Source organism: Stenotrophomonas sp. 82F1 (assembly GCF_056861525.1).
The window spans coordinates 1-110,936 of the sequence record NZ_JBSPUD010000016.1 but is presented as its reverse complement, the minus strand read 5'-3'; the positions used below and the strand labels follow the sequence as shown (position 1 = coordinate 110,936).

Sequence of the window (110,936 nt, the reverse complement as noted above, 5' to 3'; positions counted from 1 at the left end):
GTACAGGGCCAGCGCGGACAGGAAGAACATCACCGCCGTGATCACCGTACGCGACAGCGTCTGGTTGATCGAACGGTTCAGCACTTCCATCGGCTCCACGCGCAGGCTGCGGAAGTTCTCGCGGACGCGGTCGAACACCACGATGATGTCGTTGATCGCAAAACCCATCACCGACAGCAGGCCGGCCAGCACGGTCAGGTCGAACTCACGGCCGAGCAGCGACACGTAAGCCACCGTCACGATCAGGTCGAACATGGCCACGATGCTGGCGGTGACCGCGAACTTCCATTCGAAGCGCACCGCGATGTAGATCAGGAAGCCGGCCAGCATGAAGATGGTGGCGTACAGGCCATTCATCGCCAGGTCCTTGCCAATCTGCGGACCAACGAACTCATTGCGCAGCACGGTGGCCTGGTTGTCGGCCGAAGACACCGCCTTGACCACGGCCGCGGCGGTGGCCTTGTCCTCGGCAGAGGCGCCACCGGTACCCGGAGCGTGCTCACCGTGCGGGGCCAGGCGGATCAGCAGGTCGGTGTTGCCACCGACGCTCTGTACCTGGGCGCCGTCGAAGCCGTTCTGCTCCAGCTTGGAACGGACCTGCTCGACGTCCACCGGGCGCTCGAAGCGGGCTTCGATCAGGGTGCCGCCGGTGAAGTCCAGAGCGTAGTTGAAGCCCTTGAAGCCGATGATGCCGATCGATGCCAGGAACACGATGATCGTGACGACCATCGCGACATGGCGCCAGCGCATGAAGTCGATCTGGGTATCGTTCGGGAGGATGTGCAGCGGAAACAGTTTCATGTGCGTGTCGTCCCGTCAGATGGCCACGTTCTGGAGCTTCTTGCGACGGCCGTAGATCAGCGTCGCCAGTGCACGCGATACGGTGATCGCGGTGAACATGGAAGCGAAAATACCGATGATCATGGTCAGCGCGAAGCCCTTCAGCGGACCGGTACCGAATGCGAACAGCGCCACGCCGACGATCAGGCCGGTCAGGTTGGCGTCGAGGATGGTGCCCGAGGCGCGCTCGTAGCCGGTCACGATCGCGGTCTTGCCCGGCACGCCGGCACGCAGCTCTTCACGGATACGCTCGTTGATCAGCACGTTGGCGTCGACCGACAGACCGACCGACAACGCCAGGCCGGCAAAGCCCGGCAGGGTCATGGTTGCGCCGAACAGCGACATCACTGCCACCACGATCAGCAGGTTGAACAGCATCGCGACCGAGGTGATCAGACCGAACATGCGGTAGTAGATGGTGAAGAACACCAGGGTGAACATGAACGCGTAGACCACCGCGGTGATGCCGTTCTTGACGTTCTCCGCACCCAGGCTCGGGCCGACCACGCGCTCTTCGACGAAGTCCATCGGCGCAGCCAGCGAGCCCGACTTCAGCAGCTTGGCCAGGTCCTCGGCTTCCTTCTTCTGCAGACCGGTGGTCTGGAAGTTCTTGCCGAACACGCCGTTGATGTTGGCCACCGAGATGACTTCCTCGTTGACCTTGAAGCCACGCACTTCCTGGCCGTCGACGACGGTCACGGTCGGCACGCGCTCGGTGTAGACCACCGCCATCGGCTTGTTCACGTTGGCGCTGGTGAAGTCGAACATGCGCTGGCCACCGACGTTGTTCAGCGTCACGCTGACTGCCGGGGTGCCACTGGTGGAGTCGGTCACCGCCTGCGCGGCCACCATCTGGTCACCGGTGACGATCACGCGCTTGTTCAGCAGCACCGGACCGCCGTTGTCACGACGCTGGTAGACCTTGGCTTCCGGCGGGATACGACCCGACGCGATGGCGTCCTGCGCGTTGCCTTCCACCACAGCCCGGTATTCCAGGGTGGCGGTGGCGCCGATCATGCGCTTGGCTTCGGCGGTGTCCTGCACGCCCGGCAGCTGTACCACCACGCGGTCGGCGCCCTGGCGCTGGATGATCGGCTCGGACACGCCGAGCTGGTTCACGCGGTTGCGCAGGGTATTGATGTTCTGCTCGATGGCGCCGTTGGCGATCTGCGCGATCTCGGCTTCCGGAATGGACACCGTGATGCGGTTGCCACTGACGTCATAGCCGAGGGTCGGCTGCGCCTTGGCCAGCGCGGCGCGGGCACGGGTACCGGCATCTTCGCCGGCCGACGGGCTCAGGTTGGCGACGATGGTGTTGTCGGCACGACGCTCGACCGACTGGTAGGCGATGCGCGCATCACGCAGGGTGCTGCGCACGTCCTCGGTGTAGGCATCCAGGCGCTTGTCCAGCGCGGCCTTCTGGTCGACCTGCAGCACGAAGTGCACGCCGCCCTGCAGGTCCAGGCCCAGCACCATCGGGCGACCGCCGAGCTTGGCCAGCCAGTCCGGCACGGTCGAGGCCAGGTTCAGGGCCACCGTGTAGTTCTCGCCCACGCTGTCACGCAGCGCATCGCTGGCGGCGGACTGCGACTTCAGGTCCGACAGGCGGACGATCAGGCTGTCCCCTTCCTTCTCTGCGCCCAGCGTGGTGACACCGGCCTTCTTCAGGTCGGCCAGCACACGGTCACGCAGCGCATCGTCGATCTGGCCGCCACGGTTGGCGGTGATCTGGATGGCAGGGTCCTTCTGGTAGATGTTGGGCAGTGCGTACAGCGCGCTGAGCGCCAGTACGATCACGATGACGACGTACTTCCAGCGTGGAAATTCGAGCATTGCTTGGGTCCCGCGCGGCGCCATCCCCGGCGCCGCGGTTGTGCTTCAGAAAGGGAGTGGCTTACTTGGCCGAATCCAGGGTACCGGTCGGCAGCACGCTGCCCACGGCGCCCTTCTGCACGCGGATGCGCACGTTTTCGGCCACTTCGACGGTGACGAAGTTGTCGCCGATATCGGTGACCTTGCCGGCGATGCCGCCGTTGGTCAGCACTTCGTCGCCGCGCTTGATCTTCTCCAGCATGGCCTTGTGCTCCTTCTGCCGCTTCATCTGCGGGCGGATCATCAGGAAGTACATGATGGCGATCAGGATGATCGGGAACAGCAGCGTGGTCAGGCCCATGCCCTGCGGTTGGCCGCCGGCGGCCTGGGCGTGGGCGGCGGGAATCAGGAAGGCAAGCAGGTTCATCGTTGGTCCTTTGGTTGGGCGGCGCTTCGGCCGTTTCACGGGCACGAGGTGTCGACCGCGGATCTGGGTCAGCCTTGAAGTATGCCACGGCCCCGGGCATTCGTCCTTGGGCCGTTTGGCAGGGGGTGCTGCGGGTTTACAGGGGCGGCGCTACCGCCCCGCGTGCTGCATAGAAGGACTCGCGGAAGGCCAGGAAGGTTCCCGCCTCGATGGCCGCGCGGATGTCGGCCATGAGTTTTTCGTAATAGAAGAGGTTGTGCTGGGTGCCCAGCATCGGCGCCAGCATCTCGTTGCAGCGGTCCAGATGACGCAGGTACGAGCGGGTATAGCCGCCGGCGCAGGCCACGCAGCCACAGCCCGGCTCGATCGGGTCCATGTCCCGCGCGTACTGTGAATTGCGGATGCGGACGGTGCCGAACGAGGTGAAATAGTGGCCGTTGCGCGCATTCCGGGTCGGCATCACGCAGTCGAACATGTCCACGCCACGTGCGACACCCTCGACCAGGTCCTCGGGGCGGCCGACGCCCATCAGGTAGCGCGGACGGTCGGCGGGCAGCTCGGGGTCCAGATGGTCGAGCATGGCATTGCGCTCGTCTTCCGGCTCACCCACGGCCAGGCCGCCGATGGCATAGCCGTCGAAGCCGATCCCCTGCAGGGCTTCGGCCGAACGGCTGCGCAGGTCGGTATGTACCCCGCCCTGGACGATGCCGAACAGGGCCGCGTCGTTGCCGAGTTCATCATGGGCGTTGCGGCTGCGCTGGGCCCAGCGCAGGCTCAGCTCCATCGAGCGGCGGGCGACGTCCTCGGTGGCCGGGTACGGCGTGCACTCGTCGAAGATCATCACCACGTCCGAATCGAGCACCTTCTGGATCTTCATGCTCTCTTCCGGCCCCAGGAACACGCGGGCACCGTCGGTCGGCGAGGCGAAGGTCACGCCCTGCTCGGTGATCTTGCGGCGGTGGGCCAGCGAGAACACCTGGAAGCCGCCGGAGTCGGTCAGAATCGGGCCATCCCAGCGGCAGAAGCCGTGCAGGCCGCCATGGTCGGCGATGATGTCCAGGCCCGGGCGCAGATACAGGTGGAAGGTGTTGCCGAGGATGATCTCGGCGCCCAGCGCGCGCACCTGGTCCGGCAGGATGCCCTTGACCGAGCCATAGGTCCCCACCGGCATGAAGGCCGGCGTTTCCACCGTGCCACGTGGGAAGGTCAGGCGGCCACGGCGGGCGCGGCCATCACGGGTCTGGAGCTGGAACTGCAATCGGGACATGGAGCGGTCGTTCGGGCAAATAGTCGCCCATTGTCTCCCAAAACAGGGCCGGTCGCCCATTCAGGCCTGAACAGGTGTCCATACGACACCTGCTTGTCGCAATTGGCCTTGGCGCCTGGAAGCCTTCTTCTTAGGGTGAGCAGTTACACATGCTGGCACTTCACTCATGTCCACCCTGCGCGAGCTTCCCCTGGAGATTGAATGGACTACGGACGCACTGGAGTCGCTCAAGCTTCCTGGCGACCTGCTTCTTCCGGGCGGCCCCGCGAGCTATATAGGCGCGGTGATGTGCCTACGCCTGACCCTCTACTTCAAGGATGCACACTCGGTCCCGACGAGAGACCACCTCTGCCTTTGTTTCGACGCGTTCCACGAGCTCGCGGGGGATGCCTTGTCATGGCTCTGGCGCGAGAAACCGAAGGATGGGCTCCCCCGGCAGCGCGTCAAGGACTGCAAGACGCTGCGCGAAATGATCGAACCGTTGTCGGAAGACGACCATCTCAGCTTCTGCTACACCAGCGGCTCCAAGGCCGAGGACGCGGGCGCCTGGCAGTTCCTCGTTTATGGCAAGCGTGGCTGGCAATCCCGGATGGGCAGCGACATGAGCGTATTCGAACTGTCGGTCCCGATTGGCCACGTCTCGGGGTGCTGGCGCCCTTTCATCGAACTGGCGATCAACTGCGCACGCTGGCTGAGGGCCGAGCATGGGCATGCAGGCTACGCCTTGAATCTGAGCGCGGTACGCCGCGAGCGCAATGAGCCTGTCGAAGCAGTACTGGCCCAGCGTCTTCCGGGCTTGGATGCGGGGCACGCTGCGCACCTGGCCAACCGACCCGAATTCAAGAATTTCAAGATCAAGACGGTGAGCTGGTTGACCCTGCTGGATCATGCCCGGCTGGCAGCGGCCGGAGGGGTCGATCAACTCCGCAGCGCTCTTGCCGAGCAGCATTTCACGTTTCACGACTATGGTAACGGCGTCATGGTCCAAGCCGGGGCAAGGCCCCTCGCCCTCGTAGACGCAGAGGATCCACGACCGCCGGCCTACGTGCTGCTGGACCATCAACTCAGGGGTATCCGACCAGCATCGGCTGGCAATCTCCATTCCAACCCGAAGTCCGCAGAGCCGAGGCTGATCGGCCGGCACGCCGATCAGTGGATACGTCGATTTGAAGTCGATCCTTCAGAGATTTCAACCCACGAAGCAAGACTTGCGCAGCAACAGCCGCGCATGGGTGGCGCGTTCAGGACGAGCCCCCCTTCCCCCACTCGGGATCCAGTTGATCGCGCAAGCGGGCCCGGAATGAGTCGAGGCGAGTAATGAACAACGACCGAAAAACCCTGGAAAGAATCCTCTGCGGAAAAATCGAGCAAAGTGCCGATCGAACCGCCCCAGGAACGAACACTGTGGCCGGCGTGGAATTTGTCTATTACGAAGACTACGAAACGAGCGGTGCTGCAAGTCAGTTCCACACGCTGCTGGACTCTGCCGGCGAGATCGTCGCAAGCAGCGGTGGCATCGTATCGGACAGCTGCCGGATAGTTGCACCGAACGGCCAGCGCTTCCGAGCCCTTTCCTTCCACGGCGATCTGGATGGATGGCGGGCGGCGGTGGAAGCCGGGGCAAGGACACTGGGCGTTCGCTTGGCCCGTATCCAAGGTCGCCATTTGATGGTCTCGGACGGCCAATCTGTCTTGCTCAGCGAGTGCAACGTGGATCTGGGCTGAGCAACCCGGCGGAACCCGCTCGCGGACAGAATCATCCACGCATGGCGTGGATCTACTGGGCGACAGTAGAGCCACGCCATGCGTGGCTTTCCCACCCCTCAGGCACCGCAAGTGCGCACGAACGGTGCGCACCCACCGCAAGCGCGTGTTGGCGTCTCAGCCCGCCTGCGGGAACAGCAGCATCGCGTCGCCGTAGCTGAAGAAGCGGTAGCGCTGCTCGATGGCGTGCTGGTAGGCCTCGAACACCCGCTCTTTGCCGGCGAAGGCCGAGATCATCATCAGCAGCGTGCTTTCGGGCAGGTGGAAATTGGTCACCATCGCGTCGACGCTGCGGATCCGGTATCCCGGGGTGATGAAGATCTGCGTTTCGCCGGCGAACGGCAGCAGTTCGCCATCGCGCATCGCGCTTTCCAGCGCGCGCACCACGGTCGTGCCGACGCCGATCACCCGGCCACCGGCCGCACGCGTGCGCCGCACCTGCTGCACCAGCTCGGCGCCCACGTTCAGCCACTCGCGATGCATGACGTGGTCCTTCAGGTCGTCGGCGCGCACCGGCTGGAACGTGCCTGCGCCCACGTGCAGGGTGACGTGGCCGAAATCCACACCCTTGTCCTTCAGTGCCGCCAGCAGCGCTTCGTCGAAGTGCAGGCCTGCAGTCGGCGCCGCCACCGCGCCCACTTCGCGCGCGAACACGGTCTGGTAGCGCTCGCGATCGTCCACGCCCGGCTCACGCTGGATGTAGGGCGGCAACGGCAGCCGCCCGGCGTGCAGCAGCCACTGTTCCAGCGACTCCGGCACGTGGAACTGCAGCACGTAGAACTCGCCGTCGCGGCCCAGCACCTCGGCTTCGCCGCCGGCATCCAGGGCGATGCGGCTGCCGGCCTTCGGCGATTTGCTGGCGCCCACCTGCGCACGGGCCTGCTGACCGCCGAGCAGGCGCTCGATCAGGATCTCCACGCGGCCACCGCTGGCCTTCTGCCCGAACAGGCGCGCCGGGATCACCCGGGTGTCGTTGAACACCAGCAGGTCGCCCGGTTGCAGCAGCGATGGCAGGTCACGCACCTGCAGGTCGGTGAAGGCAGCCGGTGCCGGCGGCACCAGCAGCAGGCGGCTCGCCGAGCGTTCGGCCAAGGGGGCCTGGGCGATCAGTTCGGCCGGCAGGTCGTAATGGAAATCGGACTTCTTCAAGGCAGTGGACGGCAACAGGTCGACAATGGCGCGCATTGTACGTCCAGCGTCTGCGAGCCGGCACGACCGAGCCCGAACGTCGCGCAAAATGCTGCTATGCAGCAGTCTTTTGCGGGGTTATCGCGCAAAAAAACAAGTGCTAGCATCGACGAGGAAGTCCGCTGCACGAGCCCGCCCCAAGCGCGCGTAAAGACGCGCTTTTTGCTTTTGAAGGCCCGTGCGACCCAACGTTTCAGGAGATCTGCAATGAGCTTCATCGAACGCCTCGCCCCCCTCCGCGCCCAGCCCGGCACCCGCCTCACCAACGGCCTGGATGACGCAACCCTGACCGCCCTCGCCGCCAACCATCCGCAACTGGTTGCCGCAGTCGATGCCGCTGCTGCCGAATTCGCGCGCGTGCAGGCCGAGCTGGGGCCGCTGCTGGCACAGGATGAGCAGGCGCAGATCGATGCCATGCAGGACGGCTTCGTCAATTTCTACGCCGATGATGCGGTGACCCCGTACGTGGCGCTGGCCGCACGCGGCCCGTGGGTGGTCACCCTGAAGGGCGCGGTGCTGTATGACGCCGGTGGCTACGGCATGCTCGGCTTCGGCCACACCCCCGATGCGGTCATGGAGGCAATGTCACGGCCGCAGGTGATGGCCAACATCATGACCCCCAGCCTGTCCCAGCAGCGCTTCATCACCGCGCTGCGGGCCGAGATCGGCCACCGTCGTGGCGGCTGTCCGTTCACGCGCTTCATGTGCCTGAATTCCGGCTCCGAAGCGGTTGGCCTGGCCGCGCGCATCGCCGACGTCAACGCCAAGCTGCAGACCGACCCGGGCGCCCGCCATGCCGGTGCGGCGATCAAGCGCGTGGTCATCAAGGGCAGCTTCCACGGCCGTACCGACCGCCCGGCGCTGTATTCCGATTCCAGCCGCAAGACCTACATGCAGCACCTGGCCAGCTACCGTGGTGAGGAGTCGGTGATCACCGTCGCACCGTACGACGAGGCCGGGCTGCGCAAGGTGTTCGAGGATGCCGCGCAGAACAACTGGTTCATCGAAGCGGTGTTCCTGGAGCCGGTGATGGGCGAAGGCGACCCGGGCCGCTCCGTGCCGCCTGCGTTCTATGCGTTGGCCCGCGAACTGACCCGCGCCCATGGCAGCCTGCTGCTGCTGGACTCGATCCAGGCTGGCCTGCGCGCCCATGGCGTGCTGTCGGTGGTCGACTATCCGGGCTTCGAAGGCCTGGATGCGCCGGACATGGAAACCTACTCCAAGGCACTGAACGCCGCGCAGTACCCGCTGTCGGTGCTGGCGGTGACCGAGCACGCCGCGCAGCTGTACCGCAAGGGCATCTACGGCAACACCATGACCAGCAACCCGCGTGCGCTGGACGTGGCCTGCGCCACCCTGGCCCAGCTGACCCCGCAGGTCCGCGCCAACATCACCGAGCGCGGCGCCGAAGCGGTGCGCAAGCTGGAGCAGCTGAAGAACGAGCTGGGCGGCCTGATCACCAAGGTGCAGGGCACCGGCCTGCTGTTCTCCTGCGAGCTGGCCCCGCAGTTCAAGTGCTATGGCGCCAATTCCACCGAGGAATGGCTGCGCCAGCACGGCATCAACGTGATCCATGGCGGCGAGAACTCGCTGCGCTTCACCCCGCACTTCGGCATGGACAGCAGCGAGCTGGACCTGCTGGTGGGGATGGTCGGCCGCGCGCTGCGTGAAGGCCCCCGCCGCGAGCAGGCTGCCGCTGCGTAACTCCGCACCCGCGTAACGCCGGGCGCCGCCCGGCTGGGGCAGACGGGCTGGCCGTGATCTGAACGAAATGCCGCCGGGCATGGCCCGGCGCTACAGAGAACGACGGCGAGGCCTCATAATTGCCCGGACACCCCGCCCTGCGACCGGCTTCACTGGTCGACGGCGGGGCGTTTTCGTTTCCGGCCAAGACAGGAAGATCCATGAAGTCGATCTGTGTGTACTGCGGTTCCAACGCTGGCAGCAAGCCGGTCTACACCGAACGCGCCATCGCGCTGGGCGACCGCATTGCCCGCGACGGCATGCGCCTGGTGTACGGCGGCGGCAATGTCGGCCTGATGGGCACCGTGGCCAATGCCGTGCTCGCCGCCGGCGGTGAGGTCACCGGCGTGATTCCGCGCCAGCTGGCCGACTGGGAAGTGGCCCATCGCGGCCTGACCGAACTGGAGATCGTCGGTTCGATGCATGAACGCAAGTCGCGCATGTTCGATCTGTCCGATGGCTTCGTCGCCCTGCCCGGCGGCTTCGGCACCATGGAAGAGATCTTCGAGATGCTGACCTGGCGCCAGCTCGGCATCGGCAACAAGCCCTGCGCGTTCCTCGACGTGGACGGCTTCTACGCACCGCTGATCGGCATGATCGATCGCATGGTGGAAGAGCGCTTCCTGCACCCCGAGCAGCGCCAGGACCTGTGGTACGGCTCGGACATCGAAGAGATGCTGGCCTGGATGAAGAACTACCAGCCGGCCCAGGCGTCGAAATGGATCGACGAGAAGCGCCGCGCGGCGCTGCGTTGAAGACTGCGCGCGCGGTGGCTCAGGCCGCCGCGCGCGTCCACGGCGCCGGTCGGCCCAGCAGGTAGCCCTGGCCATAGTCGCAGCCGAGTTCGAACAGCGTGTCACGCTGCGCCTCGGTCTCGATGCCTTCGCCGATCGTCTCGATGCCCAGCGTGCGTGCCAGTGACAGCACGCCCTCCACCAGCGCGCGCGTACTCTGCGCCTCCGGCCCGTGCAGGCCAGCGATGAAGCTCTGGTCGATCTTCAACGTGCTGATCGGGAAACGGTGCAGGTAGGACAGTGCCGAGAAGCCGGTACCGAAGTCATCCAGCTGCACCTGGATGCCGCGTTCGCGCAGGCCCTTCAGGATGCGCAGCGTATGCGGACCATCGTCGAGCAGCGCGACCTCGGTGATCTCCAGGCGCAGCCGCCGCGGGTCCGCGTTGCAGGCCTCCAGCAGCCCATACAGGCGCTCGCTGAACTCGGCCGAGCGGAAATGCCGTGGCGACACATTGACCGACACGTAGCCACGCCCGCCGTCGGCGAGGCCGGCGATGACCTGCTCGTAGATCAACCAGTCGACCTGTTCGATCAGGCCACTTTCCTCGCCCAGTTCCAGGAACGCGCCCGGCAGCAACAGGCCACGGCGCTCGTGCTTCCAGCGCAGCAGGGCCTCGTGGCCGACCACCTCGCCGTCGGCCAGGCGCACGATCGGCTGGTAGAACGGCACGAAATCGCGATTGTTGATCGCCCGTCGCAGGTCAGCCTCCAGGTCCAGGCTGCGCAGCGCCTGCTCGCGCATCTCCTCATCGAAGATCGAGCAGCGGTCGTGGCCCTGCGCCTTGGCCCGGTACATCGCCGCATCGGCATCGCGCAGCAGTTCCTCGCCGGTGCGATAGCGCGGGTTCCACAGGGCAATGCCCAGGCTGCCGGACGGGAACAGCTCGCGACCGGCGATCCACATCGACTCCTGCAGCGCCAGCAACAACCGCTGGCCGAAATCCAGGGCCTGCGCCAGGCCCTCCGGACAGTGCAGCAGCACGGCGAACTCATCGCCGCCGAGGCGCGCCACCACGTCGTTGTCACCGGCCATGGACACGATGCGCTTGGCCACTTCCACCAGCATGCGATCGCCGGCGGCGTGGCCGATGCTGTCGTTGACCAGCTTGAAACGGTCGAGGTCCAGGAACAGCACCGCGAACACCGGCCCGCCTTCGCGCCGGGCCAGCGCCAGCGCATCCTGCAGCCTGTCCAGCAGGTGCAGGCGATTGGGCAGCCCGGTCAGCGCGTCGTGCATGGCCTGGTGGGTCAGTCGCTGCTCGGCGCGCAGGCGCTCGCCGATCTGGCCCAGCAGCTTGTCGTTGACCTCGGCCAGTTCACGGGTGCGCTCCTCCACCCGCTTTTCCAGTTCGGCATGCGCCGAGCGCAGACGCTGCTGGTCGCGCTGGCGCGCAAGACCGGTGCCGATGTTCTGCGCGACGAAAATCAGCAGGCGCTGGTCATGCACGCTGAAGGCGATCTGCTCGGTGTAACTCTGCACCACGATCGCACCGACCACTTCGTCATCGCGCAGCAACGGCACGCCGAGCCAGCACTGCGAACGGGCGCCGGATTCGCGCACCTCGCCGGTTTCCAGCAGCGCATCGATCTGTGCACGCGAGGCCAACAGGGGGCGCCGATGGCGAACCACATATTCGGTCAGGCCGCGACTGAACGCGCGCGGTGCACGACTGGCGTTGTGCTCGTCGACCGAATAGACGAAATCCAGCCCATCGCCCCCGGCATTGACCAGCGCGATATAGAAATTGCGCGCATCCAGCAAGCGCCCGACCACGCCGTGCACCTGCCCGTAGAACTGCGCCAGGCTGTCGGCCGACATCGCCATTTCGGCAATGTTGTACAGCGCGGTCTGCAACTGCTCGGCGCGGCGGCGCTCGGCCACTTCATCCTGCAGGCTGAGATTGGCGCGCTGCAGCTCCTGCGTGCGCCGTTCCACCTGCTGCTCCAGCCGCACCTGCGCCTGGCGACGGTCCATGGCGGTCTGCACGTGCTGGGCGACAAAACCCAGCAGCGCGCGTTCGGCTTCACCGTAGCGGTCGGCATGCTCGTAACTCTGCACCACGATCGCACCGCACACGCGGCCATCGCGCAGCATCGGTACGCCCAGCCAGTCCAGGCTTTCCGGGCCGCGCTGCGGGTCGTGCTCCTGGTCGACGCGGGCCAGCAGTTCGCGCGAGGGCCCGCTCAGCGGCCGGCCATGCCGCAGCAGCGCCACGGTCAGGCTGCGTGGCATCTGGTCGATGTCGTAGCCCTGTGCAGGATCGGCGACGAAGTCATCGACCTGGTCGGCGAAGTACAGGAAGCGGATCTGCCGACGAGCATCGTCGTACTCGACGATGTAGCAGTTCTCCGCATACATCAGCGTACCCAGCACGCCGTGCACATGGCGCAGCATCTCGCTCATTTCCAGGTCCGCACCGGCCAGGTCGGCAATCTGGAACAGCGCCTGCTGCAACCGCTCCGCCTCTTCCAGCGCTTTGATCTGCCCCGCCTGGCGGCCACGCTGCAGGGCCAGTTCCATGGCCTGCCGGGCCAGCCCCCACCAGGCCGGGGAAGGCGTCGCGCCGCGTACCGACAGCAGCAGCCGGGCGCCGTCGTACTCCCAGCCGTGGTGGCCTTCGGCAGGGTCGGCCAGCGGCGACCAGACGTCCTCGTCACCGTTGCCGGTCGGCCAACCGCCCTGCCCGCTGCCGAGCTGCGGATCGTCCCAGCCGACGCGCACGACCGCCGTTTCCGGCAGCAGCGCATGCAGCGCGCGCACCAGCGCCGCGCTCAGCACGGGCTCGTTGTGTGACGCTTCCAGCGCGCGGTCGGCTTCGGTGGACAAATGACGTTCTCTTGGCGCCGCCTGAGCGCCGCCTCCCCTGAATTACCGAGCATAACGCGCCACCCGGGGGGCAATGGAAGCCCGCTAACCCCGAAACGTGCCGTCGGACGTTTTTCCTGTCGATCCTCTCCCGATTCCCGCCGTGACTGTCGCCCTGTCCCACGCCATCGCCGGCTATGCGCCACCGCCCGCAGCGCTTACCCTGTACGGCGTGGATGCCAGCGCCCTGCCAACCGATGAAGCCTTGATGCTGGCCTGGGCCGCCGGTGAAGTGCACGCGTTCGAAAGCCTGTATGCACGTCATCGCAAGCGCCTGTTCGGCTTCCTGCTGCGGCAGCTGCGCGACACCGCGCTGGCCGAGGAGATGTTCCAGGACGTCTGGCAGCGGGTGATCAGCGCGCGGGCCGGCTGGCAGGCCGACGCGGCCTTCAGCACCTGGCTGTTCCGCATCGCCCACAACCGCCTGAACGACCACTGGCGTGCCGCCCGCCATCGGCCCCCTGCACCGGCCGATGCCGACCTGCGCCTGGCCGCGCTGGAGGATGGGCAGACCCCGGAAGCGGAGCTGTCCGAATTCGAACAACGTCGCCGCATCCAACTGGCGATGGAAGAGCTGCCCGCAGAACAGCGTGAAGTGCTGCAGCTGCGGCTGGAACAGGAACTGAGCCTGGAGGAGATCGGCCAGATCACCGGCGTTGGCCGGGAAACCGTGAAATCGCGGCTGCGCTATGCGATGGACAAGCTGCGTGCGGGACTGAACGCATGAACCGAGACGATGCACTGACGCCGGAAGAACGCGAGCTGGCACGCCTGCTGGGGCGCCGCGCCGAACAGAGCCCTCCGCCGGCGCTGGACGCGGCGATCCTGGCCGCCGCGCGCGCGGCCGTGGAGGCGCCGGCCCCTGAGGCGACTCCGCTGCCGGCGGCACCGCGCACGCTGCGCCCGCGCCGCCGCTGGCCGGCCGTATTCGGCGTAGCCGCATCGACGGTGTTCGCCGTCGGCATTGCCTGGCAGATGCGTCCAGAACCGCCGTCGGCCCCTGCGGAGGCGGTTGCCACCGCGCCGGCTGCACATGAAATGGCAGCCGATGCGAGCGCCGAAGGCATGGCCTCCGACAGCGCAGCCGCCGATGTCGCCGCCGCCGAGACGACACCGGCAGCGGCACCGGCACCGGCACCGGCAGCAGCACCTGCACCTGCGCCCGCTGAGGCAGCACCTGCTTCGGCGGCGGCCATCGCAGACGTGCCGAAACCCGCGCCCGCCATGCCCCGACAGGCACCTGCTCCGATGATGGCGCCGGCACCGCCACCTGCGCCCACCGCCGACACAGCGTTCGTCGCGCCTGCGATGCCCGCGGCAGCGCCAGCCGCACCGGAAGCCTATTCGGTGCCTGCGCCTGCATCCGCACCTGCGGCTCCTGCCGCGGCGATGAGGGCGCGCAAGTCCACGGCGGCGACGGCGGAATCAATGTCTTCCGCACAGGCCACGGCCGAAGACCGCATCGCACTCACCGCGGCCAAGCAGGACGCGGCCGGCCGAACCGCACCGGGCGTCATGCGCCGCGCCAGCGATGCAGGCCTCAGCGCGGAGGCCGTACAGGCCGAAGTGCAGGCCGATGCCGGGCTGCCCCGCCGGCAATGGCTGCAGAAGATCCGCGAGCGTCGCGATTCCGGCCAGCGCGACCTGGCCAGGGCGAGCCTGGAGCGCTACCTGCAGACCTATCCCGAGGCGCGACTGCCAAAGGATGTGCGGCCATTGCTGGACGACTGAGGCACGTCGAAGGCAAGCCCGTAGAATGAAGGGAATGCCCGATACCCTCGCCCAACCGGTCAGCTACACCCTCGACGTCAAGCACAGCCGCTTCATCGCGCATGCCGCGCCGATCGAGGGTGCGTCTGCTGCGCTGGACTTTCTGCAGGAGGTGGCCGTGGCCGATGCGACCCACAACTGCTGGGCCTACCGGCACGGCCAGGACTATCGCTCCAGCGACGATGGCGAACCGGCCGGCACCGCTGGCCGGCCGATCCTGGCCGCCATTGATGGCCAGGGATTCGACCGGGTGATGGTGGTGGTCACCCGCTGGTTCGGCGGCATCAAGCTGGGCGCCGGTGGCCTGGTCCGCGCGTACGGCGGCGCCGCTGCCGAATGCCTGCGCACCGCGCCACGCCTGCCGCTGGTCGCGATGTCGCGGCTGCAGCTGCTGGCCGGATTCGAGGATCTGGGCGCACTGCACGCGGCCCTGCCCGCCCATGCCGCCGAAAAGCGCGATGAACAGTTCGATGCCAATGGCGTGAGATTGCGGGTGGAACTGCCCGCCGACCAGGTCGACGCATTGAAAATCCGCCTGCGCGACGCCACCCGTGATCGTATCCGTATCCAAGATGACCTCCTCGATGACTGACAAGGACGCACCGGCCTCCGACCCGGCCACCCCGCCGCTGCGCCGACTGGGCAGCCTGCGTACGCTGTGGCCGTTCGTGCGCCGCCACAGCGGCTTGTTCAGCGCCTGGCTGCTGGCCCTGGCCGTTTCTTCGGCGGCGACCCTGAGCCTGCCGCCGGCCGTGAAGCAGATGATCGACCACGGCTTCAGCAGCGGCGGCCAGATCAACCGTGCCTTTGCGCTGCTGATGCTGGTGGCTGTGGTGCTGGCGCTGGCGACGGCCGCGCGTTTCTACTTTGTTTCGTTGCTCGGCGAGAAGGTCGTGGCGGATCTGCGCAGCCGCCTCTACGCGCACCTGATCCAGCTCGGCGCTGGCTTCCACGACCGCAGCCGCAGCGGCGAACTGGTGTCGCGCCTGACTGCCGACAGCGAACTGCTGCGCAGCGTGGTCGGCTCGACCATGTCCGTGGCGCTGCGCAGCAGCGTCACCGTGGTCGGCAGCCTGGCGATGCTGTTCGTCACCAGCCCACGGCTGGCCGCCTGGTCGCTGCTCGGCATTCCGCTGGCGGTGCTGCCGATCATCATCGGCGCGCGCAAACTGCGCGTTGTCGCCCGCAGCAGCCAGGACCGCATCGCCGATGCCAACAGCCTGGCCAGCGAAACGCTGGGCGCGGTGCGCACGGTGCAGGCGCATGCGCGCGAACCCTATGAACGCGGCCGTTTCGACCATGCGCTGGGCGATGCGATCCGCGCCGCACGTCGGCGCATCGGCGCGCAGTCGCTGGTCACCGCCAGTGCCATCCTGCTGGTGTTCGGCGCGATTGTCGGCGTGTTGTGGCTGGGCGCGCACGACGTCATCGACGGGCGTCTCAGCGCCGGCACGCTGGGTCAGTTCGTGCTGTACGCACTGATCGGCGGCGGCTCGGTCGGTGCCTTGGCCGAAGTGTGGAACGAACTGCAGCGCGCGTCCGGCGGCATGGGCCGCATCGGCGAGCTGCTGCAGGAAGACATCGAGATCCGTGCGCCGGCCACGCCGCGTGTGCTGCCGCAGCCACTGCGTGGCGAAATCCACTTCGACGACGTGGTGTTCAACTACCCGCAGCGACCGGACCAGGCTGCACTGGACCATTTCAACCTGCACGTGCGACCGGGTGAAACCGTCGCCCTGGTTGGCCCCTCAGGCGCCGGCAAGAGCACGGTGCTGTCGATGCTCCTGCGCTTCCACGATCCGGCCGCCGGGCGCATCTGCGTGGACGGCATCGATGTGCGCGACGTCGATCCGGCCGCGCTTCGCGCACAGCTCGCGCTGGTGCCGCAGCAGCCGACGTTGTTCGCCGCCAGCGCACTCGACAACATCCGCTATGGCCGGCTGGAGGCCAGCGACGCCGAAGTGGAAGAGGCCGCCCGTGCCGCCGAGGCCGACGCCTTCCTGCGTGCACTGCCGCAGGGTTACGACAGCGAACTGGGCGAGCGCGGTGCCCGCCTGTCCGGTGGCCAACAACAACGTGTGGCGATCGCCCGTGCCTTGTTGAAGGACGCACCGATCCTGCTGCTCGACGAAGCCACCAGCGCGCTGGACGCGCAGAGCGAGCATGGCGTACAGCAGGCGCTGGAACGATTGATGGCCGGGCGCACCACAGTGGTCATCGCCCATCGGCTGGCGACCGTGCTGAAGGCCGACCGCATCGTGGTGATGGATCATGGCCGCATCGTGGCCGAGGGCACGCATGCGCAGCTGCTGGCTGAAGGCGGCCTGTATGCCGAGCTTGCACGCCTGCAGTTCATCGATTGATGACGGCCGGCTAACACCGGCCGGATCACTCTGGCAGCGTAGCGAACAACCGCTGAGGGAGGTCCACCATGTCGTTCCGTCAGTTCCCTGCTGTCGACAGCAATGGCGAAAGCCACATCATCATCGAGTTCAAGCCCGAGGCCAGCGGCAGCGGGCATGGTTCCGAGACGACGCCACGTTATGAACTCGACGACGGCCGCCAGCTGGTGCGCAACGGCCGCGAATTCACCACCAGCGGTGGTGAGGTCAGGTTGTCGATCTAACGGTCCGCCGCAGCGCCGAGCCACGTTTGGCTCAGCCGTTGGTTCCGTCAAAAAAGGTTGGTCATTTTTTGACCAACCATCTTGACAACCTTGCCTGCCAAGGCCTGCAGCCGGTTATCCACATGTTTGCGCAGAAGCCATCCACACGCCCTGTGGATGAATGTTCTATGCGAGCACCCGGCCGATTCCGCTGGCATCCACCTCGGCGGCGGCGGCCGCGATAGCCCCTGGCTCGCTGCCCGCCACGAAGCCGATACGGAAATGCACCTCACCGGCGGGCGTGCGCGAGGAATGGATCGAGGCCAGGCTGATGCCATGCTGCTCGAACACGTTGAGCAGTTCGCGTAACGAACCCGCGCGGTCTTCAGGCAGATGCACCGACAGGGCGTTGCGCTCGGTCAAGTCGGCCAGCAGATAGCCGACGCGTTCGAAGGTGTAGTTTCCCGCGGCCAGCGCCTGATCGCCGAAGGCAGTCCTGTTGGCCCCCAGCAGGTGTTCGCGGAATGCGCCACGCGCAGCATCGTCGCCCTGCCCTACCTGCGCCTGCAGGGTCTGCAACTGGCCGATCAACCGTTGCAGCATCGGCGCCACATAGGGATTGCCGAACTGGATGTCCTCGTAGATCGCCGGATTCAATGACAGGATGCGCGAGATGATCGCGGTATCCAGCTCGAACGAGGCCGACCGATACGGCAGCATCGCCGCCAGCGTGCCCAACTGCGGCTGGTACTCGCGTAGCACACCCGCCTGGGCCAGATGGCTCGCATGCACCATCGCCTGCACCAGTGCCATCATCTGGTCGTGGTGCTGTGGCGTGGCCCGCACGCACTCTGCCTGCAGCGCCTGGCACAACGCATCGACCCAGGGCCGCCACCGCTGCAGCCGAGCCTCGCAGACCACCATCACCCGGCCCTTCAGCGTCGGCGCCTTGGGCGGCGCCGTCATCGGATGCAGGCCCACCACCTCGGCGCGTGAGGCCAGCATCGCGTGCACCGGCGCTTCCTTCACCGAGGTTACGTCCAGCCACAAGCGTTCCTGCTCGCGGCCAGCCGACAGGCGCGCGTACTCGGCGATCAACGCGGACGTGTGCCGGATGGGTGCGGAGAACACCAGTACATCGGCCTGTTCCAGCAACTGCTCCGGCGCATGTGAATCCGGATCGGCCGGATCGTGGCCGATCACACGCACCTGCATGTGCTGTTCGAAGAACCGGGTCAGCCAGCGCCCGTAGGCGCCGGCACTGCCGACGATGCCGACCGTGCGCGGCGTGCGCTCGTGCAGTCCGCTCATGCCAGCCGTTCAGCGCGGAAGCGCATCCCGTCGGCCAACGCCGCCGGTGCGGCCGCGATCACATCGAACTCCTCGAAACCATGGGCCAGGGTCGCCTCCAACGCCGCATGGGTGCCGGCGATGGCACGCGAGATGGCCATCTGCATCGGCTCACCGCGCAGCAGGAAGGACACCATCAGCGACATCAGCACATCGCCGGTACCGGCCACGTCGACCGGCAGCAGCGGCGAGGTCCAGCGCCAGGTTTCCTCGCGACCTACCGCCAACGTCACCAGCTCGCCCGGATTGCCGCCGACGCTGTGGGCCAGCACCCATTGCGGACCGCGCGCCAGCAGCGCACGCGAGGCGGCGATGGCATCGGCTTCGGCCAACGCCGGCATGCCGGTCAGGCGACCGAGTTCGAACGCATTCGGGGTGACCAGCCAGGCATGCGGCAGCAGGCGTTCAGCGAAGATCGCCTCCAGGCCTGGCTCCACGTAGGGGCCGGTGTGGGTATCGCCGATCACCGGGTCCAGGCAGTAGCGCAGCTGCGGGCATGCCGGCAGGATCTCGTCCAGCCAATCGGCAAACGCGGCACCATTGGCGGCGCTGCCGAAATAGCCGGACACCAGCATCTTCGCTCGCTGCGGAAGACCACGTTCGCGCGTACCGAGCAGCAGGTCGGCAAACCAGTCGCTGGGCAGCACACGGCCACGGGTGGTCTCGTAGAACGGCGCATTGCTCAACAGCGTGGTCGGGATCGAGGCCACGCGCACGCCAAGCGCGCGCATCGGCGGCAGCGCGGCGCTGTTGCCGGCATGGCCGTAGACCAGTTGTGATTGGACCGAAATGACATCGATCGGCGAAGGGCCGTCGGGCCGCTGGCGGCGGCCGTGGACCAGGTGGTTGTCGAGGGATTCGCTCATGCCCGCATTCTACGCCCAAGGGGGTTTTCGGCAGGGCTGCGCCCTGCACCTGCAGAGGCAACGGCCAAAGCCACGGCAACAGCAACAGCGGTGCTCCGAGGGATGGCGGGGCACTGTGGGTTTGCGGGGACGCGGTGAATCCGTCCATGGAGGCTTGGTCGCCGCATCCATGCGGCTCACACCCCGCAAACCCACAGTGCCCCGCCTTCGACAGTTCCCCGCGAGCAGTAGATCCACGCCATGCGTGGATGAATCTCCATCGAAATCGAATATTTCGACAATTGATCAAAGAGCATCCACGCATGGCGTGGATCTACGTGTCGGCCAAGGTCGATACCCACCAACAGCAGCAGAAATCTGTCGAAGGCGGGGTGGGTCCGGTTGCGGGGGTGTCCGCGGCATGGATGCCGCGGCCAAGCCTACAGGGACGTATTTACGGCGTCCCCCGCAACCGGACCCACCCCGCCATCCCACGGAATGCCCGCTGTTGCTTTGGCTGTCGCCATTGCCCTGGCATCGGCGGGTGCAGGGCGCAGCCCTGCAGAAGAACCCCCTCAGTGCGCAGCAGGCCTGGACGACGGCAACCATGCCGCCACGATGCCCAGCAACGGCAGGAACGCGGTGAGCTGGTAGACGAATTCGATGCTGGTCTTGTCGGCCAACAGACCCAGCACCGCCGCGCCGAGGCCGCCCATGCCGAAGGCGAAGCCGAAGAACAACCCGGACACCATGCCGATCCGGTGCGGCATCATTTCCTGTGCGTACACCACGATGGCCGAGAACGCGGAAGACAGCACGAAGCCGATCAGCACGGCGAGTATCGTGGTCCACAGCAGATCGGCATGCGGCAGCATCAGCGCGAACGGTGCCACGCCCAGGATCGAGGCCCAGATGATCGGCTTGCGACCAATACGATCACCCAGCGGCCCACCAAAGAAACCGCCCGCCGCGGACGCCACCAGGAAGGCGAACAGATGCAGCTGCGCCTGCGCCACCGGAATGCCGAAATGATGCATCAGGTAGAAGGTGAAATAGCTGCCGATGCTGGCCATGTAGAAATACTTGCTGAAGATCAGCACCAGCAGGATGGCCAGCACCCGGGCAATCGTGCGCGGTGGATGGCGTGCGGCGATCACACCCTGTGCTGCGGGGCGAGGAGCCCCCAGATGCAGCGAGTACCAGCGGCCGACATAGGTCAGCAGGGCAATGCCGATCAACGCTGCACCGGCAAACCACGATGCGGCATGCTGGCCGTAGGGCACGATCACCGCTGCGGCGATCAGCGGCCCCAGCGCCGTACCGAAGTTGCCGCCCACCTGGAACACCGACTGCGCCAGGCCATGACGGCCGCCGGAGGCCAGGCGCGCGATGCGGGAGGCTTCCGGGTGGAAGATGGCCGAACCGATGCCGACCAGCGCGGCGGCCAGCAGCACCATTGCGTAATTGGGCGCAAAGCCGAGCAGCAGCATGCCGCACAGGGTCGAGGCCATGCCGATCGGCAGGGAGTAAGGCGCCGGCCGGCGGTCGGTGGCAAGCCCGACCAGCGGCTGGAAGATCGAGGCGGTGAGCTGGTAGGTCAGCGTGATCAGGCCGATCTGGGTAAAGCTGAGGCTGAAGCCACCCTTGATCACCGGATAGATGGCCAGGATCAGCGACTGCATCATGTCGTTGACCATGTGCGAGCTGGAGATCGCCGCCAGCACTCCTGGCGATACGGGGCGGGCGGGTACGGCGGGAGAAGCCAGAGTCGACATTGCGCACGGTCAGGATGGGGGCGAGCCGTGCATGCTACGGTGGCCATCCGCTCCCTTCTGCCGCGTTCTGGTCATGGCCTATCGCAAAAAAGGACACCCCCTGCCCCATCCGCGAAACCGCGCCGTGGAATGAGGTGCCGGTGCATCGGCCGGTGACCTGCCGCGCGCGCGACTACCGCGCCGGCACCCACATCGCGGCGCACAAGCACCGTCGACACCAGCTGGTTTATTCGATGTCCGGACTGATGGTGGTGCGGTCGGAAGTCGGCCGCTGGGTGGTGCCCTCCACCCGTGCCATCTGGATGCCGGCGGGCATGGCGCATGCGGTGGACTGCATCGCCGAGGTGCACATGCGCAGCCTGTACATCGAACCGGCGTTCGCCCCGCAGCTGCCCGCCGAGCCCTTCGCCGTGCAGGTGGCGCCGCTGCTGCGCGAACTGCTGCAGGCGGCCATCCTGATCGACGGACCGCATGAAGAAGACAGCCGCGACGGCCGCGTAGTGCGACTGATGCTCGATGAGCTGCACCGCATGGACGTATTGCCGTTGCACCTGCCCGAGCCCGTCGACCCGCGCCTGCACAGGATCTGCCAGCACATCCAGAAGCATCCCGGCGACGAGGCGACCCTGCAGGACTGGGCGCAGGCGTTGGCGATCGACGTCAAAACCATCCAGCGCCACTTCGCCAGCGAACTGGGCATGACCTTCGGCCAGTGGCGGCAACAGGCGCGCCTGCTGGCCGCGATGGAACGGCTTGCCCGCGGCGAGAAGGTGATCGATGTCGCGCTGGCGATGGGCTATGACAGCCCGAGTGCGTTCACCAGCATGTTCAAGCGCCAGCTGGGGCAGACGCCGGCAGCATTTTTCCGTTGATCGGTTGAACGGCATCCACGCATGGCGTGGATCTACTGCAGCGCAAACGAAAACGCCGGGCAGAGCCCGGCGCTGTCGTTCAACATGTCCGTTGACAGATCAGGACGTCATCCGATCCCAGAAGCCCTTGACGCCGTCGATGAAGGTCGCCGACTTCGGCGAATGCTTGCGCGCATCCTCGCCGTTGAAGGTGGCCTCGAACTGCTCCAGCAGCTTGCGCTGGTCGCTGGTGAGGTTGACCGGCGTCTCCACCACCACGCGGCAGTACAGGTCGCCTTCGCTGCGGCTGCGCACCGAGCGCACGCCCTTGCCGCGCAGGCGGAACAGCTTGCCGGTCTGGGTCTCGGCCGGAATGCGGATTTCCGCCTCACCACCGAGGGTCGCCACGCGCACGGTGTCGCCCAGTGCGGCCTGCGAAATGCGGATCGGCACTTCGCAGTGCAGGTCGTCGCCGTCGCGCTGGAAGATGTGGTGCTCACGCACGCGCACTTCCACGTACAGATCGCCCGGCGGCGTACCGGCCGGACCGGCCTCGCCCTCACCCGCCAGGCGGATGCGGTCACCGGTATCCACGCCTGCCGGTACCTTCACCGACAGCACCTTGTCTTCCTCGACACGGCCGTTGCCGTGGCAGGTCTTGCAGGGCTTGGCGATGATCTGGCCACGGCCGCCGCAGTTGTGGCAGGCCTGCTGCATGGCGAAGATGCCACGCTGGATGCGCACCTGGCCGCGCCCATGACAGACGTTGCAGGTCTCGACCTTGCCGTCTTCCGAGCCGCTGCCATCGCAGTCGCCACATTCGGCCAGGGTCGGAATCTCGATGCGGCGTTCGACGCCACGCACCGCTTCTTCCAGGTCCAGCTCCATCACGTAACCGATGTCGGCGCCGCGACGCGCCTGGCGCGGACCGCCGCCGCCGGCACCACCAAAGATGTTGCCGAAGATGTCACCGAAAATATCGTTCATGTCCGGGCCGCCCGGACCACCACCGCCACCGCCCATGCCGTGTTCGAACGCGGCGTGGCCATGGCTGTCGTACATGCGGCGCTTGTTGCCGTCGGACAGTACTTCGTAGGCTTCCTTGCACTCCTTGAAGGAGGCTTCGGCCGCCGCATCACCCGGGTTGCGGTCCGGGTGGAATTTCATCGCGCAACGACGATAGGACTTCTTCAGTTCTTCGTCGGTGGCGGTGCGGGCAACGCCCAGCACTTCGTAGTAATCGCGCTTGCTCATATCGTGGATCGCATTCCGGAAAGTCGGGATTCGTCAAAGCGGAAGAGCGGAACCAGGTCCGCTCTTGCGTCGGGCGCCCCGACACGCCAGAGGACGGTCAGGACCCTGATACGACAACGGGACGCTGGCAAGCAGCGTCCCGCGTCGGTCCGGATCAGGACTTCTTGTCGTCCTTGACTTCGGTGAACTCGGCGTCCACCACGTCATCCTGCGCCTTGCCCGCATTGCCGGCGTCGGCACCCGGGGCTGCACCGCCCTGGTCGGCCGAAGCGGCAGCAAACAGCGACTGGCCGGCTTCTTCCAGCACCTTCGACTTGGCTTCGATCTGTGCCTTGTCGTCACCCTTCATCGCGGTTTCCAGATCGGCCAGGGCCGCTTCAACCTTGCCGATCACTTCGCCACCGACCTTGCTGCCGTGCTCGGTGATCGCGCTGCGGGTGCCGTGGATCAGGGCATCGGCCTGGTTGCGGGCCTGCACCAGCTCCTGGAACTTCTTGTCTTCTTCGCGGTTGGCTTCCGCGTCGGCGACCATGCGTGCGATTTCTTCCTCGGACAGGCCCGAACCGGCCTTGATCTCGACCTTCTGTTCCTTGTTGGTCTTCTTGTCCTTGGCCGACACGTGCAGGATGCCGTTGGCGTCGATGTCGAAGGACACTTCCACCTGCGGCAGACCGCGCGGGGCCGGCTCGATGCCGGACAGGTCGAACTTGGCCAGCGACTTGTTGAAGCGGGCCTGTTCGCGCTCACCCTGCAGCACGTGCACGGTCACGGCCGACTGGTTGTCCTCGGCGGTGGAGAATACCTGCGAGGCCTTGGTCGGGATGGTGGTGTTCTTTTCGATGATCTTGGTGAACACACCGCCCATGGTTTCGATGCCCAGCGACAGCGGGGTCACGTCCAGCAGCAGCACGTCCTTGACGTCGCCGCCGAGCACGCCGCCCTGGATCGCAGCACCCAGTGCCACGGCTTCGTCCGGGTTGACGTCCTTGCGCGGTTCCTTGCCGAAGAACTCGGTGACCGCCTGCTGCACCTTCGGCATGCGGGTCTGGCCACCGACCAGGATCACTTCGCTGATGTCGCTCGAACGCAGGCCGGCGTCATTCAACGCGACGCGGCACGGCTCGATCGACTTCTTGATCAGCTCGTCCACCAGCGATTCCAGCTTGGCGCGGGTCAGCTTGATGTTCAGGTGCTTCGGACCCGACGCGTCAGCGGTGACGTACGGCAGGTTCACTTCGGTCTGCTGGGCGCTGGACAGTTCGATCTTGGCGCGCTCGGCAGCATCCTTCAGGCGCTGCAGGGCCAGCGGATCCTTGCGCAGGTCGATGCCCTGGTCCTTGTTGAACTCTTCAACCAGGTACTCGATGACGCGGTTGTCGAAGTCTTCGCCACCCAGGAAGGTGTCGCCGTTGGTGGCCAGCACTTCGAACTGCTTCTCGCCGTCGACGTTGGCGATCTCGATCACCGAGACGTCGAAGGTGCCGCCGCCCAGGTCGTACACAACGATCTTGCGATCCTTGTTGTCGCCCTTGTCCAGGCCATAGGCCAGCGCGGCCGCAGTCGGCTCGTTGATGATGCGCTTGACGTCCAGGCCGGCGATGCGGCCGGCGTCCTTGGTCGCCTGGCGCTGGCTGTCGTTGAAGTAGGCCGGCACGGTGATGACCGCTTCGGTGACCTTCTCACCGAGGAAGTCCTCGGCGGTCTTCTTCATCTTCTCCAGCACCTTGGCCGAGATTTCCTGCGGCGCCATCTTCTTGGCATCGCTGGTGGCCACCCAGGCATCGCCATTGTCATGGGCCAGGATGCTGTACGGGACGTGCGCGATGTCCTTCTGCACTTCGGCGTCGGTGAACTTGCGGCCGATCAGGCGCTTCACCGCGTAGAAGGTGTTCTTCGGGTTGGTCACGGCCTGGCGCTTGGCCGAGGCACCGACCAGGACTTCGCCGTCCTTGGTGTAGGCGACGATCGACGGGGTGGTGCGGTCGCCTTCCGAATTTTCGATGACGCGGGCCTTGCCGCCGTCCATGATCGCCACGCACGAGTTGGTGGTGCCGAGGTCGATACCAATGATCTTGCCCATGGGGGAGACTCCTTGAAGGATGTTGTTTTTGTCAGTCCGGCCGTTCGGCCGGTGGATGAATGGGATGTGGGGGAGGCTCGTGGAACATTCAAGCCACCCCTCGAACGCTGTGTTTCCGTTCGCCCAACACGTTCAGCGTCGGTCGTGCCGATGCCCCGTCCGGGGCGCGGACACCCTCGCCAGGCCGGGCCCGGCGCGCGGGGTCAATCGGCGGCAACCACCACCAGCGCCGGTCGCAGCAGGCGCTCGTTGAGCAGGTAACCCTTCTGGAACACGGTCACCACGCTGCCCGGGGCGGCGCCGGGGGCGGCGACCTGGCTGATCGCCTGGTGGTGTTCCGGGTTGAACGGCTGGCCGGTCGGGTCCAGCAGCACCAGGCCGTTGTCACCAGCAACCTTCAGCAGCTGCTTGTAGGTCAGCTCCAGGCCTTCGCGAAGCGGATGGGCATCGTCGCCGGCAGCCTTGAGGCCGGCATCGAGGCTGTCGAATACCGGCAGCAGCTCGCCCAGCAGCTTCTCGTTGGCGAACTTGCGCGCCTGCTCGATGTCGCGGGCCACGCGCTTGCGCTGGTTGTCCAGGTCGGCGCGCTCTCGCAGCGCTTCGGCCTTGACCTGCTCCACTTCGGCACGGAGCTGTTCGATCTGTTCGTTGACGCCCTCGGCGGCAGCTGCGTCGGCGGCGGCCTGCTGGGCGGCGATGTCTGGCTGATCTTGATTCATGTCTGGGTCCCTGGCGGTCACTCTCCGCCTCCACCCACCCTAGTGTGGGCGGGATGCTGCGTTTCAAGCGTCCGATGCACCCGGAGTTCGCCCGCCGGGCGAAAAGGCCGCACCGAGCACATCAGCGGTGGCCTGGACCAGCGGGATCATGCGGTCGTAGGCCATCCGTTTCGGCCCGATCACGCCCAGCACGCCCAGTACCTGGCCATTGGCGGTGTACGGCGCGGTGACCAGCGAGACGCCCTGCAGGGGCACCACGCCGGTTTCTTCGCCGATGAAGATGCGCACGCCGGGGGCCTGGATGGTCCGCTCCAGCAGCTGCAGGATCTCGCGCTTGCTGGAGAACAGCTCGAACAGTTCGCGCAGGCGCTCCAGGTCGGACAGGTCCTGCACCCCCATCAGGCGGGTCTGGCCGGCCACCAGCATGTCGTCGGCCGGCGGCTGCAGGGCCTGCTCGGCCAGCTCGATGCTGTGCGCCAGCACCTGTTCCAGCTCGGACCGCGCGTCGCGCAGCTCCAGCAGCAGGCGGGTGCGGATCTCGGCCAGTGGCAGCCCGGCGAAGTGGGCATTGAGGTAGTTGGCCACCTGCTCCAGCTGCCCCGGCGCGAAGTCCTGGCGGGTCTCGATCACCCGGTTCTGCACCTCGTTGTCGGCAAACACCAGGATCGCCAGCACCCGGCGCCCGTCCAGCGCCACGAAATCGATCTGGCGGAAGGCGAACTGCTCGCGGCGCGGGGCGCTGACCACGCCAACGAAATGACTCATCGCCGACAGCAGCTCCGAGGCGCTGCCGAGCAGGGCCTGGGTACTGCCGCCTCCGGCCAGCTCCTGACGCAGCCGGGCCAGTTCACCCTCGCCCGGCGGCTGCATCTGCAGCAGGCTGTCGACGAACACCCGGTAGCCATGCGCGGTCGGAATCCGGCCCGCCGAGGTGTGCGGCGAGGCCAGCAGGCCCAGGTCTTCCAGGTCGCCAAGGATGTTGCGGATGGTGGCCGGGCTGACCTCCAGGCCGGCCACGCGCGCCAGCGTCTGCGAGCCCACGGGTTCGCCGTCCTGGATGTAGCGCGCGATCAGCGTGCGCAGCAGGTGCCGCGCGCGCGGGGCAAGTTGGTCGGGAGAACCGTGCATGGAATCAACCTGTGAGACAGGGACATTAGATAATGGCGACGCATCCCCTTGGCAAGTCATTGGACGACCCCGCCGCGCGTGCTAGCGTTGCGCGGCTGCAGACACCCCCTTACCCATGCTCAGACATCTTTCAATCAAGGATTTCGCCGTCGTCCGCGCCACCGAACTGGAGTTCGGGCCGGGCATGACCGTGGTTTCAGGCGAGACCGGCGCGGGCAAGTCGCTGATGGTCGACGCGCTGGGCTTCCTGTCCGGCCTGCGCGCCGACAGCGGCGTGGTCCGCCACGGCGCGGCCCGGGCCGAACTGTCGGCCGAGTTCGCGCTGGACCAGCTGCAGGCCGCCCGCCAGTGGCTGGCCAGCAACGAGCTGGACGACGACGACCAATGCCAGCTGCGCCGCGTGATCCGCGCCGACGGCGGCTCACGCTCGTGGATCAACGGCCGCCCGGTCACGCTGGCGCAACTGGCCGACCTGGCCGGCCTGCTGGTGGAGATCCATGGCCAGCACGAGCAGCAGGCCCTGCTGACGCGTCCGTCGCAGCTGGCCCTGCTGGACGCCTATGCCCGCAACGAAAGCGAACGCCGCCAGGTGCGCCGTGCTGCCGCCACCTGGCAGGCGCTGGTCGATGAATCCCTGGCACTGTCGCAACAGGGCGATGTGAGTGACCGCATCGGCTTCCTCGAACACCAGCTGCGCGAACTGGACCGTGAGGATCTGGAACCGGAGTCGATCACCGCGCTCGGCGCCAGCCATCGCCGTCAGGCGCACGCCAGCGCCTTGTTGGCCGCCTGCCAGGCAGCTTCGGACCAGCTCAACGGCGACGAAGGCCACTCGGCGCTCGATCTGCTGCAGCAGGTGCGGCATGAACTGGCCAGGGTGGCCGAACATGACCCGCGCCTGGGCGATGTCGATGCCTTGATCGACAGCGCCTCCATCCAGCTGCACGAAGCCCTGGCCCTGCTCGACCGGGTGCATGACGACCTGGACGCCGATCCGGACCAGTTCGAGGAGAATGAGCGCCGTCTGGGCCGCCTGCACGATCTGGCCCGCAAGCACCGCGTGCCGATGGACGAGCTGGGTATGCAGCGCGAGCGCATGCACGCCGAAGTGGAACAGCTGCGTGGCGCCGACGAGCGCCTGCAGCGGCTGGCCGGCGAGATTGAAAAGGCCGCAGCGGCTTGGCGCGTCGAGGCCGCGGTGCTGACCAGCAGCCGCCGCACCGCTGCTGCCGAGCTGTCGGCCACCACCACCGGCATCATCGCCGAGCTGGGCATGGGCGGCGGCCAGTTCCTGATCGAACTGGAGCCGCAGGACAGCGGCAAGCCGGACCCGCAGGGCGCCGAGCGCGTTGAATTCCTGGTGGCGGCCAATGCTGGCCAGCCACCGCGTGCGCTGCGCAAGGTCGCTTCCGGTGGCGAGCTGTCACGCATTTCGCTGGCCATCGAAGTGGCCGCGCTCGACCTCGACGCGGTACCGACCATGGTGTTCGACGAAGTCGACTCCGGCATCGGTGGCGCGGTGGCCGATATCGTCGGGCAGAAGCTGCGCGCCCTCGGCGAGAAGCGTCAGGTGCTGTGCGTGACCCACCTGCCGCAGGTCGCCTCCAAGGGTCACGCGCACTACCGGGTCAGCAAGGCGCCGGTGGAAGGCATGACCCAGAGCGCGGTGGAGAAGCTGGACACCAAGGCGCGCGAGGAAGAGCTGGCGCGCATGCTCGGTGGCGTGGAAGTGAGCAAGGAAGCTCGCGCCGCCGCGCGCAAGCTGCTGCAGGCCTGAGGCTGGTGGCGCCGAGCGTGGGCTCGGCTCTACAGGAATCTCGAACGGAACCGACGTGTAGAGCCGAGCCCATGCTCGGCTTCCGCGCGGTAGCGCGGCGCATGTCACCCCAGCGGTCGCGCCAGATCCACCGTTTCCACCAGGAAATCGAGGAACGCGCGCACCCGCAGCGGCAGGTACCCCCCCTGCCCCAGGAACACGGCGTGCACCTCTTCCAGGTCGCCCGGGTTGGCGTCCTCCAGCACCGGCAACAACCGCCCTGCCGCGATGTCGGCCTGCACCTGGAACGCGGCCAGACGGGCCATGCCCAGCCCGCCCAGCACCAGCTGACGCAGTGCATCGCCATTGCTGGCGCGCGCATTTCCGCTGGGCAGCACCCGCTGCTCCTGCCCATCCTGCAACAGCGGCCAGCCCTGCACCGACCGTGCGTGGCCGATATCCAGCCGGTTGTGCGCCAGCAGCGCCTCGACATTGCCCGGCAATCCGTGTCGTGCCGCATAGGCCGGTGCCGCCACGATCATCATCCGCGTTGCCCCCAGCCGGCGTGCGACCAGGCTGGAGCTCTTCAGCGGACCGGCCCGCACCGCCACGTCGGTACGCTGCTCCAGCAGATCGATCACCTCGTCGGTCAGGGTCAGGTCCACCCCCACCTGCGGGTGCCGCTGCAGGAATTCCGGCAGCAGTGGCAGCAGGAAGTGCTGGCCGAACGGCACGTTGGCATTCACCCGCAGCCGCCCGCGCGGCTCGGCGTGGGCGCTGGCGCAGCGTTCGGCTTCTTCCAGATCAGCCAGCACGCGCAGGCCGCGCTCATAGAACGCACACCCCTCCGGGGTCAGCTGCAGCTGGCGGGTGGAACGCTGCAGCAGGCGCGTCCCCAGCCGCTGTTCCAGCCGCGCAACCAGCTTGCTGACCGCCGACGGCGTCATCTCCAGGCTGCGGGCGGCAGCGGAAAAGCCGCCGGTCTCGATCACCCGCACGAACACTTCCAGTTCGCCGGATCGGTTGATGTCGGTGCGTGCCATGGCAATGAATTTGATTCACAGATGATTGTCCATGCGCAGTCTAGTTCACAGGTGAGCGCGGACGCACCATGGCCGTCCCTGCCACCGGGTCACTCCCATGAATCGCTTGAGCCAGCTGACCGCCACCGCCCTGCTTGCCCTGTCCGGCGCCGCCGCCGCATCACCTGCCCCGCACTGGGTCGCCAGCTGGCAAGCCAGCCCGCAGCCGGTGTGGGGCAGCGATTTCCTGTTTCCCACCCTCATCCCCGGCCAACTGCAGGACCAGACCTTCCGGCAGAGCGCGCGCCTCAGCCTGGGCGGGCCGCGCCTGCGGGTCCGGCTGAGCAATGCCTATGGCACCCGGCCGTTGAAGATCGGCGCTGCCAGCGTGGCCGCACATACGGGTGATACACCGCAGCCGCTGCGCTTCGACGGCCAACCCGGGGTCGTGATCGGGCCGGGGCAGGACCGCCTGAGCGATCCGCTCTCCCTTCCCACGGCTGATCGGCAGGCCTTACAGGTGGACGTGTACCTGCCTGACCCCACGCCGCTGCAGACCTTCCATTGGGAGGGCAGGCAGACCAGCTGGATTGCGCCGGGCGACCAGCATCGCCTGCCTGCATTGCACGGCGCCAGCAGTACCACGGCCCGCCTGCTGTTGTCTGGCATCGAAGTCGAGGCTGCGGCCAGCGCGCGCAGCGTGGTGGTGGTCGGCGATTCAATCACCGATGGCGCCACCGCCAGCCTCGACCAGGACCAGCGCTGGACCGATCACCTCGCCGCGCGGCTGGCACCAGAAGGTGTAGCGGTGGTCAATGCCGGCATCTCCGGCGGTCGCCTGCTGCGCGATGGCATGGGCGAATCGGCCTTGGGCCGCTTCCAGCGTGATGTGCTCGATCAGCCCGGCGTCGCCAGTGTGATCGTGCTGATCGGCATCAACGACATCAGCTGGCCGGGCACCGCCTTTGCCCGCGACGAGACGCGGCCGACCCTGGCCGAGCTGCAGGCCGGCTACCGCGACCTGGCCAAGCGCGCCCATGCCCGCGGCCTGCGCATCCTCGGTGCGACCCTGACGCCGTTTGCCGGTGCCCTGCCCGGCACACCGCTCGACGACTACTACGCCCCTGGCAAGGACGCCCTGCGCCAGCAGCTCAATGCCTGGCTGCGCACGGACGGTCCGTTTGATGCGGTAATCGAGCTCGACACCGCCCTGCGCGATCCGGCCGATCCCTCAAGGATGGCGGCGGCCTATGACTCCGGCGACCACCTGCACCCGGGCGATGCGGGGAACCGGGCGATGGCCGAGGCGGTGGATCTGGAGGTTCTGATGGCGCCATCCACGCGTGGCGTGGATCTACGCTGACAAACGAAAAACCCCGGGCATGCCCGGGGTTTCGTCGCAATCGGCTGGCTGCGGGGCTTACTTGCGCTTCTTGCGCACGTACAGCACCAGGGAGTGCTCTTCCAGCTCGTAGCCGTGATCGGCGGCGATCTTGCGCTGCAGCTCTTCGATCTCGGTGCTTTCGAACTCGATGATCTTGCCGCTGTCCACGTCGACCATGTGGTCGTGGTGGCCGCCGCGGTCGAGTTCGTAGACGGCCTGGCCGCCTTCGAAATTGTGCTTGAGCACGAGGCCGGCAGCCTCGAACTGGGTCAGCACCCGGTACACCGTGGCCAGGCCGATCTCGTCGCCATGCTCCAGCAGCTGGCGGTAGATGTCTTCGGCGGTCATGTGGTGCTGGGCATTGCGCTGCTCGAGCAGCGCCAGGATCCGCATCCGCGGATGGGTCACCTTCAGGCCGACTTTACGCAGGTCGTGGGTTTCCATAGGTCTCCGTTCATTGGCGATTTAGCGCCAGCTGCCTCGGATTGGGTCGCGGTGGCACGCCGGGAGTGTATCATCGGATTGATTTCCCCAACCGCCAGTCCCGATGCGCAATCTCCTGTTGGTCGCCGCCGTTGCCTTGTCCACCACCGGGTGCGGCATCATCTACAAGCAACCCATCTACCAGGGCAACCTGATCCGGGAAGATGCCGTGGCCAAGCTGCAGGTCGGGCAGAGCAAGCAGCAGGTCAACGCCCTGCTGGGAACCCCCTCGGTGCCGGACCCGTTCCACGCCCAGCGCTGGGACTACACCTCGACCGAGCGCGTGAACCGCCTGGGCCGTACCGACGTGAAGAATTTCGTCGTGTACTTCGAAAATGATGTGGTCACCCGTTGGGATGGCGATTACTTCCCGGCCAACGACAAGGCCCTTGCCCAGCAGACCGTGCGCCAGTTCGGCCGCAATCTGCCGAAGGACAAGAAGAAGAAGGGCGGCCGCTGAGCCACCCTGCCCGTCCTTCGGGACGGGTCTTGAGGATCATCCGCCGCGCGCACGTCGCCGGCGGTTGTCCTTCGGGTCGGCCTGCAGGACACGCAGCAGCTCCACACGATCACCATCCAGCAGCACCTGCTGCGGCCGCGCCAGCACGCCATGCACCGCAGCAGCCGGACAATCGGCACTGCCTTCGAGCCCGGCCGCTGCCACCGCATCAGCCACGGTCGCCCCTTCCTCCAGCTGCAGCCGGCGCGACAGCACCTGTTGTGGCCAGGCCAGCACGACCTCGACCTCGATCATCGTTCAGCCCTCGTCGGCGACGCGGACGAAATCGTTGACCATGCGATCGGCCAGCCCCTGGAAGCCGATCGCCAGCGCCGGGCCCAGCAGGCGTGAACTCGGCTCGAAGTCCAGAGTGAGGGTGACCTTGCAGGCATCTTCAGCCAGGGCATGGAACTCCCAGCGGCCGTGCAGTTGCTTGAAGGGCCCCTCGCGCAGCTGCATGTCGATGCTGTGCGGGCGCTGCAGGGTGTTTTCGGTCTGGAACCAGGTACTGAACGAACCCAGGCCCAGGTCCAGGCGAGCGACCAGCCGGTCTTCGCCCTGCTCGAGGATGCGGGCGTCGGAGCACCAGCGGAAGCGGCGCGGATAGGCCTGGACATCGTTGACCAGATCGAACATGCGCGCGGCCGAATGTTCGACCAGGGCACTGCGGCGGATAGTAGGCATGAATACAGGACGCTTCGGCAATCGACCGGGCGGGCCCGAATCGGAGACAATACGGAAATGAGCAAGAACACCGGCAAGGATAAAGCAAAGAGCGCGACGGCCAACAAGACCATCGCGTTGAACAAGCGTGCCCGTCACGAGTACCACATCGAAGACCGCTTCGAAGCCGGCCTGGCTCTGCAAGGCTGGGAAGTGAAGTCGATCCGCGCTGGCCGCGGCAACATCGTCGACGCCTACGCCTATGTGAAGGATGGCGAGATCTTCCTGATCGGTGCGCAGATCACCCCGCTGATCCAGGCCTCCACCCACGTGGTGGCCAACGACCGGCGCGAGCGCAAGCTGCTGCTGCACCGGAGCGAGATCGACAAGCTGGTCGGCAAGGTCGAGCGCGATGGCTACACGATCGTGCCCACCGCCATGTACTGGAGCAAGAACAAGATCAAGCTGGAAGTGGCGCTGGCCAAGGGCAAGCAGACCCACGACAAGCGCGATGCCGCCAAGGACCGTGACTGGGCGATCGAGAAGCAGCGGGTGATGCGTCGCGGCAACCGCGACGCATAAGGACGCCGGCCCGCTTTCGTGTAGAGCCGAGCCATGCTCGGCTTCGGCAAGGAAGCAGCCGAGCGCAGGCTCGGCTCTACAAGACGCTGATCAGCCCGCCAGCAGGCCCTGCCCGCGCAGGCGCGGGGACAGCGCCGCGTGCATCACCGCCAGGTGCATCACCACCGACAGCTCCGGGGCATGGCGATCATCGCCGGCCCGCCACTGTTGTGCCAGCCGGGCAGCGTCGACGGGCAACAAGGCCAGCAACTGGGCATCATCCAGCGCATCGGCGGAGGCCTGCAGCTGCCGGGCCAACTGCCGCGACTGCCACACGTGCACGCCAATGCTCAGGCTTGCCAGCGACATCAGGGTCAGGGCCAGGCCATGTTCGAACCACTGTGACAGCACATCCGGACCCCACAGGAGTGCGGCCAGTACCGCCAGGGCCGGCAGCCGCCAGCCCAGCCAATGGAAGCGGCCACGCCGAGGCCAATGCACCACCACCGCACTGGCGATCAGCGCGGCTGCCGCCGTGGCCGGCAACTCGGTTGCCCAGGTTGCAGTCAACAACACCGCCAGCACCGCCCAGACCCAGCCGGGCGGCAGTGCCCGCCGCTGGTAATCGGCCCCTACCGGGCCAACCAGCTGACGCAGGCTGCGTTGTTGCATTGCTTCGGTCACCGGCCGTCTCCGTCTCTGTGCTGGCTCGAATGGTCGTGGCCAGTGTGTCGCAAATTCGTGCCAACGACGTTAGCAATCCGCTATGACGGAAGCTCTACAACATGTTGCGGATTGACGTGGGAACGGCTGGGCGGGCCGGGTGACTGTTCAGGCTTTTTGGCGTAGCATGTGCAGTGTTAGGCAGGTACTGATCGTGGCAACACGGAATAGGCCTTGTACCTTGCAGTACTTGAAGAAACCGGGGGTGCATTGGTTTCGACGGGGGTTGTGAAGTCGCCTGGCGCATGCCGAGGGGGTAGCTTTCCTCGTAAATCCAGCTGCAAAACTCTAGTTGCCAACGACGACAACTACGCTCCGGTCGCCCTCGCAGCCTAAAAACTGCGGTGCGTGACCTTCTGCCGACTTAGGCGGAGCCTCGAAACTGCTTGTGTCCATGCTCGCAGCGTAGAGTCATTATCATGGAATCGCGCTGGGCGGCTGCCTGTCAGTCCGGCACAAGAACACAACAGGCTGGTCCTTGGATGCGCTTTGCACGCCGTGCTGTCCCGGGATGAGATTCAACGGTGAGCTAAGCATGTAGTGCTGGGGATGGAGTGCCTTCGGACGGCGGTTCAATTCCGCCCACCTCCACCATTTGTACCGCCCTTCGGGGCACGAAAAGCCAGATCTCCCGTCGATTGGGGTCTGGCTTTTTTGTTGGCTACATCAGGTCCAGAACTGCCGCCTCGACAGGGAGAAGCACCGTGGCGTTGATGAACAGCTCCGAATGCAGTTGCAAGGCACGCAGCGATACGACGACCTGCCCACTCTGCGATGCAGGCGCCCCGCCGGCCATTCAGCGACCGATCGACACCGTCTATGCGGCACCGGTATCGCAATCCCTGCCGATCGCAAGGAACCGGGCAATCTACATCCTCCTCGCCCTGTTCCTGGGCATTTTCGGTGCCCACAACTTCTACGCCGGCTACCACGGACGTGCGATCTGCCAACTACTGATCACGCTGCTGTTGGGCTGGCTCCTGATCGGCGTGATGATCAACGGTCTATGGGCGCTGGTGGAAATGATCACGGTGGAAACCGACGCCTCTGGCGTGCAGATGGTGTAATCCTTGGCCCCAAGAGGAACTGCCATGGATCTCGAGAGAATCGACGTTGTTTGCTGGCTCGACCAGATCCTGGATCAGGACCCGGCAACCTTCGAAGACGCCTACTGGGGTCTTCGACCGGCCGCGGCCATTGCAGTACCGCACCTGCTAGCCCGCCTGCCGACCGTGCACGATGGTCACTCGCGCGGAAAACTGCTGGAACTGCTCGGCGAATCAGGCGACAGCACCGTCATCCCGACCCTGCGGGCTGAGCTGCAGCATCCGCTGGAGGAGGTGCGCAACTGGGCGCAACTGGCCTTGGATGCCCTTGATCGGGGAACCTCCTGGCAGCCTAACGAGGGGGCCTAGCCGACAACGCCGCCCTGCCCCACACTTCCGGCTGTCTGCCGGACTCCGTTCCAGCGCCCACGCTCTTCCTCGACACACAGAAGGATCTGCAATGAACACCCCGCTGATCGCCCTGCTGCTGGGCCTGGCCGTATCGACCGCCGCTGTTGCCGCACCTCCTGCTTCCAGCACCGCTGCACTGGAAGCTCTGCTGGCCTGCAAGGCCGGCTCCGATTTCACCGAAGCACAGGTGGAGCAGGCATTCCATGCCGCCGGACTGACCCGCGATCCCGGCAGCGTGTTCGAGCCGAAGGACAAGCCGGTGGCGTTGTTCGGAGGCACCGTGGCCAGCGCGGACGTGAGCATTTCCAAGCCCTACAAGAGCCTGCATGTGTATCTGAAGGGTGTCGATCACCAGCGTTTGGCCCGATCCTGGGGTGTGACGACGGTCAACGAGGAGGCCGAGACCGAAGCGCCCTCCTACCTCAAGAAGGTTGATGCCACGCACACCTTGCATGTGGGGGCCGCTGACGACTACGAGGGCTATTCGGCCTCAGTGACCTGCCAGATCCATCCGTGACCGGACCGATGATCAACTGAAGAGCCGGCCCGGGCGCTACAACCAACGCCGGGCCTGCTGCCGGTACGCGTTGTACTGGGCGCCGAAACGCTCGCCAAGAACGCGCTCTTCCGGATGGATCTGAAAGCGCGTGATGTACAGGACAAACAACGGCACCACTGCGAGTGCCAAGAGGTTCTGCAGATACAGCATGCCTCCGAGCAGGAACGCGGCTTGCCCCAGATACATGGGGTTGCGCGTATAACGATAGACCCCTCTGGTGATCAGAGCCGTGGATGACGCCGGCTGCATCGGATTGACCGTGGTACCCGCGCGCTGGAAGGCCAACTTGGGCAACAGGTTCATCAGCAGCCCAACGATCATGACTGCCACCGCGACCCACCACGGCGTTGGCAATTCCGCTGCGGGCAGCCAGCGGCTGATGCCGAGACCGAGCAGACCGCACAGCAGCATTAAAAGAGGTGGGGGAATACGGGTTTCCAGCAATCGCATCGGTCGTCCCGGCGTCGGATGTCCGAACCAGTGTCACACGCCGACGCTGGCCCCACACGTCGGCCCGCAATGACCCAGCTGAGCCCTGCTTCCGCGTTGACACGCCTGCCGCTAGAGTGGCGCCAGCGCAGGGAGTCCACATGGCAAGAACAGGCATCGGCTTCATCGGCCACACCACCTTCATCCTCATTGCCCTGCTCACGCTGAGCGGGTGCGCGACGCTGCGCCAGTTCGGCCCATCGGTGCAGGTGGGCACGGTCACGCCGGGCCAATACATCGCGCTCAAGCGCGGTGACATCCTCACCAGCGGCAAGCTCAGCGCGGCCACCACCGAGACCCTGCGCGTGGCAGGCCTGGACGAAGGCGCCTGCGCCAAGCCGGGGCTGCCGTGCATCGAGGCGATGGAGGCCAGCATCGTCGTCCGCGAGGAAGACAAGCGCTCGTCGCTGGCCGAGCTGTGGGTGCAGTACGCGATGACGATGCCGGCGCCGAAGCGCGAATCGGCGTCGGTGGCGCGCAGCAAGGCCGCGGCTGCCCAGCCCGACCCGACCTTGCAACCGCGCCTGGATGCGTGGATGCAGATCGCACGGCAGTCCTATGCGTATCTGTTCTTCACCGAACGCACCGCCAACCAGCGTGGCTTCGAAGACCGCCAGACCCAGGTACGCGACTACTACAACCTGGCCGTGCAGGAATCCGCCGTGCTGCTGTTCGAGGCCTACTCGAGCAAGCAGGTACGCAACGACAACGGGCGGTTCCAGCTGGGCCGCTGGACCTTCGTGCTGGCGCCTGCCGATGACGGCGCGGCAGCGGACACGCGCGAACCGATCGAACTGGTACCGGCTGCATCGATGTCCTTCACCGGCACCCTGCGCAGCGTGCATCGACGCGATGGCTTCGGTGCCGAGCTCGTGGCGGTGATGGCCGACCCGGCCAGCACAGGACTGGCGGCGGCCGCTGCAGGCACCGCACCGGCGACCGAGCGCGACTGGAGCGAGATGCCGTCGCCGTCGATGACTGTGCTGCTGCGCTTCTCGGGAAAGAACCTGTGGGAAGTGCTGCACGACGACGAGCCGGAACTGGAGATCCACGACCCCTACCAGGTGGCGGTGGTGGAACTGCATGGCGAGCAGGTGCCGCTGGCGGCGAACTTCACCGCCGGCTACGCGCTGTGGCTGGCCCGCTCCAACTTCAGCCGGCAATCGCTGCGTACATTGTTCGGTGGCAAGGGCGGCATCGAAAAACCGCACCTGTTCATGATGCAGCCGTACGATCCGAACCGCCGCGTGCTGCTGATGATCCATGGCTTGGCCAGCAGCCCGGAAGCGTGGGTGAACGTGGCCAACGAACTGATGCGCGACGATGAGATCCGCGGCGATTTCCAGATCTGGCAGTTCTACTACCCGACCAACATGCCGATCGCGCTCAGCCACGATGAGATCCGGCGGATCCTGCACGACACGCTGCGGCACTTCGACCCGAGCGGCCAGGCGCTCGCCTCGCACGACATGGTGGTGGTCGCCCACAGCATGGGCGGGGTGATTTCGCGGCTGATGGTGTCCTCCTCCGGCGACCATCTGGTCGATACCCTGTTGGCGACCGCGCAGATGACCCCGGCGCAGCGCGAACTGCTGCGTACGAAGGGCGCACCGGTGCTGACATTCAAGCCGGAGCCGGAAATCTCGCGGGTGGTGTTCATCGCTACCCCGCATCGCGGCACCGATGTCGCCGGCACGCGCCTGGGACGCTGGCTGGGCCGCTTCGTGCGCCTGCCGCTGACCGTGCTGGAGGATGTCGCAACGTTTGCAAACGACGGCAAGGTCGAGCGCAACGACGACAAGCACGGCTACCAGATGAACAGCATCCAGAACCTGGACAAGGACGATGCCTTCGTCAAGGCCGTGGCCGATCTACCGATATCGCCGAAGGTGCGTTACCACTCGATCATCGCGCGCACCCAGGCCGAAGGTCCGCTGGAAAAGACCGACGATGGACTGGTGCCGTACTGGAGTTCGCACCTGCCACATGCCGTTTCGGAAAAGGTGATCGTGTCCGGTCACAGCGTGCAGGAAGCTACGCCCGCCATCGTCGAGCTTCGCCGCATCCTGCATGAGGACATGGAGGTCCATCCTCTGCCGGCGAAGTAGCACACGAAATCCAGCAACCCTGGCCCGCGCTTTTCCGACCGGGCCACCAACAACGAGGCAATGGAATGCATATCTCAACACTGGTCGAACTGCTCGGCAGCAAAGGCTCGGATGCTCATCTGCAGGCATGGTTCGCACAGCACGGTATCGGCAAGCCGCCGGCCACGATCAGCGCGAACCAAGGGCAGAAGTCAGTCAAGGACAAGCTCCACGACATGGAGTTCTACTTTGCCTTCGACATCATCAACGATCGCTTCTATCCGCCCACCAGCGGAGCGCGTGGCAGCCTGCTGAGCCACTTCAAGTCCGCCACCCTGTTCAGTCGCCGGCCCAAGGGCAATCCGCCAAAGCCCGAAGGCTTCTGGGACGGATACGTGCAGCCTGCAGCCACACTCCAGGACTGCCTGGCGTATTTCAACGGCCTGATGAAAGAATTCGGCGATACGGTCTACTTTGAAAAGCCGCTGACCGGGGACGTGGAAATCAAGCTCTGGTTCTGCAAGCGCAGGCAGCGCGTGGACACCATCCAGCTCAATCTGCGCGAGGACCGCGAGTTCATCGGCCATCATGATTTCGACCCTGGCAATGAACACAACACCACCCCGCAGGCGGCAACGCTGGTACTGAAGTGGTTGTTCGATCGCCGACACCTGCGGGTGCCGCAGGCACTCTACGAGGCCGGGCTGGAGGACGATCACCAATCGATCCTGCGCTTTGCCGATCAACATCTCGGCAACCACGTCTGGGCAGGCCAGCTTCACGATTCACCTGCACTGCGCAGCCTGCTGGCCCACACCAGGACCACCCGCCCCCTGCAACTGGACAACGGCAGCTCGCTGCACCTGTTCGACAAGTGGCTGTACCTGAAGGCGGGCGGGGCATGGGAACGGCATCAGGCCCTCTACAACGACGACACACTGGTGGACTGGAGTGCGAGCGTGGATGCATTCGAGCGCGCGGTGGTGCTTGATGCCGCACAGCGACAGGCCTTCCTGGCACTGCTGGACGACGCCTATCAGCGGGTTCAGCAAGCGCAGCCTGCCTGATCGCATTGGGGGAAATCCCTCATCGTGCGTACGCATCGCTCTGGCTAAGCTGACCACTCTCTTCCGCAGGAGGTCCACATGAACACCTCAGAGCCCAGCCGCCAGCCCAGCCCCGATCCGGCCGAGCGCGATGCGTTTTTCCCGTCGCCGTACTCGCTGTCCCAGTTCACTTCGGCAACCACCGATCTGTCCGGCGCGGACTATCCCGATGCCCGCCGTGACGGACGCTGGAAGGTGCTGATGATCGCCGCCGACGAACGCTATCTGCCGACCGCCAACGGCCATCTGTTCTCGACCGGCAACCATCCGGTGGAGACGCTGCTGCCGATGTATCACCTGCACAAGGCCGGTTTCGGGATCGACGTGGCCACGCTGTCGGGCAACCCGGTGAAGTTCGAGTGGTGGGCGTTCCCAGGCGAGGACCGCGAGATCGGCGGACTGTACGAGCGCTACGAATCGCGCTTCCGCCAGCCTCTGCAGCTGGACGACGTGGCGGCCGCGCTCGATGCCGGCTCGGACTATGCCGCGGTGTTCATCCCCGGCGGTCACGGCGCCTTGATCGGCCTGCCCGAGAGTCGCGCGGTGAAGGCCACCCTGCAGTGGGCGATGGACCATCAGCGCCACATCATCACCCTCTGCCACGGCCCGGCCGCGCTGCTGGCGGCGGGCGTGGATGAAGCCGATGGCGGTTCATTGTTCCGTGGCCATCGGATCTGCGCCTTCCCCGATGCAATGGATCGGCAGACCCCGGATATCGGCTACATGCCCGGTCAACTGCCCTGGTTCTTCGGTGAGCGTCTGGCCCAGCAGGGCGTGCAGATCGTCAACGAGGGCATCGACGGCAGCGTGATGCAGGACCGTCTGCTGCTGACCGGCGACAGCCCGCTGGCGGGCAATGCGCTGGGCAAGCTGGCCGCGCGCACCCTGCTGGATGCGCTGGCCACGCGCTGATCGACATGGACAGCGTGGTGCCGTCATTGCTGGTGCTGGAGCGCGCGCGTTCGCTGGCGGCGGTCGGCGCGTTGCTGCGCAGCACCGGCGCGCCGCTGGGCTATGACCGCACGCTGATGTTCGCCACCGGCACCGATCTGGAACGCGGCGCGCAGCGCCTGTACTGGATCGATGGCGATTGGTTCGGTGAGGCCGCCAGCACTGACATGGCGCACTACCTGCATGCGTGCCCGGTCAATCGCCATGTGCTGGACAGCGATGCGCCCTTCCTCTGGAGCAAGCAGCAAGGCGTGCGCGGCGAGCGCTACCAAGTCGTGCGGCAACCGCGGGGCGAAGGACTGCACGGCCTGCAGGTGCCGGTGTTCGGTGCAACCGGCCTGGAAGGGGCGGTCAGCTGGGGCGGGCGCACGATCGACGCATCTCCATCGGCACGGTTGCTGCTGGAGCTGATCGGCACCGCCGCCTTCCGTGCGGCGCATCGGCTTTCTGTCGCCCCGGCGGTCGTGCCTGCCGGCACACTCAGCGCGCGCGAGCGCGAGGTCCTGCGCTGGGTTGCCGCCGGTCGTCGCCAGGCCGACATCGCTGCCACCCTTGGTCTGTCCGCGCGCACCGTGGAAAACCACCTGCGCAGGGCACGCCAGCGGCTGGGCGTGGCGACCACCGCACAGGCAGTGCGGGCCGCCGGCCGGCGCGGTGAGATCGGCGACTGAATCCAGGAGCAGTGGCTGCGGCGGGCGCACGGAAATCGCCCGCTCCGGCATACCGCCGCCCCTGGCTTCCATGGCATCCTCCATGAAACCGCTTTCATGGAATGGAGGGATTCCACGATGTTGTCACGCTTCCGCACGTCCGCGCTCTGCGCACTCCTGGCGTTTGCACTGCCTGCCGTCACCTGGGCAGCCTCGCCCGCGCCGCTGAAGGTGATGTCCTTCAACGTGCGTACGCCGGCCGATACCGACCCTGGCAAGCGCTGGGAAGATCGCCGCGATGCCATGGTCAAGGTGATCCAGCAGGCACACCCGGCCGTGATCGGTACCCAGGAACTGGTGCTGGAACAGGCCAACTACCTGGCCGAGCAGCTGCCCGACTATCGCTGGTTCGGCGAAGGCCGCCGCGGCGGCAGCGGCGACGAGCACATGGGCGTGTTCTACGACAGCAAGGTGCTGGCGGTGGAGCAGTCCGGCAACTTCTGGCTGTCCGATACACCTGACGTTGCGGGCAGCATCAGCTGGGGCAACCTGTTCCCGCGCATGGTCACCTGGGCGGTGTTCCGCCGCCTGGATGATGGCCGTCGCTTCTACTTCATGAACACCCACCTGCCCTACCGCGACGAAGACGAACCGCGGCGGATCAAGGGCGCCGAACTGATCGCCACGCGCGTGGCCGCACTGCCTTCCGATCTGCCGGTGGTGCTGACCGGCGATTTCAACAGCGAGCCCGGCGGCGGCACCTATCAGGCCTTCACCCGGGTGCTGCAGGACACCCGTCGCCAGGTCAAGTCGCCGCAGGGTCCGCGCCTGACCTTCCACAACTTCACCGGCACGGCGACCGCCGAGCTGGACTGGGTGCTGGTGCGCGGCTTCCACGCGCGCAGCTTCCTCACCGATGACCGCCGCATCGACGGCGTGCTGCCCTCCGACCACTTCCCGCTGGTGGTTGAGCTGGACTGGCCGAAGCCCTGAGCACTGCAGCGGCCCTCGCTACGGCGGGGGGCGCTTGCCCAGCAGGCGGTACAACGCCTGGTGCTGGTCGCGCGCCTGGCAGATGCGTGCGCCGACGGCGAGGAACACCGCAATGCCGACAAGGCCGACCCCCAGCATGGAATCGGGCAGGCGCAGGAAGCCGATCACCGCAGCCATTGCCGCCAGTACCAGCACCACCACCACGGCCACCGACAGCCCGGCCCCCGGCAAGCCGGGATCGCCAAGCAGCGTCCGTTGGGCCGATTGCTTCTGTTCGCTCATGTCCTGTCCTCCCGTGTTTCCCCCACTAGTTACACGGTGGGCGGCACTTCCGGCAGAGTCAGAAACGTCATGGCGGCGAGAACGCGCGCGGCGGCACACGCGCTACCCTGCCAGCACCCTCATTGAGCGGAGACGGCACATGACCCATCGCAGCCGACTGGCCGGATTCATCATCGATTGCCAGGACACGCCTGCCGCAGACAGTGCCCGCTTCTGGGCCGCAGCGCTGGGCCTGCAGGCTGGGCCCGCCCGTGGCGAAGGCGACGCCGAGTACGCCGACCTGACAGGTGCGCCGGCAGGCTTGAACGTGGAGGTGCAGCGGGTCGATCACCCGTCGCGGGTGCACCTGGATATCGAAAGCGACGACATCGACGCCGAAGCCGAACGGCTGGAAACGCTCGGTGCGCGCCGGGTCGGTTTCGTCAAACGCTGGTGGGTGATGGAAGCGCCCACCGGTCATCGTTTCTGCATCGTGCGCATGCGCGACCCCGATGCCCCGGCCAACCTCTGGCCGTAGCGAAAAAAGGGACGGAAGCTGATGCTCCCGTCCCCTGCCGATCAGCGCGCCTGGGCCACGCTCGGCGCCTGTGGTGACTGGCCCCAGCCACCCAGTGCCTTGTACACGCCCACCACGCTGACGTTGACCTCCGATTCGGCGGCCGCCAGTGCATCATCGGCCACCAGTTGCGTGCGCTGCGCGTCAAGCAGGGTCAGGAAGTCTTCCGAGCCCTCGCGGTAGCGGATCTGCGCCAGCGATTCGGCACGTCGCGCCGCCTGCGCCTGCTCGACCACGATGGCCAGCCGCGCCTGCTGCTTGGAGTAGCGGGTCAACGCGTTTTCGGTGTCTTCCAGCGCCAGCAGCACCGCCTGTTCGTACTGCGCGGCCACGCCCTCGGCCTCGGCCTTGCTGGCACGCAGGCGTGCCTTGACCGTACCGAAGTCGAATGCCGCCCAGCTCAGCGACGGAGTCAGCGACCAGGCCTTGTTGTTGCCGTTGACCAGGCCACTGGCATCGCCACCGAGGAAGCCGACGAAACCAGACAGCGACAGCCGCGGGAACAGATCGGCGGTGGCAACACCGACACGCGCGGTGGCGGCAGCCAGGCGACGCTCGGCCACCCGCACGTCGGCACGCTGACGCAGCAGTTCGCGGGTATCGCCCAGCGGCAATGCCTTGGCAAACGCCGGTACTTCGTGCGGTGCCAGCATGGCCGTCAGCACTTCCGGGCGCTGCCCAAGCAGGACGGCAAGCCGGTTGCGCGACTGCGTCTCGGCCACTTCCAGCAGCGGGATGTCGGCTTCGATGGCCTTCAAGCGTGCGCGGCTGCTCTGCACGTCCAGCTCGCTGCCGGCACCCAGTTCCCAGCGTGCTTCGGTCAGCCGCTGCGTATCGCGCAGGTTGACCAGGGTGCGCTGGGCCACCGCGATGCGCTTCTGGGTGCCACGCAACTCGAAGTAGTTGCGTGCCACTTCGGCAGCGATCAGCACCTGCGCGTCGGCAAGGTTGGCCTGCTCGGCGTCCAGGTCGGCACGCGCAGCCTCTGCCGCGCGGCGCTTGCGGCCGAACAGATCCAGCTCCCAGCCCGCATCGAAGCCGAGCTGGTAGCTTTCACTGAACACCCGCTGCCCACCCAGCTGCGGATCCGGTTGCTTGCGGCGATCGTAGCTGCCGCCGGCGGTAACGTGCGGTGCCTGGTCGAAGCGGCTCTCGACGAACACGGCACGGGCCTGGCTGACGCGGGCCACAGCCACGCGCAGGTCCAGGTTGTCCGACAACGCGCCGTGCACCAGTTCTTCAAGCACCGGATCATCGAACTGCGCCCACCAGCTGGCCACCGGCGAGGTGGTGCTGAACACCGGCTGCTGCGCGCCCTGCAGGATGACGGGCTCCTGCACCGGTGCTTTGTAGTTGGGGCCGACGCTGACACAGCCCGCCAGCACCAGGCTGGAGACGGCCATCGCCAGGGTGCGGATCACCATGGCAGCACCTCGCCCAGGTAAGTGAAGCTGCCGCTGGCGCCGGACTCGCCGATCAGCGACATCTGCACGCTGGAGCGTGCGCCCTCGGCGATTTCGATCTCGCCGTTGCCACCGTTCATATCGGTTTTCACGTAGCCGGGGTGCACGGTGTTGACCTTGATCGGCGTATTGCGCAGCTCATGGGCCAGGGCCAGGGTCCAGCTGTTCACCGCGGCCTTGGACGCGTTGTACGCCGGGATCTTGAAGTCGTAGATGCCCGAGGTCGGGTCGGCATGCAGCGTCTGCGAGCCGAGCATGCTGGAGACGTTGACGATGCGGCCGGACTTGGCCTGCTTGATCAGCGGCAGGAAGGCCTGGGTCACCGCCACCAGCGCGTACACGTTGGTATCGAAGGTACGACGCCAGGTGTCCAGCGACTGCTCCGACGGCAACTGTGCCGGGTTCTCGATCATGATGCCGGCGTTGTTGACCAGGATGTCCAGACGGCCATGGCGCTGGCGCACCTGCTCGACCGCCTCGGCGATGCTGGCGCCGTCGTTGACGTCCAGCTGCAGCGCCTCCACCGGCAGGCCCTCGGCCTGCAGCTTCAGTGCCAGCTCGACGGCGGTCTCGCGCTTGCGCCCGGCCAGCAGCGTGTGCACGCCGGCCTGCGCCAGCTGACGCACGGTTTCCAGGCCGATGCCGCGGGTTGCGCCGGTGACCAGCGCGATCTTGTTCTGATGGGTGTTCATGGATTCATTGCCTTGGTAAGGGGAAGCGGGCGCCGGTGGTTGCCGGCGCCGCTGTTTTCCATGTCAGTGGTGGATGGTCGGCTCGCCGTGCTGCACCAGCTGGCCACCACCATTGCGGGTGACGAACTTGCGCAGTGCCACGTAGAACACCGGGGTCAGGAACAGGCCGAACAGGGTCACGCCCAGCATGCCGGCGAACACGGTGATACCGGTCACCGAGCGCACTTCGGCGCCAGCACCATGCGACAGCACCAGCGGCACGGTGCCGGCGATGAAGGCGATGGAGGTCATCACGATCGGGCGCAGACGCAGCCGGCAGGCTTCCAGTGCCGCTTCGACGATGCCCTTGCCGCCCATCTCCAGCTCTCTGGCGAACTCGACGATCAGGATCGCGTTCTTGCACGCCAGGCCCATCAGCACCACCAGGCCGACCTGCACGAACACGTTGTTGTCGCCGCCGGTCATCCACACACCGAACAGCGCGGACAGCAGGGTCATCGGCACGATCAGGATCACCGCCAGCGGCAGCGACCAGCTTTCGTACAGCGCGGCCAGCACCAGGAACGCCAGCATGATCGCCACCGGGAACACGATGAAGGCCGCCTTGCCCTGGGTCGCCTGCTGGTAGCTCAGGTCGGTCCATTCGGTCGCCATGCCCACCGGCAGCACCTTGGCGGCGATGGCGGTGAGGTTGTTCATCGCTTCGGCCGAGGACAGCACACGCGGGTCGGCTTCACCGGCCAGGTCAGCGGCCGGGTAGCCGTTGAAGCGCAGCACCGGGTCCGGACCGTAGGTTTCCTTGACGGTGACCATCGAGCCGATCGGCACCATCTCGCCACGGTCATTGCGGGTGCGCAGCTTGCCGATGTCCTCGACGCTGTCACGGAACTGGCCATCGGCCTGTGCGATCACCTGCCAGGTACGCCCGAACTGGTTGAAGTCGTTGACGTAGGCCGAACCCAGGTAGGTCTGCAGCGTGTCGAACAACTCGGTCAGCTGTACGCCCTGGGCCTTGGCCTTGACACGGTCCACCTCGGCATCCAGCTGCGGCACGTTGGCCTGGTAGCTGGTGATCGGGAAGGCCATGCCCGGGGTCTGCGCAACCGCACCCTGCATCGACTGCACCGCGTTCTGCAACGCGCCATAGCCGAGGTTGCCACGGTCCTGGATGAACATCTGGTAGCCGTTGCCGTTACCGAGGCCAAGGATCGGCGGCGGCATCATGGCGAAGGCAAACCCTTCCTGCAGGCCTGCGATCTTCTGGTTGATCTCGGCATTGATCTGCGCGGCGGTACGGCCATGGCGCTCGCTGAACGGCTTGAGCGGAATGAACGCGACACCGGTGTTGGGCGTGTTGGTGAACTGCAGGGCGTTCAGGCCCGGGAACGAGATGGTGTGGGCCACACCGTCGGTTTCCTGGGCGATCTTGGCGACCTTGCGCAGCATTTCATCGGTACGCGCGATCGACGACCCCTCCGGCAGCTTCACACCGGCAATCAGGTACAGCTTGTCCTGGGTCGGAATGAAGCCCGGCGGCACCAGCTTGAAGATGAAGCCGGTACCGACCAGCAGCACCGCGTACACCACGAACACCGCACCACGACGGCCGAGGATCTTCGACACGCCACGCTCGTACTTTTCCGAGCTGGACTTGAAGAAGCGGTTGAACGGACGGAACACCCAGCCGAACAGACGGTCGATGATGCGGGTCGGGGCATCCTTCGGCGCGCCATGCGGCTTGAGCAGGCGGGCCGCCAGGGCCGGCGACAGGGTCAGCGAGTTGATCGCCGAGATCACCGTGGAAATGGCGATGGTGACCGCGAACTGCTTGTAGAACTGACCGGTGACGCCCGACAGAAACGCCATCGGCACGAACACTGCACACAGCACCAGCGCGATGGCGATGATCGGCCCGGACACTTCGCGCATCGCCTGATGCGCAGCGGCCAGCGGGGTCAGGCCTTCCTCGATGTTGCGTTCAACGTTTTCCACCACCACGATCGCGTCATCGACCACGATGCCGATCGCCAGCACCAGGCCGAACAGGCTCAGCGTGTTGATCGAGAAGCCCAGCAGGTACAGCGCGCCGAACGTACCGACGATCGACACCGGCACTGCGATGAGCGGGATGATCGAGGCACGCCAGGTCTGCAGGAACAGGATCACCACCAGCACCACCAGCGCGATGGCTTCCAGCAGGGTCGAGACCACCGCCTTGATCGAGTCGCGCACGAAGATGGTGGTGTCATACACCGCCTCGTACTTCACGTCGGCCGGCATGGTCTTCTGCATCTCGTCCATGCTGGCCATCACCGCATCGCGGATCTCCAGCGCGTTGGCGCCGGGGGCCTGGAAGATACCGATACCCACCGCGTTCTTGCCGTCCAGCTGCGAGCGCAGGGTGTAGTCGCCGGCACCCAGTTCAACCCGGGCCACGTCCGACAACCGCACCACTTCACCGTCGGCGCCGCTCTTGAGCACGATGTCGCCGAACTCCTGCTCGCTGCGCAGGCGGCCCTGGGCGTTGATCAGGGTCAGGAACTGGCTGTTGGGCATCGGCTCGGCGCCGAGCTGGCCGGCCGAGACCTGCACGTTCTGCTCGCGCATGGCGCGCACCACATCGCTGGCGGTCAGGCCGCGCGCGGCCACCTTGTCCGGGTCCAGCCAGGCGCGCATGGCGTAGTCGCCACCGCCGAAGATCTGCGCATCGCCCACGCCCTGGATACGTGCCAGCGCGTCCTTGACGTGCAGGCGGGCGTAGTTGCGCAGGTACAGGGTGTCGTACTTGCCGTTGGGCGAGGTCAGGTGCACCACCATCAGGAAGGTGGGCGACTGCTTCTGGGTGGTCACGCCTTGCCGGCGCACGTCCTCGGGCAGTCGCGCCTGGGCCTGGGCGACGCGGTTCTGCACCTTCACCGCCGCTTCGTCCGGGTCGGTGCCCGGGCGGAAGGTGATGGTCATCTGCAGCACGCCGTCAGAGCCGGCCACCGACTTGAGGTAGATCATGCCCTCGACGCCGTTGATGGCCTCCTCCAGCGGGGTGGCCACGGTTTCGGCGATCACCTTGGGGTTGGCGCCGGGATACACCGTGCGTACGACCACCGACGGCGGCACTACTTCGGGGTACTCACCGATGGGCAGCATCGGAATCGAGATCAGGCCGGCGGCGAAGATCACGATCGACAGCACCGCCGCGAAGATCGGCCTGTCGATGAAGAAACGGGAAAAGTCCATGGAAGAATTCCTGGAAAAGGCCGTCGGCGGGCAACAGCCGCCCTGCCCCTCGCCAATCTGGCGAAGACAGTGACGGCTGCCGCTGGCACCGGCAGCTAAGCGGGGACGCGGATCAGTGGTTCAGTGCGGCAGTTGCATCGCGACCCGGCGCCGGCGCAGCGGTGGGCTGCATCGCCACCGCCTTCGCCTGCACCGGCATACCGGGCATGAAGACCTTCTGCACGCCATCGATGATCACCTTGTCACCGGCGGCCAGACCCTTCTCGACAATGCGCAGGCCTTCGGCGGTGCGGCCAAGCTGGATGTCGCGGCGCTGGGCCTTGCCATCCTTGTCGACCACGTAGACGTACTTGCGGTCCTGGTCGGTCAGCACGGCCTTGTCGTCGATCAGCATCGCCTGGAACTGGCCGCTGCCGAGCAGCTGCACGCGGGCGAACAGGCCCGGGGTGAACTGGCGATCGGCGTTGTCCAGCAGCGCGCGCACGCGGATGGTGCCGGTGCTGCGGGTCACCTGGTTGTCGAGGAAGTCGACCTTGCCCGTGTGCGGGTAGCCATCTTCACCGGACAGGCCGACCTTCACCGGCAGCTCGCTGTCGCGCTCGCTCGGGCGCTCGCCCTTGCGTGCCATCTGCGCGTACCGCAGGAAGGTGCTTTCGTCGGCATCGAAATAGACGAACACCGTATCCAGCGAGACCAGCGTGGTCAGCACGCTGGCACTGTCACCGGCGGTGACCAGGTTGCCGGCGGTGACCATCGCGCGACCGGCACGGCCGTCGATCGGCGCACGCACCTTGGTGAACTCAAGGTTGAGGCGGGCTGCATCCAGCGCGGCCTGCGCAGCCTGCACTGCCGCACCGGACTGGTCGGCGGCCGCGCGACGCTGTTCGGCCGTTTCGGTGGAGATCGCCTGCTGCTCGGCCAGGCGCTTGGCACGCTCGGACTCGCTGCGGGCAAGCACCGCCTGGGTGCGGGCACGGGCCAGTTCGGCGTTGGCGCGATCGTACTCGGCCTGGTAGCTGCGGGCATCGATGGTGAACAGGACGGCGCCCTTCTTCACTTCTTCGCCTTCCACATAATTGACCTTGTCGATGTAGCCGGACACGCGCGGGCGCAGTTCGACGCTCTGTACGGCCTCGACGCGACCGCTGAATTCATCCCACTGGCTGATCTGCTTGAGCAGTACAGGGGCAGCGCTGACCTGCGGCGGGGGCGGTGCGCCAGCTTCTTCGGCATGGCCACCGCTGCAGGCAGCCAGAACGGCGGCAGCGAGGATCGACACGCCAGCCATCGCCAGGCGATGACGGAAACGATGTGGAGTGGTGTTGGGGGAAGTCATGGCATGCATCCGTACGGAGGGGTGGTACAGCTATTTGAGAATTGCTATCAACTTTTGGCGGCGTATCCTGCGACCTCAACCAAGGCTGAGGTCAAGCAACGCCTGCGGTGTCGCGCCACAGCGGCGGTATTTCCAGGTGCAGCAGGCCGCGCGGCAGTTCGGCATCACTGCTGTCGCAACGGACGATCGCACGGTTGTCGCGGCAACCATCGAGCAGGGACACCACGCGGCGACCGACCAGCAGCGAACTGGGCCATTCGATGCAGGCGTTGGCGGCGTTGGCCGGGGTGCATACCGGGCTGCATACTTCCAGCATCTGCGCACGAACGCCCACGGCCTGCGCTTCCTGGTGTACCACCTGCGCGTACATGCGCAGCGCGGCCGTGGTGATCGAGGTCTCGCCATAACCGGCCCAGGGCTTCAGCCCGGCCGGGCTGCCGATCATCACGTAGCGACGGGCATGCACGTTGTCCTGCAGCAGCGGCAACAGATGACGCACCGCGTGCACATGCGGCATCAGGTCAGCCTGCAATGCCGCCGACAGTGCGTCGCCACCACGCTCGACCACACGACCGCGGTTGTACGGACCGCCCATTGCCGCGATCACCGCCGCCAGCGGACGCGGACGCTGCGTCACGCGTTCGGCCAGCGCGCGTGCCGAGCCGTCGTCGCTGAGCGAACCCAGCATCGTCTGCAGGCCCGGCTCACCGGCGAACTGCTCGTGTAACGCCGCCAGGCGGCGCGGATCGCGGCCGACCACCAGCACGGGGCTGCCGGCCTCCAGCAGCGCGCCGACCACACCCTGGCCGACGGCACCGGTGCCGCCGAGAACCAGGACTTCGGGGGTCAGAATCCCATTCACGGGACATTTCCTCCCAAATCCGGGATAGTCCCGATTCGACGCAGTCGGTCACCCTTGTGCGAAGCGAGGCGCAAGGCACCGCCACGCTGCTGACGCATGGGTGCGGTAAACTCCCGAAAATCCTTGTTAACCAAGGAGCTGGGACGGGATTCGACGGTCATTGCCAGGTCCAGAGCGTTCTGGCCGGCAATCCGGAAACGGGCAAGAATGTTGCGCAGGCTCATGGCGGACGGGCTCCAATTAGCGAATGGCGCCACGATAGACCTCAAACCCCTACTTGATTAGTCCTGATTAAGGGGAATAATCATCCCGTCCCCGGTCCAATCGTTCTGTCACGATTGCCCCATCCCCGACGTCCAGGATTCCTGACCATGTCCCACGATCTCAACGAGACGCTGATCTTCGTCAAAGTGGTCGAGCAAGGCAGCTTCATCGCGGCTGCCAAATCGCTCGGCCTACCCAAGACCACGGTCAGCCGCAAGGTGCAGGAACTGGAAACGCGCCTCGGTGCGCGCCTGCTGCACCGGACCACGCGCCGCCTCGGCCTCACCGAGGCCGGCTCGATCTATCACGAGCATTGCCAGCGCATCGCGCGCGAGCTTGAAGAAGCCGAAAGCGCGGTCAGCCAGCTGCAGTCCGGCCCGCGCGGGTGGCTGCGCTTCACCGTGCCCTATTCGATCGGCATCACCTGGATCGCACCGCTGCTGGGCCAGTTCCATGCGCAGTACCCGGAGATCCGCCTGGACATGCACATGGGCAACGAGAAGCTGGACCTGATCGCCGGCGAGGCCGATCTCGCCCTGCGCGTGGGTGCCCTGCCCGATTCCAACCTGGTGGCGCGCAAGCTTGGCAGCCTGCGCACGCAGGTGTTCGCCAGCCCGGCCTACATCGAGCGCTACGGCGAGCCGCTGCATCCGGAAGAGCTGCAGTTCCACCGCATCCTGGCCATGCGCAAGCCGTACCACACAGGCAATTCGCCACGCTTTACCTGGCAGCTGGGCGAGAACGGCGGCGAGCTGCGCGACTTCCCGGTGACGCCGCTGATGACGGCCAACGATATGTCGGCGCTGAATGGTGCGCTGGTGTGCGGCGAAGGCCTGCTGCTGACCGGCGACGTGATGGCCAAGCCGTTCGTCGAGTCGGGCATGGTGCGCCGCGTGCTGGCCGGTTGGACCGGTCCGGAAGTGGATTTCAATGCCGTGTTCGCCGGCGGCCGCCTGGTCTCGCCGAAGGTGCGCGCGTTCGTCGATTTCCTGGTGGAGAAGCTCAACTTCGACGCCAACTACATGCTGGCGCAGTGCCCCGGTGCGAAGCTGGCGCGGCAGCAGCAGGAACAGGAAGAAGCGGCGCTGGCGAGCAGCGGCAAGCGGATTCTGGAGAAGGTGGCGGCGTCGGCGGCGTAATCCACAACAATGCCGCGCGCCCATCCTGGTAGATGCCGACCTTGGTCGGCACGGCTTTCCACATGCGCTATCGGCGTGCCGAGCGAGCTCGGCACCTACAAAAAATGCCGCCTGCAAGGGCGGCATTTTGGTTCCGGCTGCGCCGGAACAGCAATAACGCTGCGCGTTATTGCTTCAGAGGAATCACTCGGATCTCGACGCGGCGGTTCTTGGCACGGCCGGCATCGGTGCTGTTGTCGGCAATCGGGTAGGACTTGCCAGCGCCCAGGGTCTCGATGCGCACGCTCTGCACACCCTGGCCGATCAGGTACTGCGCCACCGAATCAGCGCGTTCCTTGGACAGGCGGTTGTTGACCGCGTCGCTGCCGATGCTGTCGGTGTGGCCGACCACTTCGATCATGGTCTGGTTGTAATCGCGCAGGGTGCCAGCAACGCCATTGAGCGAGCCGTAGAACTGCGGCTTCAGCGCCGACTTGCCGAAATCGAAGGTGATGCCGTCCGGCAGGTTCAGCATGATGTTGTCGCCCTGGCGCTCAACGTCGATGCCGGTGTTGGCGGTGCGCTCGCGCAGCGCGCGCTCCTGGCGATCCTGGTACTGACCCACGGCGGCGCCGCTGAGTGCACCGATACCCGCGCCGATCAGCGCATGCTGGCGACGCTCGGTCGCGCTGTCGCCGGTCAGCAGGCCCGCGGCCACGCCGATGGCGGTACCGATCAGGGCATTGCGGCCGGTGCGGTTCTGCTGCTCGGTCGGGTTGCCGTACGGATCACTCTGCACATAGGAGCCGCCGGTGGCGCAGGCCGACAGGACGGCCGCACTCATCAGGGCCAGTGCGACGTTGCGGGTGGTATTGCGGATCATGGTTTTCTCCTTGGTTTCCGGTCGGGCCGGCGGCTTGCGGGCGGCAACGAGGATAAACAGCCGGACGCGATGTCGGCATGATGATCGCAGCGGCCGACAGGGACGTGTTCAGCTAGCTGTCTGGACCGCTCAGCCAGCGCTTTACCCCGCCGCCGACTGACGGTAGGCGGCCAGTGCCGCATCACGGCCTGCCGCCAGGTCCACCAGCGGCGTACGCGGATACCCGGGCGCGCGTTCGGCCAACAGCTGCGGGTGCTGCCAGGGAGCGAACCGCGCCTTCACCGGCAGCGCCGCCAGCTCCGGCACCCAACGACTGATGTAACTCGCTTGTGGATCGAACTTCTCGGCCTGGGTAACGGGATTGAATACCCGGAAATAGGGAGCCGCGTCGGCACCGGTACCGGCCACCCACTGCCACCCCATCGTATTGTTGGCCAGGTCCGCATCCACCAGCGTGTCCCAGAACCAGTGGGCGCCGTGCAGCCAATGCGCACGCAGGTGCTTGCACAGGTAGCTGGCGACGATCATCCGCACCCGGTTGTGCATGTAACCGGTATGCCAGAGTTCGCGCAGGCCAGCATCGACGATGGGCACGCCGGTGTTGCCGCGCTGCCAGTCCTGCAGCTGGGCGGCACTGGGGTTGGCCCAGGGGAAACGGTCGAAACGCGGGTTGAGATTGTCCGTGGGCGTTTTCGGGAAGTGGTGCAGCAGGTGGTAGGCGAAGTCACGCCAGCCGAGCTGGCGCAGGTAGCCGTCGATGTCGGCATCGGTCGCGGCGCTGCGCAGGCCTTCCAGCACGTGGGCAATGCGCCACGGGGCAATTTCGCCGAAATGCAGGTGCGGCGACAGCCGCGAGGTACCTACCCGATCCGGCAGATCGCGCTGCTCGCGATAGCCGCGCAGCGCACCCTCCTCGAACACGGACAGCGCCTCGAGCGCACCGGCCTCACCCGGCTGCCAGTGCTCCCAGAAGCCGGAGTCCCACTGCAACGACGGCGCCAGCTGCAGCGCGTCCAGCGCCAGGCCTTCGACCGTGTGTGCGGTCAATCTGCGCGGCGCCTCCTGCAGGGCCGGCAATCGCCAATGGCTGAGCACGTTGCGCCAGTACGGGGTGAATACCTTGTAGGGCTGACCCTGCTGGGTGGCGATGTCCCAAGGCTCGAACAGCAGGCTGCCGTTGCAGCTCTGCGCATCAATGCCCTGCTCGCGCAGCGTGCGTTTGACGGCGGCATCGCGCGATTGCGTCGCCGGCTCGTACTTGCGGTTCCAGTACACCGCCTCGGCGCCGGTCTGTTGAATCAGCGCCTGCAGTGTCGGCAGGCTGTCGCCGGTGCGCAGCACCAGCGAGGAGCCGCGTGCACGCAGGTCGCCATCCAGCGCTGCCAGCGAGCGGTGGCGCCAGGCGTTCGACGCGGCACCCGGCGCCCAATCGCCCTCTTCGTGCGGGGCGTGGATGTAGACCGGCACCACATCGTGGCCCGCTTCCAGCGCCGCCTGCAGCGCCGGATTGTCCTGCAACCGCAGGTCCCGACGGAACCATACCAACGCTACCGACACGTGCACTGCCTCTCTGTCCTGGTCGGCCATGATAGCCAGTGGCGGTGAAGGCGATGCGTGCGACGGCCTCTGCTAGGCTGCGTGCTGTCCTGCTTCCGCCCTGCCCTCGTCATGGATGATCTTCGCGCAACGTTTGCCCGCTTCGGCACCCTGCAACCGCAACACGCTGATGCGTGGCAGGGACCATTCCCGTTGCCGGACGTGCTGGCCGGATTCTATGCACGCGTCGGCCCGTTCGGTGAGGTATTCAATCCTGCCAAAGGCCCCAGCGGCATCACCGTACCGGGCGTAGAGGTGTGGCTGCCGCCGTTGCAGCGCCTGTGGGCGTATCAGGCGGGCTACCGCTGGAACGGCATCGATGGCGAACCGATCAGCGACTGGCCAGCACACTGGCTGGTGATCGCCGACCGTGGCGCCGATCCCCTCATCCTCGACATCAACGACGGCCGCGTGCTGTTCGCCCGTCATGGCGCGGGGCATTGGGACGCCGACACGTTCGTCGCCGACGTACCGACCTTGATGGCCGCATTGGCGGCGGCGGGCAGCGTTTACCTCGAGGCCGATGAGGACCTGTACAGCGATGACGATGATGGTGGGATCCGTCCCGAACATCGCGAAGCGGCGCTGCGCGCTGTCGCTGCGGTGCTGGGCGACACGGACGAGGCAGAACTGTTCCTGGACGCGCTGCAGTAGATCCACGCCGTGCGTGGATGGTGCACGGGAAGGTTCAATCCACGCATGGCGTGGATCTACTTCATGCCTTCGTTGATCACCCGCCCGTCTTTCTTTCCTGCGGCGCCTGCTTCGGCGCTGCTGAGCGGCACGGACGAGGCAGAACTGTTCCTGGACGCGCTGCAGTAGATCCACGCCGTGCGTGGATGGTGCACGGGAAGGTTCAATCCACGCATGGCGTGGATCTACTCCATGCCCTCGTTGATCACCCGCCCGTCTTTCTTTCCTGCGGCGCCTGTTTCGGCGCTGCTGGGTGGCACGGACGAGGCAGAACTGTTCCCGGACGTGCTGCAGTAGATCCACGCCGTGCGTGGATGGTGCACGGGAAGGTTCAATCCACGCATGGCGTGGATCTACTTCATGCCTTCGTTGATCACCCGCCCGTCTTTCTTTCCTGCGGCGCCTGCTTCGGCTGGGCGGTCAGGAACGGGTGCAGGACCGAATCCGCGGCAGCCACCGCGCTGCCCATCAGCAGCAGGGCAACGGCAATGGCGGCCATCGGAACGATGCGCGGGCGCGTGCTCATCGGTCTGTCCTCACTCCCAGCAGCGGTCGGTGCGGCCCTTGGCGGTCTGCGCACGTGCACAATCACGCGGTGCAATCCGCCCTTCCTGGTGCTCCACCCGCTGCTTGCCGCCATTGTCATCTCGCGTCAGCTCGAAGGCGTCGTACAGGCGTCCGGTAACCGTGCGCGCCTCGTAGCGCAGGTGCTGCGGATCGATACGCAACACCTGGAACAGCTGGGTGTCCTCGCCCACTGGCTCCATCGTCCTGCGCGCCTCGTCCGACAGCCGGTACTGCTTCGGCCCTGCTACGGTCACCACGTACTGCGGCGTTGCGGCCTGCCCTTCACCGCGACGGCCGTAGGTGTGGTCATGCCCCTGCAGCACCAGATCGACCTTGTGGCGTCGCACCACCGGCAGCAGCACCTTGCGCAGGGCAGCATTTTCGCGGCCCTCGCGCGGTGAATAGAACGGCTGGTGCAGCAGCACGATGGTCCACGGCTGCCGGTTGCCGGTCAGCACCTTGTCCAGCCACTGCGCCTGCGCCTTGGCGGTGCCGAGATCCAGCGCTGATGTGCCGTCGACCACGGCCACGCGCACGCCCTGCGCATCGAACCAGTAGCTGGTACCCGCCGCGGCATTGGCACCGTTGTCCGGCAGGGCGAAGGTCACCGGCCAATGACGGCCCAGTACGCGGCGCTCCTGCGGGGTGTCCTCGAATTCCTCGAAATACTCGTGGTTGCCGATCGCCGGCGCCACCAGCGTCTCCTGTGCCAGCCAGCTGGTGGCGGCGAACCACTCGCCCCATTCGCTGTCGTCCATGTTGTCGCCACCACTGACCAGGTCACCGGCAAACAGGCTGATCCGCGCATCCGGTGCGGCCTTCTGTGCGGCCCGCACCACGCGGCTGACATGGCTGACGTTCTTGTTCTGGGTGTCGCCGAAATACAGCAGGGTCAGCGGCTGCTCGGCAGCGGCCAGCGTGCGCAGCTGGTTCCACGCGCTCCAGCTGCCATTGCCCTGTACGCGATAGACGTACAGGGTGTCCGGCTGCAGGCCGTCAATGTCGGCGCGATGATGATGCGACAGGCCGTTCTCGGTCTGTAGCACCTGGGTGGTTGCGCGCAGCTGGCGGATGCCCTCGATGGCCGGCGAATCGTCGGCCAGTGCGATTTCCAGCAGCGGCGACTGCACGCTGCCGTCGGTGCGCCAGGCCACCGCGAAGCCGTGGCTGGGGTCGACCGACGGAGAGGCGACGATGCGGTCCGGCACCGATGCGGCTGCGTAGTAACGGCTACCCGACGGCACCTGGGTGTTGGGCTCGGCCGCCGCCATCGCCACCGATGACAATGCCAACAGCAGGCCGACCGCAAGCAAGCGCATCAAACGCGCGCTCACGAACCGCACTCCAGCGGCAGGGCCAGCTGCTTGGCAATGCTCTCCCAGTCGAAGGCCACCACGCCCTGGTCATCGTGCACCGCGTAGAGAGCGCCGTGCGGGAACCGCGGCGTCGGCTGCTGCATCATCCAGATGCCATCGGTGTTGGCCACGGTATTGCCCTGGAACGCGCCTACCGGCTTCAGCGTATGGCGGTCGAACAGATGGAACACGCTGCGCTGCTTGCCCTGCTCGGTGGTGATCCACCAGCCGTCCTTGCCACAGGTGCGCAGCATCACGCCTTCGGCCTGCGCCTTGAACACGTCGCGGCCGAAGGTAGTGCCGGTGAAGCGCCCCGCAAGGGTATAGACCTTGAATTCGCTGGCGTAGCTTTCGTCCTCTTCGGCGATCAGCAGGCGATCATTGGCCGGATCACCCCAGATCGATTCGACCACGCGCAGCGCGCCGGCTTCGCTGGTATCACCGATGCTGGCCGACAGCGTTGCCTGGACCTTGGTACCGTCGCGGATCACGTGGTACTGGCGCACGCGCTTGTCCAGCTCGGCCAGCGGCGGCAGGATGTCCTTGCCCTGTGCGTCCTCGCCGTTGTCCCAGGAGTCGGTGACGTAGACGCTGTAGCCATCGACCCGGCGGTCCACCCACAGGCCGTAGGGCTTGCGCAGGTCGTCGGCACCGAATGTAGCCAACGGCGTGAAGTCCGGCAGCGAAAGCACCTGCACACGGTGGTTGTCGCGCTCGACGATCCACAGCAGGTCATCGATCACTGCGATGCCATTGGGACGATCGAACTGGCCCAGATCGGTGCCGGTGCTGCCGACGTCACGCAGGTGCTGGCCAGTGCTGCCGTCGTAGACCACCAGCTTGTCGGTGGCCTTGGCCGTGGCGATCAACCAGGTCTTGCCATCCGGTGCCTGCCAGGAAGCCGGCGAATCGATGTTGTCGGCCGGGGTCATCGGGGTCAGGAACGCCTCGGCGATGGTCACCACCTTGCGCTCGACGGGTGCCGCAGCGCCGGCCGCAGCCGGCGCCTTGTCCGCTGCCGGTGTGCAGCCGGCGGCAAGAACGGCGGCCAGCGAGGCGGCCATCAGGGTCATGCCGCGCACCATCACAGTGCCACCTTCAGGCCAACGGCGTAGGTGCGGCCGTACTCTTCCAGCTGCAGGGTGCGCGAGCGCGTGCCCTGGTACAGCTCCAACGGCTTGTCCAGCAGGTTCTGCGCTTCAAAGTACACGCTCACGTTCGCGTTGAACCTGTAGTCCAGCGAGAAATCGAGCTGGGTGTTGGGCGCCACATAGATGTCGAACGCACGGCCCTTGCCGATGCTGTCCAGGTACTCGCTGCGGTACACCGCCGCCAGGCGCGTGCTGAGGCCGTACTTCTCATAGCCGATGTGTGCGCTGTACACGTGCTTGGAGGCGCGCGGCAAGGTGAAGTCCTCACCGGCGCGATCCTCGATGCCGGCGTCGAAGTCGGTATCCAGCCAGGTGCCGCTGGCGCCCACCAGCAGGCCGTCCAGGCCGGCGGGCAGGAAGGCCAGCTGCTGCTGCCAGTTCAGCTCCGCACCACGCACCGTGGCCTTGCGGCCATTGATCGGCTGGGTCACGTCGAAACCGCCGTACGCCGGATCATTGGTACGCACGGTCTGCACGATGTAGCCGTCGATGGACTTGTGGAACAGACCGAGCGAAACGATGCCGCTGCTGCCGAGGTACTTCTCCACCGACAGATCGATGTTCTTCGACTCGTACGGGTCCAGCTCCGGGTTGCCCAGGCGCACTTCCTCGTCGCCACGGCTGTAGCCGACGCGCGGCGAGATATCGCCGAAGGACGGGCGCGAAACGGTCTTGTTGGCCGAAGCACGCAGCACCCAGTCATCGGCCGCGTCGTAGCGCAGGTGCAGGCCCGGCAGTACGTTGGTGTAGCTGCTGTTGGCCACGCGCGGGGTCACGGTGTAGCTGCGGCCGTTGGCAGCCACATCGACCTGGTTGCCCTCGGCCTTGAAGCGGGTGTTCTCCACGCGCACGCCACCGATGATGCGCAGCGCACCGACATCCCACGTGCCCATGGCATAGCTGGCGAAGATGTCTTCACTGGCGGTGTAGTCCTCTTCCAGCGACGTCATCGCATTGGCACCGACGTCCTGCGGACGGGCGCTGAACTGGCCGCTGTTGGCCGCCCAGTACGCGCGCATGGCATCCGAATCCATGCCATCGCCCAGCGTGCCATGACGGTAGTCGGGCGAGCCGGTGGTCCAGCTCGACAGCGCGACCTTCGGGCCGACACGCAGTTCGCTTTCGTCGACGTTGACGTCGCGGTCGCGCCAGCGTCCCAGCAGGCCGAACTTGATGCTGCTGTTGTCGCCGTCGAAGCGCACGTTGACCTGCGCGCTGTGTTCCTTGTCGTTCACCTGCTTGGGCGAGATCACGAAGCGATCGAACGCGTAGTTGCCGTTGTCCAGCCACTGCGGATTGTCGAAGGTGTAGCTGGGCAGGCGGCTGCTCTGGTCCAGCGTGCCGTTGAACGCCTTGCCGTTGAGCTTGAAGCGCGCCTCCATCTCATCGTTCACCCGCTCTTCGGTCCGGGTGAAGCCGAGCTTGTAATCGACCACGGCGTTGGTCAACTTGTTCTCGCCGCCCACGCTGGCCGCGAAGGTGTTCTCTTCCTTGGTGCGGTAACGCATGCGCTTGTCGATGGAATCCTTCGGCATGCCGTCCAGGCGATACTGGTCGGTACCGGTCTTGACCATCTTCGCGTCGTCGAAATTGAAGATCACGCGCTGGCGGGTTTCGGCGTCGTCGAACTGGCTGTACAGCGCACGCAGGTAGTACTTGCTGTCCTCGTTCGGGCGCCAGTCCAGGTTGAGGTTGGCGCCGATGCGCTTGCGCTCGATCTCATACTTGCGGTGCTGCAGGTTGATCGCGGTGACGTCGCCCGGCGCGGCATCGTCTTCGCCGTCGTACTCCACTTCGGTGTTGTCCGATTCGAACTTGCGCTTCTGGTAGTTCACGCCCAGCGCCACGCCGAAGGTGTCGTTGAACACTTCGCTGTAGTTGAAAGCGGCCTTCGGGCTGGTTTCGCCGGACAGCTGCTGGTGGCTGGCTTCGATCTTGCCGCGCAGGCTGCGGCCGTCACGATCGAAGGCCGAGGCCGATTCAACCAGGATCGCGCCGCCGATGGCGTCGCCCGGCATGTCCGGGGTCGGCGACTTGACCACGCGCAGGCGCTCGGTCGAATCGGACGGAATCACATCCAGCGGCGCGGCGCGGCTGGAATCTTCCGGGGTGCCGATGGCGATGCCGTCGACGCTGACGCTGTTGAGGTTGGCATCCAGGCCACGCACCACCACGAAACGGCCTTCGCCCTGGTCACGGGTTACGCTGATGCCCGGCAGGCGCTGCAGCGACTCGGCCACGTTCTTGTCCGGGTACTGGCCCAGCGCGTCGGAGGACACAGCGTCTTCGATGGCGTCGCTGCTGCGCTTGAGGTCAACCGCGCGTACCTGCGATTCCAGCTGCGCACGCACTTCGATGCGGTCCAGATCGGTCGCCGCGCCGCCGCCGCCGGCCCCTGCAGCAGTTTCGGCTGCCAGCAGCGACGGGCTGGCCGTCACCAGCAGCGAGAGGCTGATTGCCAGGCCCAACGTGTTCTTCTTCTGCACAGCTATCCCCAACGGTGTAAAGATTGGGTCAGCACGGTATGTCCGCGAGGTTGCATGGGCATGACACCGGTGGAGCCGGCCTGCCGGCGCCAGCTCGGCAGCACCGCGCATTCCGCTTAAAATGGGGCTCTCCCCTTCTGCCAGACCCTCCCATGAAGATCGTCGAAGTGCGCCACCCGCTGGTGCAGCACAAGATCGGCCTGATGCGCAACGCCGCGCTCAGCACCAAGGATTTCCGCGAACTGGCCAACGAACTTGGCACGCTGCTGGCCTACGAGGCCACCGCCGACCTGGAAACCGAGCCGCACACCCTGCCGGGCTGGTCCGGCCCGGTCACTGTGCAGCGCATCGCCGGCGCCAAGATCACCGTGGTGCCGATCCTGCGCGCCGGCCTGGGCATGCTCAGCGGCGTGCTGTCGCTGATCCCGGCCGCCCGCGTCAGCGTGGTCGGCCTGCAGCGCGATGAAGAAACCCTGCAGCCAGTGCCCTACTTCGAGCGCCTGACCGGCCGCCTGGAAGAGCGTGACGCGCTGATCCTCGACCCGATGCTGGCCACTGGCGGCACCCTGATCGCCACCATCGACATGCTCAAGCGCGCCGGTGCCCGCCGGATCAAGGGCATCTTCCTGGTTGCCGCACCGGAGGGCATCGAAGCAGTGAAGGCCGTGCACCCGGACGTGGAGATCTACACCGCCGCGATCGACGCGCAGCTCAACGACAAGGGCTACATCCTGCCGGGTCTGGGTGATGCCGGCGACCGCATCTTCGGTACCCGCGTGGGCTGAGATCGACCGGGGTCGGAGCGCTTTCGAAAGGAAGTGCTCCACCAGCTCCAGGCACCTTCACGCCGGCTTTGCGGCGACGGGCGAATGCTCCGCGCACCCGCCCTGCCCTGGAGCCACCATGAAAGCATCATTCCTGCTCGCCGCCGCCCTGCTGCTCAGCCTGCCGCTTGCCGCCAACGCAGCCACCCCGCAGCAGCAGCGCATGGCCGACTGCTCGGCCAAGAACAAAGGGCTGAAGGGCGACGCCTACAAGTCCGCGCAGAGCGCATGCCTGAGCTCGCACGCAGCCGCCCCGGCAACCCCCACCACGCCGCAGGAACGCATGAAGAAGTGCAACGCCGACGCCGCCACCAGGAAGCTCGCCGGCGACGCCCGCAAGACCTTCATGAGCAGCTGCCTCAAGGCATCGTAAAAACAGCGAAGAAAGGCCCATCCACGCATGGCGTGGATCTACTGAAGAAAGTCCCATCCACGCACGGCGTGGATCTACTGGCCACCGGAAAACTGTCGAAGGCGGGGCGGTGTCGGATTGCGGGGTGTCAGCCGCATGGATGCGGCTGCCAAGCCTACAGGGACGTACTTGCGGCGTCCCCGCCATCCGACACCGCCCCGCCACCCCACGGATTGGCCGCTGTTGCTGTTGCGGTTGCTTCGGCTTCGGCAGGTGCAGGGCGCAGCCCTGCCGGCAAACCTCACCCCAACGCCCGCGCCTTCAACTCGCCCTGCTCATGCAGCGTAACGAAACGCCCCTTCTCATCCCGCCCGACCTGCGCCAGCGCCACCTGCGGATCATGGGTGAAGAACAGATGCACGTTGCGCGCCAGCTTGTCTTCCAGGAACTGCCGCTTCTCGTCGATCAGCAGCTCGGCATTGCGGTCGTAGCCCATCGTGATCGGCACGTGCACCCACGAACGACCGGGAATCAGATCGGCGCAGAACACCACACCGCCGTGCGCCCCTGCGCCTGCATGGCCCTGCCCCACGATCTCGGCCAGCATCAGCCCCGGCGTGTGGCCGTCGCTGTAACTGAAGCGCACGCTGTGGCCGAGCACCTTCGAGTACTCACCGTCCACCACTTCCAGGCGCCCACTGGCCTGCAGCAGGCCCGGCAGTTCCGGAATGAAGCTGGCACGATCGCGCGGGTGCGGCTGCAACGCGCGCTGCCAATGCTGCGCACCAACCACGTACGTCGCATTGGGGAACAGCAGTTCCGGTTCGCGGCCTTCGCGCCACGCGGCCAGCAGGCCACCGGCATGATCGAAATGCAGATGGCTGAGCACCACCACGTCGATGTCTTCGTGCTCAAAGCCGGCTTCGCGCAGTGAATCGATCAGCACATGCTGGCTTTCCTGCACGCCATAGCGCTCGCGCATGCGCGGATCGAAAAACGCACCGATGCCGGTTTCGAACAGCACCGTCTTGCCTTCCAGCGGGCTCGCCAACAACGCGCGGCAAGCCAGCTCGATGCGATTGAGCTCGTCTGGCGCTGCCCATTTCTCCCACAACGCACGCGGCGCATTGCCGAACATTGCACCGCCATCCAGGCGCTGGGTATTACCGCGGATCGACCATAGTTTCATGGCGCAATTATCGGTCGCCGCTCGTTAAATAATCGCTAGCGGGAAAATGAAAAACCCCGCCGTTGCGGGCGGGGTTCTCAGGTTGCATCCGCCGGGCATGGCCCGGCGCTACCGCCGGATCAGGGAGCCGGCACGACCTGGGCGCTGCCGACCGGGTTGCGCGGATCGCTGCCGCCAAACAGCTTGTTGGCCTTGCGGTCCCACTCCACCGTCTGCAGGTTGCCCCATACGTGGCTGGAACCACGGCCGCCGGCAGCGACCTCGCCCGGCAGGTCGATCTTGTGGCCCATCGCCTGCAGCTGCTTGATGGTGGCGGCGTCGAACGCATTGCTTTCGGCTTCGATCAGATCCGGCAGCCACTGGTGGTGGTAGCGCGGCAGCGCGGCAACCTGCTGCGCATCCAGGCCAGCGTCGTAGCCGAGGATGCCCAGCAGCACCATGGTGATGATGCGGCTGCCACCGGGCGTGCCAAGCACGATCACCTTGTCGTCGTTCTCCATGAACGTCGGCGTCATCGAGCTGAGCATGCGCTTGCCCGCTTTCGGTGCATTGGCGGCGTAACCCATCACGCCAAACGCGTTGGGCGTGCCCGGCTTCAGCGCGAAGTCGTCCATCTCGTTGTTCAGCAGCACACCGGTGCCCTTCGGAATCAGGCCCGAGCCGTACAGCAGGTTGACGGTCTGGGTGGCGCCGACACGGTTGCCGTCACGGTCGATGATCGAGAAATGGGTGGTCTCGTCATCTTCCAGCGGCGTCGGGTTACCCGACAGCAGGTCGCTGGGGGTGGCCTTTTCCGGGTGGATGGTGGCACGCAGGCCCTGCGCGTAATCCTTGCTGGCCAGCACCTTCTGCGGGATCTGCACGAAATCCGGATCGCCGAGGAAGAAGGTGCGGTCACGGTAGGCACGACGCATCGACTCGACCACCAGATGGGTGCGGTGCGCGGCATCCATCTGCTTGATGTCCCAGCCTTCCAGGATCTGCAGCATGCTGGCCAGGGCGATGCCACCGGAGGACGGCGGCGGCGCGGTGGTTATCTTCCAGCCGTTGTAGTTGAAGACGATCGGCGCGCGCTGTTTCACGCGGTAGCCGGCAAGTTCCTCGGCGGTCCACTTGCCACCGGCCTGCTTCACGCCGGCCAGCAGCAGCTTGCCGGTCTGGCCCTTGTAGAAGCCATCGAAGCCGCCTGCTGCCAGACGCTCCAGGGTCTGCGCCAGTTCCGGCTGGTTGAACAGGTCACCGGTGGCGATCGGCTTGCCATTGCGCAGGTAGACCTCGCGCGTACCGGGATAGCGCTCCATCACTTCGCGGCGCGAGGCATAGCCCTTGGCCATGCGCTCATAGACCGGGAAGCCGTCACGCGCGATACGGATCGCAGGCTGCAGCGAGGCCGCCAGCGGCAGCTTGCCGTGCTTGGCCGACAGTTCGACCAGCGCCGCCGGCAGGCCGGGAATGCCGGCCGACCACGGGCCGTTGACCGAGCGGTCGCGGTCCAGGTCGCCCTTCTTGTCGAGGAAGGCCTGCGGCGTGGCTGCGGCCGGTGCGGTCTCGCGCGCGTCCAGCATCACGTCCTTGCCGGTCGCCGCATCATGCAGCAGGAAGAAGCCGCCGCCGCCCAGTCCAGAACTGATCGGCTCGACCACGGCCAGGGTCGAGGACACCGCCACCGCCGCGTCGAAGGCGTTGCCGCCTTGGGCCAGGATGTCGACACCGGCCTGCGTGGCCAGGGCGTGACCGCTGGCGATGGCCGCGCCATCAGGGCGCTCGGCGCGGACCGGGGCATCAGCCCAGGCGACGGGGCTCAGCAGCAGGCCGAGCAACAACAGGGGGCGGGCGAACGGCTTCATTCGGATGGGGGCTCCGCATAGAGTTCGGGATGATCGTGCTGCAGTTGGCGCAGCTTGGCCAGCAGCTCGATTTCGGTTTCGACGATGTCCGGATCGGGGTCGATGCATTCGACCGGGCAGACGACCACGCACTGCGGTTCGTCGAAATGGCCCACGCACTCGGTACAGCGGGCGGGGTCGATCACGTAGATGGTTTCACCCATCGTGATGGCCTGGTTCGGGCAGGCCGGCTCGCATACGTCACAGTTGACGCAGAGCTCATTTATTTTCAGCGACATGGCGATACTCCACGCCCGCGCCTTGGGACAAGGACCGGCCTGCGCGGGCGCGCGGGCCGGTCAGGTCATCAGCGGCGCCCATCACAGGGCGCCGCCCGGGTCGTGCCGCAGCACGACCGCCTCGGCTCGGTCTTACTTGGCTTCGACGAAAATGTACTCGGCACCGGTCGGCTGGACCACGGCCTGCACGCGGGCGTTGTCGGCGGACTGGCCGATGAAGACGACGCGCACGCCCTTCATCGAATCCGGCGAGACGTCCTTGAACACGACCTGGATCATGTCAGCCATCTTGCCCGAGGCCGACGAACCGAAGGCCAGCATGTTGCCCGGCTGCACGCCACGGGCCACGGCCTGGGTCGCGCTCTCGGTCTGGCGCTCGTACTTGGCCTGGAAGTCCGGGTCGGTTTCCGGCGAGAGGTAGTACAGGAACGGGCTGTTGGTGATGTTGCCCATGTTCTGGATGGCCACTTCCTGCAGGTACTTCTTCCAGCCTGCGTCGTCTTCCTTGGCCGGGGCGACCAGCGCCTGCTTGGCTTCGTCGACCGGAGCGGCTTCTTCCTTCTTGCAGGCGGTGAAAGCCAGGGCAAACGAGGCGATCAGCATCGCGCGCATGGTGTTGTTCATGGGTTTCCTCCCGGAATGTTGCGTGTTGGTGTGCGTAATGGGGTGCGTGGTACTACAGGATCTACTGCTGGGCAGGGCTTACGACTGCGCCGACTTCGCTTCGCGGACCTTGCGCAGCGCATCGAGCACGGCGGCCGGCACGAAGCCGGACACATCGCCCCCCAGGCGTGCGATCTCGCGGACCAGCGAGGACGAGATGAAGCTGTGCTGCTCGGCCGGGGTCAGGAACAGGGTCTCGACCTCCGGGATCAGGTGGCGGTTCATGCTCGCCATCTGGAATTCGTACTCGAAGTCGGACACCGCGCGCAGCCCGCGCAGCAGCACGCCGCCCTGCACCGAACGTACAAAATGGGCCAGCAGCGTATCGAAGCCGATGACCTCGACGTTGCTGTGGTGGCCCAGAGCGCCACGCGCCAGCTGCACGCGCTGTTCCAGCGGCAGTGCCGGTCCCTTCGAGGGGCTCTGCGCCACGCCCACCACAACCTTTTCAAACAGCGGCGCGGCCCGGCTCACCAGGTCGATGTGACCGTTGGTGATGGGGTCGAACGTGCCGGGATAGACGGCGATGCGGCGGTTGGCCACGGTCATGGGCGGTTGCAGATGTTCAGATGAGGTCAAAGTGTAGCAGCGGCACGGCGGTACAGGGCAAAGCGCACCTCGCGGGTGCTGCCATCGCGGTGCAGCAGCCATTCCGGGGGCAGCACCGGCACGTGGCTGGCTGGCGACTCGAGGTACAGCCAGGCATCGGCGGCCAGATGCCGCGGCAGCTGGGCCAGCACGTCCTGCCACAGGCCATCGGAGAACGGCGGGTCGATGAACACCAGATCGGCCTGCTGCGCCGGCGCGGCCTGCAGCCAGCGCAGCGCGTCGGTCTGGGCGACCGTGACGTTGTCGCCCGCCTGCAGTTTGGATACGGCCGCGGTCAGATTGCGTCCCAGCTGCGGATCGCGTTCGACCAGGGTGGCATGCGCGGCACCGCGCGAGACGGCTTCCAGCCCAAGCGCGCCGCTGCCGGCGAACAGGTCCAGCACGCGGGCCCCGCCCAGCTTGGGCATCAGCCAGTTGAACAGGGTTTCGCGCACGCGATCGCTGCTGGGCCGCAGGCCCGGCAGGGTCGGCACCGGCAGCCGGGTATTGCGCCAGCGCCCGCCGATGATGCGGACCTGGCCGTCATTGCCACCACGGCCGCTCATCGGCGCCCCTGGCGGGAGGTATTCGAGAATTTCAGCATGAGCGGGATTGTAGTCGTCCGGGCGGCGCCCGGAACCCGCAGAGGCCGAAGCAACGTCAAAAGCTGGTTTCCTGTGGGTTGGCGGGGTGGGTCCGGTTGAGGGGGCCGCTGCAAGTACGTCCATGTAAGCTCGGTCGCCGCATCCATGCGGCTCACGCCCCCTCAACCGGACCCACCCCGCCTTCGACAGTTTCCTGCGATCTGCAGTAGATCCACGCCATGCGTGGATGAAGATCTGTCAGGTATCGAAGGAATTGATGAAATCAGATGCCCAGCCGTTGTCACCGTCACCGGGAAACTGTCAGAGGCGGGGCGGTGTGGGTGGGCAGGACCGTTGGCGCCATGGGCCCGAGGCATGCCTCGGGCGGGTTGGGCAGGATGCCCAACCCCGGTCTTGCCGTGTGCGCAGGACAGCGCACACGAGCAAGGCGCCATCGAGCCCCCAGGGAAGGGTTCACGGCGTGTCCTGCCAACCCACACCGCCCCGCCATCCCATGGAATGCCCGCTGTTGCTGTTGCTGTTGCTGTTGCTTTGGCCTCGGCGGGTGCAGGGCGCCGCCCTGTCCGACCAACCCCTTGATTTCGGGACAATCACCCTTACCCCTTGGCGAGGCCGCACGCGCTGACGCGGCACCGCACATGGAGCCCTACCTGATGACCGAGACGATCCAGACCGAAACCCTTGGCTTCCAGACCGAAGTCAAGCAGCTGCTGCAGCTGATGATCCACTCGCTGTACTCCAACAAGGAGATCTTCCTCCGCGAGCTGGTCTCCAATGCCGCAGACGCTGCCGACAAGCTGCGCTTTGAAGCCCTGACCCAGCCCGAGCTGCTGGAAGGCGACAGCGAACTGCGCGTGCGCGTCAGCTTCGATCCGGCCGCGCACACCATCACCATCGAAGACAACGGCATCGGCATGAGCCGCGCCGATGCCATCACCCACCTCGGCACCATCGCCAAGTCCGGCACCGGCGACTTCCTGCGCCAGCTGTCCGGCGACCAGAAGAAGGATTCGCAGCTGATCGGCCAATTCGGCGTCGGCTTCTACAGCGCCTTCATCGTCGCCGACGAAGTCGAAGTCACTTCGCGTCGTGCCGGCCTGGCCGCCAGTGAAGGCGTGCGCTGGACCTCGCGTGGCGAAGGCGATTTCGACGTTGCCACCATCGACAAGGCCGAGCGCGGCACCCGCATCGTCCTGCACCTGAAGGATGGCGAGCACGACTTCGCCGACGGCTGGCGCCTGCGCAGCATCCTCAAGAAGTACTCCGACCACATCGGCCTGCCGATCCAGATGCCCAAGGAAGGCGCCGAAGAAGGTGCTGCCGTCGAATGGGAAACCGTCAACCGCGCCAGCGCGCTGTGGACCCGCCCGCGCACCGAGATCAGCGATGCGGAGTACACCGAGTTCTACAAGCACGTCGCCCACGATCACAGCGATCCGCTGGCCTGGAGCCACAACAAGGTTGAAGGCAAGCTGGAATACACCTCGCTGCTGTACGTGCCGGGCCGCGCGCCGTTCGACCTGTACCACCGCGATGCCCCCAAGGGCCTGAAGCTGTACGTGCAGCGCGTGTTCGTGATGGACCAGGCCGAGCAGTTCCTGCCGCTGTACCTGCGCTTCATCAAGGGCGTGGTCGATTCCAACGATCTGTCGCTGAACGTCTCGCGCGAAATCCTGCAGTCGGGCCCGGTCATCGATTCGATGAAGGCCGCGCTGACCAAGCGTTCGCTGGACATGCTGGAGAAGCTGTCCAACGACAAGCCCGAACAGTACGCCACGTTCTGGAAGGAATTCGGCCAGGTGCTGAAGGAAGGCCCGGCCGAGGACTACAACAACCGCGAAAAGGTCGCCGGCCTGCTGCGCTTCGCCTCCACCCGTGGCGAGGCCGATGCACAGACCGTGTCGCTGGCCGACTACATCGGCCGCATGGCCGAAGGCCAGGACAAGATCTACTACCTGACCGGCGAGAGCTACAGCCAGGTACGCAACAGTCCGCACCTGGAAGTGTTCCGCAAGAAGGGCATCGAAGTCCTGCTGCTGACCGACCGCATCGACGAGTGGCTGATGGGCTACCTGACCGATTTCGACGGCAAGGGCTTCGTCGATATCGCCCGCGGCGACCTCGACCTGGGCGCGCTGGAAAGCGAAGCGGACAAGCAGGAACAGGAAGCCGCTGCAAAGGACAAGCAGGGCCTGGTCGAGCGCCTGAAGACCGTGCTCGGCGATGACGTGGCCGAAGTGCGCGTGTCGCACCGGCTGACCGACTCGCCGGCGGTGCTGGCCATCGGCGAACAGGACCTGGGCCTGCAGATGCGCCAGATCCTGGAAGCCAGCGGCCAGAAGGTACCCGACAGCAAGCCGGTACTGGAGATCAACCCGGGTCACCCGCTGATCGCCAAGCTGGACGCCGAAGCCGATGGCGCACGTTTCGACGATCTGGGCCGGGTGCTGTTCGACCAGGCTGCACTGGCGGCTGGCGACAGCCTGAAGGATCCGGGTGCGTACGTGGCCCGCCTGAACAAGCTGCTGCTGGAGCTGTCGGCCTGATCGATGCCGGGATCGCCCAGCCTGGAGGGTGCCAACCCCGGTTGGCCCCGCCATTGCCCTGGTAGACGCCAACCTTGGTTGGCGCTTGAAAGGCTGCCCAGCATGGCTTGACAGCGAAAGCGTGCCAACCAAGGTTGGCACCTACCAGAGCCGGTCGGATCAGGCGCGTCCCGGATGCGGTCGGATCAGGCCTGCCGGTCCAGCAGCGAGCCCAGCATCTGGTCCTCGCGGCGGATCAGCGCAGCGTTGGCAGCAAAGGCCACCACCTCGGCCTTGGCAGCCAACAGGTCACCCATCGGCGCGGACGGGTCGGTGTCACCAGTGGAGATCACGCGGGAGTCCACCCCGCCCTGCGCTGCGGCTTCGCGCTGCAGTTGCAGGCGCGGTGCATCCGCAGTCGCCAGGTTGGCCACGTTGTGCGCGGCCACCTGCACACCCCGCTGGGCCGCACGCATCCCGCTGAGGGCAATACCGGTCACATCGTTCATCGGGAGGTCTCCCAGGCCACCCAACGCAGCCTTCCGCACCGGTTAACGGCCGCGCGGCTGCGACCTTGAGTCCACGCCGGCCAGACAGGCCCGGGTGGTAGCATATCCCTCTGATTTCAGCGCCTTTTGCCAATGCTCAGTTTTTTCCGCCGCAAGAAGCCCCAGGACGCCGCCACAGCGGACGCGCCCAAGACCCAGCACTACTCGGCTGAAGAGCTGGCGGCGGCATTCCCGTCGGCCGCGCCGCCCGAGCAGGCCCCGGCCGCACCGGTAGCCCCGCCCGTGGCGGATGCGCCTGTGCCAGCTGCCACGCCCGAAGTCGTCGCGCCCGCAACGTCAGCAGCGCCGCCCTCGCAGGCAACGCTGGAATCGCCGCAGGAAACCACTGCCGAAGCCCTGCCGGAACGCGTGCTGGCACCGGAGAACTTCGCAGCCGAGGCGGCCGCCGCTGCTGCGGTGCTTGCCCCGCTGGCCCCGGTCATCCCCGCGCAGGAACCGGCCGCCCCCGCTGCCGACCTGCCGGTGCTGGTCGATGCCCCGCCCGCCCCGGCCGGCAAGCCCGGCTGGCGCGAACGCCTGCGCAACAGCGCTTTCGCCCGCAGCTTCGGCGGCCTGTTCTCGCGCAATCCCAAGCTCGATGACGACCTGCTGGACGAGATCGAGACCGCACTGCTGACCGCCGACGTCGGCGTTGCCGCCACCACCGAGCTGATCGCCGACCTGCGCAAGCGCATGAAGGCGCGCGAATTCATCGATGCCAACGCCCTGCTGGCGGCACTGCGCGCCGATCTGATCGCGATCCTGCAGCCGGTGTCCAAGCCGCTGGTCATCGACCGCAACGCCAAGCCCTTCGTGGTGCTGACCGTCGGCGTCAACGGCGTCGGCAAGACCACCACCATCGGCAAGCTGGCCAAGCGCTTCAAGGACGAGGGCCACAGCCTGATGTTGGCTGCCGGCGATACCTTCCGCGCCGCTGCCGTGGCCCAGCTGCAGATCTGGGGCGAGCGCAACGGCGTGGCCGTGGTCGCGCAGGGGCAGAACGCCGATGCCGCCTCGGTGGCCTACGACGCACTGCAGGCCGGCAAGGCCCGTGGCACGTCGGTACTGATCGCCGATACCGCCGGCCGCCTGCACACCCAGTCCGGGCTGATGAACGAGCTGGGCAAGATCCGCCGCGTGCTCGGCAAGATCGACGAAAACGCGCCGCACGAAGTGCTGATGGTGATCGACGGCACTACCGGCCAGAACGCGCTTTCGCAGCTGCGCCAGTTCAATGCCGCAGTCAAGGTGACTGGCCTGGTGGTGACCAAGCTGGACGGCACCGCCAAGGGCGGCGTGGTGTTCGCGCTGGCCCGTGAGTTCGGCATTCCGATCCGTTTCGCCGGCATCGGCGAGCGCCCGGAAGACCTGCGCGTGTTCGATCCGGAAGCGTTCGTCGACGCCCTGTTGCCCGAAGCGCTGGGCGCCTGATACACCGTGCAGCCACGCATGGCGTGGCTCTACTGGGTGACTCGCCGCTGCCGTAGTAGAGCCACCCCATGGGTGGCTGCCCCCTGGAGTACCAATGCCCCGCCAGCCGAACGCCAGCGCCATGCCAGCCCCCGAGCACGGCTTCGTCGCCCGCCTGCTGCACTGGTTTGACGACCACGGCCGCCACGACCTGCCCTGGCAGCATCCGCGCAGCCCGTATCGGGTCTGGTTGTCGGAGATCATGCTGCAGCAGACCCAGGTGGCAACGGTCATTCCTTACTTCCACCGTTTCCTGCAGCACTTCCCCACCCTGCCCGACCTTGCCGCCGCCAGCAACGACGCGGTGATGGCGCAGTGGGCCGGGCTGGGTTACTACGCCCGTGCGCGCAATCTGCATGCCGCCGCCAAGCGCTGCGTGAGCGAGCATGGGGGCGAGCTGCCGCGTGATTTCGATGCCCTGCACGACCTGCCCGGCATCGGCCGCAGTACCGCCGGCGCGATCCTCAGCCAGGCCTGGAACGACCCGTTCGCGATCCTCGACGGCAACGTCAAACGCGTGCTCAGCCGCTATCACGGCGTCGAAGGCTTTCCTGGCCTGCCCGCCGTCGAAAAGCAGCTGTGGTCCATCGCTGAAGCGCAGGTCGCGCAGGTACCGGCGGGACGCATGGCCGACTACACCCAGGCGCAGATGGACCTCGGTGCGACGGTCTGCAGCCGGTCCAGACCGGCCTGCGTGATCTGTCCCCTGCAGGCCGATTGCGTGGCACGTCGCGAAGGCCGTACGGCCGAGCTGCCAACAGCAAAGCCGGGCAAGGTGCTGCCCGAACGCGAGGCGGTGGCCCTGCTGCTGCGCGACAAGCAGCAGCGCGTGCTGCTGCAGAAGCGGCCGGATACCGGCATCTGGGCGCAGCTGTGGACGCTTCCGCAGGCCGATGCGGGCAGCGAGCTGCAGGACTGGTTCGACGTGCACGTCGATGGTTCACTGGAAGATGCCGAGGAACTACCGGTGCTGCAGCACACCTTCAGCCACTACAAGCTGCATCTGCAGGTATTGTCACGCCAGGTGCACGGCCTGCGCGTGGAAGAACCCACGCTGCGCTGGGTCGGCGCTGCCGAACTGCCCGCACTGGGCTTGCCAGCCCCCATCCGGAAGCTGCTTGATGGCACCCCCATCAAGACCCCGAAGCAAACCTCCGCGAAATCCCGCAACCACAAGTGAGTGCCATGCCCCGAACCGTCTTCTGCCAGTACGAACAACGCGATGCCGAGGGCCTGGACTTCGTGCCTTACCCGGGTGAGCTCGGCCAACGTGTGTTCAACCACATCGGCAAGCCGGCCTGGACCGCATGGCTGGCACACCAGACCATGCTGATCAACGAGAACCGCCTGTCGCCACGAAAGCCGGAGCATCGCGCGTTCCTGGAAACGGAACTGGTGAAGTTCCTGTTCGAGAAAGACGCCGAGAAGCCTGCCGGCTTCACCCCGGAAGCCTGATCTGGAGGCAGCGCCGGGCCATGCCCGGCGTTCCCGCATCCGCCGGGCATGGCCCGGCGCCACCGGCCTATTTCGCGGACTCTTCGCGTTCCTGCACCTGCGCCTGGCGCAGTTGCTTTTCCTCTGCCCGCAGCGACTTCACGTCCAGCTTGCGGATGGTCTTGATGAAGCACGGCATGCGCGGGCCGCTGGTCGGGTCGCGCACCAGCACCTTGTCGAACGGTGCCGAGACGCGGCCCATGTGACTGGTCAGGCCGATCGCCGGTGCGTAGGACAGATCCGGGCACGGCCCGCTCAGCTCCAGCAGGTAGGCCTCGCTGGGCTTGGTCCAGACCGCCAGCGCACTGTCGCCCAGTTCGGTCCAGCCGTTGAGGCTGCCGAAGAACTGCATGTCCTTCTGCGGTGCCCCGGCGTGGGCACGATACAGCTCCAGCTTCTCGGCACTGCCCAAACGGCCGGTGGTTGCGCAGCCAGCCAGGGCCAGGCACAGCCCGGCGATCAACAACGGGGTCTTCATGGCGATCTCCACGGGGGAACTGTGCCGATCATGCACCCGCCGGGGTGGTGCCGGCGCAACGGCCGGCAGCCCAGTTCAGCCGTTGGTCGGCGGTCCCAGGTCGCTTGCAACCACAGTAGCCGCCAACCTTGGTTGGCGCTTGGCCTGCAGGAGCAGCCGACCAGGGTCGGCATCTACCAGAGCGGGCCCAGCCCGCTCAGACGTCGGCGTGGGCCAGCGCGTGCAGGCGCCCTTCGCGCAGCTCCAGCACCCGGTCCAAGCGCCGCGCCAGCGAGCGGTCATGGGTGACCAGCACCAGGCTGGTGTGACGGGCACGGTTGAGCTCGAGCATCAGCTCGAAGACGGTCGCGGCCGTGCGGTCATCCAGGTTGCCGGTCGGCTCGTCGCCCAGCACGCAGGCCGGGTGATTGACCAACGCGCGCGCCACTGCAGCACGCTGGCGTTCGCCACCGGACAATTCGCCGGGCTTGTGGTCCAGGCGATGGCCGAGGCCGACCGATTCCAGCAGCGCGGTCGCACGCGTACTGGCCTCCGCAACTGCGGTACCGGCCAGCATCACCGGCATCATCACGTTTTCCAGCGCGGTGAATTCCGGCAGCAGGTGGTGGAACTGATAGACGAAACCCAGCGCCTGGTTGCGCAGCAGGCCGCGCGAGGTGTCCGACAGCGCGGACATGCGCTGGCCGGTGACGTAGACCTCGCCCGCAGTGGGCGTGTCCAGCCCGCCCAGCAGGTGCAGCAGCGTGCTCTTGCCGGCACCCGAGGCGCCGATGATCGCAACCGTCTCGCCGGCGGTCACCGTCAGGTCCAGGCCATCGAACACCGGGGTCTGCATGCGCCCTTCAGCGTAGGTCTTGCCCAGCGCTTCGGCACGGATCACTTCATCGCCGCGATTGAAGACCTTATTCATAACGCAGGGCCTCCGCCGGCTGGGTGCGTGCTGCCCGCCAGGCGGGATACAGAGTGGCCAGGAAGCTCATCAACAGCGCGACCAGGGTGATCACCACGATGTCGCTGGTCTGCATGTCGGTGGGCAGGCCGGTGATGTAGTACACATCCTCCGGCAGCAGCTTGATCTTGAACACCGCTTCGATCGCGCCGAGGATGCGCTCCAGGTTCAAGGTCAGGGTAATGCCGCCGATCAGGCCTGCGAGGGTGCCGAAGATGCCGATCAGCGAGCCCTGCACCATGAACACCTGCATCACCCCGCCCGGGGTCAGGCCGAGGGTGCGCAGGATCGCGATGTCGGCCTGCTTGTCGGTCACCAGCATCACCTGCGAGGACACCAGGTTGAACGCGCCCATGGCGATGATCAGCGAGAGCAGGATGCCCATCACCACTTTTTCCATGCGCAGCGAGTGGTACAGGTTGGCGTTCTGCTGGGTCCAGTCGCTGACCCGATAGGCGCCGCCGAGGTTCTGCGCCAGGTCCACGCCCACCTCCAGCGAGCGGTCCATGTCATGCAGTTTCAGGCGGACGCCGGTGGCGCCATCGGAACGCAGTACGCGCTCCAGGTCTTTCATGTTGGCAAAACCCACACCGCGATCGACTTCGTTGTAACCGGCCTCGAAGATGCCGCTGACGGTGAAGCGCTTCATCCGCGGCACCGCGCCGGCCGGCGTGCCCTGCACTTCCGCGAAGGTCACCAGCACCTGGTCGCCGACGTCCACGCCCAGCCAGACGGCCAGTTCCTTGCCCAGCAGCAGGTTGAAGCTGCCCGGGGTCAGGCTGCCGTAGCTGCCCTTGGTGACCTTCTTATCGATCACCGATACCTTGGGCTCCAGCGCCGGGTCGATGCCCTGGATGATCGCACCCTGCACACGCGGGCCACTGATCATCGACTGGATCTCGATGTATGGCGCAGCACCGGCAACGCGCGGGTCCTTGTTGGCCACGTCGACCACGCGCATCCAGTCCGGCATCGGCTCGCCGTCGCGGCTGATGGTGGTGTGGGCGGTCATCTGCAGCAGACGGCTGCGGATCTCCTTCTGGAAACCGCTCATCACCGCCAGTGTGGTGATCAGCACCGTCACCCCGAGCGCGATGCCCAGGATCGATGCCATCGAAATGAAGGAGATGAAGCCGTTGCGGCGCTTGGCGCGCAGGTAGCGCAGGCCAATGGCCACGGGAATGGGTTTGAACATGCAGGCACGCCAGTCGATTCAGCCTATGGTGCCACCGACCGGGGCTTACGGGAAACGGCGCGTGCGGATACGGCCAGTCGCAGTTCACGTCGCTGCCCGCGATCGAGTACATCCGGCCAGAACAACAGCCGTCGACGACGCCAGCCTTCGCGCCACTGCAGCAGCAGCCAGGGCCCGCGCACCACCAGTCGCGGCTCGGCAATGTCCTGCCCGTCCACGCGCAGCGGCTCAGGCAGGGGCGGCAACTGCAGCAACGCGCGGGGCCGCCGCAGGCGCCAGGCCAGCTCGGCCAGGCCCAGCACCCAGACCCCGATCAGTACGGGAACGAGGTGCCCCGGCGGCAGATCCGAGGCACGCAGCAGCCACGGCGCAGCCAACAGTACCGCCAGCTGGGCGCTGGCCTGCAGCCGCGAGGGGCGCCACTCAAGGCTTGAGGGCGAGGATCTTGTGCATGAGGGGGACGGCGTGCGCATGTGGGCAGGCCTCGTAGCCCATGAACCAGCGCCACAACTTATCGTCCTCGCAGTCGAGCAGGAACAGGAAAACCTCGCGCTCTTCGGTCGGCGCACTGCTCCATTCGCGGTCCAGGTAGCGACCGAACAACTGGTCCAGTTCACGCATGCCGCGCCGGCAACGCCAACGCAGCTTCTTCAGCAGAACATCTTCTTCCATCGTGTCTCTCCAGATACAGCAAAGCCACGCATGGCGTGGCTCTGCTGGGAGGTGCAGCCACGCGTGGCGTGGCTCTACCGGGTACAGCCGGGCCGTATCAGGCGCGGCGCTCCATCATCAGCTTCTTGATCTCGGCGATCGCCAGTGCCGGGTTCAGGCCCTTCGGGCAGGTCCGGGCACAGTTCATGATGGTGTGGCAGCGGTACAGCTTGAACGGATCTTCCAGATCGTCCAGGCGCGCACCGGTGTCCTCGTCGCGCGAATCGATGATCCAGCGGTAGGCCTGCAGCAGGATCGCCGGGCCCAGGTAACGCTCGCCGTTCCACCAGTAGCTCGGGCAGCTGGTCGAGCAGCACGCGCACAGGATGCACTCGTACAGACCGTCCAGCTTCTTGCGGTCTTCCGGCGACTGCAGGCGCTCACGGTCCGGCGGTGCCGGGGTCTGGGTGCGGATCCACGGCTTGATCGAGGCGTACTGCGCATAGAAGTGGGTCAGGTCCGGAACCAGATCCTTGACCACGTTCATGTGCGGCAGCGGGTAGATCGGCACTTCCTTCTTGCCGCAGTCCGAGATGGCTCGGGTGCAGGCCAGGGTGTTGGTGCCGTCGATGTTCATCGCGCACGAACCACAGATGCCTTCGCGGCAGGAGCGGCGGAAGGTCAGGGTCGGGTCGATCTCGTTCTTGATCTTGATCAGCGCGTCCAGGACCATCGGGCCGCAGGCGTCCAGATCGACGTCATAGGTGTCGGTGCGCGGATTGCTGTCGTCGTCCGGACTCCAGCGGTAGATCTTGAAGGTGCGCACGTTCTTGCCGCCGGTCTTGGCGGGGAAGTGCTTGCCCTTCGTGATCTTGGAATTCTTGGGGAGTGAAAACTCGGCCATGGCTGCTCTCGTTGGCTCAGGCGGCCCGCGCCCGAGGGCGCGGATTGCATGTTAGGCGGGGTCGGATCAGTACACGCGCGGCTTCGGCGGCACCACGGACACGTCATCGGTCAACGTGTACATGTGCACCGGACGGTAGTCGAAGCTGCACTTGCCCTTCTCGTCCACGCTGACCAGGGTGTGCTTCTGCCAATTGACGTCGTCGCGGTCCGGGAAGTCCTCGTGCGCATGTGCGCCACGGCTTTCCTTGCGCTGCTCGGCCGAGTTGATCGTCGCCACCGCGTTCAGCAGCAGGTTGTTCAGCTCGTAGGTCTCGATCAGGTCCGAGTTCCAGACCAACGAACGGTCGGAGACCTTCACGTCCTGGAACGAGTCGAAGATCTTGTCCATCTTCTCGCAGCCTTCCTTCAGCGTCTGGCTGGTACGGAAGACCGCCGCGTCGGCCTGCATGGTGCGCTGCATGCGATCGCGGATGACCGACGTCGGGGTATCGCCGTTGGCGTGACGCAGCTTGTCCAGCAGGCCCAGCGCCTTGTCGCAGGCGTCGGCCGGCAGGGTCTTGTGCGCCGCGCCCGGGGTGATCGTCGCCGCGCAACGATTGGCCACCGCGCGCCCGAACACCACCAGGTCCAGCAGCGAGTTCGAGCCCAGGCGGTTGGCACCGTGCACCGAAACGCAGGCCGCTTCGCCGATGGCGTACAGGCCCGGCACGACCGCATCGGGGTTCTCGCCGTCCTTGCGCACCACTTCACCGTGGTAGTTGGTCGGGATGCCGCCCATGTTGTAGTGCACGGTCGGGATCACCGGGATCGGCTGCTTGTGCACGTCGACGCCAGCGAAGATGCGGGCGCTCTCGGCGATGCCCGGCAGCTTGTCGTCGATCACGCCCGGGCCGAGGTGGGTCAGGTCGAGCAGGATGTGGTCCTTGTGCTCGCCGACGCCGCGGCCTTCGCGGATTTCGATGGTCATCGAACGGCTGACCACGTCACGCGACGCCAGATCCTTGTAGTGCGGTGCGTAGCGCTCCATGAAGCGCTCGCCGCTGCTGTTGCGCAGGATGCCGCCTTCACCGCGGACACCCTCGGTGATCAGGCAGCCGGCGCCGTAGATGCCGGTCGGATGGAACTGCACGAACTCCATGTCCTGCATGGCGATGCCGGCGCGCATGGCCAGCCCGCCACCGTCGCCGGTGCAGGTGTGCGCCGAGGTGGCGCTGAAGTAGGCACGGCCGTAGCCGCCGGTGGCCAGCACCACGCCCTGGGCGCGGAACAGGTGCAGCGTGCCGTCGGACATGTCCAACGCCAGCACGCCGCGGCAGGCACCTTCGTCATCGAAGATCAGGTCGAGTGCGAAGTACTCGATCATGAAGCGTGCGTCGTGCTTCAGCGACTGCTGGTACAGCGTGTGCAGCATCGCGTGGCCGGTACGGTCGGCCGCCGCGCAGGTACGCTGCGCCGCCGGGCCCTCGCCGTACTGGGTGGTCATGCCACCGAACGGACGCTGGTAGATCTTGCCTTCGGCGGTGCGGCTGAACGGCACGCCGTAGTGCTCGAGCTCGATGATCGCCGGAATCGCTTCACGGCACATGTACTCGATGGCGTCCTGGTCGCCCAGCCAATCCGAACCCTTGATGGTGTCGAAGAAGTGGTAACGCCAGTCGTCCTCGCCCATGTTGCCGAGCGCAGCGGAGATACCGCCCTGGGCGGCGACGGTGTGCGACCGGGTCGGGAAGACCTTGGTCAGGCACACGGTCTGCAGGCCCTTGGCGGCCAGGCCGAACGTGGCACGCAGGCCGGCGCCGCCGGCGCCCACCACGACCATGTCGTACTTGTGTTCGGTAATCTTGTAAGCGGACATCTAGTCTGGATTCCTGTCTTGGCGCCTGGGCTCAGGCAACGCCGAGGGCGATGCGGCCCACCGCAAACACACTGACGATCATGCCGAGCACGGCGACGAACTTCACCGCGGTCTGCAGCACCAGGGCCAGCAGCGATTCGTGGATGTAGTCCTCCAGCACGACCTGCAGGCCGAGCTGGGCGTGCCAGAACATGGCGATCAGCAGGCCGATCAGCGGAACGGCGTTCCACGGCTTGGCGATCGCGGCAGTGGCGGTCACGTAATCCGAGCCCAGCAGGCCCAGCACGAACACCAGGAACCAGATGCCCAGCACCACCAGTGCGGCGGCGGTCAGGCGCTGATGCACGAAGTGCTCGGTGCCGGTCTTGGCCGAACCGAGACCGCGCACGCCCTTCAGCGGGGTACGGAACTTGCTCACGCGGCACCTCCGAACATCACATAGGCCCACACCGCCAGGGTGATCAGCAGGCTGCCGATCACCGACATCCAGCTGCTGCGGATGAAGGTGGCAATGCGGAATCCGATCGCGAAGTCCTGCACGATATGGCGGATGCCATTGCACAGGTGATAGGCGAACGACCATGTCCACGCGAACAGGAACACGCGGCCATACCAGGCCCCGGCATGGCCGGTGAAGCAGTTCCAGGATTCGGGCCCCATCATCAGAGCCAACAGGCCTCCGGCGATGATGAGGGCACCAACAGACAGAAAGACGCCAGTGGCTCGATGCAGGATCGAGGTGGCCATCTGAATCTGCCAGCGATACACCTGAAGGTGCGGAGAAAGGGGACGTTGTCTGGTCGCCATTCGCTGGGCTCGTTGTCTCGGCTGGGCGGCATAAGGCCGCGTTGGCTCAATGCTGATCAAAAATCGATGCAGCGTCCGTTTTTTTCCCAATCGCCATACCGCACCGGATCGAGTCCGCCGCGGCCACCGAATTCCTCTTCCACCTCTGGTTGTTCCACGGGCACAGGGACCGGGGGAACCAGCGGGGCTTCAGCTTCGGCGTCGGGAGTGGGGGTTGTTTGGCCTATCATGATGGGTCTCGCAACGCACAAATTTTAGACCTCGTTCACGTGCCTGACAACCTTCCCCCTGCTTTCGTCGCATATCCGCGCCTGCCCGGCCATCAATTGCTGAGCCTGCAGGGCGTGGATGCAGCGGCTTTTGCCCATGCCCAGTTCAGCAGCGACGTGACCGCCCTGCCCCTGCTGCACTGGCAGTGGAGCGCGTGGCTGAGCGCCAAAGGCCGCACCCTGGCGGTGTTTCAGCTGCTGCGGCTGGCCGATGACCATGTGCTGCTGGTGCTCGCCGACGGAGATGCCGATGCGATTGCGTCGCAACTGCAGCGTTTCGTGTTCCGCCGCAAAGTAAAATTGCAGGTTCATGCCGATCTCGTCGTGGCCGGGGCCTTTACTGCGCCGGAAGCCGCCACCGGCGCCGCCATCGCGCTGACCGGTAACCACGGCTGGGAGCTGGACCTGGGCAGCGACGCACTTCCCCGCACGCTGCGCATCGGCCCGGTCGAGGCCTTCGCGGCCAGCGACCAGGCCGGGGACGCCGCCTTTGCTCTGGCCTGGCGCCAGGCCGATCTGCGCTACGGGCTGCCGCGCCTGGAAGCGAGCCAGCGCGAGGTGTGGACCCCGCAGCAGCTGGGCCTGGACCGCCTCAACGGCTACAGCGTGAAGAAGGGCTGCTACCCCGGTCAGGAAATCGTCGCGCGCACCCATTTCCTCGGCAAGGCCAAACGCGCGGTGCAGCTGCTGCATACCGCAGCACCGGCGCAGGCGGGCGATGGCGTGCAGCAGGATGGCGCCGCGCTCGGCACCCTGGCCAGCGTGGCCGGCGATCTGGCACTGGCCGTGCTGCCGCTGGAGACCAGCGACAGCGAACTGCAGGTGGGTGATGCGCCCGCGCAGCGGATGCCGCTGCTGGACGGGTTGGCGCGCTGAGGCGCCGATCCGGTACGTCATCCACGCATGGCGTGGATCTACCGAGCCCGAGACCCTGTTCCGGCGGGTGCGGACCGTTGGTCCGCACTGCGATGAAGCAGCCGAGCGTGGGCTCGGCTCTACAGGGCTATAGCCGCTCGCCGGTTTCCGGGTTGAAGAAATGCAGGCCCTGCGGGTGGATCGCCACCCGGATGTCCTCACCCACGCCCGGCAGCGACTGCGGCGCCACGCGCATGGTCAGCGCGTGCTGGCCGCTGCTCATGTTGACGAAGATCTCGTTGCCGACCGGCTCGATGCCTTCGATGCGCGCGGTGAACGCATGCGTGTCTTCGCTGCCTGCCGGCTGCAGGTGCTCGGGACGCACGCCCACCGCGATCGGCTTCTGCAGCCACGCCGGATCGATCGTCGCCTGCCCCAGCGGAGCACGCCAGTCGCCGTCGACCACGGTCACGCCACCGGCATCGCCCTGCAGCGTACCGCGCAGCACGTTCATCGCCGGGCTGCCGAGGAAGCCGGCCACGAACAGGTTGGCCGGACGGTCGTACAGCGCCATCGGCGTGTCGATCTGCTGGATGACACCGTCCTTCAGCACCACGATGCGCTGGCCCAGGGTCATCGCTTCGACCTGATCGTGGGTCACGTAGATCATGGTGGTGCCCAGCTTGCGGTGCAGCTGTGCGATCTCGGTGCGCACGCTGTGGCGCAGCTTGGCATCAAGATTGGACAGCGGCTCGTCGAGCAGGAACACCGCCGGCTCGCGCACCAGCGCACGGCCCAGTGCAACACGCTGGCGCTGGCCGCCGGACATCGCCTTGGGCAGCTTGTCCATCATCTCGGTCAGGCCCAGCGTCTGCGCAGCTTCGCTGATGCGCTTGTCGATGGTCGCCTTGTCATGCCCGCGCAGCTTCAGGCCAAAGGCCAGGTTCTCGGCCACGGTCATGTGCGGGTACAGCGCGTAACTCTGGAACACCATCGCGATGTCGCGATCCTTCGGTGCCACGTCATTGACCACGCGATCACCGATGGTCAGCGTGCCGCCGCTGATCTCTTCCAGCCCGGCCACCATCCGCAACAGGGTCGACTTGCCACACCCGGACGGGCCCACCAGCACCATCAGTTCGCCGTCGGCCACCTCGAAGGTGGCGTCCTTCACCGCGACCTGTCCGTTGTCGTAGACCTTGCGCACACCCTGCAACTGCACTTTTGCCATTTCACTCATCCAGTCCGCCCGACGCCGGGCTGTCTTTTGGGACTGCCTCGGCCCTCCCGATGGCAGTGATGATTGCGCGGTTGCCGCATGACGGCGACCACTGCAATCGAATACAGTTGCCCATTCTGCCATGTAAACGTTTTCACGTGGCACTATCCGAACGTCGGTGCGCGCCGACCTGCACCGTCGACCGAACGAAGGGTTGCCGCTGTAGTGGTTTCGATTGGAACGGTGCTCCGGCAAGCCGGAAAACCGATCCAGATGAGCCTCGGACAGGCAGTTGCGCGGATGTCCCCCGAACCCAGCCATGAAGCGATTGACAACGATGTCACCCGGATCTGAAACTCGAGCGATGCACGACACACTCTTCCTGTTTGGTGCCACAGGTGATCTGGCCCAGCGCTACCTGTTCCCTTCGCTGCTGCGCCTGCTTGGCGACGGCCTGCTGCCGGAGGATTTCCGCATCCGTGCGCTGGCCCTGTCCGGCCATGACACCGAAGCCTTCCATGACATCCTGCGGCCCCGCCTGCAGCAGGCGATGCCGATGGCCAGCCAGGAGGACATCGCCTCCCTGCTGCGTCGCATCGACTACCGCTCGGTCGACCTGCGTGACGTCGACTCGGTCGCCGCCGCGGTATCCGACCTGGTCGACCGCCGCTGCGTGAGCTACCTGGCGATCCCGCCGGGCCTGTACATCTCCACCTGCGAAGGCCTGGCCAAGGGCGGCGCACTGGCTGCACCGGCACGCCTGATGCTGGAGAAGCCGATCGGCAGCGACAGCGAAAGCGCCGAGGAGATCATCACCACCATCGGCCAGTGGATCGACGAAGACCGCGTGTTCCGCCTCGACCACTACCTGGGCAAGGCGGCGGTACAGAACCTGATCGCGCTGCGCTTCGGCAACACGCTGCTGGAAGCGGTATGGAACCGCAACTACATCGAATCGGTGCACATCCTGGTCGCCGAAAGCGAAGGCGTGGATGGCCGTGACGCCTACTACGCACGCTCCGGCGCCCTGCGCGACATGGTGCAGAGCCACATCCTGCAGCTGCTGTGCATGGTGGCGATGGAGCCGCCGGCGTCGCTGGAAGCCGACCGCATCCGCGATGAGAAGGTCAAGGTGCTGCGTGCGCTGCGCCCGCTGGATGCCAAGCACGCCGCGCGTGACAGCGTGCGCGGCCGCTATACCGCCGGCAGCATCAACGGCCAGCCCGCACAGGCCTACCAGCCGCCGGAAGGCAGCGACGTGGAGACCTTCGCCGGCGTCACCGCGCACATCGACAACTGGCGCTGGAGCGGCGTGCCGTTCCACCTGGTCACCGGCAAGCGCCTGCCCGAGCGCACCACCCGCGTGGTGGTGACCCTCAAGCCGGTCACGCACTGGTTGTTCGAACGCCCGCAGCGTGCGCAGGCCGCACCGAACCGCCTGGTGTTCCAGCTGCAGCCGCAGGAGAACATCGAGCTGGGCCTGATGAGCAGCCTGGCCGGCCCGGAATGGGGCGCGCTGGAACTGCAGCCGCTGGAACTGGAACTGTCGGTACCGACCGGCCTGCATCGCCGTATCGCCTACGAACGCCTGTTCCTGGACGCCTTCAACGGCAACCACACCCTGTTCGTGCGAGATGACGAAGTGCGTGCCGCCTGGGCCTGGATCGACAGCGTCGCCGATGCCTGGAAGGCAGCCGACCTGCCGCTGGAACCCTACCCTGCCGGCCAGTGGGGCCCGGCCAACGCGGTCGACTTCCTGCCGCAGGGCGTGGACGCGCCGGATAGCGGAGCGTCGGAATGAGCGCCAGCAGCCAGCCCGTGCTGGTCGCCGACATCGGTGGCACCAATGCCCGCTTCGCCCTTGCCGACACCTCGCAGGACGCCCCGCTGCTGAAAGAGAGCATCCGCGAGTACGCAGTGGCGGAGTTCCCGTCGCTGGGTGATGCCGCGCGCCACCATCTGGAACAGATCGGCGCCACCGCAGGCCGTGGCGTGTTCGCAGTCGCCGGTCGTGTCGATGGTGACGAAGCCCGCATCACCAACCATCCGTGGGTGATCTCGCGCAGCCGCACGGCCGCGATGCTGGGTTTCAACGAACTGCACCTCATCAACGACTTCGCCGCGCAGGCGATGGCGATCTCGCTGCTGCAGCCCGAGGACGTGGTCCAGGTCGGCGGTGCCGCCTGGGTTCCGGGCAAGCCGGGCCAGCCGCGCAACTACGCAGTGATCGGGCCGGGTACCGGCCTCGGCGTCGGCGGCCTGATCCTTCGCCACGGCCGCTGTTACCCGCTGGAAACCGAAGGCGGCCATGTCAGCTTCCCGCCGGGAACGCCGGAAGAGATCCGCATCCTGGAGATCCTGTCCGAGCAGTTCGGGCGCGTCTCCAACGAGCGGCTGATCTGCGGCCCCGGCCTGGTCAACATCCATCGCGCAATCTGCGAGATGGCGGGTATCGACCCGGGCCAACTGCAACCGGTGGACGTGACCGCCCGCGCCCTGCACGGCGATCCACAGGCGATGCGTACCGTGGATGTGTTCTGCGCGGTGTTCGGCGCCATTGCCGGTGATCTGGTGCTGACCCAGGGCGCCTGGGACGGCGTGTTCCTGACCGGCGGGCTGACTCCGAAGATGCTCGATTCATTGCAGCACTCCGGTTTCCGCCAGCGCTTCGAACACAAGGGCCGGTTCTCTTCGATCATGGCGCGGGTGCCGTCGCTGGCCGTGATGCATCCCCACGCCGGACTGCTGGGCGCCGCTGCCTATGCGGCCGACGCCGAACGTGACGCACCAGGAGTTGCCGCATGAGCCCCACCTTCCATGACGACCGCATCGAGTTCATCAACCACGGCGATGCCGATGGCTGGATCGAAGCCGTCGCTGCCGAAATGGCACAGGCGATCAACCACGACATCACCGAGCTGGGCCGCGCACGCATCCTGTTGTCCGGCGGTACCACGCCGGCTCCTGTGTACCAGGCGCTGGCCGAACTGGACGTGCATTGGGACCGCGTTGAAGTGAGCCTGGCCGACGAGCGCTGGCTGTCGCCGCAGGATCGCGACAGCAATGCATGGCTGGTGCGCGAGAACCTGCTTACACGTGCCGAAGGCGCGCACTTCGATCCGCTGGTGCGGATCGGCAAGCCGCTGCCCGAGTGCGTGTACACCGCCAACCTGCAGGCCCAGCACAGCCAGGCGCCGAGCCTGGTCGCACTGGGCATGGGCAATGACGGCCATACCGCCTCGCTGTTCCCGGGCTCGAAGGACCTGACCCGCGCGCTGGAAAGCACCCTGCCGTATGCCGCGCTGGATGCCACCGGCTGTCCCGGTGCCAACCAGTGGCCGCTGCGCATCACCTTGACCCCACGTGGCCTGGCCCAGTGCCGCCAGCGTCTGCTGCTGCTGCGCGGCAAGCAGAAGCTGCAGGTGCTGCGCCAGGCTCTGGACAGCAACGACCCCCAGCAGTATCCGATCCTCAACGCGATCAACCTGGACGGCGCGCGCCTGCGCGTCCACTGGGCTGATTGATGTCGGCGGCGGCGCCCTGCCGTCGCCCGCCTCTCGCCACCTCGAACGCCGGTAGCCAATGAGCCTCCATCCGCAACTGCAAGCCATCACTGAGCGCGTCATCCGCCGCAGCGCCGCCTCGCGCGCCGCCTATCTGGCAGCGATCGACGCCTCCCTGCGCGATGGCCCGTTCCGCAGCCGCCTCAGCTGCGGCAACCTCGCCCACGGTTTCGCCGCCTGCGGTGGCACCGACAAGAGTCGCCTGCGCGGCGGCGTGACGGCCAACCTGGGCATCATCACCGCCTACAACGACATGCTGTCGGCGCACCAGCCGTTCGAGACCTATCCCGAACAGATCCGTGCAGTGGCCCGCGAACTGGGCGCTACGGCGCAGGTGGCCGGTGCCGTGCCAGCGATGTGCGACGGCGTCACCCAAGGCCGTGGCGGCATGGAGCTGTCGCTGTTCTCGCGTGATGTGATTGCCCAGGCCACCGCGATCGGGCTCAGCCACGACATGTTCGATACCACCGTGTACCTCGGTGTGTGCGACAAGATCGTGCCGGGCCTGCTGATCGGCGCCCTCGCCTTTGGCCATCTGCCCGCCGTGTTCGTGCCGGCCGGCCCGATGACGCCGGGCATTCCCAACAAGCAGAAGGCCGAAGTGCGCGAGCGCTACGCCGCCGGCGAAGCCACCCGCGAAGAACTGCTGGAAGCCGAATCGGCCTCCTACCACGGCGCGGGCACCTGCACCTTCTACGGCACCGCCAATTCCAACCAGGTATTGCTGGAAGCGATGGGCGTGCAGCTGCCGGGCGCATCGTTCGTCAACCCGGACACCGCGCTGCGCGATGCGCTGACCCGCGAAGCCACCGAGCGCGCACTGGACATCACCGCGCTGGGCGACGACTTCCGTCCGCTGGGCCGGATCATCGACGAGCGCGCGATCATCAACGCGGTCATCGCGCTGATGGCTACCGGTGGCTCGACCAACCACACCATCCACTGGATCGCGGTGGCGCGCGCGGCCGGCATCGTGCTGACCTGGGACGACTTCGACGAGCTGTCGCAGCTGATTCCGCTGCTGGCGCGGGTCTATCCGAACGGCGAGGCCGACGTGAACCGCTTCGCCGCTGCCGGTGGTCCGGCGTTCGTGTTCGGCGAGCTGATCAAGGCCGGCCTGATGCATGGCGATCTGGTCAGCGTCGCCCGTGGCGGCATGGCTGACTACGCCCTCGAACCGCAGCTGCGCGAGGGCAAGCTGGTGTATCTGCCGGGCCTGGAGCGCAGCGCCGATGAAGAAGTGGTGCGCGGTGTCGACAACCCGTTCGAGAGCCAGGGCGGCCTGCGCCTGTTGCGCGGCAACCTCGGCAAGTCGCTGATCAAGCTGTCGGCGGTGAAGCCGCAGTACCGCACCATCGAAGCGCCGGCCGTGGTGGTTGATGCACCGCAGGTATTGAACAAGCTGCACGTCGGCGGCCTGCTGCCCGAGCATTTCGTGGCGGTGGTGCGCTACCAGGGCCCGCGTGCGAACGGCATGCCGGAACTGCATTCGCTGGCACCGCTGCTCGGCCTGCTGCAGAACCAGGGCCGGCGCGTGGCGCTGGTCACCGATGGTCGCCTGTCCGGCGCGTCCGGCAAGATTCCGGCGGCGATCCACGTGACCCCGGAAGCCGCACGCGGTGGTCCGCTGGGCAAGGTACGCGAGGGCGACATCATCCGCCTGGATGGCGAAGCCGGCACGCTGGAAGTGCTGGTGGACGCGGCCGAATGGGCGGCGCGTACGCACGCGCCGAATACGGCGCCGGCCGCCAATGACCTGGGCCGCAACCTGTTCGCGATCAACCGGCGTGTGGTGGGTCCGGCGGATCAGGGTGCGATCTCGATTTCGTGCGGTCCGGCGGCGGCTGACGGTGGGCCGTGGGATTACGACGCGGAGTACGAGCTGGGGCACGATGCTGCGGCTGCGGCGGCGCCGCATGAGGCGAAGGACGCCTGAGGGTTGAAGAGCGTTGCGGGTATGCGTGGGCGGTGAGTGTCCTGGTTGAGGCGGCGGGTAGCCCCCACCAGGACACGCCGTAAACCCATCCATGGGGGCTCGGTCGCGGCATCCGTGCCGCTCACGGTCCTGGTGGGGGCTACCCGCCGCCTCCGGACAGTTTCCCGGCGCCCTCGCGCCGCGAAGTGATCACTGAAAATCAAATTCGAAAGCAAAGGCAGAAGCAGAGCTATGGGTATCGAACAACATCAGGTGCGGGCGGCGGAGTTGCTGCATGCGGCCGGCATCCTGCCGGTGGTGACGATTCATACGCTGGACCAGGCGCGTGCGGTCAGTGCGGCGTTGCTGGAAGGGGGATTGCCGGCGATCGAGCTGACGCTGCGGACGCCGGTGGCGATGGAAGCGCTGGCGATGCTCAAGCGCGAGCTGCCGGATGTGGTGGTCGGCGCCGGTACGGTGCTGACGGTGGAGCAGATGCAGCAATCGATCGATGCGGGCGCGGATTTCCTGGTAACCCCGGGTACGCCGCCGGTGCTGGCTGATGCGCTGGCTGCGGCACCGCTGCCGGTAGTACCGGGTGCGGCGACGCCGACCGAGCTGCTGTCGCTCTACGCGCGCGGCTTCCGTGTCTGCAAGCTGTTCCCGGCCACGGCCGTGGGCGGCCTGGCCATGATCAAGGGCGTGGCCGGCCCGATCGCCGACCTCAAGCTGTGCCCGACCGGTGGCATCACCGAGAACACGGCGGCCGAATACCTCGAGCAGAAGAACGTGGTCTGCATCGGCGGCTCGTGGATGGTGCCGGGCAACTGGATCGACGCCGGCCAGTGGGACAAGGTGCGCGAAAGCGCGGCGCAGGCCGCGAAGATCGTCAAGCGCGTACGCGGCCACTGAGCCCAACGCAGCTGTAGAGCCGAGCCCACGCTCGGCTCCACGCCAGCGGAATGGAAAGCAGCCGAGCATGGGCTCGGCTCTACAGGGCCAGCATCCAGAGCGCGCGCAGCGCGCGACCCGCTCCTGCACTTCCCTCTTCATTCCGCGGTAGCGGCGCACGGAACCTGTCCGTGGCCGGGCGGATGGGTTGCGCAGGGGCGTGAGCCGCATGGATGCGGCGACCGAGCTTACAAGGACGTACTTGCAGCGTCCCCTGCGCAGCCCATCCGCCCGGCCAACCACCCGAAACCCGCCGCACAACCGCGAGGGGCTCAGCCGTTGGCCGAAACCCTTACAGCGGCCGTGCCGGATCCACCAACCCATACTGGCTGGCCATCCGCGCCAACGCGATGTTGTCGTGGATTCCCATCTTCTCGAACAACCGCGCCTTGTGCGTGTTCACCGTCTTCGCACTCAGGCTCAGGCGCCGCGCGATGTCTTCCTGGCGCAGGCCCTGGGTCAGCAGCAATGCCACTTCCAGCTCACGCGGCGACAGGTTGTCGAACGGCGAACCGTTGCCTTCCACGGTGGACAACGCCAGGTTCTGCGCGATGCTCGTGCCCAGGTAACGCCGTCCGGCGGCCACGTCACGCACCGCGCGCAGCAGTTCCTGCGCATCGCAGCCCTTGCCGATGTAACCGGCAGCACCGGCTTCGAGCAGGCGCTTGGGCAGCGGACCGTCCTCCAGCACCGACACGATCACCACCCGCGTGCTGCGGTGGCCACGGACGATGCGCTCGGTCACTTCCATTCCGCTCACCCCGGGCAGGTGCAGATCACACAGCACCACGTCCGGTTGCAGCTGGCGGATCGCGGGCAGCGCGTCTTCGCCGGTCTCGGCCTCGCCCACCACTTCAATGTCGGTTTCACTCGACAGTATCATCTTCATCCCGGTGCGGACCAACGCGTGGTCATCCACCAGGTAGACTCGAATCGTCATTCACGTACCTCTTCGAATGCGGCCAATACGGGTCAACCTAGGCAGGAGCACCTGACCACTGCAAGCGCGGATGTTGCGCAATTCCGGCGTTCTGCCTTGCGCATCACATTCTTCACGCACTGATCGTGCCCCTTGCCCTGCAGAACCCGTTACAACGAAACAACCCGTCCCTCAGGTAGACGCCCTTGGGAGGGCATCCACGTCACTCCCCTTGCGTGATCGCTTCGCTGGCCGTCGCTGGCGGCGAACCGTGCCGTCGCCATGGATGACGGCGGCTGAACATGACCAGGTAGCACCCTACCACCCAAACCAGCGCGGCACACCATCCGGCCAGGATGTCCGAGGGGTAATGCACCCCCAGGTAGACCCGGGAAACGCTTACCAGCAGGCTGAACGACGGCGCCAGCAGCAGCACCGGCCAGCGCCAGCGGGTATTCCAGGCCAGCAGCACCAGGGTGACCGCCAGGGTCATCGAGCCCATCGCGTGGCCGCTGGGGAAACTGAACGTGGATTCCGGCGCGATCGATTCCCACAGGCTCGGCCGGTCGCGCTGGAAGAAGTGCTTGCTGCCCATGTTCAGCAGCGCCGACCCGACGAAGCTCACGGCCACGAAGGTCGCTTCGCGCCAGCGCCGGTGCCAGGCCAATGCGCCGACAATCAGCACGTCGGCCGGGATCAGGAACCACTCGTAACCCAGTTTCGACAGCAGCACGAAGATGCGGTCCAGCCACGGCGAATGCAGGCCGTGCATCTGCCACAGCAGCGGCGCATCGAAGTGGAAGGACTCGAACTCGTGCACTTCGTCGGCCAGGGCGACGAATCCGGCCAGCGGCAGCAGCACACCGGCAAACAGCAACAGCAGCCGCCAGGCATTGCGCGCCATCCAGTGGCGGAAACCGGAGGCTGGCTCCGGCGCAGCGAGGATCGTCGGCTTACCCGGCGCTTCGGACATAGGTGCGTTCAACGTAATCATCGATCAGGGCGACGAATTCCTGGGCGATGTTCTCGCCACGCAGGGTCACCTTCTTCTCGCCATCGACGAACACCGGTGCCGACGGTGCTTCGCCGGTACCCGGCAGCGAGATGCCGATGTTGGCATGCCGCGACTCACCGGGCCCGTTGACCACGCAGCCCATCACCGCCAGGGTCATGTTCTCCGCACCCGGGTGCTGGATCTTCCACAGCGGCATCTTTTCGCGCACGTGGTTCTGCACCACCTTGGCCAGTTCCTGGAAGAACTCCGAGGTGGTACGGCCGCAGCCCGGGCAGGCCGTGACCAGCGGGGTGAACGCGCGCTGGCCGGTGGTCTGCAGCAGTTCCTGGGCGACGATCACTTCCTGCGTACGCGACTGGCCCGGTTCGGGCGTCAGCGAAATGCGGATGGTGTCGCCGATGCCTTCCTGCAGCAGCACGCTCAGCGCCGCCGCCGAGGCGACGATGCCCTTGCTGCCGATACCGGCTTCGGTCAGGCCCAGGTGCAGGGCGAAGTCCGAACGCTGGGCCAGGTCGCGGTAGACCGCGATCAGTTCCTGCACGCCGCTGACCTTGGCCGAAAGGATGATGCGATCGCGCGGCAGGCCGATGTCCACGGCCTGCTCGGCCGAATCCAGCGCCGAACGGATCAGTGCCTCGCGCAGCACGCGGCCGGCGTCCCAGGGCTGTTCGCGATGGTTGTTCTCGTCCATCAGCTTCGCCGCCAGGGCCTGGTCCAGCGATCCCCAGTTGGCGCCGATGCGCACCGGCTTGTTGTAGCGGATGGCGAACTCGATCAGCTGGGCGAACTGCAGGTCCTTCTTCTTGCCGAAGCCCACGTTGCCCGGGTTGATGCGGTACTTGGCCAGCGCTTCGGCACAGGCCGGTTCGGCGGTCAGCAGCTGATGGCCGTTGTAATGGAAGTCGCCGATCAGCGGGACATCGATGCCCATCATCGCCAGCTTGTCGACGATACGCGGGATCGCCGCCGCCGCTTCGACCGTGTTGACGGTCAGGCGCACCATTTCCGAGCCGGCGCGCCAGAGCTCGGCGACCTGCTTCACGCTGGACGCCACGTCGGAGGTGTCGGTGTTGGTCATCGACTGCACCACAACCGGCTTGCCACCGCCCACGGTGACTCCACCGATCTGGACCGATTGGGTCAGGCGACGGGGCCAGGCAGTGGCATCGGAGGGGGCTGTAGGGCGGGTGACGGCGTCATGCATGCGGGCATTCTAACGCCCGCCCCGACCTTGCGGGTGTGTCGCATTCAGGCGGCAGTGCGGCTGCGGCCGATTGTCGCAGGCAGGCTTGCCTGCGAACGCATACGATGGGCGCGAATGACCGGTCCCGACGCCCCGTTTCTCCGAACCCTGTGCAGCCTGCGCTGGTTGGCCGTGGCTGGCCAGGCGGCCACCATCCTCGTCGCCACCTGGGTGCTGGGACTGCCCTTGCCGCAACTGCCGTTGTGGTCGGGCGTGGCCGTGCTTGCCGTATTCAACCTGTATACGCAGCTGCGCCCGGAACCGGCCGATACCGCGCCGCTGACCGCCTTCGGCCACATCCTGGTGGACGTGATCATCCTCACCTGGATGGTCAGCTGGAGCGGCGGTATCGCCAATCCGTTCGGCTCGCTGTTCCTGATCCTGATCGCCCTGGCCGCCTTCGCCCTGCCCCTGCGCTGGGCCCTGGCCGTGGCCAGCGCCTGCCTGCTGGGCTATGCCGCCAGCGGACTGTTCGGGCAACCGCTGCCGGCCGGCTACTTCAACGCACTGGACCTCAATCGCTGGGGCGTGATCGCCACCTTCCTGCTGTCCGCTGCGGTGGTGCTGATCTTCTCCACCCGGCTGGCGATCGCCCTGCGCGAGCGCGAGCTGGAACTGTCGGCGCTGCGCGAACGCTTCGCGCGCAACGAAGGCATCGTCGCCCTGGCCACGCATGCGGCCTCGGTGGCGCACGAACTGAACACGCCGCTGGCGACGATGACCCTGCTTGCCGACGACGTGGCCGAGCGCAGCGAAGAGCCGGAAGTGCGCGAGGACATGGAGACCCTGCGCGAGTTGCTGGTGCAGTGCCGTGAGCGCGTGCTGGCCCTGGCCGCGCCGGCCTCCAACGACCGCCCCGGGCGCGCCCACTCCACGGCCCAGCAGGTGCTGGAGCAGTGGCGGCTGGTGCGCCCGACCATCGACCTGCACCGCAACGACGACGCACCGCTGCGCCTGCCGTTGGACCCGGGCGTTGGCCACCTGCTGATGGTGCTGCTGAACAACGCGGCCGATGCCGGCGAGCAGGCTGGCCGTCCGCGCGTCGACCTCAGCCTGCGCATCGAAGGCGAGGACCTGATCGGCGAAGTGCGCGACTACGGCCATGGCTTCGATGCCCGCGCCGCCGTGCTGCCCGGCAAGCTGTTCGGCAGCAGCAAGAGTGAAGGCATGGGCGTCGGTCTTGCCCTGTCCCATGCCACCATCGAACGCCTGGACGGCGAGATGTGGATGCGCCCGGCCCAAGGGGCCGGTAGCCGCGTCGGCTTCCGCCTGCCGTTGGCCCCCCGCGAGGAATGACCATGACTGCTTCCACCCTTGGCCTGCTGGTCGACGACGACGAACTCTACCTGCGCACGCTGCAGCGCAGCCTGGCCCGCAAGGGGCTGGAGACGCAGACCGCACAGGATGCCGCCAGCGCGCTGGCACTGGCCCGCCAGCATCCGCCGGCGTTCGCGCTGATCGATCTGAAGCTGGGCAGCGATTCCGGCCTGGCGCTGATCCAGCCGCTGCGCGCGCTGCGTGCGGACATGCGGATCCTGCTGGTGACCGGCTATGCCAGCATCGCCACCGCGGTGGAGGCGATCAAGCTCGGCGCCGACGACTACCTGCCCAAGCCTTCGACGGTGCCGATGATCCTGCGCGCACTAGGCGAGGAAGACGATGGCCCCGCCGATGACGGCGAGATGGAAGTGCCCGATGCGATGACCCCGATCAGCCGCCTGCAGTGGGAACACATCCAGCAGGCGATGCATGAAACCGGCGGCAACGTATCGGCGGCCGCGCGCCTGCTCGGCATGCACCGGCGTTCGCTGCAGCGCAAGCTGGCCAAGCGGCCGAGCCCGGAGCGCGATCCGAGCCGGTAACGCGGCGTCGTATCCGCCGGGCATGGCCCGGCGCTACCGGGGTAACGAAGGGTAGCGCCGGGCCATGCCCGGCGGCATTCCCCGCCCGCGTCAGCCTTTCAGCTGGGCCAGCAGCTCACGGGTCAGCGGGTCGTTGACCTCGACATCCTCACCCTGCAGAGCGGGCAGCAGGCCGCTAGCCAGCTGCTTGCCCAGCTCGACGCCGAACTGGTCGAAGGCGTTGATGTTCCAGATCACCGACTGCACGTATACCGCGTGTTCGTACATCGCGATCAAGGCGCCCAGCGCCTGCGGGGTGAGCGCGTCGAGCAGGATCATCGTGCTCGGGCGGCCGCCCGGGTAATCGCGGTGCGGATCGTCGCTGCCCTGGCCGTTGGCCAGTGCTTCGGTCTGCGCCAGCAGGTTGGCCATCAACGCCTGATGGTTGACCGTATACGGATCGTCGTTGTGCACGCAGCCGATGAAATCGGCCGGAATGATGCTGGTGCCCTGATGCAAGGCCTGGAAGAAGCTGTGCTGCACGTCGGTGCCGGCACCGCCCCACCACACCGGCACGGTGTCGGTGGTGACCGGCCGGCCATCGCGCTGCACGCGCTTGCCCAGGCTTTCCATCACCAGCTGCTGCAGGTAGGCCGGCAGCAGCGCCAGGCGCTGGTCGTAGGTCATCACCGCGTGCGTGGCAGAGCCCAGCAGATTACGGTTCCAGATATCGGTCAGGCCGTGCAGCACCGGCAGGTTGCGCTCCAGCGGCGCGTCCAGCGCATGCGCATCCATCTGCGCGGCACCTTCCAGCAATTGCTCGAAGCGCACGAAGCCGATGGCCAGTGCGATCGGGAAACCGACGGCCGACCACAGCGAATAGCGGCCACCCACCCAGTCCCACATCGGCAGCACGCGTTCGGCGGCAATGGCGAAAGCCTTGGCGGCGCGTTCCGGATTGGCGCTGACCGCATACAGACGGTCACTGCCACCCAGCCAATCATGCAGGATCTGGCCGTTGAGCAGGGTTTCCTGGGTACCGAAGGTCTTGGAGATCAGGATGCCGGCGGTCTTCGCCGGATCCAGCGTGGCCAGCGTGCGCTGCATGGCAGCGCCGTCCACGTTCGACACGAAATGCACGCGCAGGCGTGCACCCGTGACCGGACGCAACGCGTCGGCGACCAGGCGCGGACCGAGATCGGAACCGCCGATGCCGACACTGACCACATCGGTCACGCCACTGCCTTCCAGCGCGCGCACCAGCACGCCCATGCGCTGGCGGATGCCGCGCGCGGTGGCATAGGCCTCGGCCGCCACCGGTGCATCGACCACATCACCGCGCAGCGCGGTATGCAGCGCGGCGCGGCCTTCGGTCAGGTTGACCTGCTCGCCACGGAACAGGCGCGTGATCGCGCCGCCGACATCACGTTCGGCAGCCAGCGCCAACAGCGCCTGCAACGCCGCGGCATCGTATTTCTGCCGGGCGAAGTTGACATACAACGGACCGACCCGCAGCGCCAGGTCCTGCACACGGCCGGGTTCGGCGGCGAGCAGGCCGGGAATGCTTGCGCCCTTCAGGCGCTGGGCGTGGGAATGCAGCGAGTCGAATCCGTTGTTCGTTGTCATGCGGCCTGGGTCGGGATCGTGTCGTTGGTGTGGGAGATCTGGTTGTTGCCATCCACGTACACCAGCTTCGGCTTGAAGCTGTCGGCTTCCTGCTCGGTCATGCTGGCGAAGGCGGCAATAATGATGATGTCACCGACCTGCACGTGGCGCGCGGCGCCACCATTGAGCGAGACGACGCCGCTGCCGGCTTCGGCGCGGATCGCGTAGGTCGAGAAGCGCGCACCGTTGGTCACGTCCCAGATGTGCACCTGCTCGAATTCACGGATGCCAGTGGCAGCCAGCAGATTGTCATCGATGGCGATCGAGCCTTCGTAGTTCAGCTCGGAATGGGTGACGGTGGCGCGGTGGATCTTGGTCTTGAGCAGGGACAGGTGCATGGGGGCGCTGCAACGGCAAAGGAAAGAGCGGATTCTAGCACCCGCTTGGCCGTCATCAGGGGGCTGCGACGGGACGCTGAAGACCGTTCAGGCGCCCTCGACCGGTAGCGCTGCCGGGGCATGCCCGCAGGCGCCGTACAGCGACAGGCCGAACACCGTATGGAAGGTCAGCCCGGCGACCAGGCCGAAGCCGCCCGCGGCCAGCACCGACAGGCCGTAGCTGATCACGTCGAAGGTATCGACATAGCGCAGGCGCTGCAGCAGCGGACCATTGTCCGCGCCCGGCCAGGCACAGGTCGCCATGGCCAGCGCGCCCAGACCGAACCCCACGAGCAGAAAGGCGGTCCGGCGCAGACGCCGCTGGGACTGCAGGATCAGCGCCATCGGCAGCAACACCGCGATGGCGTTGCACACGCCCAGCACGAACATCAGCGCACCGCCGGTGAGTGCCGGTACGGGCGTACGCGCGAAGTCGAGCGCAAACAACAGGCCGCCCATCAGCTGGGCAGGCACCATGCCGGCGGCCAGTACCGCCAGGATCGAGGCCCGGGCAAGACGGCCGGTAGTAGTAGTGGGGGTATTCATTTCCGGTCTCCCGTCCATGGGAAGGTGAGAGGCGCCCGCTGCGGGCGCCCCTGAGCCGCATGCGGCTCAGAACTCCAGGTTGTCGATCAACCGGGTGGTGCCCAGGCGGGCGGCGATCAGGGCCACGCGGCCACCGCCATCAAAGGTCGGTTCGGCCAGTTCCGGGGTGCGCAGCACCGCGTAATCCACCTGGAAGCCGGCCGCCTGCAGCGCAGCCGTGGCTTCGGCCTCGATCTGCGTGCGCGTCTGCCCGGCCACGTAGCCTTCGCGCATGCCCAGCAGGGTGCGATGAAGGGTGGTCGCCAACGGGCGCTGCTCGGCGCTGAGGTACTGGTTGCGCGAGCTCTTGGCCAGGCCATCGTCATCGCGCACGATCTCGGCACCGACGATCTGGATCGGGAACGACAGCTCGGCCACCATCTGCTTGATGACTGCCAGCTGCTGGTAGTCCTTGCGACCGAATACGGCCACGTCCGGCTGCACCTGCAGGAACAGTCGCGCCACCACCGTGCAGACGCCATCGAAATGGCCCGGGCGGCTGGCGCCTTCCAGCACTTCACTGACACCGGGCGCATGCATCTGCGTGGTCTTGTCCACGCCCAGCGGGTACATCGCTTCGACGCTGGGCAGCCACACCGCATCGCAGCCCACCTGCTCCAGCCCAGCCACATCGGCTTCGGGGGTGCGCGGATAGCGGCTGAAATCCTCGTTCGGCCCGAACTGCGTCGGGTTGACGAAGATGCTGGCCACCACCTTGTCGGCGTACTGCTTTGCCAGCGTGATCAGCGCGTGGTGCCCGCCATGCAGGTTGCCCATGGTCGGCACCAGCGCCACGCGCAGGCCCTCGCCCTTCCACTGCGCGATCTGCGCGCGCAGTGCACCGAGTTCGTTGAAGGTCTGGATCATTGGGCGTACGCGTGCTCTTCGTCGGGGAAGCTGCCATCGCGCACGGCATCGGCGTAGGCGCGGGTGGCGCCGGCCACCGAGCCGCCTTCGGCCAGGAAGTCCTTGACGAACTTCGGACGGCGATGGCCGCTGTCCAGGCCGAGGAAGTCGTGCAGCACCAGCACCTGGCCATCGCACTGCGGACCGGCACCGATGCCGACGGTCGGCACGGGAACGGCAGCGGTGACGGCAGCGGCAACCGGGGTCGGCACGCATTCCAGGACAATGATGCTGGCGCCCGCCTCGGCAACGGCCTTGGCGTCGTCCACCAGCTGCCGCGCGGCATCGCCACGGCCCTGGATCTTGAAGCCACCCAGGCGCAGCACCGACTGCGGGGTCAGGCCCAGGTGCGAGCAGACCGGGATCTCGCGCTCGACCAGGTAACGGATGATGTCGACCTTGAAGCCGGCACCTTCGATCTTGACCATCTCCGCGCCTGCCTGCAGCAGCTGCAGCGAAGCATCCAGCGCGCGTTCCGGGGTGGCATCGGCACCGAACGGCAGGTCGGCGATCAGCAGCGCACGCTGCAGCACGCGGGCGACCGCGCGGGTGTGGTAGACCATGTCGGCCACGGTCACCGGCAGGGTCGAATCGTGACCCTGCACGACCATGCCCAGCGAATCGCCGATCAGGATCAGGTCGACGCCATTGGCATCGAAGGTGCGGGCGAAGCCTGCGTCGTAGGCGGTCAACATGACCAGCTTCTGGCCATTGCGCTTGGCCTCGGCCAGGGCGGGAACGGTCCAGGGCTTGCTGTCTGCGTGGGTGCTCATGTGCTGATAACCGGGGGAGATAACCCGGGCATTATCACCCTAACGGCGCGATCCCGCAGGCATCCACCCGCATCACTGCATCCCGCACGCGGCCATGGCCGGGAATGGCCAGATCGGCGGCGATTTCGGCCAACGGCACCAACACGAACGCACGCTCATGCAGGTAGGGATGCGGCACTTTCAGCTCGGGGAGGTCCAGCACCTGCTCGCCGAACAGCAGCAGGTCCAGATCCAGCGCACGCGGCCCCCAGTGCACGGCAGGGTCGCGTACGCGGCCGAAGCGCTGCTCCAGCGCGAGCATGGCCTGCAGCAGCGCGACAGCGGACAGATCGGTGTCGACCGAGGCCACTGCGTTGACGAAGGGCGGCTGGTCCTCGTTGCCCCATGCCGGCGTCGCGTACAACCGCGACGCCAGCGTCAGACGGGTTCCGGGCAGTTCGCCCAGCGCGGCGATGGCCGCGCGGACGGTGTGGGCTGCGTCGCCAAGATTGGCGCCCAGCCCGATCCAGGCAGCGGTCATCGATTACTCGGCGGCACCGGCAGCGGCGCCATCAGGACGACGACGACGGCGACGACGCTTGCGCGGTGCCCCAGCCTCCTCATCGCCGGCTTCGCTGTGCAGCGAATCCAGCGACGAATCCAGCTCATGCCCGGACTGCGCCTGCGCTTCGCGCCAGAACGCGACGTCGGCTTCGTGCTCTGCCGATGCCACCTGGCGCAGGGCCAGGAAATCGAAGGCGGCACGGAAACGGGGGTGGCTGAGCGTGCGCATCACGCGCTTGCGCTGACGCGAACTGAAGCGCGCCTGCAGCAGCCAGATCTCCTGCATCGGCAGCGAGAAACGGCGCGGCAATGCGATAGTGCTCAACTGCTGCACGGTGACGCGGTCGGCGGCGCGACGCTGCGCCTCTTCCGGTGCCACGCCCTGCTTGAGCAGGGTTGCCTGCGCGCGGCAATAGGCCGGCCACAGCAACAGTGCGAACAGGAACGCCGGCGACACGGGCTCGTCATTGGCCACGCGTGCATCGGTGTTGGCCAGGCCCTCGACCAGCATGCGGCGCAGCGCACCGGTGCGGTTCGACTTCAGCGCCTTGGCGCTTTCCGGGAACAGCACGTCGAACAGGCCATAGCGTTCCAGCCCTTCGAAGCTGGCCACGCCGTGCCCGGACAGGAACAGCTTGAGGACTTCCTCGAACAGGCGCGCCGGTGCGGCTTCGTTGAGCAGGCCGGCCAGCTGCGGGATCGGTGCGGCGGTGCCCTCTTCGATCTGGAAGCCGAGCTTGGCCGCCAGACGGACCGCACGCAGCATGCGCACCGGATCTTCCTGGTAGCGCTGCACCGGGTCGCCGATCAGCTTCATCAGGCGTGCCTGCACGTCTTCGAAGCCGCCGGTGTAGTCACGCACCGAGAAGTCCTCGATGGCGTAGTACAGGGCATTGCAGGTGAAGTCGCGGCGGATGGCGTCGTCTTCGATGCTGCCGTACACGTTGTCGCGCACGAGCATGCCGTTTTCCATCTCGCGGTCGCCGCTGCCGTCATCGATGTTGGCACGGAACGTGGCGACTTCGATGATCTCGCGGCCGAACACAACATGGGCCAGGCGGAAACGGCGGCCGATCAGGCGGCAGTTGCGGAACAACTGCTTGACCTGTTCGGGCGTGGCATCGGTGGCCACGTCGAAATCCTTGGGTTGGCCATTGACCAGCAGATCGCGCACCGCGCCGCCGACAAGGTAGGCGCCGAAGCCGGCATCGCGCAGTCGATAAAGCACGCGCAAAGCGTTCGGGCTGATGTCCTTGCGGGAGATCGTGTGCTGGTCGCGCGGGATGACGCGCAGGCTGAACGGTGATGTAGCAGAGGAAATGATGTTGGCGCTTCCGGTTGAAGTTTCGGGATTGCCCAATGGCATCGAGGTGCATATACTAGCGCTCCTGCACCGGCAGCGACACACTGCTCCCTTCGTCTAGTGGTTAGGACGTGGCCCTCTCAAGGCTAAAACAGGGGTTCGAGTCCCCTAGGGAGCACCAGTCGCCGCAGCAGGAACCGAAAAAGCCCGCCTTGTGCGGGCTTTTCTGTTTTCCGTGTTCGTGTCGCCGACTGGGCTGGTCGCTTGAGCGCCTCCCTGCTACCGGCTTGAGCCGGTGGGGCCACCCAGGGCAGGACACGCCGCGAACCCATCCATGGGGGCTCGATGGCGCCATCCATGGCGCCAACGGTCCTGCCCTGGGTGACCCCACCGTCTCTGGATGGTTTCCTGCGACGGCGGCAAGAACAGCCTCGCTCCTCCGAAGCAAATTCAACCCCGACGCGCTTGCCTGCGTCCGCTATCCGCGATCTGTCGAGAGGCGGCAGGCCAGCCGATCCAGGACCGTTGGCGCCATGGGTTCGGCGCATGCGCCGGACGGGCTGGGCAGGACGCCCAGCCCCGGTCTTGCCGAGTGCGCAGGACCGCGCACGCGAGCAAGGCGCCATCGAGCCCCCATGGATGGGTTTACGGCGTGTCCTGGAGCGGCTGGCCTGCCGCCTCCCCTCGGAACAGGGAGGCGCTGAAACCCAGGCCGAGCCGTCAGCCTTCCATCTGCTCCAGTTCCTTGCCCTTGGTCTCGCGCACGTAGCGGATGACGAAGATGATCGAGAGGATCGCGGCAACGGTGTAGATGCCGTACGCACCGGCCAGGCCGATGCCGGCCAGCAGCATCGGGAAGGTCACGGTGATCGCGAAATTCGACGTCCACTGCGCCGCACCAGCCACAGCCAACGCCGGGCCGCGGATCTGGTTCGGGAACATCTCGCCCAACATGACCCACATCACCGGGCCCCAGGACATGTTGAAGAACACCACGTAGACGTTGGCCGCCACCAGCGCCAGCCGGCCCATGCCGTCGGACAGCTGCAGGCGACCATCGGCCAGGCTGCCACTGGCGAAGGCGACCACCATCAGCACCAGCGCCACCGACATGCCGACCGAACCGACCCACAGCAGCGGCCTGCGGCCGATGCGATCGATCAGCAGCACCGTCAGCAGGCAGGCGCCGATGCTCAGCGCACCGGACAACACGTTGATCAGCAGCGCATCGCTTTCCGAGAAACCCACCGCCTGCCACAGCACGGCGCCGTAGTAGAACACCACATTGATGCCGACCAGCTGCTGGAACATCGCCAGGCCGATGCCGACCCAGACGATGGGACGCAGCTTGCCGGTGGCCTTGCTGAGCAGGTCACCAAATCGCGGCTTGTGCTGGTCCTGGGCCAGGCTCGCTTCGATCTCGGCCTGCTTGTTCACCGCGGCACGCTCCCCGTACAACCGGCCAAGCACCGCCCTCGCCTGCGCCTGGCGGCCCTTCATCACCAGGAAACGCGGGCTCTCCGGGATCACCAGCAACAGCAGCAGGAACAGCAGCGACGGCAACGCCTGCATCCAGAACATCCAGCGCCACGCCTCCTGCCCCAGCCAGAGCGGCTCGGTCGAGGCACCCGCGGCCCGGGCCAGAAGATAGTTGCTGAGGAACGCCGCGAACAGGCCGCAGATGATCGCCATCTGCTGCACCGTCGCCAGCCGGCCGCGATAGCGCGCCGACGCGACTTCGGCGATGTAGGCCGGTGACATCACGCTGGCCGCACCCACGGCGAATCCACCGAGCACGCGTGCACAGACGAACAACCAGGACGCATGTGCGGCGCCGGCGCCCAGCGCCGACACCAGAAACATCACGGCCGCCACGATCAGCACACCGCGACGTCCCAGCCGGTCACCCAGCCAGCCGGCCGCGAACGCGCCGATCGCACACCCCAGCAGCATCGAGGCGACCTCGAAGCCGAGCGCGGCCTCGCTGGAGTTGAAGGCCTGGCGCAGTCCGTCGACGGTGCCATTGATGACGCCACTGTCGAAACCGAACAGGAAACCGCCGAGGGTGGCGGCGCAGCTGATCAGGACGATGAAGGCCGTGTTCTCACCGCCATTGGAGGCGGCACCGGGCTGGACTGGCGACATGAAGGATCCTGCAAGGAAGGGGGCCGACCGAAGCGGGCCGGCGGCCTTGGCAGCGTCGCACAGGGCGGGCATGCCGCCAAATGGGCATTAGGGGCGCCAATCTGCCCCACTTTCACACGGCAACCGACACCGGGGGCCAACCTGTTCTAGAATTGGCAGGTTCAGTAAGCGATCCGCCCCCTACCCATGCCCTTTGTCGTCACCGAAAACTGCATCAAGTGCAAACACACCGATTGCGTGGAAGTGTGCCCCGTGGATTGCTTCCACGAAGGCCCGAACTTCCTGGTGATCGACCCGGACGAGTGCATTGACTGCACCCTCTGCGAACCCGAGTGCCCGGTCAACGCGATCTTCCCGGAAGACGATGTGCCCGCGGGCCAGGAAGGCTTCGTCGCCCTCAACGCCGAGCTGGCGAAGGCGTGGCCGGTACTGACCGTGCGCAAGGACCCGCCGGCCGACGCCGGTGAGTGGGATGGCAAGCCGGACAAGCTGAAGCTGCTGGAGCGCTGAGGCGCCACCAACGGCAGAAAAAAGGGCGCCATGGGCGCCCTTTTTTGCTTCCGGTAGCGCCGGGCCATGCCCGGCGGAACCTTGGACCGCGCTGCGCGCTCGCCGGGCATGGCCCGGCGCTACCGGCCATTACGGGGCCAGCTTCGCCTTCAGCGCGGCAATCAGCTTCACCGGCGCTGCGGCGGTAGCCGGCAGGCCACGCGGGTCGACCGCGGAGATGTAGGCACCGGCGTCGACGGCGACCACGCGGACCAGGAAGTTGCTGCCTTCGTAGGCCACGTCGTACGAGCCCAGCAGCTGCGCGCGGGTAGCGATGGTCAGGCCTTCCACGCCTTCCAGCGCGGTACCGACCTTGGCGAAGGCATCATCCTTGCTGCCGGCAACGGTGAAGCCGGTGGCGCTGACGGCCGGAGCGGCGGCGGCCGGCGTGGCAGGCTTGGTCGCCGAGCTCAGGGTCGGCACCTGGTTGTTGCCGGCGCCTGCCGGCAGGTTCAGGTCCGGCGGCACTTCCAGCGGACGCACTTCCGGGGCCAGGGCATAGTCACCCTTGACGCCACGCTTGAAACAACCGGTGGTGCCGGCGGCGACAGCTACAGCAAGCAGGGCGTAGGACAGCACGCGGACGGCGGAAACGGATTGGCGCATGTGAATCTCCTGGATCAGACCAAGACGGAAGGTCAGTGGCTGGAAAGGGCTTCGAGGGCGGCGATATCGCCGGCGAGATGGTCGGCGGCAGGCGTGTGTGCTGCCGAAAGCGGCAGCAGCGGCAGGCGCAGATCGTGACCGATGCCGATCCGACGCAACAGCGCCTTGACCGGAATCGGGTTGGATTCGATACCGCAGAAGTCATGGAACGGCTGCAAGCGCGCATCCCAGGATTCGACGGCTTCATGGTCGCGGGCAGCGGCCAGGTCGCACATCCGGCGGTAGGCGCCGGGCAGCACGTTGGAGCCAACCGAGATCAGGCCGTCCATGCCGGCCTGGATCGAACGTGCGGCAGTGCCGTCATCGCCGGTGAGCACGGCGAAGGTCGCGCTGCGCAGGTCCAGCAACGCGCGCACGCGGCCGGTATCACCCACCGCTTCCTTGATGCCGACGATGTTCGGATGGCTGGCGAGCTCGGCCACGGTCTCCGGCAGCATGTCGCAACCGGTACGGCCGGGCACGTTGTACAGCACCACCGGCAATCCCGCCTGGTCGGCGACCGCGCGGTAATGCGCGATCAGGCCGGCCTGGGTTGGCCGCACGTACGGCGGTGTGACCACGAGAGCGTGGGTGGCACCGAGCGCGGCGGCGCGGCGGGTCTGCTCGATGGTCTTGGCGGTGCCGGACAGGCCGGTGCCGGCCAGGACCGGAACGCGGCCGGCGATGCGCTCGACCGCGCTGGCCAGCAGCTGGTCGTACTCCGCATCGGACAGGGTGGCTGCCTCGCCGGTGGAGCCGGCAACGACAACGCCTTGGACGCCGCCCTCCAGCTGCAGGTGCAGCAGGCGCTGCCAACCGTCGGGGTCGAGTGCACCGTCGGCCCGGAAGGGGGTCGCCAGCGCGGTGATGAGGCCGGAAAGGGACAAGGACGTGCTGCTCTTGGCTGGGGAGGGAAAACGCCCGCCACGAAAGGCCGGGGGCGATCTGAATGTTACTTGCGGCGCGAAAGCACGGGCAAGTATGCTGGACACCGGTGGATCCCCGCCTCTGGCGGGCATTCAGACTAACGCATGCATTACCCGGAATCGCCTTGACCGACACCACCCCGCGCCCAGCGCCGAGCGAAAACCACCTCCTGATCAACGCCTATACGACGCATCCGGAGTCCCCCCTGTTGTCCGTCACCCGCCGCATCGCCGACAGCGGGTGCAATCTGGTGGATGCACGTCTGGCCACCGTGGGCCGTGATGTCTCGGTGACCGCACTGGCCACCGGCTCCTGGGATTCGGTCGCCAAGCTGGAAGCGATGCTGACCCGGCTCGAACGCGAGGAAGGCCTGAAGCTGGTCTGGTATCGCACCGAAGCCAAGCAGGCGCAGTCCAACCTGCTGCCGTACATCGTCGAGGTGATCGCTGCCGACAAGCCGGGCATCCTGTTCCAGCTGGCCGATTTCTTCGATCGCCAGGGCATCACCATCGAGACCCTGCAGAGCACGCGCTACCGCGCCATGCAGACCGGTGCGGAAATGTTCAGCGCACAGGTCACGATCGGCGTGCCGGCCAACATGCACATCGCTGCCCTGCGCGATGATTTCCTCGAGTTCTGCGACCACTTGAACCTGGACGCGATCATGGACCCGATGAAGTTCTGATTGAAACCCTGAATTTTTCGCGCGCTCCTCACGGGCGCGTGGCGTTTCATGCAATTGTCGTAGAAAGAACCCAGGCTCGACAGAAGGACCTCATGAACAACGGCGATACCCTGGACAGCACCACCCTCTCCCTGCCGCTGGCGCTGTCCGGCGGCGCCCACGCCACCCTCGGCGATTACGCCGGCCAGTGGCTGGTGCTGTACTTCTACCCCAAGGACAGCACCCCGGGCTGCACCACCGAGGGCATCGACTTCAACGCACTGCTGCCCGACTTCAGGAAGGCGGGTGCGGTCGTGCTTGGCGTCTCCCGCGACTCGGTGAAGTCCCACGACAACTTCTGTGCCAAGCAGGGCTTCGCGTTCCCGCTGGTCAGTGATGCCGACGAAGCGCTGTGCACCGCCTTCGACGTCATCAAGATGAAGAACATGTACGGCAAGCAGGTACGTGGCATCGAGCGCAGCACCTTCCTGATTTCCCCCGACAGTCGCATCGTGCAGTCATGGCGCAAGGTCAAGGTCGCCGGCCATGCCGACGCCGTGCTTGCCGAACTGAAGGCCCATCCGTCCAAGTGAGTCCCATCGCCCACTTTGTCTGCCACCACCCTGCCCTGCAGCAGGTCGTGGTGGTTTTTCCCTGTCCGTAACCAGGAACCGATGATGACCCGAGGCAAGCGCATCTACGTGCTGGATACCAACGTGCTGATGCACGATCCCACCGCGCTGTTCAAATTCGAGGAGCACGATGTCTACCTGCCCATGCAGGTGATCGAGGAGCTGGACAACGGCAAGAAGGGCACGACCGAAGCGAGCCGCAATGCGCGCCAGGTCAGCCGCTTCCTCAACGAGCTGGTGCAGGCTTCGGGCCTGGACAACCTGGCCGAGGGCATTCCGCTGCAGCGGCCGCAGGGCCTGCAGCTGCGCGGCAAACAGAGCGTGGGCAAGCTGCGCTTCCAGACCAGTCATTTCGACGCGGGCAAGAGCTTTGGCAAGGTCATCCCGGACAACGCCATCCTCGGCGCGATCCTGGCGCTGAAGGAAGAAACGCCTGAAATCCCGGTGGTGTTCGTCTCCAAGGACATCAACCTGCGGATCAAGGCGGCCATCGCCGGCATCGTGTCCGAAGACTACGAGAACGACCGTGCGCTGGACGATTTCAGCCTGCTCTACACCGGCGCCACCGAGCTGCCGGAAGACTTCTGGAAGCGCCACGGCGACGACCTGCGCAGCTGGAGCGACAAGGGCCGCACGCATTACGAAATCCAGGCGCAGGATGGCGAGGAGTGGTACCCGAACCAGTACGTCTACCTGCCGGGCGAAGATGAAGTCGAACTGCGTGTCAGCAAGATCGTCGGCGATGGCAAGGTGGTGCTGTCGCTGGTCGATGACTTCCGCCATGGCAGCCACGCCGTGTGGGGCATCAGCGCGCGCAACCGCGAACAGAACTTCGCGCTCAACGCACTGATGGACCCGGAAATCGACTTCGTCACCCTGCTCGGCACCGCCGGCACCGGCAAGACCCTGCTGGCGCTGGCCGCCGGTCTGGCGCAGACGATGGACCAGCAGCGCTACCGCGAGATCATCATGACCCGCGCTACGGTCAGCGTCGGCGAGGACATCGGCTTCCTGCCCGGTACCGAGGAAGAGAAGATGACGCCGTGGATGGGCGCGCTGACCGACAACCTGGAAGTACTGACGCACAACCAGGAAGGCGGCACCTGGGGCCGCCAGGCGACCAACGACCTGCTCGCCAGCCGCATCAAGATCCGTTCGATGAACTTCATGCGCGGCCGTACGTTCCTGTCGCGTTACCTGATCCTGGACGAGGCGCAGAACCTGACGCCCAAGCAGATGAAGACGTTGATCACCCGTGCCGGCCCCGGCACCAAGATCGTCTGCCTGGGCAACGTCGAACAGATCGATACCCCGTACCTGACTGAGACCACGTCGGGCCTGACCTATGCGGTGGACCGCTTCAAGAACTGGCCGCACAGCGCGCACATCACGCTGCGTCGCGGTGAACGCTCGCGGCTGGCCGATTACGCGTCGGAGGTGTTGTGAACCGTTGCACCCGTCTGCTGCTGCCATCGATGGCGGTCGCCATTACCACGCTGCTCGGTGCCTGCGCGACCACGCAGGGACCGGCCAGCGTGCCGACCACCGAACGCAGTGGCCAGTCCTGGGTGGTCACCCGCCCGATCATCGCCGCGCAGGTGCTCGACACCTGCTCGCGCCCCAGCCCCGGCCGCGAGGCCGGGCGGGTCAGCGGCTACTGGGCACCGAGCCGGCAGCAGGTGGACCAGCTGGAAGCGAAGCTGGCATCGCTGGAAACGCAGGTGCCGCACGTCATGGATTTCGATCGCCAGTACGTCGGCATCGAGCTGGACGGAAAGCGGGTGATCTACATCAACGCGTTCCATCTGCCTGAAGACAACCGTCTACGGCCCGCCCGCGAAGCGGTGCGGGTCTGCGATGGTGGCGCGCAGTTCTGGGGCGCGGTCTTCGATCCGGCCAGCGGCACCTTCAACGAGCTGCAGTTCAACGGCGGCTTCGGCGGGCCCTGAGGGCCCGCCATGGGAATCCGCCTGCCCACCTGGGTCTGGATCGGTGCGGTCGCGCTGTCGTGCGTGGCCGGCATGGTCAATGTGGTCGGCTTCCTGGGTTTCGAACACCAGGCGGTCAGCCACATGACCGGCAGCACCAGCCAGCTCGGCATGGCGCTGGCGCAGGGGGATTGGCGCGCGGTCGGCCACCTGTGGGGTCTGCTGATCGCGTTCTCACTGGGCGCGATGGTCAGCGGGCTGCTGATCCAGGACAGCGCACTGCAGCTGGGCCGCCGCTACGGCGTCGCGCTGGCGCTGGAATCACTGTTGCTGCTGGTGGCCATTCCGCTGTTCAAGCAGCATCAGATATGGGGCGCGCTGGCAGCCGCGATGGCCTGCGGACTGCAGAATGCGATGGCCACCACGTTCAGTGGCGCCGTCGTACGCACCACCCATCTCAGCGGCATGTTCACCGATCTCGGCATCGGCCTCGGCCACCTGCTGCGCGGACTGCCGCTGCAGGTACGGCGCCTGACCCTGAGCGGCCTGATCATCAGCGGCTTCCTCGCAGGCGGCGTCATCGGCGCCTGGTTGTTCGTGCGCTGGCAGTACGACGCCCTGCTCGCCCCTGCCCTGCTGACCGGACTGACCGGCCTCGGCTATGTGTTCTACCAGCAGTGGGCACGCTGGCGGCGCTGAGCATGGCGTCATCCACGCATGGCGTGGATCTACGTTGTCCCTCCGATCATTTCCGCGATATCCACGCATGGCGTGGATCTACTGCAGGAAGCCGTCAGAGGCGGGGCGGTGTGGGGCTGCAGGACCGTTGGCGCCATGGATGGCGCCATCGAGCCCCCATGGACGGGTTTACGGCGTGTCCTGCAGGCCCACACCGCCCCGCATCCCACGAGATGCCGCCGTTGCTCCGGGTGTTGCTGTTGCTTCTGCGGGTGCCGGGTGCAACCCGGCCGGCACTACCCCCACACTGGGCACCACGGCACAATCACCGCATGAGCCCGACCACCCCCGCTTCCGCCCTGACCATCGCCGGCTCCGATTCCGGCGGCGGCGCCGGCATCCAGGCCGACCTGAAGGCCTTCGCCGCGCATCGCGTGCATGGCCTGTCGGTGATCGCCGCACTGACCGCGCAGAACACCCGCGGCGTCAGCGCCGTGCACGTGCCGCCGGTCGACTTCCTGCGTGCGCAGATCGAGGGCTGCTTCGACGACTTCGATATCCACGCAGTGAAGCTGGGCATGCTGGCCAACGCCGAGGTGATCCACGCCGTGGCCGATGCACTGGAACGCCATCGACCACCGCACGTGGTGCTGGACCCGGTGATGGTCGCCACCAGCGGCGCCCGCCTGCTGGAGGACAGCGCGCTGCAGGCAATGCGCGAACGGTTGCTGCCATTGGCCACCCTGGTCACCCCCAACGCACCGGAAGCGGAATTGCTGGTCGGCCGCAGCATCGCCAATGGCAACGACGCAGAGCAGGCCGCCGCCTCACTTCTTGATCTGGGTGCCGGTGCGGTACTGCTGAAGGGCGGCCACCTGCATGAGGGCAACCGCGTGGTCGACCGTTACTTCGATGGCGTCAGCAGCGAAGAGTTCATCCATGCCCGCCTGCCCTTGGATGCGCACGGCACAGGCTGCACGCTGGCCTCGGCCATTGCCGCGCAGCTGTGCAACGGGCTGAGCCTGGCCAATGCCTGCGAAGCCGGCATCGATTACGTGGCGCGCGGTCTGCAGCAGGGCTATGCGCCCGGCCGCAGTGAGGTGCTGGTGCTCGACCACTTCGGCGCGGCACCGCACGCATGAGCGATTCGCCACGCGCACTCGCCGTGGACAGCGGCGATGGCCACCGTTACGAGGTCATCGCCTGCGTGCCTGCACAGCCACTGGCGCGGTTGTTGTGGCTGCCAGCGCTGGGCGTGGCCGCACGCCATTACCTGCCGCTGGCGCAGGCACTGGCCGCCCGGGGCGTGGCGGTCTACCTGCACGAATGGCGCGGCAATGGCAGCAGTTCGCTGCGCCCGTCGCGCGCCCAGGATTGGGGCTACAAACAGATTCTCGACCACGACCTGCCGGCCAGTCAGGCGCTGCTCGCCGCTGACGACAACGCGCAGGACGTGCTGCCATGGATCATTGGTGGTCACAGCCTGGGCGGCCAGCTGGCCTGCGTACACGCCGGGCGCCAGCCGCAGGCGTTCGATCGATTGTGGTTGGCCGCCAGCGGCACCCCGTTCTGGCGTACGTTCCCACCACCACGCGGCTGGCTGCTGCCCCTGATCTATCGCTTCCTGCCGTGGATCGCGCGACGCCAGGGCGTGCTGCACGGGCGCCGGCTCGGTTTCGGCGGCACCGAAGCACGCGGGCTGATCGCCGACTGGGCGCGCGTAGGGCTGAACAATCACTACGCGGCTGCGGGCATGGGCGAGGATCTGGACGCCCAGATGACGCGTGTGCATGGCAGTGCGCAGGCGGTGCTGATGGAAAACGATTGGCTGGCGCCTATCGGATCGATGCAGGCGCTGCTGGCGAAACTGCCGAATGTCGCCTCACAGCTGCGCGTGCTTTCTGCGCAGGAGCTGGGTACGCGAGCTGACCACTTTGCGTGGATGAAACACCCGGAGGCTGTCGCAGAGGCGTTTTCCATTCAGTTGGGTGAAAATTTTCACAAAAGCGTTGACGACTCGCGCCGACATCCGCATAATTCCGCTCCTGTCGCAGGGCGCCCGTAGCTCAGTTGGATAGAGTACCTGGCTACGAACCAGGCGGTCGGGAGTTCGAATCTCTCCGGGCGCACCACTCGACAGACCTTCAGCATCCGCCGCTGGAAGTGCAGTAAAATAGAGAAGTAAGTTGATTGTGTACCGCGCGCCCGTAGCTCAGTTGGATAGAGTACCTGGCTACGAACCAGGCGGTCGGGAGTTCGAATCTCTCCGGGCGCACCACACACGATCAACACAACAAGTTTATGTAATTGGCGCCCGTAGCTCAGTTGGATAGAGTACCTGGCTACGAACCAGGCGGTCGGGAGTTCGAATCTCTCCGGGCGCACCATTACACCGAAACAGCAGGCCTCGGCCTGCTGTTTTTTTTTGTGTTTTTTGGCAGGGCTGCGCCCTGCACCCGCAGAGGCCAAAGCAACGGCAACAGCAGAAGCAGGCATTCCGTGGGTGGCGGGGCGGCATGGGTAGGCAGGACACGCCGTAAACCCATCCATGGGGGCTCGATGGCGCCATCCATGGCGCCAACGGTCCTGCCTACCCATGCCGC

At 66.4% G+C, this 110,936-nt stretch carries 110 protein-coding genes, 4 tRNA genes, 1 other RNA gene and 2 pseudogenes (1 of these 117 running past the window's edge); 54 read left to right on the top strand and 63 right to left on the bottom strand.

The genetic code is table 11. The annotated features are described in order from the left end of the window. From secF to tgt, 4 genes are all read right to left on the bottom strand, one after another. On the bottom strand, positions 1-801 hold the 5' portion of the coding sequence (gene secF / locus AC13GI_RS15485) for a protein translocase subunit SecF (RefSeq protein WP_099820199.1). It extends 180 nt beyond the left edge of the window; the window shows 801 of its 981 coding nt (coding positions 1-801); it begins with the start codon at positions 799-801; its stop codon lies off the left edge, out of view. 15 nt (positions 802-816) lie between these two features. Next, positions 817-2,673 carry a protein translocase subunit SecD gene (gene secD, locus AC13GI_RS15480; protein WP_482996742.1) on the bottom strand — a complete coding sequence of 619 codons (1,857 nt, stop codon included), beginning with the start codon at positions 2,671-2,673 and terminating at the stop codon, positions 817-819. 61 nt (positions 2,674-2,734) lie between these two features. Beyond that, positions 2,735-3,079 carry a preprotein translocase subunit YajC gene (gene yajC, locus AC13GI_RS15475; RefSeq protein ID WP_025875124.1) on the bottom strand — a complete coding sequence of 115 codons (345 nt, stop codon included), beginning with the start codon at positions 3,077-3,079 and terminating at the stop codon, positions 2,735-2,737. A gap of 136 nt (positions 3,080-3,215) precedes the next feature. After that, positions 3,216-4,346 carry a tRNA guanosine(34) transglycosylase Tgt gene (tgt, locus tag AC13GI_RS15470; protein ID WP_025875126.1) on the bottom strand — a complete coding sequence of 377 codons (1,131 nt, stop codon included), beginning with the start codon at positions 4,344-4,346 and terminating at the stop codon, positions 3,216-3,218. A 166-nt stretch (positions 4,347-4,512) separates the two neighbouring features. On the opposite strand from tgt, the gene AC13GI_RS15465 reads away from it, so the two are divergent. Beyond that, complete coding sequence (locus AC13GI_RS15465; protein WP_482996741.1) at positions 4,513-5,664, top strand: type VI immunity family protein; 1,152 nt, start codon at positions 4,513-4,515, stop codon at positions 5,662-5,664. Then, positions 5,664-6,071, top strand: coding sequence for a hypothetical protein (locus tag AC13GI_RS15460; RefSeq protein ID WP_482996740.1), 408 nt, complete (start codon positions 5,664-5,666; stop codon positions 6,069-6,071). Before AC13GI_RS15465 ends, AC13GI_RS15460 begins: the two co-directional genes overlap by 1 nt. Before the next feature lie 156 nt (positions 6,072-6,227). Here AC13GI_RS15460 and queA read toward each other — a convergent pair whose 3' ends face one another. Then, positions 6,228-7,259 carry a tRNA preQ1(34) S-adenosylmethionine ribosyltransferase-isomerase QueA gene (gene queA, locus AC13GI_RS15455; protein ID WP_099820217.1) on the bottom strand — a complete coding sequence of 344 codons (1,032 nt, stop codon included), beginning with the start codon at positions 7,257-7,259 and terminating at the stop codon, positions 6,228-6,230. Positions 7,260-7,505: 246 nt separating this feature from the next. Between queA and AC13GI_RS15450 the strand changes: the two genes are divergently transcribed. Next, a complete protein-coding gene (locus AC13GI_RS15450; RefSeq protein ID WP_482996739.1) occupies positions 7,506-9,002 on the top strand; it encodes an aminotransferase class III-fold pyridoxal phosphate-dependent enzyme in 1,497 nt (498 codons plus the stop codon). Between the two features lie 200 nt (positions 9,003-9,202). Next, complete coding sequence (locus AC13GI_RS15445; protein ID WP_025875132.1) at positions 9,203-9,796, top strand: LOG family protein; 594 nt, start codon at positions 9,203-9,205, stop codon at positions 9,794-9,796. A gap of 19 nt (positions 9,797-9,815) precedes the next feature. On the opposite strand, the gene AC13GI_RS15440 is transcribed toward AC13GI_RS15445, so the two are convergent. Next, positions 9,816-12,662, bottom strand: a complete 2,847-nt coding sequence (locus tag AC13GI_RS15440; RefSeq protein WP_482996738.1) for a bifunctional diguanylate cyclase/phosphodiesterase — start codon at positions 12,660-12,662, stop codon at positions 9,816-9,818. A 247-nt stretch (positions 12,663-12,909) separates the two neighbouring features. On the opposite strand from AC13GI_RS15440, the gene AC13GI_RS15435 reads away from it, so the two are divergent. The 5 genes from AC13GI_RS15435 to AC13GI_RS15415 all read left to right on the top strand — a co-directional run bounded on the left by AC13GI_RS15435 (position 12,910) and on the right by AC13GI_RS15415 (position 17,097). Beyond that, positions 12,910-13,428 (top strand): RNA polymerase sigma factor, encoded by a 519-nt coding sequence (locus AC13GI_RS15435; RefSeq protein ID WP_229291374.1) that lies wholly within the window; start codon positions 12,910-12,912, stop codon positions 13,426-13,428. Then, entirely contained in the window at positions 13,425-14,432 is a 1,008-nt protein-coding gene (locus AC13GI_RS15430; RefSeq protein WP_482996737.1) for a hypothetical protein, read from the top strand. The genes AC13GI_RS15435 and AC13GI_RS15430 overlap by 4 nt, the downstream gene beginning before the upstream one ends. Before the next feature lie 34 nt (positions 14,433-14,466). After that, the gene (locus tag AC13GI_RS15425; RefSeq protein WP_482996736.1) at positions 14,467-15,063 is read left to right on the top strand and encodes an IMPACT family protein; all 597 of its coding nucleotides are present in this window, start codon (positions 14,467-14,469) and stop codon (positions 15,061-15,063) included. Continuing rightward, complete coding sequence (locus tag AC13GI_RS15420) at positions 15,056-16,834, top strand: ABC transporter transmembrane domain-containing protein (RefSeq protein ID WP_482996735.1); 1,779 nt, start codon at positions 15,056-15,058, stop codon at positions 16,832-16,834. The genes AC13GI_RS15425 and AC13GI_RS15420 overlap by 8 nt, the downstream gene beginning before the upstream one ends. A gap of 68 nt (positions 16,835-16,902) precedes the next feature. Continuing rightward, positions 16,903-17,097: a hypothetical protein gene (locus AC13GI_RS15415; protein WP_088101408.1), complete on the top strand. Its 195-nt coding sequence runs from the start codon at positions 16,903-16,905 to the stop codon at positions 17,095-17,097. Between the two features lie 165 nt (positions 17,098-17,262). Here AC13GI_RS15415 and AC13GI_RS15410 read toward each other — a convergent pair whose 3' ends face one another. From AC13GI_RS15410 to AC13GI_RS15400, 3 genes are all read right to left on the bottom strand, one after another. Beyond that, the gene (locus tag AC13GI_RS15410; protein ID WP_482996734.1) at positions 17,263-18,387 is read right to left on the bottom strand and encodes a prephenate dehydrogenase; all 1,125 of its coding nucleotides are present in this window, start codon (positions 18,385-18,387) and stop codon (positions 17,263-17,265) included. After that, the gene (pdxY, locus tag AC13GI_RS15405; RefSeq protein WP_099820190.1) at positions 18,384-19,292 is read right to left on the bottom strand and encodes a pyridoxal kinase; all 909 of its coding nucleotides are present in this window, start codon (positions 19,290-19,292) and stop codon (positions 18,384-18,386) included. Before pdxY ends, AC13GI_RS15410 begins: the two co-directional genes overlap by 4 nt. A 554-nt stretch (positions 19,293-19,846) precedes the next feature. Further along, positions 19,847-21,046 carry an MFS transporter gene (locus tag AC13GI_RS15400; RefSeq protein ID WP_482996733.1) on the bottom strand — a complete coding sequence of 400 codons (1,200 nt, stop codon included), beginning with the start codon at positions 21,044-21,046 and terminating at the stop codon, positions 19,847-19,849. A gap of 73 nt (positions 21,047-21,119) precedes the next feature. On the opposite strand from AC13GI_RS15400, the pseudogene AC13GI_RS15395 reads away from it, so the two are divergent. Further along, positions 21,120-21,918: pseudogene (locus AC13GI_RS15395) on the top strand (AraC family transcriptional regulator). A 99-nt stretch (positions 21,919-22,017) separates the two neighbouring features. On the opposite strand, the gene dnaJ reads toward AC13GI_RS15395, so the two are convergent. The 4 genes from dnaJ to hrcA form a co-directional block, all read right to left on the bottom strand. After that, positions 22,018-23,151, bottom strand: a complete 1,134-nt coding sequence (gene dnaJ, locus AC13GI_RS15390; protein ID WP_025878872.1) for a molecular chaperone DnaJ — start codon at positions 23,149-23,151, stop codon at positions 22,018-22,020. Positions 23,152-23,305: 154 nt separating this feature from the next. After that, positions 23,306-25,231 (bottom strand): molecular chaperone DnaK, encoded by a 1,926-nt coding sequence (gene dnaK, locus AC13GI_RS15385; protein WP_265955779.1) that lies wholly within the window; start codon positions 25,229-25,231, stop codon positions 23,306-23,308. Between the two features lie 203 nt (positions 25,232-25,434). Continuing rightward, positions 25,435-25,950: a nucleotide exchange factor GrpE gene (grpE, locus tag AC13GI_RS15380; RefSeq protein WP_025878870.1), complete on the bottom strand. Its 516-nt coding sequence runs from the start codon at positions 25,948-25,950 to the stop codon at positions 25,435-25,437. Positions 25,951-26,013: 63 nt separating this feature from the next. Then, positions 26,014-27,078: a heat-inducible transcriptional repressor HrcA gene (gene hrcA / locus AC13GI_RS15375; RefSeq protein WP_099820184.1), complete on the bottom strand. Its 1,065-nt coding sequence runs from the start codon at positions 27,076-27,078 to the stop codon at positions 26,014-26,016. Positions 27,079-27,193: 115 nt separating this feature from the next. On the opposite strand from hrcA, the gene recN reads away from it, so the two are divergent. After that, positions 27,194-28,855 carry a DNA repair protein RecN gene (recN, locus tag AC13GI_RS15370; RefSeq protein ID WP_099820183.1) on the top strand — a complete coding sequence of 554 codons (1,662 nt, stop codon included), beginning with the start codon at positions 27,194-27,196 and terminating at the stop codon, positions 28,853-28,855. A 104-nt stretch (positions 28,856-28,959) separates the two neighbouring features. Here recN and AC13GI_RS15365 read toward each other — a convergent pair whose 3' ends face one another. Next, complete coding sequence (locus AC13GI_RS15365; RefSeq protein ID WP_099820182.1) at positions 28,960-29,877, bottom strand: LysR family transcriptional regulator; 918 nt, start codon at positions 29,875-29,877, stop codon at positions 28,960-28,962. A gap of 97 nt (positions 29,878-29,974) precedes the next feature. Here AC13GI_RS15365 and AC13GI_RS15360 point away from each other — a divergent pair, with 97 nt between their 5' ends. Then, positions 29,975-31,219 (top strand): SGNH/GDSL hydrolase family protein, encoded by a 1,245-nt coding sequence (locus AC13GI_RS15360; RefSeq protein WP_482996732.1) that lies wholly within the window; start codon positions 29,975-29,977, stop codon positions 31,217-31,219. 57 nt (positions 31,220-31,276) lie between these two features. Here AC13GI_RS15360 and fur read toward each other — a convergent pair whose 3' ends face one another. Then, complete coding sequence (gene fur, locus AC13GI_RS15355) at positions 31,277-31,684, bottom strand: ferric iron uptake transcriptional regulator (protein ID WP_100552275.1); 408 nt, start codon at positions 31,682-31,684, stop codon at positions 31,277-31,279. A gap of 103 nt (positions 31,685-31,787) precedes the next feature. Here fur and AC13GI_RS15350 point away from each other — a divergent pair, with 103 nt between their 5' ends. After that, positions 31,788-32,183, top strand: coding sequence for an outer membrane protein assembly factor BamE (locus AC13GI_RS15350; protein ID WP_099820180.1), 396 nt, complete (start codon positions 31,788-31,790; stop codon positions 32,181-32,183). A 36-nt stretch (positions 32,184-32,219) separates the two neighbouring features. On the opposite strand, the gene AC13GI_RS15345 is transcribed toward AC13GI_RS15350, so the two are convergent. Next, on the bottom strand, positions 32,220-32,477 hold the full coding sequence (locus AC13GI_RS15345; protein ID WP_099820179.1) for an RnfH family protein: 258 nt from the start codon (positions 32,475-32,477) through the stop codon (positions 32,220-32,222). A gap of 3 nt (positions 32,478-32,480) precedes the next feature. Further along, positions 32,481-32,906, bottom strand: a complete 426-nt coding sequence (locus AC13GI_RS15340; RefSeq protein ID WP_025878862.1) for a type II toxin-antitoxin system RatA family toxin — start codon at positions 32,904-32,906, stop codon at positions 32,481-32,483. Between the two features lie 57 nt (positions 32,907-32,963). Between AC13GI_RS15340 and smpB the strand changes: the two genes are divergently transcribed. Beyond that, positions 32,964-33,467 carry an SsrA-binding protein SmpB gene (gene smpB / locus AC13GI_RS15335; protein WP_025878861.1) on the top strand — a complete coding sequence of 168 codons (504 nt, stop codon included), beginning with the start codon at positions 32,964-32,966 and terminating at the stop codon, positions 33,465-33,467. 90 nt (positions 33,468-33,557) lie between these two features. Here smpB and AC13GI_RS15330 read toward each other — a convergent pair whose 3' ends face one another. After that, positions 33,558-34,130: a hypothetical protein gene (locus AC13GI_RS15330; protein ID WP_482996731.1), complete on the bottom strand. Its 573-nt coding sequence runs from the start codon at positions 34,128-34,130 to the stop codon at positions 33,558-33,560. 240 nt (positions 34,131-34,370) lie between these two features. Here AC13GI_RS15330 and ssrA point away from each other — a divergent pair. The 4 genes from ssrA (at position 34,371) to AC13GI_RS15310 (ending at position 36,143) form a co-directional block, all read left to right on the top strand. Continuing rightward, positions 34,371-34,763, top strand: a transfer-messenger RNA (tmRNA) gene (gene ssrA / locus AC13GI_RS15325). 119 nt (positions 34,764-34,882) lie between these two features. Beyond that, entirely contained in the window at positions 34,883-35,236 is a 354-nt protein-coding gene (locus AC13GI_RS15320) for a TM2 domain-containing protein (RefSeq protein WP_482996743.1), read from the top strand. 24 nt (positions 35,237-35,260) lie between these two features. Next, positions 35,261-35,584 carry a hypothetical protein gene (locus AC13GI_RS15315; RefSeq protein ID WP_482996730.1) on the top strand — a complete coding sequence of 108 codons (324 nt, stop codon included), beginning with the start codon at positions 35,261-35,263 and terminating at the stop codon, positions 35,582-35,584. A gap of 91 nt (positions 35,585-35,675) precedes the next feature. After that, a complete protein-coding gene (locus tag AC13GI_RS15310) occupies positions 35,676-36,143 on the top strand; it encodes a hypothetical protein (protein ID WP_380652332.1) in 468 nt (155 codons plus the stop codon). A 36-nt stretch (positions 36,144-36,179) separates the two neighbouring features. On the opposite strand, the gene AC13GI_RS15305 is transcribed toward AC13GI_RS15310, so the two are convergent. After that, positions 36,180-36,635: a methyltransferase family protein gene (locus tag AC13GI_RS15305; protein ID WP_482996729.1), complete on the bottom strand. Its 456-nt coding sequence runs from the start codon at positions 36,633-36,635 to the stop codon at positions 36,180-36,182. Positions 36,636-36,775: 140 nt separating this feature from the next. On the opposite strand from AC13GI_RS15305, the gene AC13GI_RS15300 reads away from it, so the two are divergent. The 5 genes from AC13GI_RS15300 (at position 36,776) to AC13GI_RS15280 (ending at position 42,461) form a co-directional block, all read left to right on the top strand. Next, entirely contained in the window at positions 36,776-38,782 is a 2,007-nt protein-coding gene (locus AC13GI_RS15300) for an esterase/lipase family protein (protein ID WP_482996728.1), read from the top strand. Between the two features lie 65 nt (positions 38,783-38,847). After that, entirely contained in the window at positions 38,848-39,828 is a 981-nt protein-coding gene (locus tag AC13GI_RS15295) for a hypothetical protein (RefSeq protein ID WP_482996727.1), read from the top strand. Between the two features lie 78 nt (positions 39,829-39,906). After that, positions 39,907-40,779, top strand: a complete 873-nt coding sequence (gene hchA / locus AC13GI_RS15290) for a glyoxalase III HchA (RefSeq protein ID WP_482996726.1) — start codon at positions 39,907-39,909, stop codon at positions 40,777-40,779. A 5-nt stretch (positions 40,780-40,784) separates the two neighbouring features. After that, complete coding sequence (locus AC13GI_RS15285) at positions 40,785-41,489, top strand: PA1136 family autoinducer-binding transcriptional regulator (RefSeq protein WP_482996725.1); 705 nt, start codon at positions 40,785-40,787, stop codon at positions 41,487-41,489. Between the two features lie 117 nt (positions 41,490-41,606). After that, entirely contained in the window at positions 41,607-42,461 is an 855-nt protein-coding gene (locus tag AC13GI_RS15280; RefSeq protein WP_482996724.1) for an endonuclease/exonuclease/phosphatase family protein, read from the top strand. 18 nt (positions 42,462-42,479) lie between these two features. Here AC13GI_RS15280 and AC13GI_RS15275 read toward each other — a convergent pair whose 3' ends face one another. Next, on the bottom strand, positions 42,480-42,743 hold the full coding sequence (locus tag AC13GI_RS15275) for a hypothetical protein (protein WP_099820167.1): 264 nt from the start codon (positions 42,741-42,743) through the stop codon (positions 42,480-42,482). Positions 42,744-42,882: 139 nt separating this feature from the next. On the opposite strand from AC13GI_RS15275, the gene AC13GI_RS15270 reads away from it, so the two are divergent. Next, positions 42,883-43,260, top strand: a complete 378-nt coding sequence (locus tag AC13GI_RS15270; RefSeq protein WP_482996723.1) for a VOC family protein — start codon at positions 42,883-42,885, stop codon at positions 43,258-43,260. 41 nt (positions 43,261-43,301) lie between these two features. Here AC13GI_RS15270 and AC13GI_RS15265 read toward each other — a convergent pair whose 3' ends face one another. The 6 genes from AC13GI_RS15265 to AC13GI_RS15240 form a co-directional block, all read right to left on the bottom strand. After that, the gene (locus AC13GI_RS15265) at positions 43,302-44,723 is read right to left on the bottom strand and encodes an efflux transporter outer membrane subunit (protein ID WP_482996722.1); all 1,422 of its coding nucleotides are present in this window, start codon (positions 44,721-44,723) and stop codon (positions 43,302-43,304) included. Then, on the bottom strand, positions 44,717-45,454 hold the full coding sequence (locus AC13GI_RS15260; protein WP_482996721.1) for an SDR family oxidoreductase: 738 nt from the start codon (positions 45,452-45,454) through the stop codon (positions 44,717-44,719). Before AC13GI_RS15260 ends, AC13GI_RS15265 begins: the two co-directional genes overlap by 7 nt. 63 nt (positions 45,455-45,517) lie before the next feature. Beyond that, positions 45,518-48,688 carry an efflux RND transporter permease subunit gene (locus AC13GI_RS15255; RefSeq protein ID WP_099820165.1) on the bottom strand — a complete coding sequence of 1,057 codons (3,171 nt, stop codon included), beginning with the start codon at positions 48,686-48,688 and terminating at the stop codon, positions 45,518-45,520. A 112-nt stretch (positions 48,689-48,800) separates the two neighbouring features. Next, complete coding sequence (locus AC13GI_RS15250) at positions 48,801-50,024, bottom strand: efflux RND transporter periplasmic adaptor subunit (protein ID WP_380652310.1); 1,224 nt, start codon at positions 50,022-50,024, stop codon at positions 48,801-48,803. 91 nt (positions 50,025-50,115) lie between these two features. Next, the gene (locus AC13GI_RS15245; protein WP_482996720.1) at positions 50,116-50,886 is read right to left on the bottom strand and encodes an SDR family NAD(P)-dependent oxidoreductase; all 771 of its coding nucleotides are present in this window, start codon (positions 50,884-50,886) and stop codon (positions 50,116-50,118) included. Next, positions 50,883-51,110, bottom strand: coding sequence for a hypothetical protein (locus AC13GI_RS15240; RefSeq protein WP_223494836.1), 228 nt, complete (start codon positions 51,108-51,110; stop codon positions 50,883-50,885). The genes AC13GI_RS15245 and AC13GI_RS15240 overlap by 4 nt, the downstream gene beginning before the upstream one ends. A gap of 147 nt (positions 51,111-51,257) precedes the next feature. Between AC13GI_RS15240 and AC13GI_RS15235 the strand changes: the two genes are divergently transcribed. After that, a complete protein-coding gene (locus tag AC13GI_RS15235; RefSeq protein ID WP_025878839.1) occupies positions 51,258-52,289 on the top strand; it encodes a LysR family transcriptional regulator in 1,032 nt (343 codons plus the stop codon). Between the two features lie 166 nt (positions 52,290-52,455). Here the strand turns inward: AC13GI_RS15235 and AC13GI_RS15230 are convergent, their stop codons facing one another. Both AC13GI_RS15230 and AC13GI_RS15225 read right to left on the bottom strand, forming a co-directional pair. Then, a complete protein-coding gene (locus AC13GI_RS15230) occupies positions 52,456-53,151 on the bottom strand; it encodes a YiaD family glycine zipper/OmpA-like lipoprotein (RefSeq protein ID WP_089240401.1) in 696 nt (231 codons plus the stop codon). Positions 53,152-53,292: 141 nt separating this feature from the next. Next, on the bottom strand, positions 53,293-54,708 hold the full coding sequence (locus AC13GI_RS15225; RefSeq protein WP_099820215.1) for a cryptochrome/photolyase family protein: 1,416 nt from the start codon (positions 54,706-54,708) through the stop codon (positions 53,293-53,295). 111 nt (positions 54,709-54,819) lie between these two features. Here AC13GI_RS15225 and AC13GI_RS15220 point away from each other — a divergent pair, with 111 nt between their 5' ends. Genes AC13GI_RS15220 through AC13GI_RS15210 form a run of 3 tightly spaced genes read left to right on the top strand, consistent with a single transcriptional unit; the run spans position 54,820 to position 55,737 of the window. Beyond that, positions 54,820-55,401, top strand: a complete 582-nt coding sequence (locus AC13GI_RS15220) for a hypothetical protein (RefSeq protein ID WP_099820161.1) — start codon at positions 54,820-54,822, stop codon at positions 55,399-55,401. A 45-nt stretch (positions 55,402-55,446) separates the two neighbouring features. Beyond that, positions 55,447-55,569 (top strand): hypothetical protein, encoded by a 123-nt coding sequence (locus tag AC13GI_RS15215; RefSeq protein ID WP_279324055.1) that lies wholly within the window; start codon positions 55,447-55,449, stop codon positions 55,567-55,569. 45 nt (positions 55,570-55,614) lie between these two features. Continuing rightward, positions 55,615-55,737, top strand: coding sequence for a hypothetical protein (locus AC13GI_RS15210; protein WP_279324054.1), 123 nt, complete (start codon positions 55,615-55,617; stop codon positions 55,735-55,737). 94 nt (positions 55,738-55,831) lie between these two features. Here AC13GI_RS15210 and AC13GI_RS15205 read toward each other — a convergent pair. From AC13GI_RS15205 to AC13GI_RS15190, 4 genes and pseudogenes are all read right to left on the bottom strand, one after another. After that, a pseudogene (locus AC13GI_RS15205) lies at positions 55,832-55,966 on the bottom strand (inorganic diphosphatase); the annotation flags it as partial. 10 nt (positions 55,967-55,976) lie between these two features. Next, positions 55,977-57,326: a purple acid phosphatase family protein gene (locus AC13GI_RS15200; RefSeq protein WP_099820214.1), complete on the bottom strand. Its 1,350-nt coding sequence runs from the start codon at positions 57,324-57,326 to the stop codon at positions 55,977-55,979. 11 nt (positions 57,327-57,337) lie between these two features. After that, positions 57,338-58,447 carry an NHL repeat-containing protein gene (locus AC13GI_RS15195; protein WP_099820160.1) on the bottom strand — a complete coding sequence of 370 codons (1,110 nt, stop codon included), beginning with the start codon at positions 58,445-58,447 and terminating at the stop codon, positions 57,338-57,340. After that, positions 58,447-60,999 (bottom strand): TonB-dependent receptor, encoded by a 2,553-nt coding sequence (locus tag AC13GI_RS15190; RefSeq protein WP_482996719.1) that lies wholly within the window; start codon positions 60,997-60,999, stop codon positions 58,447-58,449. The genes AC13GI_RS15195 and AC13GI_RS15190 overlap by 1 nt, the downstream gene beginning before the upstream one ends. 152 nt (positions 61,000-61,151) lie before the next feature. On the opposite strand from AC13GI_RS15190, the gene upp reads away from it, so the two are divergent. Together upp and AC13GI_RS15180 are read left to right on the top strand one after the other, a co-directional pair. Beyond that, the gene (gene upp / locus AC13GI_RS15185; protein ID WP_025878832.1) at positions 61,152-61,784 is read left to right on the top strand and encodes a uracil phosphoribosyltransferase; all 633 of its coding nucleotides are present in this window, start codon (positions 61,152-61,154) and stop codon (positions 61,782-61,784) included. 118 nt (positions 61,785-61,902) lie between these two features. Then, the gene (locus tag AC13GI_RS15180) at positions 61,903-62,196 is read left to right on the top strand and encodes a PsiF family protein (protein ID WP_099820158.1); all 294 of its coding nucleotides are present in this window, start codon (positions 61,903-61,905) and stop codon (positions 62,194-62,196) included. Between the two features lie 280 nt (positions 62,197-62,476). Here AC13GI_RS15180 and AC13GI_RS15175 read toward each other — a convergent pair whose 3' ends face one another. The 6 genes from AC13GI_RS15175 to rsmD all read right to left on the bottom strand — a co-directional run bounded on the left by AC13GI_RS15175 (position 62,477) and on the right by rsmD (position 67,306). Next, a complete protein-coding gene (locus AC13GI_RS15175) occupies positions 62,477-63,364 on the bottom strand; it encodes an MBL fold metallo-hydrolase (protein WP_099820157.1) in 888 nt (295 codons plus the stop codon). Between the two features lie 119 nt (positions 63,365-63,483). Then, positions 63,484-65,211: a gamma-glutamyltransferase gene (gene ggt / locus AC13GI_RS15170; protein WP_482996718.1), complete on the bottom strand. Its 1,728-nt coding sequence runs from the start codon at positions 65,209-65,211 to the stop codon at positions 63,484-63,486. Further along, positions 65,208-65,489, bottom strand: a complete 282-nt coding sequence (locus AC13GI_RS15165) for a YfhL family 4Fe-4S dicluster ferredoxin (protein WP_025878828.1) — start codon at positions 65,487-65,489, stop codon at positions 65,208-65,210. Before AC13GI_RS15165 ends, ggt begins: the two co-directional genes overlap by 4 nt. 132 nt (positions 65,490-65,621) lie before the next feature. Continuing rightward, a complete protein-coding gene (locus tag AC13GI_RS15160) occupies positions 65,622-66,113 on the bottom strand; it encodes a hypothetical protein (RefSeq protein ID WP_089240385.1) in 492 nt (163 codons plus the stop codon). A gap of 78 nt (positions 66,114-66,191) precedes the next feature. Then, the gene (gene coaD, locus AC13GI_RS15155; RefSeq protein ID WP_099820155.1) at positions 66,192-66,701 is read right to left on the bottom strand and encodes a pantetheine-phosphate adenylyltransferase; all 510 of its coding nucleotides are present in this window, start codon (positions 66,699-66,701) and stop codon (positions 66,192-66,194) included. A gap of 26 nt (positions 66,702-66,727) precedes the next feature. After that, the gene (rsmD, locus tag AC13GI_RS15150) at positions 66,728-67,306 is read right to left on the bottom strand and encodes a 16S rRNA (guanine(966)-N(2))-methyltransferase RsmD (protein ID WP_482996717.1); all 579 of its coding nucleotides are present in this window, start codon (positions 67,304-67,306) and stop codon (positions 66,728-66,730) included. Between the two features lie 692 nt (positions 67,307-67,998). Here rsmD and htpG point away from each other — a divergent pair. Then, a complete protein-coding gene (gene htpG / locus AC13GI_RS15145; RefSeq protein WP_482996716.1) occupies positions 67,999-69,891 on the top strand; it encodes a molecular chaperone HtpG in 1,893 nt (630 codons plus the stop codon). A gap of 185 nt (positions 69,892-70,076) precedes the next feature. Here the strand turns inward: htpG and AC13GI_RS15140 are convergent, their stop codons facing one another. After that, positions 70,077-70,379 carry a hypothetical protein gene (locus AC13GI_RS15140; protein ID WP_482996715.1) on the bottom strand — a complete coding sequence of 101 codons (303 nt, stop codon included), beginning with the start codon at positions 70,377-70,379 and terminating at the stop codon, positions 70,077-70,079. Positions 70,380-70,511: 132 nt separating this feature from the next. On the opposite strand from AC13GI_RS15140, the gene ftsY reads away from it, so the two are divergent. The 3 genes from ftsY to AC13GI_RS15125 all read left to right on the top strand — a co-directional run bounded on the left by ftsY (position 70,512) and on the right by AC13GI_RS15125 (position 73,343). After that, positions 70,512-71,849 (top strand): signal recognition particle-docking protein FtsY, encoded by a 1,338-nt coding sequence (ftsY, locus tag AC13GI_RS15135; RefSeq protein ID WP_099820150.1) that lies wholly within the window; start codon positions 70,512-70,514, stop codon positions 71,847-71,849. Positions 71,850-71,943: 94 nt separating this feature from the next. Then, entirely contained in the window at positions 71,944-73,068 is a 1,125-nt protein-coding gene (mutY, locus tag AC13GI_RS15130) for an A/G-specific adenine glycosylase (protein WP_482996714.1), read from the top strand. A 5-nt stretch (positions 73,069-73,073) separates the two neighbouring features. Then, the gene (locus AC13GI_RS15125; protein WP_025878821.1) at positions 73,074-73,343 is read left to right on the top strand and encodes an oxidative damage protection protein; all 270 of its coding nucleotides are present in this window, start codon (positions 73,074-73,076) and stop codon (positions 73,341-73,343) included. Between the two features lie 67 nt (positions 73,344-73,410). On the opposite strand, the gene AC13GI_RS15120 is transcribed toward AC13GI_RS15125, so the two are convergent. The 10 genes from AC13GI_RS15120 to AC13GI_RS15075 all read right to left on the bottom strand — a co-directional run bounded on the left by AC13GI_RS15120 (position 73,411) and on the right by AC13GI_RS15075 (position 80,453). Next, on the bottom strand, positions 73,411-73,860 hold the full coding sequence (locus AC13GI_RS15120) for a DUF6491 family protein (RefSeq protein WP_099820213.1): 450 nt from the start codon (positions 73,858-73,860) through the stop codon (positions 73,411-73,413). 196 nt (positions 73,861-74,056) lie between these two features. Continuing rightward, positions 74,057-74,770, bottom strand: a complete 714-nt coding sequence (gene lolD, locus AC13GI_RS15115; RefSeq protein WP_089240372.1) for a lipoprotein-releasing ABC transporter ATP-binding protein LolD — start codon at positions 74,768-74,770, stop codon at positions 74,057-74,059. Beyond that, positions 74,763-76,004, bottom strand: coding sequence for a lipoprotein-releasing ABC transporter permease subunit (locus AC13GI_RS15110; RefSeq protein ID WP_099820148.1), 1,242 nt, complete (start codon positions 76,002-76,004; stop codon positions 74,763-74,765). The genes lolD and AC13GI_RS15110 overlap by 8 nt, the downstream gene beginning before the upstream one ends. 23 nt (positions 76,005-76,027) lie before the next feature. After that, positions 76,028-76,477 carry a hypothetical protein gene (locus AC13GI_RS15105; RefSeq protein WP_380656137.1) on the bottom strand — a complete coding sequence of 150 codons (450 nt, stop codon included), beginning with the start codon at positions 76,475-76,477 and terminating at the stop codon, positions 76,028-76,030. Then, entirely contained in the window at positions 76,428-76,676 is a 249-nt protein-coding gene (locus AC13GI_RS15100; RefSeq protein WP_089240366.1) for an FAD assembly factor SdhE, read from the bottom strand. Before AC13GI_RS15100 ends, AC13GI_RS15105 begins: the two co-directional genes overlap by 50 nt. A gap of 97 nt (positions 76,677-76,773) precedes the next feature. Next, positions 76,774-77,559: a succinate dehydrogenase iron-sulfur subunit gene (locus AC13GI_RS15095; RefSeq protein ID WP_025878815.1), complete on the bottom strand. Its 786-nt coding sequence runs from the start codon at positions 77,557-77,559 to the stop codon at positions 76,774-76,776. A 66-nt stretch (positions 77,560-77,625) separates the two neighbouring features. Next, entirely contained in the window at positions 77,626-79,416 is a 1,791-nt protein-coding gene (sdhA, locus tag AC13GI_RS15090; protein ID WP_025878814.1) for a succinate dehydrogenase flavoprotein subunit, read from the bottom strand. 31 nt (positions 79,417-79,447) lie between these two features. Further along, on the bottom strand, positions 79,448-79,834 hold the full coding sequence (gene sdhD, locus AC13GI_RS15085; protein WP_025878813.1) for a succinate dehydrogenase, hydrophobic membrane anchor protein: 387 nt from the start codon (positions 79,832-79,834) through the stop codon (positions 79,448-79,450). Beyond that, complete coding sequence (gene sdhC, locus AC13GI_RS15080) at positions 79,831-80,223, bottom strand: succinate dehydrogenase, cytochrome b556 subunit (protein ID WP_089240360.1); 393 nt, start codon at positions 80,221-80,223, stop codon at positions 79,831-79,833. The genes sdhD and sdhC overlap by 4 nt, the downstream gene beginning before the upstream one ends. A gap of 56 nt (positions 80,224-80,279) precedes the next feature. After that, positions 80,280-80,453, bottom strand: a complete 174-nt coding sequence (locus tag AC13GI_RS15075; protein WP_080149151.1) for a DUF1674 domain-containing protein — start codon at positions 80,451-80,453, stop codon at positions 80,280-80,282. 39 nt (positions 80,454-80,492) lie between these two features. Here AC13GI_RS15075 and ygfZ point away from each other — a divergent pair, with 39 nt between their 5' ends. Continuing rightward, positions 80,493-81,368, top strand: coding sequence for a CAF17-like 4Fe-4S cluster assembly/insertion protein YgfZ (gene ygfZ, locus AC13GI_RS15070; protein WP_482996713.1), 876 nt, complete (start codon positions 80,493-80,495; stop codon positions 81,366-81,368). A gap of 127 nt (positions 81,369-81,495) precedes the next feature. Here ygfZ and AC13GI_RS15065 read toward each other — a convergent pair whose 3' ends face one another. Next, positions 81,496-82,578, bottom strand: coding sequence for an ABC transporter ATP-binding protein (locus AC13GI_RS15065; RefSeq protein WP_482996712.1), 1,083 nt, complete (start codon positions 82,576-82,578; stop codon positions 81,496-81,498). 352 nt (positions 82,579-82,930) lie between these two features. On the opposite strand from AC13GI_RS15065, the gene zwf reads away from it, so the two are divergent. From zwf to AC13GI_RS15040, 5 genes are all read left to right on the top strand, one after another. Then, positions 82,931-84,367, top strand: coding sequence for a glucose-6-phosphate dehydrogenase (gene zwf / locus AC13GI_RS15060; RefSeq protein ID WP_089240355.1), 1,437 nt, complete (start codon positions 82,931-82,933; stop codon positions 84,365-84,367). Further along, complete coding sequence (gene glk, locus AC13GI_RS15055; protein WP_482996711.1) at positions 84,364-85,371, top strand: glucokinase; 1,008 nt, start codon at positions 84,364-84,366, stop codon at positions 85,369-85,371. Before zwf ends, glk begins: the two co-directional genes overlap by 4 nt. Then, positions 85,368-86,090: a 6-phosphogluconolactonase gene (gene pgl / locus AC13GI_RS15050; protein WP_482996710.1), complete on the top strand. Its 723-nt coding sequence runs from the start codon at positions 85,368-85,370 to the stop codon at positions 86,088-86,090. Before glk ends, pgl begins: the two co-directional genes overlap by 4 nt. Positions 86,091-86,148: 58 nt before the next feature. Beyond that, on the top strand, positions 86,149-88,065 hold the full coding sequence (edd, locus tag AC13GI_RS15045) for a phosphogluconate dehydratase (protein ID WP_482996709.1): 1,917 nt from the start codon (positions 86,149-86,151) through the stop codon (positions 88,063-88,065). A 231-nt stretch (positions 88,066-88,296) separates the two neighbouring features. Beyond that, on the top strand, positions 88,297-88,956 hold the full coding sequence (locus tag AC13GI_RS15040; RefSeq protein ID WP_099820140.1) for a bifunctional 4-hydroxy-2-oxoglutarate aldolase/2-dehydro-3-deoxy-phosphogluconate aldolase: 660 nt from the start codon (positions 88,297-88,299) through the stop codon (positions 88,954-88,956). 331 nt (positions 88,957-89,287) lie between these two features. On the opposite strand, the gene AC13GI_RS15035 is transcribed toward AC13GI_RS15040, so the two are convergent. From AC13GI_RS15035 to ispG, 3 genes are all read right to left on the bottom strand, one after another. Then, a complete protein-coding gene (locus tag AC13GI_RS15035) occupies positions 89,288-89,935 on the bottom strand; it encodes a response regulator (RefSeq protein WP_025878804.1) in 648 nt (215 codons plus the stop codon). Positions 89,936-90,137: 202 nt separating this feature from the next. Beyond that, on the bottom strand, positions 90,138-90,887 hold the full coding sequence (locus tag AC13GI_RS15030) for a phosphatase PAP2 family protein (protein WP_089240345.1): 750 nt from the start codon (positions 90,885-90,887) through the stop codon (positions 90,138-90,140). Beyond that, complete coding sequence (gene ispG / locus AC13GI_RS15025) at positions 90,868-92,133, bottom strand: flavodoxin-dependent (E)-4-hydroxy-3-methylbut-2-enyl-diphosphate synthase (RefSeq protein ID WP_099820139.1); 1,266 nt, start codon at positions 92,131-92,133, stop codon at positions 90,868-90,870. Before ispG ends, AC13GI_RS15030 begins: the two co-directional genes overlap by 20 nt. Positions 92,134-92,247: 114 nt before the next feature. Here ispG and AC13GI_RS15020 point away from each other — a divergent pair, with 114 nt between their 5' ends. Next, a complete protein-coding gene (locus AC13GI_RS15020) occupies positions 92,248-93,468 on the top strand; it encodes an ATP-binding protein (RefSeq protein ID WP_482996708.1) in 1,221 nt (406 codons plus the stop codon). After that, entirely contained in the window at positions 93,465-94,034 is a 570-nt protein-coding gene (locus AC13GI_RS15015; protein WP_032952096.1) for a response regulator transcription factor, read from the top strand. The genes AC13GI_RS15020 and AC13GI_RS15015 overlap by 4 nt, the downstream gene beginning before the upstream one ends. 90 nt (positions 94,035-94,124) lie before the next feature. Here the strand turns inward: AC13GI_RS15015 and pgi are convergent, their stop codons facing one another. The 7 genes from pgi to pcnB all read right to left on the bottom strand — a co-directional run bounded on the left by pgi (position 94,125) and on the right by pcnB (position 100,222). After that, positions 94,125-95,639: a glucose-6-phosphate isomerase gene (pgi, locus tag AC13GI_RS15010; protein WP_482996707.1), complete on the bottom strand. Its 1,515-nt coding sequence runs from the start codon at positions 95,637-95,639 to the stop codon at positions 94,125-94,127. Next, on the bottom strand, positions 95,636-96,016 hold the full coding sequence (gene panD, locus AC13GI_RS15005; protein WP_004153087.1) for an aspartate 1-decarboxylase: 381 nt from the start codon (positions 96,014-96,016) through the stop codon (positions 95,636-95,638). The genes pgi and panD overlap by 4 nt, the downstream gene beginning before the upstream one ends. Positions 96,017-96,103: 87 nt before the next feature. Next, a complete protein-coding gene (locus AC13GI_RS15000; RefSeq protein WP_099820136.1) occupies positions 96,104-96,601 on the bottom strand; it encodes a hypothetical protein in 498 nt (165 codons plus the stop codon). A 66-nt stretch (positions 96,602-96,667) separates the two neighbouring features. After that, positions 96,668-97,507, bottom strand: a complete 840-nt coding sequence (gene panC / locus AC13GI_RS14995; RefSeq protein ID WP_099820135.1) for a pantoate--beta-alanine ligase — start codon at positions 97,505-97,507, stop codon at positions 96,668-96,670. After that, positions 97,504-98,319 carry a 3-methyl-2-oxobutanoate hydroxymethyltransferase gene (gene panB, locus AC13GI_RS14990; protein WP_380658177.1) on the bottom strand — a complete coding sequence of 272 codons (816 nt, stop codon included), beginning with the start codon at positions 98,317-98,319 and terminating at the stop codon, positions 97,504-97,506. Before panB ends, panC begins: the two co-directional genes overlap by 4 nt. Before the next feature lie 34 nt (positions 98,320-98,353). Further along, positions 98,354-98,839 (bottom strand): 2-amino-4-hydroxy-6-hydroxymethyldihydropteridine diphosphokinase, encoded by a 486-nt coding sequence (gene folK, locus AC13GI_RS14985; RefSeq protein WP_482996706.1) that lies wholly within the window; start codon positions 98,837-98,839, stop codon positions 98,354-98,356. 3 nt (positions 98,840-98,842) lie between these two features. Beyond that, positions 98,843-100,222 (bottom strand): polynucleotide adenylyltransferase PcnB, encoded by a 1,380-nt coding sequence (gene pcnB, locus AC13GI_RS14980; RefSeq protein WP_099820132.1) that lies wholly within the window; start codon positions 100,220-100,222, stop codon positions 98,843-98,845. Between the two features lie 49 nt (positions 100,223-100,271). On the opposite strand from pcnB, the gene AC13GI_RS14975 reads away from it, so the two are divergent. Then, a tRNA-Glu gene (locus tag AC13GI_RS14975) sits at positions 100,272-100,346 on the top strand. Between the two features lie 539 nt (positions 100,347-100,885). Here AC13GI_RS14975 and AC13GI_RS14970 read toward each other — a convergent pair. Then, a complete protein-coding gene (locus AC13GI_RS14970; protein ID WP_482996705.1) occupies positions 100,886-102,310 on the bottom strand; it encodes a sugar porter family MFS transporter in 1,425 nt (474 codons plus the stop codon). 186 nt (positions 102,311-102,496) lie between these two features. Here AC13GI_RS14970 and fdxA point away from each other — a divergent pair, with 186 nt between their 5' ends. Next, complete coding sequence (fdxA, locus tag AC13GI_RS14965; RefSeq protein ID WP_049411316.1) at positions 102,497-102,820, top strand: ferredoxin FdxA; 324 nt, start codon at positions 102,497-102,499, stop codon at positions 102,818-102,820. 129 nt (positions 102,821-102,949) lie between these two features. Here the strand turns inward: fdxA and AC13GI_RS14960 are convergent, their stop codons facing one another. Together AC13GI_RS14960 and dapA are read right to left on the bottom strand one after the other, a co-directional pair. Beyond that, positions 102,950-103,465: a hypothetical protein gene (locus tag AC13GI_RS14960; protein WP_482996704.1), complete on the bottom strand. Its 516-nt coding sequence runs from the start codon at positions 103,463-103,465 to the stop codon at positions 102,950-102,952. A 32-nt stretch (positions 103,466-103,497) separates the two neighbouring features. Beyond that, complete coding sequence (dapA, locus tag AC13GI_RS14955) at positions 103,498-104,391, bottom strand: 4-hydroxy-tetrahydrodipicolinate synthase (RefSeq protein WP_089240321.1); 894 nt, start codon at positions 104,389-104,391, stop codon at positions 103,498-103,500. A 164-nt stretch (positions 104,392-104,555) separates the two neighbouring features. On the opposite strand from dapA, the gene AC13GI_RS14950 reads away from it, so the two are divergent. The 10 genes from AC13GI_RS14950 (at position 104,556) to AC13GI_RS14905 (ending at position 110,720) form a co-directional block, all read left to right on the top strand. Next, on the top strand, positions 104,556-105,116 hold the full coding sequence (locus AC13GI_RS14950; RefSeq protein ID WP_025879444.1) for a glycine cleavage system transcriptional repressor: 561 nt from the start codon (positions 104,556-104,558) through the stop codon (positions 105,114-105,116). A 92-nt stretch (positions 105,117-105,208) separates the two neighbouring features. Further along, positions 105,209-105,688, top strand: coding sequence for a peroxiredoxin (locus AC13GI_RS14945; protein ID WP_099820129.1), 480 nt, complete (start codon positions 105,209-105,211; stop codon positions 105,686-105,688). A gap of 84 nt (positions 105,689-105,772) precedes the next feature. Further along, positions 105,773-107,173, top strand: coding sequence for a PhoH family protein (locus AC13GI_RS14940; protein WP_482996703.1), 1,401 nt, complete (start codon positions 105,773-105,775; stop codon positions 107,171-107,173). Then, positions 107,170-107,676, top strand: coding sequence for a hypothetical protein (locus AC13GI_RS14935; RefSeq protein ID WP_482996702.1), 507 nt, complete (start codon positions 107,170-107,172; stop codon positions 107,674-107,676). Before AC13GI_RS14940 ends, AC13GI_RS14935 begins: the two co-directional genes overlap by 4 nt. Positions 107,677-107,685: 9 nt before the next feature. Next, positions 107,686-108,354: a YoaK family protein gene (locus tag AC13GI_RS14930; RefSeq protein ID WP_482996701.1), complete on the top strand. Its 669-nt coding sequence runs from the start codon at positions 107,686-107,688 to the stop codon at positions 108,352-108,354. Positions 108,355-108,665: 311 nt separating this feature from the next. Then, positions 108,666-109,475, top strand: a complete 810-nt coding sequence (gene thiD, locus AC13GI_RS14925; RefSeq protein ID WP_482996700.1) for a bifunctional hydroxymethylpyrimidine kinase/phosphomethylpyrimidine kinase — start codon at positions 108,666-108,668, stop codon at positions 109,473-109,475. Further along, positions 109,472-110,398: an alpha/beta hydrolase family protein gene (locus AC13GI_RS14920; RefSeq protein ID WP_482995376.1), complete on the top strand. Its 927-nt coding sequence runs from the start codon at positions 109,472-109,474 to the stop codon at positions 110,396-110,398. Before thiD ends, AC13GI_RS14920 begins: the two co-directional genes overlap by 4 nt. Further along, positions 110,389-110,465: transfer RNA gene (locus tag AC13GI_RS14915), tRNA-Arg, on the top strand. The genes AC13GI_RS14920 and AC13GI_RS14915 overlap by 10 nt, the downstream gene beginning before the upstream one ends. A gap of 69 nt (positions 110,466-110,534) precedes the next feature. Continuing rightward, positions 110,535-110,611 (top strand) — tRNA-Arg (locus AC13GI_RS14910). 32 nt (positions 110,612-110,643) lie between these two features. Beyond that, positions 110,644-110,720: transfer RNA gene (locus tag AC13GI_RS14905), tRNA-Arg, on the top strand. Positions 110,721-110,936: the final 216 nt, after the last annotated feature.

Excerpts from the sequence above, each read along its gene's own strand:
- AC13GI_RS15180 (WP_099820158.1), top strand. The coding sequence starts at position 61,903 with ATGAAAGCATCATTCCTGCTCGCCGCCGCCCTGCTGCTCAGCCTGCCG.
- AC13GI_RS15035 (WP_025878804.1), bottom strand. The coding sequence starts at position 89,935 with ATGACGATTCGAGTCTACCTGGTGGATGACCACGCGTTGGTCCGCACC.
- AC13GI_RS15235 (WP_025878839.1), top strand. The coding sequence starts at position 51,258 with ATGTCCCACGATCTCAACGAGACGCTGATCTTCGTCAAAGTGGTCGAG.
- AC13GI_RS15295 (WP_482996727.1), top strand. The coding sequence starts at position 38,848 with ATGCATATCTCAACACTGGTCGAACTGCTCGGCAGCAAAGGCTCGGAT.
- smpB (WP_025878861.1), top strand. The coding sequence starts at position 32,964 with ATGAGCAAGAACACCGGCAAGGATAAAGCAAAGAGCGCGACGGCCAAC.
- secD (WP_482996742.1), bottom strand. The coding sequence starts at position 2,673 with ATGCTCGAATTTCCACGCTGGAAGTACGTCGTCATCGTGATCGTACTG.
- AC13GI_RS15275 (WP_099820167.1), bottom strand. The coding sequence starts at position 42,743 with ATGAGCGAACAGAAGCAATCGGCCCAACGGACGCTGCTTGGCGATCCC.
- AC13GI_RS15110 (WP_099820148.1), bottom strand. The coding sequence starts at position 76,004 with ATGTTCAAACCCATTCCCGTGGCCATTGGCCTGCGCTACCTGCGCGCC.
- AC13GI_RS15435 (WP_229291374.1), top strand. The coding sequence starts at position 12,910 with ATGCTGGCCTGGGCCGCCGGTGAAGTGCACGCGTTCGAAAGCCTGTAT.
- rsmD (WP_482996717.1), bottom strand. The coding sequence starts at position 67,306 with ATGAGCGGCCGTGGTGGCAATGACGGCCAGGTCCGCATCATCGGCGGG.
- AC13GI_RS15030 (WP_089240345.1), bottom strand. The coding sequence starts at position 90,887 with ATGTCCGAAGCGCCGGGTAAGCCGACGATCCTCGCTGCGCCGGAGCCA.
- AC13GI_RS15125 (WP_025878821.1), top strand. The coding sequence starts at position 73,074 with ATGCCCCGAACCGTCTTCTGCCAGTACGAACAACGCGATGCCGAGGGC.
- upp (WP_025878832.1), top strand. The coding sequence starts at position 61,152 with ATGAAGATCGTCGAAGTGCGCCACCCGCTGGTGCAGCACAAGATCGGC.
- AC13GI_RS15445 (WP_025875132.1), top strand. The coding sequence starts at position 9,203 with ATGAAGTCGATCTGTGTGTACTGCGGTTCCAACGCTGGCAGCAAGCCG.
- recN (WP_099820183.1), top strand. The coding sequence starts at position 27,194 with ATGCTCAGACATCTTTCAATCAAGGATTTCGCCGTCGTCCGCGCCACC.
- AC13GI_RS14920 (WP_482995376.1), top strand. The coding sequence starts at position 109,472 with ATGAGCGATTCGCCACGCGCACTCGCCGTGGACAGCGGCGATGGCCAC.
- AC13GI_RS15095 (WP_025878815.1), bottom strand. The coding sequence starts at position 77,559 with ATGGCCGAGTTTTCACTCCCCAAGAATTCCAAGATCACGAAGGGCAAG.
- AC13GI_RS15250 (WP_380652310.1), bottom strand. The coding sequence starts at position 50,024 with ATGACTTCCCCCAACACCACTCCACATCGTTTCCGTCATCGCCTGGCG.
- AC13GI_RS15210 (WP_279324054.1), top strand. The coding sequence starts at position 55,615 with ATGGCGTGGATCTACTCCATGCCCTCGTTGATCACCCGCCCGTCTTTC.
- pgi (WP_482996707.1), bottom strand. The coding sequence starts at position 95,639 with ATGACAACGAACAACGGATTCGACTCGCTGCATTCCCACGCCCAGCGC.
- AC13GI_RS15200 (WP_099820214.1), bottom strand. The coding sequence starts at position 57,326 with ATGCGCTTGCTTGCGGTCGGCCTGCTGTTGGCATTGTCATCGGTGGCG.
- fur (WP_100552275.1), bottom strand. The coding sequence starts at position 31,684 with ATGGAAACCCACGACCTGCGTAAAGTCGGCCTGAAGGTGACCCATCCG.
- AC13GI_RS15215 (WP_279324055.1), top strand. The coding sequence starts at position 55,447 with ATGGCGTGGATCTACTTCATGCCTTCGTTGATCACCCGCCCGTCTTTC.
- AC13GI_RS15195 (WP_099820160.1), bottom strand. The coding sequence starts at position 58,447 with ATGGTGCGCGGCATGACCCTGATGGCCGCCTCGCTGGCCGCCGTTCTT.
- AC13GI_RS15175 (WP_099820157.1), bottom strand. The coding sequence starts at position 63,364 with ATGAAACTATGGTCGATCCGCGGTAATACCCAGCGCCTGGATGGCGGT.
- sdhA (WP_025878814.1), bottom strand. The coding sequence starts at position 79,416 with ATGTCCGCTTACAAGATTACCGAACACAAGTACGACATGGTCGTGGTG.
- mutY (WP_482996714.1), top strand. The coding sequence starts at position 71,944 with ATGCCCCGCCAGCCGAACGCCAGCGCCATGCCAGCCCCCGAGCACGGC.
- AC13GI_RS15280 (WP_482996724.1), top strand. The coding sequence starts at position 41,607 with ATGTTGTCACGCTTCCGCACGTCCGCGCTCTGCGCACTCCTGGCGTTT.
- AC13GI_RS15105 (WP_380656137.1), bottom strand. The coding sequence starts at position 76,477 with ATGCGCACGCCGTCCCCCTCATGCACAAGATCCTCGCCCTCAAGCCTT.
- htpG (WP_482996716.1), top strand. The coding sequence starts at position 67,999 with ATGACCGAGACGATCCAGACCGAAACCCTTGGCTTCCAGACCGAAGTC.
- tgt (WP_025875126.1), bottom strand. The coding sequence starts at position 4,346 with ATGTCCCGATTGCAGTTCCAGCTCCAGACCCGTGATGGCCGCGCCCGC.
- thiD (WP_482996700.1), top strand. The coding sequence starts at position 108,666 with ATGAGCCCGACCACCCCCGCTTCCGCCCTGACCATCGCCGGCTCCGAT.
- dnaK (WP_265955779.1), bottom strand. The coding sequence starts at position 25,231 with ATGGGCAAGATCATTGGTATCGACCTCGGCACCACCAACTCGTGCGTG.
- grpE (WP_025878870.1), bottom strand. The coding sequence starts at position 25,950 with ATGAATCAAGATCAGCCAGACATCGCCGCCCAGCAGGCCGCCGCCGAC.
- sdhC (WP_089240360.1), bottom strand. The coding sequence starts at position 80,223 with ATGGCGACCAGACAACGTCCCCTTTCTCCGCACCTTCAGGTGTATCGC.
- AC13GI_RS15040 (WP_099820140.1), top strand. The coding sequence starts at position 88,297 with ATGGGTATCGAACAACATCAGGTGCGGGCGGCGGAGTTGCTGCATGCG.
- AC13GI_RS15140 (WP_482996715.1), bottom strand. The coding sequence starts at position 70,379 with ATGAACGATGTGACCGGTATTGCCCTCAGCGGGATGCGTGCGGCCCAG.
- AC13GI_RS15255 (WP_099820165.1), bottom strand. The coding sequence starts at position 48,688 with ATGGACTTTTCCCGTTTCTTCATCGACAGGCCGATCTTCGCGGCGGTG.
- edd (WP_482996709.1), top strand. The coding sequence starts at position 86,149 with ATGAGCCTCCATCCGCAACTGCAAGCCATCACTGAGCGCGTCATCCGC.
- AC13GI_RS15400 (WP_482996733.1), bottom strand. The coding sequence starts at position 21,046 with ATGTCGACTCTGGCTTCTCCCGCCGTACCCGCCCGCCCCGTATCGCCA.
- AC13GI_RS14970 (WP_482996705.1), bottom strand. The coding sequence starts at position 102,310 with ATGTCGCCAGTCCAGCCCGGTGCCGCCTCCAATGGCGGTGAGAACACG.
- pgl (WP_482996710.1), top strand. The coding sequence starts at position 85,368 with ATGAGCCCCACCTTCCATGACGACCGCATCGAGTTCATCAACCACGGC.
- AC13GI_RS15350 (WP_099820180.1), top strand. The coding sequence starts at position 31,788 with ATGCGCAATCTCCTGTTGGTCGCCGCCGTTGCCTTGTCCACCACCGGG.
- AC13GI_RS15465 (WP_482996741.1), top strand. The coding sequence starts at position 4,513 with ATGTCCACCCTGCGCGAGCTTCCCCTGGAGATTGAATGGACTACGGAC.
- AC13GI_RS15285 (WP_482996725.1), top strand. The coding sequence starts at position 40,785 with ATGGACAGCGTGGTGCCGTCATTGCTGGTGCTGGAGCGCGCGCGTTCG.
- AC13GI_RS15260 (WP_482996721.1), bottom strand. The coding sequence starts at position 45,454 with ATGAACACCCATCAGAACAAGATCGCGCTGGTCACCGGCGCAACCCGC.
- folK (WP_482996706.1), bottom strand. The coding sequence starts at position 98,839 with ATGACCGCTGCCTGGATCGGGCTGGGCGCCAATCTTGGCGACGCAGCC.
- coaD (WP_099820155.1), bottom strand. The coding sequence starts at position 66,701 with ATGACCGTGGCCAACCGCCGCATCGCCGTCTATCCCGGCACGTTCGAC.
- AC13GI_RS15230 (WP_089240401.1), bottom strand. The coding sequence starts at position 53,151 with ATGATCCGCAATACCACCCGCAACGTCGCACTGGCCCTGATGAGTGCG.
- AC13GI_RS15320 (WP_482996743.1), top strand. The coding sequence starts at position 34,883 with ATGAACAGCTCCGAATGCAGTTGCAAGGCACGCAGCGATACGACGACC.
- AC13GI_RS15120 (WP_099820213.1), bottom strand. The coding sequence starts at position 73,860 with ATGAAGACCCCGTTGTTGATCGCCGGGCTGTGCCTGGCCCTGGCTGGC.
- panC (WP_099820135.1), bottom strand. The coding sequence starts at position 97,507 with ATGATCCAGACCTTCAACGAACTCGGTGCACTGCGCGCGCAGATCGCG.
- AC13GI_RS15310 (WP_380652332.1), top strand. The coding sequence starts at position 35,676 with ATGAACACCCCGCTGATCGCCCTGCTGCTGGGCCTGGCCGTATCGACC.
- AC13GI_RS15360 (WP_482996732.1), top strand. The coding sequence starts at position 29,975 with ATGAATCGCTTGAGCCAGCTGACCGCCACCGCCCTGCTTGCCCTGTCC.
- AC13GI_RS15450 (WP_482996739.1), top strand. The coding sequence starts at position 7,506 with ATGAGCTTCATCGAACGCCTCGCCCCCCTCCGCGCCCAGCCCGGCACC.
- ftsY (WP_099820150.1), top strand. The coding sequence starts at position 70,512 with ATGCTCAGTTTTTTCCGCCGCAAGAAGCCCCAGGACGCCGCCACAGCG.
- fdxA (WP_049411316.1), top strand. The coding sequence starts at position 102,497 with ATGCCCTTTGTCGTCACCGAAAACTGCATCAAGTGCAAACACACCGAT.
- AC13GI_RS15015 (WP_032952096.1), top strand. The coding sequence starts at position 93,465 with ATGACCATGACTGCTTCCACCCTTGGCCTGCTGGTCGACGACGACGAA.
- AC13GI_RS15425 (WP_482996736.1), top strand. The coding sequence starts at position 14,467 with ATGCCCGATACCCTCGCCCAACCGGTCAGCTACACCCTCGACGTCAAG.
- hchA (WP_482996726.1), top strand. The coding sequence starts at position 39,907 with ATGAACACCTCAGAGCCCAGCCGCCAGCCCAGCCCCGATCCGGCCGAG.
- AC13GI_RS15065 (WP_482996712.1), bottom strand. The coding sequence starts at position 82,578 with ATGGCAAAAGTGCAGTTGCAGGGTGTGCGCAAGGTCTACGACAACGGA.
- AC13GI_RS15460 (WP_482996740.1), top strand. The coding sequence starts at position 5,664 with ATGAACAACGACCGAAAAACCCTGGAAAGAATCCTCTGCGGAAAAATC.
- AC13GI_RS15165 (WP_025878828.1), bottom strand. The coding sequence starts at position 65,489 with ATGTCGCTGAAAATAAATGAGCTCTGCGTCAACTGTGACGTATGCGAG.
- AC13GI_RS14940 (WP_482996703.1), top strand. The coding sequence starts at position 105,773 with ATGACCCGAGGCAAGCGCATCTACGTGCTGGATACCAACGTGCTGATG.
- yajC (WP_025875124.1), bottom strand. The coding sequence starts at position 3,079 with ATGAACCTGCTTGCCTTCCTGATTCCCGCCGCCCACGCCCAGGCCGCC.
- AC13GI_RS15345 (WP_099820179.1), bottom strand. The coding sequence starts at position 32,477 with ATGATCGAGGTCGAGGTCGTGCTGGCCTGGCCACAACAGGTGCTGTCG.
- lolD (WP_089240372.1), bottom strand. The coding sequence starts at position 74,770 with ATGAATAAGGTCTTCAATCGCGGCGATGAAGTGATCCGTGCCGAAGCG.
- AC13GI_RS15220 (WP_099820161.1), top strand. The coding sequence starts at position 54,820 with ATGGATGATCTTCGCGCAACGTTTGCCCGCTTCGGCACCCTGCAACCG.
- AC13GI_RS15420 (WP_482996735.1), top strand. The coding sequence starts at position 15,056 with ATGACTGACAAGGACGCACCGGCCTCCGACCCGGCCACCCCGCCGCTG.
- AC13GI_RS15430 (WP_482996737.1), top strand. The coding sequence starts at position 13,425 with ATGAACCGAGACGATGCACTGACGCCGGAAGAACGCGAGCTGGCACGC.
- hrcA (WP_099820184.1), bottom strand. The coding sequence starts at position 27,078 with ATGCACGGTTCTCCCGACCAACTTGCCCCGCGCGCGCGGCACCTGCTG.
- AC13GI_RS15365 (WP_099820182.1), bottom strand. The coding sequence starts at position 29,877 with ATGGCACGCACCGACATCAACCGATCCGGCGAACTGGAAGTGTTCGTG.
- AC13GI_RS15305 (WP_482996729.1), bottom strand. The coding sequence starts at position 36,635 with ATGCGATTGCTGGAAACCCGTATTCCCCCACCTCTTTTAATGCTGCTG.
- AC13GI_RS15340 (WP_025878862.1), bottom strand. The coding sequence starts at position 32,906 with ATGCCTACTATCCGCCGCAGTGCCCTGGTCGAACATTCGGCCGCGCGC.
- panD (WP_004153087.1), bottom strand. The coding sequence starts at position 96,016 with ATGCACCTGTCCCTGCTCAAGACCAAGATCCACCGCGCCACCGTCACC.
- AC13GI_RS15315 (WP_482996730.1), top strand. The coding sequence starts at position 35,261 with ATGGATCTCGAGAGAATCGACGTTGTTTGCTGGCTCGACCAGATCCTG.
- dnaJ (WP_025878872.1), bottom strand. The coding sequence starts at position 23,151 with ATGAGCAAGCGCGATTACTACGAAGTGCTGGGCGTTGCCCGCACCGCC.
- pdxY (WP_099820190.1), bottom strand. The coding sequence starts at position 19,292 with ATGAGCGAATCCCTCGACAACCACCTGGTCCACGGCCGCCGCCAGCGG.
- glk (WP_482996711.1), top strand. The coding sequence starts at position 84,364 with ATGAGCGCCAGCAGCCAGCCCGTGCTGGTCGCCGACATCGGTGGCACC.
- AC13GI_RS15415 (WP_088101408.1), top strand. The coding sequence starts at position 16,903 with ATGTCGTTCCGTCAGTTCCCTGCTGTCGACAGCAATGGCGAAAGCCAC.
- AC13GI_RS14960 (WP_482996704.1), bottom strand. The coding sequence starts at position 103,465 with ATGCGCCAATCCGTTTCCGCCGTCCGCGTGCTGTCCTACGCCCTGCTT.
- AC13GI_RS15270 (WP_482996723.1), top strand. The coding sequence starts at position 42,883 with ATGACCCATCGCAGCCGACTGGCCGGATTCATCATCGATTGCCAGGAC.
- ispG (WP_099820139.1), bottom strand. The coding sequence starts at position 92,133 with ATGCATGACGCCGTCACCCGCCCTACAGCCCCCTCCGATGCCACTGCC.
- AC13GI_RS15020 (WP_482996708.1), top strand. The coding sequence starts at position 92,248 with ATGACCGGTCCCGACGCCCCGTTTCTCCGAACCCTGTGCAGCCTGCGC.
- AC13GI_RS15240 (WP_223494836.1), bottom strand. The coding sequence starts at position 51,110 with ATGAGCCTGCGCAACATTCTTGCCCGTTTCCGGATTGCCGGCCAGAAC.
- AC13GI_RS15000 (WP_099820136.1), bottom strand. The coding sequence starts at position 96,601 with ATGAATACCCCCACTACTACTACCGGCCGTCTTGCCCGGGCCTCGATC.
- AC13GI_RS15160 (WP_089240385.1), bottom strand. The coding sequence starts at position 66,113 with ATGAACAACACCATGCGCGCGATGCTGATCGCCTCGTTTGCCCTGGCT.
- AC13GI_RS15075 (WP_080149151.1), bottom strand. The coding sequence starts at position 80,453 with ATGATAGGCCAAACAACCCCCACTCCCGACGCCGAAGCTGAAGCCCCG.
- AC13GI_RS14930 (WP_482996701.1), top strand. The coding sequence starts at position 107,686 with ATGGGAATCCGCCTGCCCACCTGGGTCTGGATCGGTGCGGTCGCGCTG.
- AC13GI_RS15300 (WP_482996728.1), top strand. The coding sequence starts at position 36,776 with ATGGCAAGAACAGGCATCGGCTTCATCGGCCACACCACCTTCATCCTC.
- AC13GI_RS14945 (WP_099820129.1), top strand. The coding sequence starts at position 105,209 with ATGAACAACGGCGATACCCTGGACAGCACCACCCTCTCCCTGCCGCTG.
- AC13GI_RS15265 (WP_482996722.1), bottom strand. The coding sequence starts at position 44,723 with ATGGTGATCCGCACCCTGGCGATGGCCGTCTCCAGCCTGGTGCTGGCG.
- ggt (WP_482996718.1), bottom strand. The coding sequence starts at position 65,211 with ATGAAGCCGTTCGCCCGCCCCCTGTTGTTGCTCGGCCTGCTGCTGAGC.
- panB (WP_380658177.1), bottom strand. The coding sequence starts at position 98,319 with ATGAGCACCCACGCAGACAGCAAGCCCTGGACCGTTCCCGCCCTGGCC.
- zwf (WP_089240355.1), top strand. The coding sequence starts at position 82,931 with ATGCACGACACACTCTTCCTGTTTGGTGCCACAGGTGATCTGGCCCAG.
- AC13GI_RS15100 (WP_089240366.1), bottom strand. The coding sequence starts at position 76,676 with ATGGAAGAAGATGTTCTGCTGAAGAAGCTGCGTTGGCGTTGCCGGCGC.
- AC13GI_RS15410 (WP_482996734.1), bottom strand. The coding sequence starts at position 18,387 with ATGAGCGGACTGCACGAGCGCACGCCGCGCACGGTCGGCATCGTCGGC.